The sequence below is a fragment of the Cellulomonas sp. SG140 genome, assembly GCF_025770785.1.
Taxonomy (GTDB): Bacteria; Actinomycetota; Actinomycetes; order Actinomycetales; family Cellulomonadaceae; genus Cellulomonas.
The window spans coordinates 113,597-227,695 of sequence record NZ_JANZLA010000004.1 but is presented as its reverse complement, the minus strand read 5'-3'; the positions used below and the strand labels follow the sequence as shown (position 1 = coordinate 227,695).

103 protein-coding genes and 3 riboswitches (2 of these 106 only partly in view) are annotated in these 114,099 nt (G+C 74.2%); of the genes, 49 read left to right on the top strand and 54 right to left on the bottom strand.

Features of this window, described 5'->3' with window-relative positions:
• On the bottom strand, positions 1-337 hold the beginning of the coding sequence (locus tag N0B34_RS09765; protein WP_263731180.1) for an AraC family transcriptional regulator. Its footprint begins 500 nt before the window's first position; 337 of the gene's 837 nt are visible here — the first part of the coding sequence; its start codon is at positions 335-337; its stop codon lies beyond the left edge, outside the window.
• Between the two features lie 72 nt (positions 338-409).
• On the opposite strand from N0B34_RS09765, the gene N0B34_RS09760 reads away from it, so the two are divergent.
• Complete coding sequence (locus tag N0B34_RS09760; protein WP_263731179.1) at positions 410-1,234, top strand: alpha/beta fold hydrolase; 825 nt, start codon at positions 410-412, stop codon at positions 1,232-1,234.
• Positions 1,235-1,315: 81 nt separating this feature from the next.
• On the opposite strand, the gene pheA is transcribed toward N0B34_RS09760, so the two are convergent.
• A complete protein-coding gene (pheA, locus tag N0B34_RS09755) occupies positions 1,316-2,275 on the bottom strand; it encodes a prephenate dehydratase (RefSeq protein WP_263731178.1) in 960 nt (319 codons plus the stop codon).
• Between the two features lie 55 nt (positions 2,276-2,330).
• On the opposite strand from pheA, the gene N0B34_RS09750 reads away from it, so the two are divergent.
• Complete coding sequence (locus N0B34_RS09750; protein WP_263731177.1) at positions 2,331-4,544, top strand: hypothetical protein; 2,214 nt, start codon at positions 2,331-2,333, stop codon at positions 4,542-4,544.
• Here N0B34_RS09750 and N0B34_RS09745 read toward each other — a convergent pair.
• Together N0B34_RS09745 and N0B34_RS09740 are read right to left on the bottom strand one after the other, a co-directional pair.
• Entirely contained in the window at positions 4,507-5,445 is a 939-nt protein-coding gene (locus N0B34_RS09745; protein WP_412175722.1) for a glycosyltransferase family 2 protein, read from the bottom strand. The two genes, N0B34_RS09750 and N0B34_RS09745, sit on opposite strands and share 38 nt — an antisense overlap.
• An 81-nt stretch (positions 5,446-5,526) precedes the next feature.
• Positions 5,527-6,351 (bottom strand): DUF5926 family protein, encoded by an 825-nt coding sequence (locus tag N0B34_RS09740; RefSeq protein WP_263731176.1) that lies wholly within the window; start codon positions 6,349-6,351, stop codon positions 5,527-5,529.
• 67 nt (positions 6,352-6,418) lie between these two features.
• Here N0B34_RS09740 and pgm point away from each other — a divergent pair, with 67 nt between their 5' ends.
• Both pgm and N0B34_RS09730 read left to right on the top strand, forming a co-directional pair.
• Positions 6,419-8,104: a phosphoglucomutase (alpha-D-glucose-1,6-bisphosphate-dependent) gene (gene pgm / locus N0B34_RS09735; protein ID WP_263731175.1), complete on the top strand. Its 1,686-nt coding sequence runs from the start codon at positions 6,419-6,421 to the stop codon at positions 8,102-8,104.
• Between the two features lie 50 nt (positions 8,105-8,154).
• Positions 8,155-9,363: an MFS transporter gene (locus tag N0B34_RS09730; RefSeq protein ID WP_263731174.1), complete on the top strand. Its 1,209-nt coding sequence runs from the start codon at positions 8,155-8,157 to the stop codon at positions 9,361-9,363.
• 16 nt (positions 9,364-9,379) lie between these two features.
• Here N0B34_RS09730 and N0B34_RS09725 read toward each other — a convergent pair whose 3' ends face one another.
• Positions 9,380-9,931 (bottom strand): DUF2231 domain-containing protein, encoded by a 552-nt coding sequence (locus N0B34_RS09725; RefSeq protein WP_263731173.1) that lies wholly within the window; start codon positions 9,929-9,931, stop codon positions 9,380-9,382.
• A gap of 89 nt (positions 9,932-10,020) precedes the next feature.
• Here N0B34_RS09725 and N0B34_RS09720 point away from each other — a divergent pair, with 89 nt between their 5' ends.
• Positions 10,021-11,013, top strand: a complete 993-nt coding sequence (locus N0B34_RS09720) for a phosphotransferase family protein (RefSeq protein WP_263731172.1) — start codon at positions 10,021-10,023, stop codon at positions 11,011-11,013.
• 15 nt (positions 11,014-11,028) lie between these two features.
• Here the strand turns inward: N0B34_RS09720 and N0B34_RS09715 are convergent, their stop codons facing one another.
• The 3 genes from N0B34_RS09715 to N0B34_RS09705 form a co-directional block, all read right to left on the bottom strand.
• A complete protein-coding gene (locus N0B34_RS09715) occupies positions 11,029-12,312 on the bottom strand; it encodes an MFS transporter (RefSeq protein ID WP_263731171.1) in 1,284 nt (427 codons plus the stop codon).
• A gap of 135 nt (positions 12,313-12,447) precedes the next feature.
• Complete coding sequence (locus N0B34_RS09710) at positions 12,448-13,608, bottom strand: VIT1/CCC1 transporter family protein (protein ID WP_263731170.1); 1,161 nt, start codon at positions 13,606-13,608, stop codon at positions 12,448-12,450.
• Positions 13,609-13,819: 211 nt separating this feature from the next.
• Positions 13,820-14,185, bottom strand: a complete 366-nt coding sequence (locus N0B34_RS09705; protein ID WP_263731169.1) for a hypothetical protein — start codon at positions 14,183-14,185, stop codon at positions 13,820-13,822.
• A gap of 191 nt (positions 14,186-14,376) precedes the next feature.
• On the opposite strand from N0B34_RS09705, the gene N0B34_RS09700 reads away from it, so the two are divergent.
• From N0B34_RS09700 to N0B34_RS09680, 5 genes are all read left to right on the top strand, one after another.
• On the top strand, positions 14,377-15,372 hold the full coding sequence (locus tag N0B34_RS09700) for a LacI family DNA-binding transcriptional regulator (RefSeq protein ID WP_263731168.1): 996 nt from the start codon (positions 14,377-14,379) through the stop codon (positions 15,370-15,372).
• A 78-nt stretch (positions 15,373-15,450) separates the two neighbouring features.
• Positions 15,451-17,334, top strand: a complete 1,884-nt coding sequence (locus N0B34_RS09695) for a glycoside hydrolase family 2 protein (RefSeq protein WP_263731167.1) — start codon at positions 15,451-15,453, stop codon at positions 17,332-17,334.
• Between the two features lie 41 nt (positions 17,335-17,375).
• Positions 17,376-18,641 (top strand): ABC transporter substrate-binding protein, encoded by a 1,266-nt coding sequence (locus tag N0B34_RS09690; RefSeq protein ID WP_263731166.1) that lies wholly within the window; start codon positions 17,376-17,378, stop codon positions 18,639-18,641.
• 62 nt (positions 18,642-18,703) lie between these two features.
• The gene (locus N0B34_RS09685; RefSeq protein WP_263731165.1) at positions 18,704-19,579 is read left to right on the top strand and encodes a carbohydrate ABC transporter permease; all 876 of its coding nucleotides are present in this window, start codon (positions 18,704-18,706) and stop codon (positions 19,577-19,579) included.
• On the top strand, positions 19,576-20,466 hold the full coding sequence (locus N0B34_RS09680; RefSeq protein WP_263731164.1) for a carbohydrate ABC transporter permease: 891 nt from the start codon (positions 19,576-19,578) through the stop codon (positions 20,464-20,466). The genes N0B34_RS09685 and N0B34_RS09680 overlap by 4 nt, the downstream gene beginning before the upstream one ends.
• 30 nt (positions 20,467-20,496) lie before the next feature.
• Here the strand turns inward: N0B34_RS09680 and N0B34_RS09675 are convergent, their stop codons facing one another.
• Positions 20,497-21,573: a Gfo/Idh/MocA family protein gene (locus N0B34_RS09675; protein WP_263731163.1), complete on the bottom strand. Its 1,077-nt coding sequence runs from the start codon at positions 21,571-21,573 to the stop codon at positions 20,497-20,499.
• A gap of 163 nt (positions 21,574-21,736) precedes the next feature.
• Here N0B34_RS09675 and N0B34_RS09670 point away from each other — a divergent pair, with 163 nt between their 5' ends.
• The 4 genes from N0B34_RS09670 to N0B34_RS09655 all read left to right on the top strand — a co-directional run bounded on the left by N0B34_RS09670 (position 21,737) and on the right by N0B34_RS09655 (position 28,400).
• Complete coding sequence (locus N0B34_RS09670) at positions 21,737-23,431, top strand: alpha-amylase family protein (protein WP_263731162.1); 1,695 nt, start codon at positions 21,737-21,739, stop codon at positions 23,429-23,431.
• Positions 23,432-23,633: 202 nt separating this feature from the next.
• The gene (locus N0B34_RS09665; RefSeq protein ID WP_263731161.1) at positions 23,634-25,127 is read left to right on the top strand and encodes an MATE family efflux transporter; all 1,494 of its coding nucleotides are present in this window, start codon (positions 23,634-23,636) and stop codon (positions 25,125-25,127) included.
• A 117-nt stretch (positions 25,128-25,244) separates the two neighbouring features.
• Positions 25,245-26,222 carry an FKBP-type peptidyl-prolyl cis-trans isomerase gene (locus tag N0B34_RS09660; RefSeq protein ID WP_263731160.1) on the top strand — a complete coding sequence of 326 codons (978 nt, stop codon included), beginning with the start codon at positions 25,245-25,247 and terminating at the stop codon, positions 26,220-26,222.
• Positions 26,223-26,339: 117 nt separating this feature from the next.
• Positions 26,340-28,400 (top strand): elongation factor G, encoded by a 2,061-nt coding sequence (locus N0B34_RS09655; protein WP_263731159.1) that lies wholly within the window; start codon positions 26,340-26,342, stop codon positions 28,398-28,400.
• Positions 28,401-28,685: 285 nt separating this feature from the next.
• Here N0B34_RS09655 and N0B34_RS09650 read toward each other — a convergent pair whose 3' ends face one another.
• On the bottom strand, positions 28,686-30,083 hold the full coding sequence (locus N0B34_RS09650; protein WP_263731158.1) for an FtsX-like permease family protein: 1,398 nt from the start codon (positions 30,081-30,083) through the stop codon (positions 28,686-28,688).
• Positions 30,080-30,826 carry an ABC transporter ATP-binding protein gene (locus N0B34_RS09645; protein ID WP_263731157.1) on the bottom strand — a complete coding sequence of 249 codons (747 nt, stop codon included), beginning with the start codon at positions 30,824-30,826 and terminating at the stop codon, positions 30,080-30,082. Before N0B34_RS09645 ends, N0B34_RS09650 begins: the two co-directional genes overlap by 4 nt.
• A gap of 233 nt (positions 30,827-31,059) precedes the next feature.
• Between N0B34_RS09645 and N0B34_RS09640 the strand changes: the two genes are divergently transcribed.
• Positions 31,060-31,749, top strand: coding sequence for a hypothetical protein (locus tag N0B34_RS09640; protein ID WP_263731156.1), 690 nt, complete (start codon positions 31,060-31,062; stop codon positions 31,747-31,749).
• 78 nt (positions 31,750-31,827) lie between these two features.
• On the opposite strand, the gene N0B34_RS09635 is transcribed toward N0B34_RS09640, so the two are convergent.
• Together N0B34_RS09635 and N0B34_RS09630 are read right to left on the bottom strand one after the other, a co-directional pair.
• Positions 31,828-32,541, bottom strand: a complete 714-nt coding sequence (locus N0B34_RS09635; RefSeq protein WP_263731307.1) for a response regulator — start codon at positions 32,539-32,541, stop codon at positions 31,828-31,830.
• Positions 32,542-32,642: 101 nt separating this feature from the next.
• A complete protein-coding gene (locus tag N0B34_RS09630; RefSeq protein ID WP_263731155.1) occupies positions 32,643-33,869 on the bottom strand; it encodes a sensor histidine kinase in 1,227 nt (408 codons plus the stop codon).
• Between the two features lie 239 nt (positions 33,870-34,108).
• On the opposite strand from N0B34_RS09630, the gene N0B34_RS09625 reads away from it, so the two are divergent.
• The 5 genes from N0B34_RS09625 to N0B34_RS09605 all read left to right on the top strand — a co-directional run bounded on the left by N0B34_RS09625 (position 34,109) and on the right by N0B34_RS09605 (position 36,733).
• Positions 34,109-34,348 carry a hypothetical protein gene (locus N0B34_RS09625; protein ID WP_263731154.1) on the top strand — a complete coding sequence of 80 codons (240 nt, stop codon included), beginning with the start codon at positions 34,109-34,111 and terminating at the stop codon, positions 34,346-34,348.
• 71 nt (positions 34,349-34,419) lie between these two features.
• A complete protein-coding gene (locus tag N0B34_RS09620) occupies positions 34,420-34,779 on the top strand; it encodes a nucleotide pyrophosphohydrolase (RefSeq protein WP_263731153.1) in 360 nt (119 codons plus the stop codon).
• Positions 34,780-34,819: 40 nt separating this feature from the next.
• Positions 34,820-35,401 carry a dihydrofolate reductase family protein gene (locus tag N0B34_RS09615; RefSeq protein WP_263731152.1) on the top strand — a complete coding sequence of 194 codons (582 nt, stop codon included), beginning with the start codon at positions 34,820-34,822 and terminating at the stop codon, positions 35,399-35,401.
• Positions 35,402-35,410: 9 nt separating this feature from the next.
• A complete protein-coding gene (locus N0B34_RS09610) occupies positions 35,411-36,028 on the top strand; it encodes an L-threonylcarbamoyladenylate synthase (protein ID WP_263731151.1) in 618 nt (205 codons plus the stop codon).
• A 3-nt stretch (positions 36,029-36,031) separates the two neighbouring features.
• Positions 36,032-36,733, top strand: coding sequence for a TIGR00725 family protein (locus tag N0B34_RS09605; RefSeq protein ID WP_263731150.1), 702 nt, complete (start codon positions 36,032-36,034; stop codon positions 36,731-36,733).
• Positions 36,734-36,809: 76 nt separating this feature from the next.
• Here the strand turns inward: N0B34_RS09605 and thiD are convergent, their stop codons facing one another.
• From thiD to N0B34_RS09585, 4 genes are all read right to left on the bottom strand, one after another.
• Positions 36,810-37,616, bottom strand: coding sequence for a bifunctional hydroxymethylpyrimidine kinase/phosphomethylpyrimidine kinase (gene thiD / locus N0B34_RS09600; RefSeq protein ID WP_263731149.1), 807 nt, complete (start codon positions 37,614-37,616; stop codon positions 36,810-36,812).
• Positions 37,613-38,407 carry a thiamine phosphate synthase gene (gene thiE, locus N0B34_RS09595; RefSeq protein ID WP_263731148.1) on the bottom strand — a complete coding sequence of 265 codons (795 nt, stop codon included), beginning with the start codon at positions 38,405-38,407 and terminating at the stop codon, positions 37,613-37,615. Before thiE ends, thiD begins: the two co-directional genes overlap by 4 nt.
• Positions 38,407-39,213: a hydroxyethylthiazole kinase gene (thiM, locus tag N0B34_RS09590; RefSeq protein WP_263731147.1), complete on the bottom strand. Its 807-nt coding sequence runs from the start codon at positions 39,211-39,213 to the stop codon at positions 38,407-38,409. The genes thiE and thiM overlap by 1 nt, the downstream gene beginning before the upstream one ends.
• Complete coding sequence (locus N0B34_RS09585; RefSeq protein WP_263731146.1) at positions 39,210-40,622, bottom strand: purine-cytosine permease family protein; 1,413 nt, start codon at positions 40,620-40,622, stop codon at positions 39,210-39,212. Before N0B34_RS09585 ends, thiM begins: the two co-directional genes overlap by 4 nt.
• Positions 40,613-40,728, bottom strand: a riboswitch (TPP riboswitch). (Overlaps the previous gene by 10 nt.)
• A 149-nt stretch (positions 40,729-40,877) precedes the next feature.
• On the opposite strand from N0B34_RS09585, the gene N0B34_RS09580 reads away from it, so the two are divergent.
• A complete protein-coding gene (locus N0B34_RS09580) occupies positions 40,878-41,192 on the top strand; it encodes a hypothetical protein (protein ID WP_263731145.1) in 315 nt (104 codons plus the stop codon).
• Here N0B34_RS09580 and N0B34_RS09575 read toward each other — a convergent pair.
• Entirely contained in the window at positions 41,178-41,792 is a 615-nt protein-coding gene (locus N0B34_RS09575; protein ID WP_263731144.1) for a GNAT family N-acetyltransferase, read from the bottom strand. The two genes, N0B34_RS09580 and N0B34_RS09575, sit on opposite strands and share 15 nt — an antisense overlap.
• A 121-nt stretch (positions 41,793-41,913) precedes the next feature.
• Here N0B34_RS09575 and N0B34_RS09570 point away from each other — a divergent pair, with 121 nt between their 5' ends.
• The 3 genes from N0B34_RS09570 (at position 41,914) to N0B34_RS09560 (ending at position 43,497) form a co-directional block, all read left to right on the top strand.
• The gene (locus tag N0B34_RS09570; protein WP_263731143.1) at positions 41,914-42,171 is read left to right on the top strand and encodes a hypothetical protein; all 258 of its coding nucleotides are present in this window, start codon (positions 41,914-41,916) and stop codon (positions 42,169-42,171) included.
• A gap of 37 nt (positions 42,172-42,208) precedes the next feature.
• Positions 42,209-42,928, top strand: coding sequence for a uracil-DNA glycosylase (locus tag N0B34_RS09565; protein ID WP_318529980.1), 720 nt, complete (start codon positions 42,209-42,211; stop codon positions 42,926-42,928).
• Between the two features lie 86 nt (positions 42,929-43,014).
• Complete coding sequence (locus N0B34_RS09560; protein ID WP_263731142.1) at positions 43,015-43,497, top strand: GNAT family N-acetyltransferase; 483 nt, start codon at positions 43,015-43,017, stop codon at positions 43,495-43,497.
• 38 nt (positions 43,498-43,535) lie between these two features.
• On the opposite strand, the gene N0B34_RS09555 is transcribed toward N0B34_RS09560, so the two are convergent.
• The 3 genes from N0B34_RS09555 to N0B34_RS09545 form a co-directional block, all read right to left on the bottom strand.
• Positions 43,536-44,036, bottom strand: coding sequence for a nucleotidyl transferase AbiEii/AbiGii toxin family protein (locus N0B34_RS09555; protein ID WP_263731141.1), 501 nt, complete (start codon positions 44,034-44,036; stop codon positions 43,536-43,538).
• Positions 44,033-44,659 carry a type IV toxin-antitoxin system AbiEi family antitoxin domain-containing protein gene (locus N0B34_RS09550; RefSeq protein WP_263731140.1) on the bottom strand — a complete coding sequence of 209 codons (627 nt, stop codon included), beginning with the start codon at positions 44,657-44,659 and terminating at the stop codon, positions 44,033-44,035. The genes N0B34_RS09555 and N0B34_RS09550 overlap by 4 nt, the downstream gene beginning before the upstream one ends.
• A gap of 63 nt (positions 44,660-44,722) precedes the next feature.
• A complete protein-coding gene (locus N0B34_RS09545) occupies positions 44,723-45,283 on the bottom strand; it encodes a helix-turn-helix domain-containing protein (RefSeq protein WP_263731139.1) in 561 nt (186 codons plus the stop codon).
• A 68-nt stretch (positions 45,284-45,351) separates the two neighbouring features.
• Between N0B34_RS09545 and N0B34_RS09540 the strand changes: the two genes are divergently transcribed.
• From N0B34_RS09540 to N0B34_RS09530, 3 genes are all read left to right on the top strand, one after another.
• Positions 45,352-46,188: an AzlC family ABC transporter permease gene (locus N0B34_RS09540; protein WP_263731138.1), complete on the top strand. Its 837-nt coding sequence runs from the start codon at positions 45,352-45,354 to the stop codon at positions 46,186-46,188.
• On the top strand, positions 46,185-46,508 hold the full coding sequence (locus N0B34_RS09535; RefSeq protein ID WP_263731137.1) for an AzlD domain-containing protein: 324 nt from the start codon (positions 46,185-46,187) through the stop codon (positions 46,506-46,508). Before N0B34_RS09540 ends, N0B34_RS09535 begins: the two co-directional genes overlap by 4 nt.
• A gap of 93 nt (positions 46,509-46,601) precedes the next feature.
• Entirely contained in the window at positions 46,602-50,333 is a 3,732-nt protein-coding gene (locus N0B34_RS09530) for a TM0106 family RecB-like putative nuclease (protein WP_263731305.1), read from the top strand.
• A 51-nt stretch (positions 50,334-50,384) separates the two neighbouring features.
• Here the strand turns inward: N0B34_RS09530 and N0B34_RS09525 are convergent, their stop codons facing one another.
• The gene (locus N0B34_RS09525) at positions 50,385-51,143 is read right to left on the bottom strand and encodes an HAD family hydrolase (protein ID WP_263731136.1); all 759 of its coding nucleotides are present in this window, start codon (positions 51,141-51,143) and stop codon (positions 50,385-50,387) included.
• Positions 51,128-52,171, bottom strand: coding sequence for a phosphotransferase enzyme family protein (locus tag N0B34_RS09520; protein ID WP_263731135.1), 1,044 nt, complete (start codon positions 52,169-52,171; stop codon positions 51,128-51,130). Before N0B34_RS09520 ends, N0B34_RS09525 begins: the two co-directional genes overlap by 16 nt.
• 363 nt (positions 52,172-52,534) lie before the next feature.
• On the opposite strand from N0B34_RS09520, the gene N0B34_RS09515 reads away from it, so the two are divergent.
• The 4 genes from N0B34_RS09515 to fdhA all read left to right on the top strand — a co-directional run bounded on the left by N0B34_RS09515 (position 52,535) and on the right by fdhA (position 58,898).
• Entirely contained in the window at positions 52,535-53,923 is a 1,389-nt protein-coding gene (locus N0B34_RS09515) for an aspartate aminotransferase family protein (RefSeq protein WP_263731134.1), read from the top strand.
• A gap of 45 nt (positions 53,924-53,968) precedes the next feature.
• Positions 53,969-55,570 (top strand): amino acid permease, encoded by a 1,602-nt coding sequence (locus N0B34_RS09510; protein ID WP_263731133.1) that lies wholly within the window; start codon positions 53,969-53,971, stop codon positions 55,568-55,570.
• Between the two features lie 223 nt (positions 55,571-55,793).
• Positions 55,794-57,359 carry an HNH endonuclease signature motif containing protein gene (locus tag N0B34_RS09505; protein WP_263731132.1) on the top strand — a complete coding sequence of 522 codons (1,566 nt, stop codon included), beginning with the start codon at positions 55,794-55,796 and terminating at the stop codon, positions 57,357-57,359.
• Between the two features lie 321 nt (positions 57,360-57,680).
• Positions 57,681-58,898, top strand: coding sequence for a formaldehyde dehydrogenase, glutathione-independent (fdhA, locus tag N0B34_RS09500; protein WP_263731131.1), 1,218 nt, complete (start codon positions 57,681-57,683; stop codon positions 58,896-58,898).
• Positions 58,899-58,982: 84 nt separating this feature from the next.
• Here the strand turns inward: fdhA and N0B34_RS09495 are convergent, their stop codons facing one another.
• A complete protein-coding gene (locus tag N0B34_RS09495; RefSeq protein WP_263731304.1) occupies positions 58,983-60,362 on the bottom strand; it encodes an MFS transporter in 1,380 nt (459 codons plus the stop codon).
• A gap of 539 nt (positions 60,363-60,901) precedes the next feature.
• Between N0B34_RS09495 and N0B34_RS09490 the strand changes: the two genes are divergently transcribed.
• Entirely contained in the window at positions 60,902-62,245 is a 1,344-nt protein-coding gene (locus N0B34_RS09490) for a chloride channel protein (RefSeq protein WP_263731130.1), read from the top strand.
• A 61-nt stretch (positions 62,246-62,306) separates the two neighbouring features.
• Here the strand turns inward: N0B34_RS09490 and N0B34_RS09485 are convergent, their stop codons facing one another.
• Positions 62,307-64,304, bottom strand: coding sequence for a nuclease-related domain-containing DEAD/DEAH box helicase (locus N0B34_RS09485; protein WP_263731129.1), 1,998 nt, complete (start codon positions 64,302-64,304; stop codon positions 62,307-62,309).
• Between the two features lie 136 nt (positions 64,305-64,440).
• Here N0B34_RS09485 and N0B34_RS09480 point away from each other — a divergent pair, with 136 nt between their 5' ends.
• Positions 64,441-65,349 carry a nuclease-related domain-containing protein gene (locus tag N0B34_RS09480; protein ID WP_263731128.1) on the top strand — a complete coding sequence of 303 codons (909 nt, stop codon included), beginning with the start codon at positions 64,441-64,443 and terminating at the stop codon, positions 65,347-65,349.
• A gap of 41 nt (positions 65,350-65,390) precedes the next feature.
• Here N0B34_RS09480 and N0B34_RS09475 read toward each other — a convergent pair whose 3' ends face one another.
• The 3 genes from N0B34_RS09475 to N0B34_RS09465 are packed head-to-tail and all read right to left on the bottom strand — an operon-like array spanning position 65,391 to position 67,791.
• On the bottom strand, positions 65,391-66,236 hold the full coding sequence (locus tag N0B34_RS09475) for an amino acid ABC transporter ATP-binding protein (RefSeq protein ID WP_412175721.1): 846 nt from the start codon (positions 66,234-66,236) through the stop codon (positions 65,391-65,393).
• Positions 66,223-66,942, bottom strand: coding sequence for an amino acid ABC transporter permease (locus N0B34_RS09470; protein ID WP_263731126.1), 720 nt, complete (start codon positions 66,940-66,942; stop codon positions 66,223-66,225). The genes N0B34_RS09475 and N0B34_RS09470 overlap by 14 nt, the downstream gene beginning before the upstream one ends.
• 3 nt (positions 66,943-66,945) lie before the next feature.
• Positions 66,946-67,791, bottom strand: coding sequence for an amino acid ABC transporter substrate-binding protein (locus N0B34_RS09465; protein ID WP_263731125.1), 846 nt, complete (start codon positions 67,789-67,791; stop codon positions 66,946-66,948).
• Positions 67,792-68,150: 359 nt separating this feature from the next.
• Between N0B34_RS09465 and N0B34_RS09460 the strand changes: the two genes are divergently transcribed.
• Together N0B34_RS09460 and N0B34_RS09455 are read left to right on the top strand one after the other, a co-directional pair.
• Positions 68,151-69,269 carry an aminotransferase class V-fold PLP-dependent enzyme gene (locus tag N0B34_RS09460; RefSeq protein ID WP_263731124.1) on the top strand — a complete coding sequence of 373 codons (1,119 nt, stop codon included), beginning with the start codon at positions 68,151-68,153 and terminating at the stop codon, positions 69,267-69,269.
• A 65-nt stretch (positions 69,270-69,334) separates the two neighbouring features.
• On the top strand, positions 69,335-70,453 hold the full coding sequence (locus N0B34_RS09455; protein WP_263731123.1) for an NADH:flavin oxidoreductase/NADH oxidase: 1,119 nt from the start codon (positions 69,335-69,337) through the stop codon (positions 70,451-70,453).
• Positions 70,454-70,615: 162 nt separating this feature from the next.
• On the opposite strand, the gene N0B34_RS09450 is transcribed toward N0B34_RS09455, so the two are convergent.
• The 3 genes from N0B34_RS09450 to N0B34_RS09440 form a co-directional block, all read right to left on the bottom strand.
• Positions 70,616-70,966 (bottom strand): hypothetical protein, encoded by a 351-nt coding sequence (locus N0B34_RS09450; protein ID WP_263731122.1) that lies wholly within the window; start codon positions 70,964-70,966, stop codon positions 70,616-70,618.
• A gap of 160 nt (positions 70,967-71,126) precedes the next feature.
• Positions 71,127-71,516, bottom strand: a complete 390-nt coding sequence (locus tag N0B34_RS09445) for a hypothetical protein (protein WP_263731121.1) — start codon at positions 71,514-71,516, stop codon at positions 71,127-71,129.
• A 160-nt stretch (positions 71,517-71,676) separates the two neighbouring features.
• Positions 71,677-72,093: a DUF4345 family protein gene (locus tag N0B34_RS09440; protein WP_263731120.1), complete on the bottom strand. Its 417-nt coding sequence runs from the start codon at positions 72,091-72,093 to the stop codon at positions 71,677-71,679.
• Positions 72,094-72,258: 165 nt separating this feature from the next.
• Between N0B34_RS09440 and N0B34_RS09435 the strand changes: the two genes are divergently transcribed.
• Together N0B34_RS09435 and N0B34_RS09425 are read left to right on the top strand one after the other, a co-directional pair.
• Positions 72,259-72,690 carry a VOC family protein gene (locus N0B34_RS09435; RefSeq protein WP_263731119.1) on the top strand — a complete coding sequence of 144 codons (432 nt, stop codon included), beginning with the start codon at positions 72,259-72,261 and terminating at the stop codon, positions 72,688-72,690.
• Positions 72,691-72,900: 210 nt separating this feature from the next.
• Positions 72,901-73,788, top strand: coding sequence for an aminotransferase class IV (locus N0B34_RS09425; RefSeq protein WP_318529978.1), 888 nt, complete (start codon positions 72,901-72,903; stop codon positions 73,786-73,788).
• A 107-nt stretch (positions 73,789-73,895) separates the two neighbouring features.
• Here N0B34_RS09425 and menC read toward each other — a convergent pair whose 3' ends face one another.
• Genes menC through N0B34_RS09410 form a run of 3 tightly spaced genes read right to left on the bottom strand, consistent with a single transcriptional unit; the run spans position 73,896 to position 76,578 of the window.
• Positions 73,896-75,014 carry an o-succinylbenzoate synthase gene (menC, locus tag N0B34_RS09420; protein ID WP_263731118.1) on the bottom strand — a complete coding sequence of 373 codons (1,119 nt, stop codon included), beginning with the start codon at positions 75,012-75,014 and terminating at the stop codon, positions 73,896-73,898.
• 35 nt (positions 75,015-75,049) lie between these two features.
• Positions 75,050-75,751, bottom strand: a complete 702-nt coding sequence (locus N0B34_RS09415) for a MurR/RpiR family transcriptional regulator (protein ID WP_263731117.1) — start codon at positions 75,749-75,751, stop codon at positions 75,050-75,052.
• Complete coding sequence (locus tag N0B34_RS09410) at positions 75,751-76,578, bottom strand: GNAT family N-acetyltransferase (RefSeq protein WP_263731116.1); 828 nt, start codon at positions 76,576-76,578, stop codon at positions 75,751-75,753. The genes N0B34_RS09415 and N0B34_RS09410 overlap by 1 nt, the downstream gene beginning before the upstream one ends.
• Positions 76,579-76,738: 160 nt before the next feature.
• Between N0B34_RS09410 and N0B34_RS09405 the strand changes: the two genes are divergently transcribed.
• The 3 genes from N0B34_RS09405 to nrdI all read left to right on the top strand — a co-directional run bounded on the left by N0B34_RS09405 (position 76,739) and on the right by nrdI (position 79,703).
• Entirely contained in the window at positions 76,739-77,893 is a 1,155-nt protein-coding gene (locus tag N0B34_RS09405; RefSeq protein WP_263731115.1) for a M20/M25/M40 family metallo-hydrolase, read from the top strand.
• Positions 77,894-78,027: 134 nt separating this feature from the next.
• Complete coding sequence (locus N0B34_RS09400; protein ID WP_263731114.1) at positions 78,028-79,215, top strand: TIGR04053 family radical SAM/SPASM domain-containing protein; 1,188 nt, start codon at positions 78,028-78,030, stop codon at positions 79,213-79,215.
• A gap of 47 nt (positions 79,216-79,262) precedes the next feature.
• The gene (nrdI, locus tag N0B34_RS09395) at positions 79,263-79,703 is read left to right on the top strand and encodes a class Ib ribonucleoside-diphosphate reductase assembly flavoprotein NrdI (RefSeq protein WP_263731113.1); all 441 of its coding nucleotides are present in this window, start codon (positions 79,263-79,265) and stop codon (positions 79,701-79,703) included.
• Here nrdI and N0B34_RS09390 read toward each other — a convergent pair.
• Positions 79,690-81,003: an alpha/beta hydrolase gene (locus N0B34_RS09390; RefSeq protein ID WP_263731112.1), complete on the bottom strand. Its 1,314-nt coding sequence runs from the start codon at positions 81,001-81,003 to the stop codon at positions 79,690-79,692. The two genes, nrdI and N0B34_RS09390, sit on opposite strands and share 14 nt — an antisense overlap.
• Before the next feature lie 58 nt (positions 81,004-81,061).
• On the opposite strand from N0B34_RS09390, the gene N0B34_RS09385 reads away from it, so the two are divergent.
• Complete coding sequence (locus tag N0B34_RS09385) at positions 81,062-81,502, top strand: nitroreductase family deazaflavin-dependent oxidoreductase (RefSeq protein ID WP_263731111.1); 441 nt, start codon at positions 81,062-81,064, stop codon at positions 81,500-81,502.
• A gap of 40 nt (positions 81,503-81,542) precedes the next feature.
• Here N0B34_RS09385 and N0B34_RS09380 read toward each other — a convergent pair whose 3' ends face one another.
• Together N0B34_RS09380 and N0B34_RS09375 are read right to left on the bottom strand one after the other, a co-directional pair.
• Positions 81,543-82,277, bottom strand: coding sequence for an MIP/aquaporin family protein (locus tag N0B34_RS09380; RefSeq protein ID WP_263731110.1), 735 nt, complete (start codon positions 82,275-82,277; stop codon positions 81,543-81,545).
• Positions 82,278-82,357: 80 nt separating this feature from the next.
• Entirely contained in the window at positions 82,358-82,936 is a 579-nt protein-coding gene (locus N0B34_RS09375) for a YdeI/OmpD-associated family protein (RefSeq protein WP_263731109.1), read from the bottom strand.
• A gap of 131 nt (positions 82,937-83,067) precedes the next feature.
• Here N0B34_RS09375 and N0B34_RS09370 point away from each other — a divergent pair, with 131 nt between their 5' ends.
• A complete protein-coding gene (locus tag N0B34_RS09370; RefSeq protein ID WP_263731108.1) occupies positions 83,068-83,784 on the top strand; it encodes an HNH endonuclease family protein in 717 nt (238 codons plus the stop codon).
• A 30-nt stretch (positions 83,785-83,814) separates the two neighbouring features.
• On the opposite strand, the gene N0B34_RS09365 is transcribed toward N0B34_RS09370, so the two are convergent.
• Positions 83,815-84,513 (bottom strand): DUF2993 domain-containing protein, encoded by a 699-nt coding sequence (locus N0B34_RS09365; protein ID WP_263731106.1) that lies wholly within the window; start codon positions 84,511-84,513, stop codon positions 83,815-83,817.
• 237 nt (positions 84,514-84,750) lie between these two features.
• Between N0B34_RS09365 and N0B34_RS09360 the strand changes: the two genes are divergently transcribed.
• Entirely contained in the window at positions 84,751-85,167 is a 417-nt protein-coding gene (locus tag N0B34_RS09360; RefSeq protein WP_263731301.1) for a hypothetical protein, read from the top strand.
• A gap of 41 nt (positions 85,168-85,208) precedes the next feature.
• Here N0B34_RS09360 and N0B34_RS09355 read toward each other — a convergent pair whose 3' ends face one another.
• From N0B34_RS09355 to N0B34_RS09340, 4 genes are all read right to left on the bottom strand, one after another.
• Positions 85,209-88,292, bottom strand: a complete 3,084-nt coding sequence (locus N0B34_RS09355; protein ID WP_263731105.1) for an AAA family ATPase — start codon at positions 88,290-88,292, stop codon at positions 85,209-85,211.
• Positions 88,292-89,467, bottom strand: coding sequence for an exonuclease SbcCD subunit D (locus N0B34_RS09350; protein WP_263731104.1), 1,176 nt, complete (start codon positions 89,465-89,467; stop codon positions 88,292-88,294). The genes N0B34_RS09355 and N0B34_RS09350 overlap by 1 nt, the downstream gene beginning before the upstream one ends.
• Positions 89,468-89,532: 65 nt before the next feature.
• Complete coding sequence (locus N0B34_RS09345) at positions 89,533-89,883, bottom strand: STAS domain-containing protein (protein WP_263731103.1); 351 nt, start codon at positions 89,881-89,883, stop codon at positions 89,533-89,535.
• Positions 89,884-90,142: 259 nt separating this feature from the next.
• On the bottom strand, positions 90,143-90,625 hold the full coding sequence (locus N0B34_RS09340) for an aminoacyl-tRNA deacylase (protein ID WP_263731101.1): 483 nt from the start codon (positions 90,623-90,625) through the stop codon (positions 90,143-90,145).
• Positions 90,626-90,680: 55 nt separating this feature from the next.
• On the opposite strand from N0B34_RS09340, the gene N0B34_RS09335 reads away from it, so the two are divergent.
• From N0B34_RS09335 to N0B34_RS09310, 6 genes are all read left to right on the top strand, one after another.
• Positions 90,681-95,501, top strand: coding sequence for a DUF3418 domain-containing protein (locus N0B34_RS09335; protein ID WP_412175719.1), 4,821 nt, complete (start codon positions 90,681-90,683; stop codon positions 95,499-95,501).
• Between the two features lie 101 nt (positions 95,502-95,602).
• Complete coding sequence (locus N0B34_RS09330) at positions 95,603-96,232, top strand: DNA-3-methyladenine glycosylase I (protein WP_263731099.1); 630 nt, start codon at positions 95,603-95,605, stop codon at positions 96,230-96,232.
• A gap of 77 nt (positions 96,233-96,309) precedes the next feature.
• The gene (locus N0B34_RS09325; RefSeq protein WP_263731098.1) at positions 96,310-96,573 is read left to right on the top strand and encodes a hypothetical protein; all 264 of its coding nucleotides are present in this window, start codon (positions 96,310-96,312) and stop codon (positions 96,571-96,573) included.
• 81 nt (positions 96,574-96,654) lie between these two features.
• Positions 96,655-96,754, top strand: a riboswitch (SAM riboswitch).
• Positions 96,755-96,758: 4 nt separating this feature from the next.
• Positions 96,759-97,742: a methylenetetrahydrofolate reductase gene (locus N0B34_RS09320; protein ID WP_263731097.1), complete on the top strand. Its 984-nt coding sequence runs from the start codon at positions 96,759-96,761 to the stop codon at positions 97,740-97,742.
• Complete coding sequence (metE, locus tag N0B34_RS09315; RefSeq protein ID WP_263731096.1) at positions 97,739-100,060, top strand: 5-methyltetrahydropteroyltriglutamate--homocysteine S-methyltransferase; 2,322 nt, start codon at positions 97,739-97,741, stop codon at positions 100,058-100,060. The genes N0B34_RS09320 and metE overlap by 4 nt, the downstream gene beginning before the upstream one ends.
• A 10-nt stretch (positions 100,061-100,070) precedes the next feature.
• A complete protein-coding gene (locus N0B34_RS09310; RefSeq protein WP_263731095.1) occupies positions 100,071-101,336 on the top strand; it encodes a MalY/PatB family protein in 1,266 nt (421 codons plus the stop codon).
• Positions 101,337-101,450: 114 nt separating this feature from the next.
• On the opposite strand, the gene N0B34_RS09305 is transcribed toward N0B34_RS09310, so the two are convergent.
• From N0B34_RS09305 to N0B34_RS09250, 12 genes are all read right to left on the bottom strand, one after another.
• Positions 101,451-101,897: an Hsp20/alpha crystallin family protein gene (locus N0B34_RS09305; RefSeq protein WP_263731094.1), complete on the bottom strand. Its 447-nt coding sequence runs from the start codon at positions 101,895-101,897 to the stop codon at positions 101,451-101,453.
• 144 nt (positions 101,898-102,041) lie between these two features.
• Complete coding sequence (locus N0B34_RS09300; RefSeq protein ID WP_263731093.1) at positions 102,042-102,470, bottom strand: nitroreductase family deazaflavin-dependent oxidoreductase; 429 nt, start codon at positions 102,468-102,470, stop codon at positions 102,042-102,044.
• 42 nt (positions 102,471-102,512) lie between these two features.
• Entirely contained in the window at positions 102,513-103,643 is a 1,131-nt protein-coding gene (locus tag N0B34_RS09295) for an ABC transporter ATP-binding protein (RefSeq protein WP_263731092.1), read from the bottom strand.
• A 124-nt stretch (positions 103,644-103,767) separates the two neighbouring features.
• Positions 103,768-104,709, bottom strand: coding sequence for an ABC transporter permease (locus tag N0B34_RS09290; protein WP_263731091.1), 942 nt, complete (start codon positions 104,707-104,709; stop codon positions 103,768-103,770).
• Positions 104,706-105,758, bottom strand: a complete 1,053-nt coding sequence (locus tag N0B34_RS09285) for an ABC transporter permease (RefSeq protein ID WP_263731090.1) — start codon at positions 105,756-105,758, stop codon at positions 104,706-104,708. The genes N0B34_RS09290 and N0B34_RS09285 overlap by 4 nt, the downstream gene beginning before the upstream one ends.
• A complete protein-coding gene (locus N0B34_RS09280) occupies positions 105,755-106,912 on the bottom strand; it encodes an ABC transporter substrate-binding protein (RefSeq protein ID WP_263731089.1) in 1,158 nt (385 codons plus the stop codon). The genes N0B34_RS09285 and N0B34_RS09280 overlap by 4 nt, the downstream gene beginning before the upstream one ends.
• A gap of 155 nt (positions 106,913-107,067) precedes the next feature.
• A complete protein-coding gene (locus N0B34_RS09275) occupies positions 107,068-107,508 on the bottom strand; it encodes an NUDIX domain-containing protein (RefSeq protein ID WP_263731088.1) in 441 nt (146 codons plus the stop codon).
• A gap of 119 nt (positions 107,509-107,627) precedes the next feature.
• Positions 107,628-107,870 (bottom strand): helix-turn-helix domain-containing protein, encoded by a 243-nt coding sequence (locus N0B34_RS09270; RefSeq protein ID WP_263731087.1) that lies wholly within the window; start codon positions 107,868-107,870, stop codon positions 107,628-107,630.
• A 486-nt stretch (positions 107,871-108,356) separates the two neighbouring features.
• Positions 108,357-108,734 carry a glycine cleavage system protein GcvH gene (gcvH, locus tag N0B34_RS09265; protein WP_263731086.1) on the bottom strand — a complete coding sequence of 126 codons (378 nt, stop codon included), beginning with the start codon at positions 108,732-108,734 and terminating at the stop codon, positions 108,357-108,359.
• A 143-nt stretch (positions 108,735-108,877) separates the two neighbouring features.
• The gene (gene gcvT / locus N0B34_RS09260; RefSeq protein WP_263731085.1) at positions 108,878-110,077 is read right to left on the bottom strand and encodes a glycine cleavage system aminomethyltransferase GcvT; all 1,200 of its coding nucleotides are present in this window, start codon (positions 110,075-110,077) and stop codon (positions 108,878-108,880) included.
• 5 nt (positions 110,078-110,082) lie between these two features.
• The gene (gene gcvP / locus N0B34_RS09255) at positions 110,083-113,097 is read right to left on the bottom strand and encodes an aminomethyl-transferring glycine dehydrogenase (protein ID WP_263731084.1); all 3,015 of its coding nucleotides are present in this window, start codon (positions 113,095-113,097) and stop codon (positions 110,083-110,085) included.
• 205 nt (positions 113,098-113,302) lie between these two features.
• A riboswitch (glycine riboswitch) is annotated at positions 113,303-113,394 on the bottom strand.
• Positions 113,395-113,582: 188 nt separating this feature from the next.
• A protein-coding gene (locus tag N0B34_RS09250) for a hypothetical protein (RefSeq protein WP_263731083.1) crosses the window boundary here: on the bottom strand, positions 113,583-114,099 show its 3' portion. Its footprint extends 119 nt past the window's final position; 517 of the gene's 636 nt are visible here — the last part of the coding sequence; its start codon lies off the right edge, out of view — the gene reads right to left on this strand; it ends in the stop codon at positions 113,583-113,585.

The window sequence follows — 114,099 nt, the reverse complement described above, 5'->3', positions numbered from 1 at the left end:
TCGGCGCCTGGTTCGGTGCTGCACTGAGCCGGCGGGTGGCCGGGGTGGCGGGTGCGCTCGGGACGAACAGCACCAGACGGCCGGACAGCTCCTCGATGTCGTCCCAGCGGTGCACGGCGCCCGGCGGGATCCAGACCGCCGAGCGGGGACCGAGCCGGTGCCGGCGGAAGTCGACGGTGACGGCCCCGTGCCCGCGGTCGACGACGGCGACGACGTGGAAGTCGGCCCGCTGGGTACCCCCCGCGCTGAGCTCGCGGAGCCGGTCGAAGGTGAGCACCTCGACGGGACGTGGCACCCCGCCGAGCGGCTGGTACGTCAGCTGCTGCACGGCTGGCACGTGTCCAGTTTTCACCATCACGCGACTGGTTCGCCCGATGCTCGTCGTGCGTGGCTCCGGTGGGATGGAGCCATGGAGAACACGGAGATCACCACCACGACCGTCCGACCGTCGACCGACGCCGCCTCCGCGGCCGGTAGCGGCCTGCCCACTTACGACCATCGCGCCGGTACCGGCCCGACGCTCGTCCTGCTGCACTACTGGGGCGGGTCGGCACGCACCTGGGACGCCGTCGTCGACCGGTTGCCGGGGCGCGACGTGCTGGCGCTCGACCTGCGCGGCTGGGGTCGCTCGCAGCACCTGCCGGGACCGTACTCGCTGCACCAGCTCGCCGCGGACGTCCTCGGGGTGATCGCCGAGGCGGGCGTGCGGGAGCACGTGCTGGTCGGGCACTCGATGGGCGGCAAGGTGGCCCAGCTGGTGGCCGCCGGCCGTCCGGCCGGCCTTCTGGGGCTGGTGCTGGTGGCACCCGGGCCGGCGCGGCCCGCCGCGATGATCTCGTCGGAGTACCAGGCACAGCTGGCGCACGCCTACGACACCGACCAGTCGATCGCCGGGGTGCGCGACCACGTGCTGACCGGCACTCCTCTGCCGGAGGAGCTGAAGCTGCAGGTGCTGGCCGACTCGCGGGCCAGCGGCGCGGAGGCCCGCGACGAGTGGCCGCTGCGGGGCATCGCCGAGGACGTCAGCGGGCTGACACCGGCGATCGACGTGCCGACGCTGGTGGTCGGCGGCGACCACGACCACGTGGAACCGGTCGAGGTGCTGCGGGACAACCTGCTGCCGTACGTGCCGGACGCGCGGCTCGAGGTGCTGCCGTCCGGGCACCTGATCCCGCTGGAGGCGCCGGCCGCGCTGGCGGGGCTGATCGACGGGTTCGCGCCGCTGCTGCCGTAGCCGGCGGCGCGTCAGGTCGCCTGGCCGCCGCGCGGGCCGCGGCGCGTCAGGTCGTCTGGCCGCCGCGCGGGCCGCGGCGCGTCAGGTGGCCTGGCCGGCGCGGAGGGCGCGCAGCCACGTGCGGGCGTCGACGAACTCGGCGTCCGACGTGCCCGCGTGGACGGTCGGCGGGAGCGCGTCGGCGCGGGGGTAGGAGCCGAGGAAGCGGACGTACGGGCAGCGCCGGCGCAGGCCCATGATCGCCTCGCCGACGCGCTCGTCGAGGATGTGCCCCTCGGCGTCGATCGAGAACGAGTACCGGCCCAGCGCGTCGCCGATGGGGCGCGACTCGATGCGGGACAGGTTCACGCCCCGGACGGCGAACTGCTCGAGCATCGCCAGCAGGGCGCCCGCCTCGTTGTCCGGCAGGTGCACCACCAGGCTCGTCTTGTCGGCGCCGGTCGGTGCGGGGACCTCGCCCGGGTGGCCGACGACGACGAACCGGGTGACCAGCGCGTCGTTGTCGGCCACCTCGTCGGCGAGCGCCGCCAGGCCGTACGTGGGGACCGCGGCCGGCGGCACCAGGGCGGCGTCGAAGGCGAGCGGCGGGAGCGACGGGTCGGTCAGGCGCTCGGCGATCAGGGCGGCCGGCGCGGTGTTCGAGGTGGCCGGCACGTGCACCGCGTGCGGCAGGCGCTCGGCCAACCAGTTCCGGCACTGCACCCAGGCGTGCGGGTGGGCGCTGATGCGGTGCACGTCGGCCAGCTGCCGGCCGGGCGCGGCGGCCAGCGTGAACTGGACGGGGACGAGGATCTCGCGCAGCACCACCAGCGGCTCGCCGGTGGCGAGGGCGTCGAGCGTGGCGGTGACGCCGCCCTCGACGGTGCTCTCGATGGCGACCACGGCGAAGTCGGCAGCACCGGCCCGCACCGCGCCGATCGCCGAGCCGACGTCCGTCTGCGGCAGCAGCACGGCCTCGTCGGGCCGCACCACCTGCAGCAGCGCCTCCTCGGTGAACGTGCCGGCCGGTCCGAGGTAGGCGTACCGGGGGCGGTCGCTCATCGGTCCTCCTGGAGGCCGTCGGGGTGCAGAGGAGTGCGCTGCGTAGGCTAGCCGGGTGCGTGCCCGCCGCGGTCCCCTGGCTCGGCGGGTGGTCGCGACCGGCCTGGTCACGGCGCTGCTCGCCGGTCTGGTGACGGTGCTGACGGGGGCGGCGGGGGCCGGCTCGACAGGGTCGCCCGGGACGACGGCCGCTCCCGGGGCCGTGCCCGGTCCGGTGCTGGTGGTCGGCACCAGCGGGGTGCGGTGGAGCGACGTGTCCGCCACCGCGACACCGGCCCTGTGGCGGCTGTCCCGCACGGGCGGGCTGGCGGTGGCCAGCACCCGCGGTGTCGAGGCGACCGGGTGCCCGGCGGACGGGTGGTTGACCGTCTCGGCGGGGACCAAGGCGGCCGGGCCGCGGGCCGGTGGGACCTGTGCGGCTCTCGACGAGCCCGTCGGCGGGGCCGTACCGGGGTGGGCCGCGGACCGGGCGGCGCTGGCGGCGCAGCAGTACGACGCGAAGGCCGGGAGCTTCGGCGAGGCGCTGCGCAGCGCCGGGGTGGCGACGGCGGCGGTCGGTCCAGGGGCGGCGGTGGCGCTCGCCGGGACGGACGGCCAGGTGGTGGGACGGTACGCGGCGCTGCCGTCGTCGGCCTCCCGGCTGACCGGGGTGGTGCGCGATGCGCTGGCGTCTGCTCGGGTGGTCGTCGTCGACGCCGGGGGCGTGCGCGCGGGTGCGGCGGAGCGCGCCGGGACGGCGGACCGCTCGACGCAGCTCGCCGCGGTCGACTCGATGGTCGGTGGGGCGCTCGAGGCCGCCGACCCCGGCACCACCGTGCTGGTCGCCTCCCTGACCGACTCCGGCAGCCCCGACCTCCAGCTGGTCGCCGCGACCGGACCGGCTCCGGACGGCGGTCGGTACGACTCTGCCTTGCTGACCTCCGGCGCCACGCGGCAGACGGGTCTGGTGCAGACGGCGGACGTCCCGGCCACCGTGCTGGCCGCGCTCGGCCTGCGGGACCGTGGTGCAGGGCTGGTCGGCTCGACCATCGGCCACGCCGCTGGCCCCTCGACGGCCGACGCCCGGCTGGCCCGTCTGCTCGACGTGCAGCGCGAGGCGCTGGCGATCACCCGCGTCTCGGGCACGTTCAACGCCGGGCTGCTGATCCTCGTGGTGCTGTTCGTCGTCGTCGCCGCCCTGCTGCTGCGCGGGGGTCGGCGGCCGTCACGCCCGGTGCTGCGGTCGCTGCAGGTGGCCGGCACGATGGTGGCGCTGCTGCCCGTCTCGTCCTTCCTGGTCGCGCTGGTGCCGTGGTGGCGGGCCGGTGCGCCGGGTGTGGCGCTCGGCGCGGCGGCCCTCGGCTGGGCGGTGCTGCTGGCGGTGCCGGCGCTGGTGGGTCCGTGGCGGCGCACCGTGCTGGGGACGGCAGCCGCCGTGACGACCGTAACGGTCGGTGTGCTGCTGGCCGACGCGGTGCTCGGCTCACCGCTGACCGTGGACACGCCGATGGGTGGTCACCGGCTGCTCGGCGCACGGTTCTACGGCTGGAGCAACCAGGCGTTCGCCCTGGCGGCGACGGCCGGGATGGTGCTGGCGGTGGTGGTCGCGGACGTGCTGGTGCGCCGGGGTCGGCGGTGGGCGGCCGTCGCCGCGGTGGCCGCGCTGGGACTGGTGGTGGTCGTGGTGGACGGCACGCCGGGGCTCGGCAGCGATGCGGGCGGGCCGGTGGCGCTGCTGCTGATGTTCGGGCTGCTCGCCGTGGTGGTCAGCGGGCGGCAGGTCCGGTGGCGGACGGTGCTGCTGGTGGTGGCTGCCGGTGTGCTCGTCGTCGGGACCCTGATGGTGCTCGACTACCTGCGGCCGCCGGCGGAGCGGACCCATCTGGGCCGGTTCGTCGCGACCCTGCTGCAGGGTGGCCTGTGGACCGTGCTCGCGCGCAAGGAGTCCGCGAACCTGCACGTGCTGGGCGACTGGCGCGTGCTGGTGCTGCTGGTCGTTGCCGTGGCGCTGGGCTGGCTCGCGCTGGTGCGGCACGCGCGTCGGCAGGGCCGCCGGCTGCGGGACACGGACCTGGGCGGGCTGGCTCCGCGGGTGCCGCTGCTGCGCGCCGGCCTTGCGGCGTGGGGCGCCGCCATGGTGGTCGGGTTCCTGATGAACGACTCCGGGATCATCATCCCGGCGACCGGGATCGCACTCCTCGGCCCGCTGCTGCTCGCCGCTGTCGCCCGGCTGCGGGACGACCACCGCGCCGTCAGAGCTGCGGACCCCGGGCCGGCCGCTTCGCGCTGAACACTCCGCGGACCACGCCGCCCGCGGCGCGCGCCCGTCGGGCGCTCAGCGCCAGCTGCACGTCCCGGTACTGCGCCGCCCGGTGCAGCTGCCCCTTCCAGTCGGCTCCCGACGGACGGTGGTGCAGGTCGCACGGCACCTCGAGCACCCGGAACCCCTGCCGCAGCAGGTCGATGGTCATGCCGGTCTCGACGCCCCAGCCGTGCGCCAGCGGCGTCGCCGCCTCGTACGCCTCGCGCGTCAGGCAACGGATGCCGGACAGCGGCTGGGTGGGCGTCCATCCCGTGAGGGCCGCGATCCCGTGCCGCGCGGCACCGACGACGATCCCGTGCCCGCCCGCCCCGGGCTGCGGCGGCAGCAGCGCGATCGTCAGGTCCGCCTCACCGGCCAGCACGGGCGGCACCAGCGGGGCGGCGTGCACCGCCGACTCCGCCAGGTCGCCGTCGAGGAACAGCAGGAAGCGCGGCGGCCGGTCCGGGGCGTCGCGCATCGCGACGACCGCCGCGCCGGTCTCCATCGCGGCGGCCTTGCCGCGGTTGTGGGAATGACGCACGACGACGGCACCGGCCTCCCGGGCGACGTGCTGGGTGGCGTCCTCCGAGCCGTCGTCGACCACGAGCACCAGGTCGACGCCGGGGATCGCGCGTGCCGAGCGGACCGTGGTGGCGATGCGCCGCGACTCGTCCTTGGCGGGGATGATCACCGCCACCCGTTGCCGGCGCGGCGGGCGTCCTGCGCCGATGCGCACCGACTCGGCCCGGGCGGGGCGGGCCGAGGCCGACGGCGGGTCCGCGTCTGCGACTGCGGGCCCGTCCGCGGACGGCGCCTGCTCGGCGCCCTCACCTGCTCCCTGGTCGGTGACTGCTCCCCGCTCGCGGGTGCTGTCGCCGGACCTGGTCACGTGACCAGCCTAACGACGGCCTCCACAACCTCGCCGGTCGAGGCCCACGTTCACCCGGACGGCCCCCGCGGGCGCCCGAGGTCAGCGCAGGGTGACCTGGCGGGCCACCAGACCGGCGCGGGCGCGGCGGGCGTTCGCGTCGAGCGGCGAGTCGTCGGCCACCGCGGCGGCGAACCGCGGAGCGAACGCCTTGACGGCGTCCTCGATCTCCTCGGCCTCGGTGCCGCGGGCCAGCTCCCACACCGGGACCACCAGGCCGGCCGCGCGGAAGTAGCCGATGAACTTGGCGTCCTCGAAGCCGGACTCGCGGCGGCCGTGCAGGCGGGCCAGCCCGTCCAGCACCTGCTGCTCGTCGAGCGGCTGCACCCAGCGCAGGAACTCCTTGGCGCCCATGCGGCACCAGTACGCGGACTCGACCCCGGGGAGCTTGCGGGTGTCGATGATGCCGGAGTCGGCCTCCTCGAGAGCCGCCTCGACGTCCGGCGTGCGCTCGGCGGCGGGGTCGAGCCAGTACTCGAACGAGTCGAGCAGAGTCACCTCGAACGGCACCGAGAGGTCCAGCACGTCCTGCAGCCGGGGGCCCGGCGTGGGCAGGCCGAGGTTCTCGATCGCGGTGCCGGGCTCGGCGTCGAGCGCGCGCAGCAGCGCCTCGGCGAGGTCACGGCTCGCGTCGCCGGAGCTGCTGCGCGTCTGCAGCGCCACCATCACGGTGCCGTCGGCCCGGTGCAGGGCAGCCCAGGCGTCGGGGAGGACGGTGGTGACGACGACCTCGCGGGCACCGTGCTCGGCGGTCGTGCGGACGGTGGCGGTCGCGGCGGGCACCAGCTCGCGCATCGCGACCCAGTCCGTCTCGCCGGGCAGGTTCTCGAACGGTCGCAGCACGAAGGAGGTGGTCGTCTTGGCCATGGGGCACAACCTATCGGCCGGTTCCGGGCGGGTGCGCCGACCCCCGACGGTGGGAGAAGATCCCCCCATGGACCCGCGCGCCGGAACGCCTGCCCGCCCCGAGGACCTCATCGACGTGGACGCCCTGGTCGGCGCCTACTACGACAGGGTCCCCGACCCCTCCGACCCGGTCCAGAAGGTGGTGTTCGGCACCAGCGGGCACCGCGGCTCGTCGCTCGACACGGCCTTCAACGAGGCGCACATCGTCGCGATCACCGCGGCGATCGTCGAGTACCGCCGCGCGCAGGGCACCGACGGTCCGCTGTTCATCGGGCGGGACACGCACGGGCTGTCCGAGCCGGCGTGGCGCTCCGCGCTCGAGGTGCTGGCGGCGGCCGGCGTCGAGGTGCGGGTCGACGCGCGCGACTCGTGGACCCCCACACCGGCGGTGTCCCACGCGATCCTGCTGTTCAACGGCGCCGGCACGGCGGCCGGTGTGCGCACGCAGGGGCCGGGGCTGGCCGACGGCATCGTCGTGACCCCGTCGCACAACCCGCCGCGCGACGGCGGCTTCAAGTACAACCCGCCGCACGGCGGCCCGGCGGACTCCGACGCGACCGGCTGGATCGCCTCTCGTGCCAACGAGATCCTCGCCTCCGGGTGGCGCTCGGTGCCGCGCGTCAGCCTCGAGCAGGCGCTGGCCGCGGAGACCACCCGCAAGCACGACTACCTGTCCAGCTACGTCGACGACCTGGCCAACGTGATCGACCTCGAGGCGATCCGGACCGCCGGCGTGCGGATCGGTGCCGACCCGCTCGGTGGCGCGTCCGTGGAGTACTGGGCGGCGATCGGGGAGCGGTACGGGCTGGACCTGACGGTGGTGAACCCGACGGTGGACCCGCGGTGGGCCTTCATGACGCTGGACTGGGACGGCAAGATCCGCATGGACTGCTCGTCGCCGTACGCGATGGCGTCCCTGGTCACGCGCATGAGCCCGGCGGCGGGGATGGCGGCACCGTTCGACATCGCCACCGGCAACGACGCCGACTCCGACCGGCACGGGATCGTCACGCCGGACGGCGGGCTGATGAACCCCAACCACTACCTCGCGGTGATGGTCAGCTACCTGTACGGCAGCGGGCGGCCCGGGTGGCCGGCCGGCACCGCGGTGGGCAAGACGGTGGTCTCGTCCTCCCTGATGGACCGCGTGGTGGCGGACCTGGGCCGGCGGCTGCTGGAGGTGCCGGTCGGGTTCAAGTGGTTCGTGCCCGGACTGATCGACGGGTCCGTCGGCTTCGGCGGCGAGGAGTCCGCCGGGGCGTCGTTCCTGCGGATGGACGGCACCGTGTGGACCACCGACAAGGACGGGATGGTGCCCGCGCTGCTGGCCTCGGAGATCCTGGCGACGACGGGCAGGTCTCCCAGCCAGCACCACGCGGACCTCGTCGGGCGCTTCGGGCAGTCCTGGTACGCCCGCGTCGACGCCCCCGCGACCCGCGAGGAGAAGGCGACGCTGGCGGCGCTCTCCCCCGAGCAGGTGAAGGCGACGACGCTCGCCGGCCAGGAGATCACCGACCGGCTGACGCGCGCGCCGGGCAACGACGCCGCGATCGGCGGCCTGAAGGTGACGACGAAGGACGCGTGGTTCGCGGCGCGGCCGTCCGGCACCGAGGACGTCTACAAGATCTACGCCGAGTCGTTCGTGTCGGCCGAGCACCTGGCGCAGGTGCAGGCCGAGGCGAAGGACGTGGTGTCCGCGGCGCTGGCCGGCTGAGCAGAGCCGGCGCCGGACGGGATGTCGGCGCCGGCTGACAGACTGGCGGCATGCTCACCCCGTATCGCGACGTCCTGTCGCGCCCGGGGGCGCTGACCTTCTCCGCCGCGGCGGCCGTCGCGCGGCTGCCGATGTCGATGGTGGGCATCGGCGTGGTGCTGGCCGTCAGCTCGCTGTACGGCTCGTACACGCTGGCCGGTGCGGTGTCCGCGACGTACATCGTCGCCCAGGCGGTCGCCGCGCCGGTGCTCGGCGGCTGGGTGGACCGCTTCGGTCAGTCGCGGGTGATGCGTCCGGCGACCGTGCTGGCCGGCGGCGGGATGCTGCTGCTGGCGGCGGCGTCGGCGATGCGGGCACCTGCGGTGTGGCTGTTCGGGGCCGCCGTGCTGATCGGCGCGGGCAGCGGCTCGTTCGGGTCGCTGGTGCGGGCGCGGTGGACGTGGGTGCTCGCCGGGGACGGGCGGGCGGTGCACACCGCCTACTCGTTGGAGTCGGCGCTGGACGAGCTGGTGTTCGTGGTGGGGCCGGTGACCGTGACGATGCTGGCGACGGCCGTCCGGCCGGAGGCCGGGCTGGTGGTGGCGGCCGTCGGCGTGGTGGGCGGCGGGCTGTGGTTCTGCGCGCAGCGCGCCACCGAGCCGCCCGCCGTGCGGCGCACCGAGGGTCGGGCGCGCGGCACGGTGCTGCGGCTGCCGGCGATGGCGGTGCTCGCCGTGGTGTTCGTGCCGATGGGCGGCCTGTTCGGGGCCACCGAGGTGGCGACCGTCGCCTTCGCCGACGAGCACGGCAACAAGGGCGCCGCCGGGTTCGTGCTGGCGACGTTCGCGCTCGGGTCGCTGCTGGCGGGCCTGCTGTACGGCGCACGGGCGTGGGCGGCACCGCTGCACCGGCGCTTCGCGGGGGCCGTCGCCGCGCTGGCGGTCGGCGTGTGCCTGTTCGTCCTGGTCGACAGCCTGTGGGCGCTGGCCGCGGTGATGTTCGCCGTCGGGTTCACCATCTCCCCGTCGATCATCACCGGCAACGGCCTGGTGCAGGCGCACGTCCCGCCGGGACGCCTGACGGAGGGGCTGACCTGGGTGGGCACCGCGTTGAACGTCGGGGTGTCGATCGCGTCGTCGCTCGCCGGGGCGCAGGTGGACGCCGGCGGCGCCCGTGCCGCCTACCTGGTGGTGGTGGCGTGCGGCGGGGCGGTCCTCGTCGCGACGGTGCTCGCGCTCCGCGTGCTGCGCGCCGGCACCCCTGAGCCCCCGGGCGCCTGAGGCGCCGCCGGACGGATCAGCCGTCGGAGCGCATGCCGAACGACATGTGCCCACCGAGGTAGCCGCTGACGCCGGCGACCCCGCCGCCGGTCAGCGCCGCCATCACGCCGAGCCCCTGGTGCCCGCGCCGCCGAGCCAGCCAGGACAAGCCGTACAGCGCCGCGGCGACACCGTTCAGACCGGCGTGCACCACACCGACCCGCCGCGCCCGGTCGCCGCTGTTCTCCCAGTCGGCCAGGCCCGCGGCGATCGTCGGACCCGTGGCGAGCAGGCCGAGGCCGACCAGCCGGCGGGCTGCCGGACGCGCCGACGGGCCGCCGACCAGGTCGAGTGCGGTGGCGGACATCCACAGGCCGAGCGGCAGGTCGGTCAGCATCGGGTGCAGCTTGTGCCCCAAGGGGTCGCCGCGCAGCACCGACGCCCGGGTGTCGCTGCCCACCACGGCGCGGGCGACGGGTGCGAGCTCGTCCACCAGGGGGTCGAGGCGCTCGTCGTGCTCGAGGCCCGCTGCCATGCGCGCCGCAGCCGGGTCGGTGGTCGAGCGGCCGCTGGAGTGTGCAGAGGTCATGGTCGGCTCCGGTGGTCGGGGGACGAGCAGGACGTCCAGCATCACGCGGCGCCCCCGGCGCCGCACGGCGAGCCCTAGGCTGACCGGCCGTGGACGGAGAGCGCGACGTGGCGACCGACCAGCTCGCGGCGCTGGCGGCGGTGCTGAGCCCGCTGGGCCGGGCGGTCGGCGCCGAGCGGCTCACGGGCGGGATGTTCGCCACGACGTTCCTGGTGACGTTCGACGACGGCTCCGACGCGGTGGTGAAGACGGCGCCGACCCACGAGGACCGCCTGCTCACCTACGAGCACGACCTGGTCCGCAGCGAGGCGCTGGTGTACCGGCTGCTGGCGGACGTGCCCGGGGTGCCGGTCCCGCGCGTGCTGCTGGAGGACATGACGCGGTCGGTGTGGCCGGGCGACGTGGTGGTCGCGAGTCGGCTGGGCGGCACGCCGTGGGGTGAGTGCGGGCTGGGGACGGTGGACGACGACCCCCGGGCGGCCCGGGCGCAGCACGAGCTGGGCGCGCTGATGGGGCGGCTGCACCAGGTGACGGGGCCGGTGTTCGGTTACGTCGGCGAGGCGTCGCCCCTGCGGGCCGGCACCTGGGCAGAGGCGTTCGGGCTGATGGTCGAGGCTGCGCTCGGCGATGCCGAGCGGTGGGCGGTCCCGGTGCCGGCCGACGAGGTCCGGGCGACGCTGGCTCGGCACCGGCTGACGCTGGACCAGGTGCGCACCCCCGTGCTGGTGCACACCGACCTGTGGCCCGGGAACCTGTTCCTGGACCCCGCGACCGGTGAGCTGGTCGGCGTGATCGACCCCGAGCGGGCGCTGTGGGGCGACCCCGTGCTCGAGCTGGTGGGCGCCGACCAGCTGGGCCGCGGGCCCGTGCCGACCGGCCTGCTCACCGGGTACGCCTCGGTGGCCGAGGCACCGGACCTGGACGACCAGGCCGTCCGTGCCCGGATCGAGCTGTACCGGCTGTACTTCGCGCTGATCATGCGGGTGGAGCTGGTGCCACGCGCGTACACCGGCGACTGGGTGGACGGGCACCGCACCACGCTCGAGACGAACCTGCGCGCGGCGCTCGACTCCCTCGCCTGAGCCGCGACCGCTGGCTCAGGGCTGCGGGTCCAGCGCGTCGTACCGCCAGAACCGCGGCTGGCCGACGACGAGCAGCCACAGCACCACCAGGCACGCCGCCCCGCCGATCGTCGCCGCCCAGCCCTCGCCGATCCGGGACGACACCGCACCGAGCCCCAGCTCGCCGAGCCGCGGCCCGCCGGCGACCACCACGGTGAAAACGCCCTGCAGGCGCCCCCGCATGTCGTCCGGCGTGGCGGTCTGCAGGATCGTCTGCCGGAACACCGCGCTGGTGTTGTCCGCCGCACCGGCCACCGCGAGCGCGACCAGCACCGCCAGCAACGCGCCCCACAGGACCTGCGCCGGGCTGTGCGGACCGGCGTGCACCAGCACCAGCCCGAACGCCACGATCGACAGGCCCCACACCGTGATGGACCAGACGATGGTCTGCCCCTGCCACCGGACCCGGGCCAGCCCGCCGGACAGCAGTCCGGACAGCACGGCGCCGACGGCGACCGCGGCGGTCAGCGCACCCGTCGTCGTCGCGCCGCCGCCCAGGTAGACGACGCCGATCGCCGGGAACAGCACGCGCGGGGACGAGAACACCATCGCCGCGAGGTCCACCAGGAACGTCATGCGGACGTTCGGCTGGGTGCCCAGGTAGCGCAGCCCGTCGAGCACCGAGCCGAGCCCGGCGCGCTGCCGGCCGTTGGCCGACCGCTCGGGCGGCACGGGCGGCAGCCGGTAGAGCGCCGCGAGCGCGAACGTGAACAGCACCGCGTCGGTGCCGTAGGCGAGCCCGTACCCACCGAGCGCCACCATGCCGGCACCGACGAGGGGGCCGACGGTCAGCGCGATGTTCCAGCCCAGCGTCTGCCAGGCGTTGGCCGCGGGCATGTGCCGGGGCTCGAGCAGCCGCGGGATGATCGCGCCGCGCGCCGGGGAGTTGACCGCCCCGGCGCCGGACTCGAGCGCGACCAGCGCGTAGAGGATGCCGACGGACGTGCTGTGCGCGACGGCCTGCACGACGAGCCCGAGCACCGCCACCCACGCGACGGCCGAGGCGACGAGGGCGACCGTGCGGCGGTCGGCGTGGTCGGCGATCGCCCCGCCGTACAGCCCGAACACCACGAGCGGCACCAGCGCGAACAGCCCCAGCACGCCGACGGCGAAGGTCGACCGGGTCAGGTGGTACACCTGCAGGCCGACGGCCACCACGGTCAGCTGACCGCCGAGGTTGGACACCGACAGCCCGAGCCACAACCGCCGGAACGCCGGGCTGACGCGCAGAGGTGTGGCGTCGAGCAGCAGGCGGGGCACCCGCAGATGGTAGGCAACCCCTCGGCTGACCAGGACGTCGGCTCGCCCCCAGCGCGAGCGGCCGCGTCGCCGTCGCGAGGTCCCGAGGGCCCGGCCGCCAGATGCCGCTCTGGGACGGACCCGGTCCGTCCCGGGTCAGCTGGTCGAGGTGCCGAACACCGAGCCGAGCAGGTAGGTGACCGCAGCCGCGCCGTAGCCGATCGCCAGCTGCCGCAGCGCGCGCTTCACGGGTGAGGCGCCGGACAGCACGCCGACCACCGAGCCCGTGCCGATCAGCGCGATGCCGACCAGGCCGGCCGACCACAGCACCGCCTGCAGGCCCGTGGCCCCCAACAGGTAGGGCAGGACGGGGATCGCGGCGCCGACGGAGAAGAAGCAGAAGCTCGCACCCGCGGCACCCCAGGCGGTGCCGATCGTCTCGTGCTCGTCCGTCGGCGGCGCGGGGGTCTGGCCGGAGACGGCCGGCACGTGGTCCTCGTCGCCGGGCAGGGCCGTGGACGAGCGGAGCAGGGACGCGTCGAGCGCCTGCTGCTCGCGGTAGCGGTCCAGCGAGCCGAGCACCACAGCCGCCCGGTCGGCGGCCGCCGCCGCGTCCAGGCCGCGCGCCCGGTACACCAGCGCCAGCTCGTTGGCGTCCACGTCCAGCATCGGGAGCGCCTCACCGGCGGCGGCCGCCGGCCGGGACGCCTCGAGCAGCTCGCGCTGGGACCGGACGGAGACGTACTCCCCCGCGCCCATCGACAGGGCGCCGGCCAGCAGCCCGGTGAGGCCGCCGAGCAGCACGGTGCCGGCCGGCACCCCGCTGGCGCCGATGCCGAGCACCAGCGCGAGGTTGCTGACCAGCCCGTCGTTGGCGCCGAACACGGCCGCCCGGAACCGGCCGGAGATCGCGTTGCGACCACGCGTGGCCAGGCCGCGGATCACCTCGACGTGGATGCGCTCGTCGGCGGCCATCGTCGGGGTCGCGTCGGCGTCCGCGTCCGCGGCCCAGCGCATCTCGGCGCGCTGCGCGAGGGCGAGGGTGAACACCGAGCCGAACCGCCGGGCCAGCAGCCCAAGCGTGCGGGTGCGCCAGTCACCGCGCTGCGGCCGGCCGACGTCGTCGCCGAGCAGCGTCAGCCAGTGGGCCTCGTGACGCCGCTCGGCCTCCGCGAGGGCGAGCAGGATGTCGCGCTCCTCTCCCGTGCGGCGCGACGCGAGGTCGCGGTAGGCGGCGGCCTCCGCCCGCTCGTCGGCGAGGTTGCGGCGCCAGCGGCGGCGGTCGGCAGCCGTCGGCTGCGGGTCGGCAGGGGGCACGGCGGCAGGCACAACGGGCTCCAGACGATCGGGGCGGTGGTGGCCCGCGGTGCGCACGACGACGAGGGCGACGGCGTGCCCGGCGGGCGCTCGACCGTCAAGCCTACGGAGAAATGCTGCGGACCACCGCCGCGGCAGCAATTCCCGGACCGTTCTCGGAATTCCGACAATGGGAGTTCGACGGTACGGAAACTGCCGTGAGGGCCCCCGCTCAGTCGTCCCAGGGCGGTGTCTCGTCGAGCTTGGCGTAGTACTTGGCCAGGTGGCTGCGGATGCGGTCGCGGTCCTTGTCCGGCACGTCGATCCCGCCACGCGACCCCTGCATCACGGCCGCGGCGGCGAACACCGCACGCGGCACGGCCTGCAGCTTTCCGCCCACCACGTCCGCGATCAGCAGCTTGTAGCCGGTGAAGTTGTCCTTCGCGTCGGCGTCGTACCAGACGTGCGCGTCGCGGTACCTCTCGTTGGGCTCGTCGTCCGCACCGGCCCACTTCCGCACCCGGCGATCGGCGGCGTCGCCGTCCCAGTCGCGGTCGCGGTCCGCCAGGGGCAGGTCCTGGAAGCTGGTCACCGCCATGGTCGTCTCCTCCCGTCGAGGGTCGTCGATGAACCAGCCTCACCCCGCCGCGGGCGCTCTGCCACAGGGAGACGCCGCCTGAGGAGGTCCGGACGTTGGTCACCGGCCGCGGCCGCGGACCTGCGGCTAGGATCCCGAGCGAGCGGTTGCCTCGAGGCAATCACGGCGACGACCGGGGGGAGGGCGGCGTCATGGCGACGCGCCGTGAGGTCGCACGCGCGGCCAACGTGTCCGTGCGGACGGTGTCCAACGTCGTGAACGGGTTCGACCACGTCGCCCCCGACACCCGCGAGCGCGTGCTCCGCGCCATCGAGGAGCTGGAGTACCGCCCGAGCGAGCTCGCGCGCAGCCTGAAGGTGGGTCGCTCCGGCCTGGTGGGGCTGATGCTGCCGGAGCTCGACACCGCGTACTTCGCCGAGCTGACCAGGGCGTTCGTCGAGGGCGGCGCCGAGCGCGGCCTCACGGTGGTGGTGGACCAGACGGACGGGGACCACGAGCGGGAGCTCGCCCTGCTGCACCGCACGTCGACGGGCTCCCTGTTCGACGCGCTGGTGCTCAGCCCCCTCGCGCTGCGCGCCGACGACGTCGCGGGCTTCTCCGCCGGTCCGCTGGTGTTCCTGGGCGAGGACGAGTTCCCCGGTTTCGACAAGGTGATGATCGACAACTTCCGGGCCGCGTACGAGGCGGTGGACCACCTGGTCCAGCAGGGACGACGGCGCATCGCGGCGATCGGCGCCGAGCGCGCCGCCCACGGGTCGAGCGCCCTGCGCCTCGAGGGGTACCGGGCGGCGCTGCGCGCCGGCGGCCGGGACCTGCCGGAGATCGTCGAGTACGTCAGCGGCTTCCGGCGCCCCGAGGGAGCAGCCGCGATGCGCCGGCTGCTGGACGGTCCCGACCGTCCGGACGCCGTCTTCTGCTTCTCGGACCCGTTGGCGCTCGGTGCGCTGCGGACGCTCTACGAGGCCCATGTCTCGGTGCCGGACGACGTCGCCGTCGTGGGCTGGGACGACATCGAGGACGGCCGGTTCGCGACCCCGTCGCTGACCACGGTCAGCCCCGACAAGAAGTGGCTGGCCCGCACCGCGCTCGACCGGATCGTGCGCCGGCTGTCCGGCGAGGAGCTGCCGGGCGAGGTGCTCGTGGGCCCGCACCGACTGATCGTGCGGGAGAGCTCCCCTACCGCCTGAGCCCGCCCCCGCGGCCGTGGGGTTGCGGTTGCATCACGGTCCTTGCATCGAGGCAAAGCCCTGGCTACTCTCCTCGACGTGCCGTTTGCATCGAGGGAAACGACGAGCCGCCGCATCGGCGACCAGGGCGAGCTGCCCCGGGCCGAGTACCCGCGCCCGCAGCTGGTGCGGCAGGAGTGGCTCAACCTCAACGGCCCCTGGCGGTTCGACGAGGGCGGCTCGGGGCAGCTGCCGTCGTCCTGGTCGCCGGCCGGCACGATCGTCGTCCCGTTCGCCCGGGAGTCGGAGCTGTCCGGCATCGGCCGGACCGACTTCGTCGACGCCGTGCGGTACCAGCGCGAGGTGACCCTCCCCGAGGAGTGGCAGGGCCAGCGGGTCCTGCTGCACGTCGGCGCGGCGGACCACCACACGACCGTCTGGGTGGACGACGTCGAGGTGGGCCGGCACCGCGGCGGCTTCACGTCCTTCTCGTTCGACCTGACGGACGCCCTGACCGGCCCGACGTTCACGCTCTCGCTGCTGGTCGAGGACGACCGGCACGCCGTCCAGGCACGGGGCAAGCAGTCCCGTCGGGCGGAGAACTACGAGGCCTTCTACACGCGCACCACCGGCATCTGGCAGACGGTGTGGCTCGAGCCCGTCCCGACCAGCCACCTGCTGCGGCCGGTGACGGTGCCGGACCTCGCGTCGTCCAGCTTCACGTTCCAGCTACCCGTCGCGCGCCCGCACGCCGGGCTGATGGCCCGCGTCGAGCTGCACGACGACGAGGGCCTGGTCGCGGCCGGTGCCGTCGAGGTCACGTCGCGCATCACCCCCGGCCTGACCCTCGACGTGCCGGCCGACCGTCTGCGCCTGTGGTCGCCGGAGGACCCGCACCTGTACCGGGTCCGGTTCACGCTGCTCGACGACGGCGTGCCCGTCGACACCCTGGACAGCTACGCGGGGATGCGGTCCGTCGCGATCGACGGCCGCCGGATGCTGCTGAACGGCCGGCCGGTGTTCCAGCGGCTGGTGCTGGACCAGGGCTACTGGCCCGACGGCCTGCTGACCGCCCCGTCGGACGCCGACCTGGTGCGCGACATCGAGCTGGCCCAGGCCGCCGGGTTCAACGGCGCCCGGCTGCACCAGAAGGTGTTCGAGGAGCGGTACCTGTACCACGCCGACCGGCTCGGCTACCTGGTGTGGGGCGAGTTCGCGGACTGGGGTGCGCTGGACGACGACGGCCGGCAGGTGCCCACCGTCTCGTTCGTCACCGAGTGGGTCGAGGCGCTGACCCGCGACCTGTCGCACCCGTCGATCGTCGGCTGGTGCCCGCTGAACGAGACGTTCGAGACGATCGGCCCCCGGCTGTCCGTGCTCGACGACGCGACCCGGGCCCTGTACCTGCTGACCAAGGCGGTCGACCCGACCCGCCCCGTGCTGGACACCTCCGGCTACGCGCACCGGGTCGCCGGTGCCGACGTCTACGACTCGCACCTGTACGAGCAGGACCCGGCGGCGTTCGCCCGCCAGATGGACGGGCTGGCCATCGGCCGGCCGTACACCAACCGCGCGCCCGACGGCTCCCCGTGGTCGGTGCCCTACGCCGGGCAGCCGTACTTCTGCAGCGAGTTCGGCGGCATCTGGTGGTCCGAGGTCGACGGGCACGGCGACGACTCGTGGGGCTACGGCGAGGCGCCGCGCAGCGTCGAGGAGTGGGTGGACCGCTTCCGGGCGCTGGTCGACCGGCTGCTCGACGACCCCGACATGTTCGGTTACTGCTTCACGCAGCTCACCGACGTCTTCCAGGAGAAGAACGGCATCGCGCGGTTCGACCGGGTGCCGAAGTTCGACCTGGAGCTGCTGCGCACGATCCAGACGCGACCCGCGGCGATCGAGCGCGGCGAGGACCGGCCGGACGGCCCGCTCACGGCGCGGACCGCACCGGCCCCACACCCGGCGGGCGCAGCGCGCCCCGCCTAGGCATCACCCCCACCATGTTGCACACACGAAGGAGTGGACACATGCGCAAGTCGTTGCTGGTGGCCGGGGCTGCGGCCGCCGCACTGGCCATGGCCGGATGCTCGAGCGGCGGCTCGGGCTCCGGCTCCACCGCCGGCTCCGGGAAGGTGACCCTGACGGTCGTCGGCTTCGAGGGCGGCGGCACCGAGCTGGCGAGCATCCCCGAGATCAACGCCGACTTCCAGAAGAAGTACCCGGACATCACGATCGACTACAAGTACGTCGCCAACGGCGAGTACGACCAGTACAACAACACCCGGCTGGCCGCCAAGACGGACGCCGACGTGCTGATGACCAACCCCACGCGCGTGCAGCAGTGGCAGAAGCAGGGCTACCTCGAGGACCTCTCCTCGCAGGCGTGGGTCTCGCAGCTGCTGCCGAACGTCGCACCGTTCGGCCAGGTGAACGGCAAGACCTACGCGTTCACGCAGCAGAACATCCCGATCGGGCTGTACGCGAACCTCGACATCCTCAAGAAGGCGGGGATCACCGACGTCCCGCAGACGTGGCCGGACTTCCTGGCCGCGCTGCAGAAGCTGAAGGACGCCGGGCAGCCCGGGCTGCTGCTGGCCAACCAGGGCGGCTGGACCTCCGAGCAGCTGACGCTGGCGCTCGCGGCCAACCTGCTGCCCGACACGTGGGGCGCCGGCTACGACACCGGCAGCTCGTCGTGGAACCCGACGTTCACGCCGGTGTTCGACCACATCAAGCAGCTGCTGACCAACGGCACCGTGGACGGCAAGCTGCAGAACGGCATCGAGCCGTTCAACACCGGCAACGCCGACTTCGCCGCCGGCAAGTGGGCGTTCACCGTGATGGGCGCCTGGGAGCTGCAGAACTTCCAGCAGAACGCCAAGTTCGACTTCTCGTTCAACCCGTTCCCCGGCGGTGACGCCGGCAGCAAGCCCAACGGCGTGACCTTCGTCGGCTCGGGCTGGGGCGTGAACGCCGCGAGCAAGCACAAGGACGCCGCGGAGAAGTACGTCGCGTTCATGGCCGACCCGGCCAACGACAGCCGCTACCTGGCGGCGGAGAACTCGTTCACCACGCTCAAGGACGTGCCGAGCCCGCAGATGCCGAAGGCGGCCGCCTACGTCGACGCCTTCAACGCCGGTCACTCGCAGGTCTCGCCGATCGAGTACCTGCACTACCCGACGTACGAGCAGGAGTTCTGGAAGGTCGGCACGTCGCTGTTCAACGACCCGACCCAGTCGAGCTCGTCGCTGCTGGCCAAGCTCGACCAGACCATCCCGAAGACCGCCGCCTAGCAACCAGCACCCGGGTCCGGGGCAGCCGTACGCCGCGCTGCCCCGGACCCCCGGAGGTCCCCATGCAGATCCGTGGCCGATCCGCGTTGGCGCTCATCGCCCCCGCAGCCCTTCTCTTCACGGCATTCGTGCTGTACCCGCTGGTCCGGGGCATCCAGCTGAGCTTCACCGACGCGATCGGCCCCAACGGCGGCGCCTTCGTCGGTCTGACCAACTACGTGCACGCCCTCCACGACCCGACGGTGCGCCGCGCGCTGACCAACACGCTCGCCTACACCGTCGTGGTGGTCGTGGTGCAGAACGCGCTGGCCCTGCTGGTCGCGTTCTGGCTGTTCCGGCAGGAGCGCGTGCGCGACGTGGTGCGGGCCGGCCTGCTGCTGCCGGCGATGATGGCGTTCGTCGCCGTCGGGTACCTGTGGTCGTACGTCTACTCGCCGCTCGGCGGTCCGCTGAACGTGGTGATGGACGCCCTGGGTCTGCATCGGTTCGAGCCGGTGTGGCTCGGTGACCCGCACACCGCCCTCTGGGCGATCGCCGCCATCTACGTCTGGATGTTCCTCGGGTACACCGCGACCATCTACCTGGCCAACTACATGGCGATCTCGCCGAGCCTGCTCGAGGCGGCCAACCTCGACGGTGCGAGCGGCTGGCGCCGGTTCCGGCACATCGACTGGCACCTGCTGGCGCCCTCGTTCACCATCAACATCACGCTGAGCGTGATCGGCTCGCTGCGGGTGTTCGACCTGCCGTTCATCATGACGCAGGGCGCACCGGAGGACTCGACGCAGACGTTGAGCCTGGCCATCTACAACAACAGCTTCGCCAACTACCAGTTCGCCTACGGCACGACGCTGGCCGTCGGGCTGCTCGTGCTGACCGTCGTGGTCGGCGTGATCCAGGCGACCCTGCTGCGCCGGCGGGAGGCCGACCTCGCATGACGACCCTCACCGCACCCGCCACGGAGCAGCAGGCTCCGACCGCGTCCCGCCGGACGGTCCGCCGCACGCGCCGCCGGTTGAGCAACGGCGTCGCCTCGGTGGTCCTGGTGCTGTTCGCCGCCCTGGTGCTGACGCCGATCTACGTGCTCGTCGTCGTCTCGCTGCACCACGGGCAGAGCGCCCCGGACAACCCGTTCGCCTTCCCGACGGCCCCCGACTGGCAGAACTACCGCACCGCGTTCGTCAACATGCACTACCTGCGCAGCGTCGGGAACACGCTGCTGATCACGCTGGCCACCGCGGCGCTGACGGTGCTGACCGCCTCGCTGGCGGCGTGGGCGATCGTGCGGCACACCCGCCGGTGGACCCGGACGGTGTACCAGGTGTTCGTCTCCGGGCTGACGATCCCGATCTTCGTGGTGCTCACCCCGCTGTACGAGGTGATGCAGAAGCTGCACCTGCTCGACAGCTACGGCGGCATCGTGCTGGCCTACGCGGCGACGACGATGCCGTTCGCGGTGTTCTTCTTCGCGGGCTTCCTGCGCACCGTGCCGGCCGAGCTCGAGGAGGCGGCCGCCGTCGACGGCGCCGGGCTGCTGCGGACGTTCGCCCGCATCGTCTTCCCCCTGCTCAAGCCGGCCACCGCGACGCTCGCGATCTTCGTGGTGATGCAGGTGTGGAACGACCTGATCCTGCCGCTGGTGCTGCTGTCGTCCGACTCGAAGCAGACGGTGACCCTGGCGGTGTACGCCACCATCGGCACGCACACGCTCAGCCCCGAGCAGCTGCTGCCGACCCTGGTGCTGGGCGTGCTGCCGCTGTTCGCGGTGTTCCTGTCGCTGCAGCGGTACGTGGTCGCGGGGATCGCGGTCGGCGTCGGGAAGTAGCGGCCGGGCCGATCCGGGGGGCCCAACCCCTCAGGCGACCGCCCACGGCGCCGCCGGCACCTGCACCGCCTCACCGGTCCGCGCGGACTCCTCGATCGCCAGCCCCAGCAGGTGGTCCTGGCAGCCCTCGGCCAGCGGGTACGGCGCCGGCCCGGTGCCGTGCACCCACTGGGCGGTCGCCGCGAGCAGGCCCGCCACCGCCAGGTCGTCGTCCGCGAGCCGCGCGCCCTCGAACGGGTTCCGCCACAGCACCTGCCCGTCCAGGCTCAGGTGCTCGGTGTCCCACCCGTCCAGGTTCTGCTCGATGCCGGACTGCCGACGGACGATCGGCGACGTGACCACGGTCCGCTCCCCCGCCCAGCGGGTCACGGAGTCGTCCACGATCTCGCCGAGCGAGCCGCGCACCACGATCCGGTTGGCGCGCAGCGGGTTGTGCCACTGGTTGTCCGTGAAGTCGTAGAGGGCGCTGCGGTTCTCGCCCAGGTCGACGGTGGCCAGCACGGTGCGCGCCCCGACGGGCCACTCGGCGCCGGTCCAGCCGTCGCGGTTCACCGGGTCCAGCAGCGGCGCGGTGAACGCCGACGCGCGGACCACGGCGGGGCCGGGCGCCACCCCGAGCAGCCGCCTGACCAGGCCCATCGCGTGGTACAGGTGCGTCGAGGACACCTGGACGCTGGTCGGCTCGCCGATCAACCCGGAGTCGACCACGGCCTCCCGGGCGGCGTGCGCCGGCATGAACACGCTGTGCTCGGCCACCTGCACCAGCTCGGTGGAGCCGACGTGGTGCCACAGCTCCACCAGCCCGGCGGCGTCGGGCGCCGGCGGCGTCTCGGCCAGCACCGGGATCTCACGGTCGACCAGCGCGCGGATGGTCACCGGCGTCACCGGCCACGGGGTGGCGACCACCACCACGTCGACCCCGTCGATCTCGTCGAGCGAGCGCAGCGCCGGCACGCCCCACGTCCGCCGCACCCACTCGGCACGCTCGTCGGACCGGGTCACCACGCCCGTGCAGCGGAACCGGTCCGGCATCAGCCGCGCCATCCGGACGAAGAACTCGCCCCGCCAGCCGGAGCCGACCACCGCGTAGGCCAGGGGTGCAGTCATGGTGCGTCCTCGTCGTCGTCCCACCTGCGGCGCTGCCACGCCACGGTCCCGACGCTACGCGGGAGGAACCGGCCGGTGTGGGTGACTCCGCCCTGCGCCCCGCCACCTGCAGGTCCGCCCGCTCGCCGCGCGCACCGGCGCTTCACCCGGTATGAACCACTTCATGCGGATCCGCGACACCGGCGACCTGTGGTGGAAGAACGCCGTCATCTACTGCCTGGACGTCAAGACGTTCATGGACTGGAACGACGACGGCTACGGCGACCTGCCCGGCGCCGTGCAGCGCATCGACCACCTGGCGGACCTGGGCGTCACCTGCCTGTGGCTGATGCCCTTCTACCCGACCACCGACTACGACGACGGGTACGACATCACCGACTACTACGGCGTCGACCCCCGCCTGGGCGACGCCGGCGACTTCGTCGAGCTGGTGCGCACCGCCAAGGACCGCGGCATCCGCGTGATCGCCGACCTGGTGGTCAACCACACCTCCGACAAGCACCCCTGGTTCCAGGCGGCCCGCCGCAGCAAGGACAGCAGGTACCGGGACTTCTACGTGTGGCGGTCCGACGAGCCGCCGGACACGCACAAGGAGGTCGTCTTCCCCGACAAGGAGAAGGGGATCTGGACGTACGACGAGGTGGCCGGCGAGTGGTACCGGCACCACTTCTACCACCAGCAGCCGGACCTCAACACCGCGAACCCGCAGGTCAGGGACGCGATCGCGAAAGTGATGGGGTACTGGGCGCAGCTGGGGCTGTCGGGCTTCCGCGTCGACGCGGTGCCGTTCTTCCTGGCCGACGTCGCGTCGCGTCCCGACGACGACGTCGACCGCCCGCACCAGTTCCTCACCGCGCTGCGGGCGTTCCTGTCCCGCCGGGTGGGCGACTCGATCCTCATGGGCGAGGTCAACCTGCCGTACGACCAGCAGAGCCTGTTCTTCGGCGACCACGACGACCAGGGCGTGGTCGAGGGCCGCGAGCTGGACCTGCAGTTCGACTTCATCGTGATGCAGAACCTGTACCTGTCCCTCGCCCGGCAGGACGCCCGGCCGCTGCGCACCGCGCTCGAGTCCCGGCCGGAGATCCCGAAGGACTCGCAGTGGGCGACCTTCGTGCGCAACCACGACGAGCTCACGCTCGACAAGCTGACCGACGAGGAGCGCCAGGAGGTGTTCGACGCCTTCGGCCCCGAGGAGGACATGCAGCTGTACGACCGCGGTCTGCGCCGCCGGCTGCCCCCGATGCTCGACGGCGACCCCCGCCGCGTGCGGATGGTGTACTCCCTGCTCTTCGCCCTGCCCGGCACGCCCGTGCTGTTCTACGGCGAGGAGATCGGCATGGGCGAGAACCTCGCCGCCGAGGACCGCCGGGCCGTCCGCACCCCCATGCAGTGGACGTCCGGGAAGAACGGCGGTTTCAGCCGGGTGGCGCCGTCGCGGCTGGTGCGGCCGGTGACCGACGGGCCGTTCGGACCGGAGCACGTGAACGTCGCCGACCAGCGGCGCGACCCGGAGTCGCTGCTCTCGTTCATCCAGACGCTGATCCGCCGGTACCGGGAGGCGCCGGAGCTGGGCTGGACGCAACGGGCCGAGATGCTGGACCAGCCGCACGACTCGGTGCTGGCGATGCGTTCCATCTGGGGCGACGCGTCGATGGTCAGCCTGCACAACCTCAGCAAGGAGGCCGTGGTGGTGCCCCTCGAGCTCCCCGACCTGCCGGAGGGCACGTGCCTGGTGGACCTGCTGTGCGAGGGGACGACGGAGGTCGACGAGAAGGGCCGCGTCGAGCTACCCCTGTCCGGCTACGGGTACCGGTGGCTGCGGATCGAGGAGCCGGGCTCGCGGCGGCTGCTGTAGCGCCTGCAGCGGCGAAGGCCGAGGCGGACCGAGCCGGACTGTGAGCGGTTCGCGGGGCGGGTGAGGTCTCGTCCCAGATGCGGAAATGGGCGTGACCGGCCGCGCACGGCAGCGTTAACATCGGTTCCGCTCGAATCGATTCGGGTGTCCCTCGTCTCCACCCCGACCTCCCTTCCCGCTGCTCGTAGAACGCCGCACCCCTGTGCCCACTGCCCTGACCTCCGGTCGCCCGGCCCGCCTGATCATCGCCTTCACCGTCCCGCTGCTCATCGGCAACGTGTTCCAGCAGCTCTACGGCTTCGCCGACGCCTTCGTCGTCGGCCGCACCATCGGTGTCGACGCGCTCGCGGCCGTCGGCTCCACCGGCGGTCTGCAGTTCCTGCTGCTGGGCTTCACGTGGGGCATGTCGTCGGGCTTCGCCGTCCCCACCGCGCACGCCTTCGGGGCGCGCGACGAGCGCCGGGTGCGCCGCTCGGTCGCCGCCGGCGCCATCCTGACGGCGGCCGCCGCCGTGCTGCTGACCGCCGTGGCCACCACCATCACGCCGTGGCTGCTGGTGGTGATGCGGACGCCGCCGGAGATCCGGCACGACGCGACCACCTTCATCGTGGTGACGTTCTGGGGCTGCACGGCGATGGTGGCGTTCAACTTCCTGTCGAACACCATCCGGGCGCTGGGCGACAGCCGGACGCCGCTCGTCTTCCTGGTGCTGTCCTGCGTGCTCAACGTGCTGCTGGTGTGGGCGTTCGTCAGCGGTCTGCGGATGGGCGTCGCCGGTGCCGCGCTCGCCACCATCACCGCCCAGCTGACGTCCGTGATGGCGTGCCTGTGGCTGATCCGCGCGCGGATGCCGATCCTGCACCTGCACCGTGAGGACTTCCGGCTGACCCGCGCCGAGCTGCTCGAGCCGCTGCGGCTCGGCCTGCCGATGGGCTTCCAGATGTCGATCATCGCGCTCGGCACGCTGGTGCTGCAGTACGCGCTGAACCGGCTGGGCGCCCAGGCGGTCGCCGCGTTCACCGCCGCCGGCCGGGTGGACGCCCTGGCCATCGCGCCGCTGCAGTCGTTCGGGCTCGCCATGGCCACGTTCGCCGCGCAGAACCACGGCGCCCGGCTGTACAGCCGCATCCGGGTGGGCGTCGCGCAGACGTGCCTGATGTCGGCGGGGTTCGCCGTCGCCGTCGGAGCCGTGAACATCCTGGCCGGGCCGTGGCTGGTGCGGCTGTTCGTCGGGCAGGGCCAGGAGCACGTGGTGCAGCTGGCGCAGGTGTACCTGGTGTCCAACGGCATCCCGTACGCGCTGCTCGGCATGCTGTTCGTGCAGCGCGGCACCCTGCAGGGGCTGGGTCGCACCGTGATCCCGACGACGGCGGGCGTGATGGAGCTGATCACCCGCGTGCTGGCGGCGCTGCTGCTGACCGGGCCGCTCGGCTTCCTCGGCGCGTGCCTCGCGGCACCGCTCGCCTGGGTAGCCGCGCTGATCCCGCTGACGTGGGCCTACCAGCACGAGCGCCGCCGGCTGGTGGACCCGCGCACACCGCCGCGGGACGACGCACTGCTCGAGCAGGCGGTCGACCAGGCCGTCCCGACGCCCCGCACAGCGCCTGCCGTCCTCGAGGCGCCCGTTCCGTCCGACGAGGTGCTCGAGGCCGTCTCGGAGGAGGCGCTGCTGCGCGAGCAGGCGCTGCCGCTGTAGACCGCCCGCCCTCGGCCCGAGGGACGGTCGGCCCGGGCGACTCCCAGGCTGGTCGCGTACCGTGCACGGGTCGCTCCCGACCCGGGCGCGCCAACCCAACCCCCACCGGAGCCTTCTGTGCGTCGCACCACAGCCGTCCGGAGCGCCGTCGCCGCCGCGCTCGTCCTCACCATCGGCCTCGGTGGCCTGGCTGCGTGCAGCGGCAACAGCTCGGCGAAGTCCACCGCGAGCCCGTCGGCCACCTCCGCGCCCAGCGCGGCCGCGACGGGTGCCGCCACGGCCAGCCCCGCCGACTTCGCCGCCGTCGACAAGATCACCGTCACCGGCGACGCCAGCAGCAAGCCCACCATCACGCTGCCGTCCAAGCCGTTCAGCGTGAGCGGCCCGGTGGTCAAGGTGCTCTCGGCCGGCACGGGCGCGGCCCTGGCCGACGGCATGATCATCCAGTTCCACAGCGTGGCGGTGCAGGGGTCGGACGGCACCGAGGGCCAGAGCAGCTACGGCGCGGCGCCGGAGACGGTCGCGATCAGCAGCACCGGCCTCAACGCCGACCTCTACAAGGCCCTGAGCACCTCGAAGGTCGGTGCCCGCGTGCTGATGGCCGTGCCCTCGACCAGCTCCGGCTCGACGATCGTCGGTGTCATCGACGTCATCGGCACGGTCCCGTCGCGCGCCGCGGGCACCGCGGTGACCCCGCCGGCCGGGCTGCCGACCGTCAAGCTCGACGACAAGGGCGCCCCGACGCTCACCCCCGTCAAGACGGCCGCCCCGACCTCCCTCGTCGTGCAGCCCCTGATCCAGGGCAGCGGCGCGACGGTGGCCTCCGGCCAGTCGATCACGGTGCAGTACTCCGGCTGGCTGTGGGACGGCACGCCGTTCGACTCCTCCTGGACCAAGGGCACCCCGCTGTCCGGCCTGACCATCGGTCAGAACCAGGTCATCAAGGGCTGGGACCAGGGCCTGGTCGGCCAGAAGGTCGGCAGCCAGGTGCTGCTGATCATCCCGCCGGACCTCGGCTACGGGGACAAGGCGCAGGGCAGCATCCCCGCCAACTCGACGCTCGTCTTCGTCGTCGACATCCTCGCGGCCGGCTGATCCGCGGCCCACAGCTCAATCGTTCGTACGCCCCCGGCGCCAGGGACCCCGGTCCTGTCGCCGGGGGCGTTCGTTCATTAGCCTGGCCGGACGAACCGCTCCACCGTTGGAGACGACATGGACCAGGCAACGTCGCCCAGAGTCCGCACCGTGGCGCTGCTCGGCGCCAGTGGTGCCGGCAAGACCACCCTCGTCGAAGCGCTGCTGCACCGCGGCGGCGTGCTGACCAGGCCCGGGAAGGTGGAGGACGGGTCGACCGTCTCCGACCACGAGCCCGAGGAGATCGCCCGGGGCATCTCCCTGACCCTCTCGGCCGTGCCCCTGACGTGGGCCGCCGACGACGGGCACACCTACGACCTCACCCTGCTGGACACCCCGGGCTACCTCGACTTCGCGGGGGCTGTGGACGCCGCGCTGACGGCCGCCGACATGGCGCTGATCGTGGTCAGCGCCGTGGACGGCGTGCAGGCCGGCACCCACCTCGCGTGGCAGGCCGCCGCCGCGGCCGGGGTGCCGCGCATGTTCGTCGTCACCAAGGAGGACAAGACCCGCGCCGACTTCCACCACGTGCTCGACGAGCTGCGGGCGTCGTTCGGCGACGGGCTGGTACCGCTGGAGCTGCCGCTCGGCGAGGAGTCGGGCTTCGCCGGCGTCGCCGACGTGCTGGCCGAGGAGGGCTACGCGTACGACCCGGACGGCCGGCACCACAACCAGGCGATCCCGCAGCAGGTGGCCGACGAGGAGCACCGCCTGCACGAGGAGGTCACCGAGGAGATCGTCTCCCACGACGACGAGCAGCTCGAGGCGTACCTGGGCGGCGAGGTGCCGTCCGTCGCCGAGCTGGAGAAGACCCTGGCGCACGAGGTGCGCGAGTGCGAGGCGTTCCCCGTGCTGGTCGCCTCCGGCATCACCGAGGTGGGCATCGACCGCCTGGCCGACCTGGTGTGCGAGCTCAGCCCGGTGCCCACCGAGTCGGTGGCGACGGTGCTGGCCGGCGAGACCGAGGTGGAGGTCGCCCCCGACCCCGCGGGTCCGGTGCTGGTGCACGCCTTCCGGACCATGGCCGACCCGTTCGTCGGGCAGGTGACCCTGTTCCGCGTCCTGTCCGGGACGGTGCATGCCGGCGACAAGCTGACCAACACCACCACCGGTGCCGAGGAGCGGCTGCCCGGCCTGTTCCGGCTGCGCGGCAAGGAGCACCTGCCGGTGGACGCGGTGCGTGCCGGTGAGGTGGCGGCGGTGGCGAAGCTGACGGGCACGCCGTCGGGCTCGCTGCTCGCCGGACGTGGAGCCCCTGGTGGGACGGCGCTGCGGGCACGTCCGACGAGGTCGCGGCAGGCCGTCTACGGCCTGGCCCTCGAGCCGGTGACGCAGTCCGACGACGACCGGCTCTCGGCCGCGCTGTCCCGGCTGGTGGCCGAGGACCCGACGCTGACGATCGACCGCACGGGTGACCGCACGGTGCTGCGCGGCCTCGGCGACACGCACCTGACGGTCGCGCTGGAGCGGCTCTCCCGGGTGTTCAACGTCAACGTCACCACGTCGCCCGTGCCGGTGGGCTACCAGGAGACCATCGCCGGCACCGTCGAGGTGGAGGGCAAGGTCAAGAAGCAGTCGGGCGGGCACGGTCAGTACGCCGTGGTCAACATGCGGGTCTCGCCGCTGCCGCGCGGCACCGGGTACGAGTTCGTCGACTCCGTGGTGGGCGGCGCGATCCCGCGCAACTTCATGGCGGCCGTGCACCGCGGCGTCACCGAGGGCATGGCGGCGGGCGGCCCGCACGGGCACCCGATCGTCGACCTGCGGGTCGAGGTGTTCGACGGCAAGTCGCACCCGGTGGACTCCTCCGACATGGCGTTCCGGACGGCTGCGGCGCTCGGTGTGAAGGAGGCGCTGCTGGCCGCCGGGTCGGTGGTGCTGGAGCCGGTCAGCCGGATCGCGGTCACCGTGCCGGTGTCCGTCCAGGGCGACGTGATGGGCGACCTGTCCACGCGGCGCGGGCGGATCGCGGACACCGTGTCGCTGGACGACGGGACCGTGCGGATCGAGGCGCTGGTGCCCGAGTCGGAGCTGAGCCGGTACGTGCTGGACCTGCGGTCGCTGACCGGCGGCCGGGCGGACCTCACCATCGAGCCGGACCACTTCGACGTGCTGCCGAGCCACCTGGTGCCCGCCTGACCTGCTGATCCACCGACGCACCGCCGCCGGACGCCCTGGTCACACCCGTCGTCGGGCGTCGTCGGACCTCGTCGGGCGCACCCACCTCCGCCCGGGCCGGCCGTCCCTCCACGAGCCGACCCGGGCGGACGTGCGCCCATGGCGGGCAGGGGCGGGCACGGGCGGGCACGGGCGGCGCCCCCTGTCGCCCCCGCACCCTCCCCGCACCGCCCCGAGGTGAGCAGTTCGCATCCAGACGAGCACTCCGGACTGCTCATCTCGGTGCGAAGTGCTCGTCTCGCCCTGTCAGATGTCCATCAGCGCCACCGCCGGCGGGACGCGGCTGGCGCGGCGGCCGGGGGCCAGGGACGCCACCACGCCGAGCAGCAGCGCGCCCGCGGCGACCGCCAGCACGAACAGCCACGGGAGCTCGAGCGTGCGGGAGGCGTGCTTGCCGTACACCGACACGGCGCCGACCCACCCGTACACGCTGCCGAGCACCAGCCCGCCGACCGCCCCGGTGCCCGCCACCAGCAGGCTCTCGGTGAGCAGCATCGACCGTGCCTGACCGCCGGTGAAGCCGACGGCGCGGAGGGTGCCGAGCTCGCGCCGCCGCTGCAGCACGGAGATCGCCAACGTGCTGGCCAGGCCGATCACCGCGACCACCACCGAGAACGACGTCAAGGCGTCGACCGCGATCAGCATGCCGCGGATGGCCGACTGCACCTCGGCCAGGTTCTGCGCCGGACCGGCGTAGTTGCGGAACGACGTCACCGCCATCTGCCCGGCCACCTGGAACATGGTCAGCACGGTGACGCCGATCATCACGGCGAGGACCGTCCGGGACGTCCGGATCGAGTCGTGCCGCAGGTTGGCCGCCGCCAGTCGCGGCGAGGCGGCGCGCGGCACCAGCCGGCCGAGCACGGACACCAGCGGCGGCAGGATCACCGGCGCGGAGAGCACCACGCCGACGCTCGAGAACAGGCCGCCGAAGAAGGCGACGAGGAGCCCGAGCGGGGTGGCGTAGCCGATGAGCACGCCGCCGACCAGGAACAGCACGCCCAGGCCCCCGAGCACCAGGCCGGCGGCGATCCGACGGCGGCGGACGGTGGTGCTGACGCGCCGGCCGTCCGGCAGGGACCGGGCCGCCTCCGACGGGGAGACGCCGGACACCTCCCGCACGCCGACGATCGCGGCCAGCACGGTGGCGACGACCGCCCCGGCGAACGGCACCACGACCAGCTGCACCGACCAGGGGAACGACACCGTCAGGTGCGCCCAGGAGCGCATCAGCTCGACGCCGATGGCGCCGATCCCCAGACCGGACCCGATGCCGACCAGGGCGCCGACCGCCCCGACGGCCGACCCGTCGACCAGGGCCGTGCGGCGCACCTGCTTGCCGGTCGCGCCGATCAGCCGCAGCACGGCGATGTCCTTGATGCGGCCGGCCGCGATGGTGGAGAACGTGTTGGAGACGACGATCACGGCGACCACCACGGCGATGCCGAGGAACACCGCACCGACAACGGCGAGCATCACCTTGGTGGCGCCGACGTCGGCACCCTGCGCGCGCGCCGCATCGGTGAATGCGTCGATCGCGGTGATCAGCAGCACGGCGAACGCCGTCACCACCGCCACCACCGCCACGCTGGCCGCGTACCGGCCGGCGGACCTGCGCAGCTCGCGCAGGGCCCAGGCGGTCATCGCCGCACCTGCGCACCGACGGCGACGGGGTTGAGCACGTCGTCCTCGATCCGGCCGTCCTCCAGGCGCACCACACGTTCGGCACGGCGGGCCGCGTCGTCGTCGTGCGTCACCAGCACCACCGTCTGGCCCTCCTCGCGGGCGAGCGCCGCGAGCAGGTCGAGCACGTCCGCGCTGGTCGCGGAGTCCAGCGCCCCGGTCGGCTCGTCGGCGAAGACGACGTCCGGGTGGGTGGCCAGCGCACGGGCGATCGCGACGCGCTGCTGCTGACCGCCGGACAGCTCGGAGGGCCGGTGGGTCAGACGCGGGCCGAGGCCGAGGCGCTCGATCAGCTGCTCGATCCAGCCGCGGGTGTTCAGGTCGATCTGCCGGCCGGCCAGCCGGAACGGCAGCTCGATGTTCTCTCGCGCGTCCAGGGCAGGCAGCAGGTTGAACGCCTGGAACACGAAGCCCATCCGGGTGCGGCGCAGGCGCGTCAGCTCGTCGTCGCCGAGGCCGGTGATGTCGTCCCCGCCGAGGCGGACGCTGCCGGACGTCGGCCGGTCCAGGCCGGCGAGCATCTGCAGCAGGGTCGACTTGCCGGAGCCGGAACGGCCCATGATCGCCGTGATGCGGCCGCGCTCGATGTCGAGGTCGAGGCTGCGCAGGGCGTGCACGGTGGTCTCGCCGGAGCCGAACGTCTTGGACAGCCCGCGAGCGCTGATCGCCGGCGGCGCGAACGTGTGGACAGAGGTGCTGGTCATGGGCTCGAACGTAGGGAGGGGGCCGGGCCCGGCGGATCGGCCTGCGGGCCGATCCTCACAGCCGGCGCTCATCCTCCGGGACGAGCCGTCGACCGCCCGTCGGGTGGCAGCTCCAGCCCCGCCGCGCGGAGGTCGCTCAGGGTCGGGGACGGGTGAATCCAGGACCGACGGGTCCGCCCGGAGCCGCTCGGAGGAGACTGGGAGCAGCGCTTGCTCGAAGGGCTGGGGGCCTCATGAGGAAGCTCGTCGCGATCAGCACGTCCGCCGCAGCCGTTCTCACCGTCGGTCTGCTCGCCGCCTGCGACGGACCACCGCCGCCCCCACCACCGACACCGACGTTCTCGACGCACACCGCCGAGCCGACCCACAGCCCCACCCCGTCGCCCGACGAGAGCACCACCCTGCCGCCGGAACCGACGCCCGAACCGACGCCCGAGCCGCCGCAGCCCACCCCTGAACCGACCACCGAGACGCCCGTCGCCGCCGGTGAGATCTGGCAGTGGGCGCTGGGCCGCAACGTGTGGAGCGATCCCGACCTGCAGGCGTACACGCAGCAGCTCGGCCGCACCTGGGACACCGACGTGAACGTGCAGTCGCAGGGGTTCCAGCTGACACCGGACGCCGCCGGGGCGGTGGTGGCCGTGACCCTCTTCAACGACGAGAACGCCCTGGGCTACCCGGGCGCGGAGACGAACTTCCGTGCCTATCCCGGCATGCTCCCGCTGGGGCTGACGTGGGACCAGACGGCGACGGACGTGGAACAGCAGCTCGGCGCGGACAACCGGACCGGCGGCTGGGGCACGGAGATCACGTACAGCTACCTGACCACGGACGGGTACCGCATCGACGTGGGCTTCGTCGCCGGCCACGACAGCGAGCTGCCGGGCTCACCGATCCACTCCATCCGGGTCAGCCCGGCCTAGCAGGTCTCCTCGGGGTGAGCCCGGCGTGAGCGGTCCGGGTTCTCCCTGAGGCCCGGTGGGGTTTCGGGACCTCGGGGATCATCCCCCCGGACGAGCCGGGGGTGGGTCGATGACGGTGGTCCGGTCGCCCGGCGTGACCACGCCGGCCTCGTAGGCCAGGACGGCGGCCTGCACCCGATCGCGCGCACCGAGCTTGTCGAGCACGTGCGCGACGTGGGTCTTCACCGTGGTCTCGGAGAGGAACAGCTCGGTGGCGATCTCCGAGTTGGAGCGCGCGGCGGCCATCAGCAGGAACACCTCGTGCTCGCGTGCCGAGAGGGCGGCGATGCGCCGGGAGAGGTCGCTGTCCGGGGCGGCCGGCGGGGCGCCGAGCAGGGGCGCGACGTGGTCCAGCAGCCGCCGGGTCATGCCCGGGGCGATGACGGCGTCGCCGCGGTGCACCACGCGGATCGCGTCGAGCAGCTGCTCGGGGTCGGCGTCCTTGAGCAGGAACCCGCTGGCGCCGACCCGGATGGCCGCGAGCACGTACTCGTCCAGGTCGAACGTCGTGAGCATGACGACGCGCGGCACCGGCGGCGGTGCGGCGAGCAGCCGCCGGGTGGCCTCGAGGCCGTCCAGCCGGGGCATCCGCACGTCCATCAGCACCACGTCGGCGGGGGTGCGCGCCAGCAGGCTGAGCGCCTGAACGCCGTCGCCCGCCTCGGCCACCACGCGCAGGTCCGGCTGGGAGCCGATCAGCATCGTCAGGCCGCTGCGGATCAACGACTGGTCGTCCACCACCGCGACGCGGATCGGGGGCGTGGTGACCCCCGGTCCACCGCTCGTCGTCCCGCCGGCCGATCCCCCCGGTCCACCCCCTGCCACTCCCGAGCCCCCCACCGCACCTGCCTCGCTCACTCGTGCTCCCCCCGCACCCCGGCCAGCGGTAGCCGGGCGTGCACCACCACCCCGCCGCTCGGGGCGTCCCCGACGCTGACCTCACCGTCGTACATCGCGAGCCGCTCGCGCATGCCCCGCAGACCGCGGCCGATGCCGTCACCGTCGTGCCGCAGCCCCGGACCCGTGTCGTGCACCGTCACGTCGGCGGCCACCTCGGTCCAGCGCACCTGCACGTCCGCCCGCGTCCCGGGACCGGCGTGCTTCAGCACGTTGGTCAGACTCTCCTGCACCACCCGGTAGAGCACCAGCTGCGCGCCGGCCGGCAGGTCGGTGGGCGGCTCACCGTCGCGGTGCAGCACCACCTCCACGCCGGCGCCGCGCACCTGGGCGACCAGGGTGTCCAGGTCCGCGACCCCCGGCGTCGGGGCTGTGGGCGGCTGGTCCGGCGCCTCGGAGCTGAGCACGCCGAACAGCCGCCGCAGCTCGGCCAGCGAGCCGCGCGCGGTGGAGGCGATCGCCTCGAGGGCGTCGGTGGTCGGCCCGGGCGGGGAACCGGCGGCGTAGCGGGCGCCGTCGGCCTGGCGCACCACGATGGACAGCGAGTGGGCGATCACGTCGTGCAGCTCCCGCACGATGCGGGCCCGCTCCTCCGCCGCTGCGAGCTCCCGCGCCTGCGCCTGCTCGTGCTCGAGCCGCTCGGCGCGGTCCGCGAGCGCCTGCCGCTCGGCGAGGCGGCTGCGGGTCAGGTCGCCGAACAGCCATGCGGCGACCACCATCGACCACCCGAGCAGGGCGATCGTCAACCGCGCCAGCGGGGTCTCGGAGGAGGTGGCCACCAGGTGGCCACGCACGGCCAGCCCGGCCATGCCGAGGATCGCGATGGTCAGCCCCGCGCGCGACGCCCAGCGCGGGGCGTGCGCCGCCAGCGCCGCCACCATCAGCAGCACCGCGACCTGCCCCACCACCACGCCCATGCCGGAGAACAGCTGCACCAGGCAGACGACCACCATCGCGGCGGCCGCCGGCACGGGACGGGTGCGCCGCCACACCAGCGGCAGCACCAGTCCCACCGAGACGGCGGCCGTGGCAACGCGGTCGACGGACGGCTGCCTGAGGGCGACCGCGACGAAGGGCAGCACGGCGAACAGGCTGATCACCGCCGCGATGAGCGCGTCGACGGGCAGCACGTGCACGCGCAGCCACCGGTACAACCGGCTGCCCGACGACACCCCCGTGCTCACGCCCGAACCCTAGAGCCGCGAGCGGGTGCGGCGGATCCTCCCGCTGGACGAGGCGGCCCCACCGGGTACGCGCCGAGATGAGCACTTCCGCACCGAGGTGAGCACTTTGATGTGCTCGTCTCGGTGCGAAGTGCTCGTTTGGCGGGCAGCACCGGGCCGGTCGTCCAAGCCGCGGGGGGCGGACGGACCGGGGACGCAAAGTCCCGCGCGGGGTTACAGGTAGGCACGACGATGGGCGGGTGGACGACGAGCGGGGGATCCCGGTGGTGCCGCAGGCGAAGCCGGTCGAGGGGCGCGCGTACCCGTCAGCACCGGCCCGGTCATGGTTCTGGCGGGACGTCGTGGTCATGCTCGTTGCTTGCGTGATCGCATGGGCGGCCGCGTCGGCGCTCTCGCTGCGGCCGTGGCCGTGGATGGTGATCGGCGCCGTGGTGCTCGGTCTCGTGCTCGACCGTCTGCTGCCTCGGCGCCGCCCCTGACCCGGACGCACCGACGTCGGTGCGTCCGGGCCCGGGGTTCGGTTCCCGGCGGCGGCGGGCAGGATGAGGCCGTGGACGAGGAACGGGAGATCGCCGAGCTGACCCGGCTGGTGCGGGAGTTCAGCACCGAGCGGGACTGGGAGCAGTTCCACGACCCGAAGTCGCTGGTGCTGGCCGTCATGGGCGAGGTCGGTGAGCTCGCCGAGCTGTTCCAGTGGGTGCCGGCCGACGCCGCCGCGCAGCGGTTCACCGCGGACCCGCAGCGACAGGCCCGCGCCGGCGAGGAGATGGCCGACGTGCTGATCTACCTGCTGCGGCTGGCGGACGTGCTGGGCGTCGACCTCGGCGAGACGACACGCGCCAAGCTGGCGCTGAACCACCGCCGGTTCGTCGCCGACCAGGTGCGGGGCGTCGCCCCCGACAAGCGCTGAGGCCCGTGACAGCGGGCGCGCAGCCTGCCTAGCGTGACCCATGCTGATCTACTCGATGAGCGTCTCGGTCGACGGGTTCACGGCGGACCGGAACGGCGACTTCAGCTGGTCCGTGCCGACCGACGAGCAGTTCACGGTGCACCTCGAGGAGGTGCGCAGCCTCGGCGTGCACCTGTGCGGCCGCAAGCTCTACGAGACGATGCTGGTCTGGGAGACGGACCCGTCGATGCGGGACGACGAGCTGCAGAGCGCCTTCGCCGACGCGTGGACGGCCCTGCCGAAGGTCGTCTTCAGCCGCACCCTCACCAGCGTCCAGGGCAACGCCCGCCTCGCCACCGGGTCGCTGGCCGAGGAGATCGCGGCGGCGCACGCCGCCACGGACAAGCACGTCGCGATCGGCGGCCCCGGTCTGGCCCGGCAGGCCGTCGAGCTGGGGCTGGTCGACGAGTTCTGGATGTTCCGCAACCCGGTGGTGGTCGGCGGCGGCAACCCGTACCTCCCGGCCGTCACCGAGCCGATAGAGCTGGACCTCGTCGAGACGCGCACCTTCGCCAACCGGGTGGTCCACGAGCGGTACCGCCGGGCGTCAGGCCCCGTGGCCACCCGCCCGGGCGCGGCCTAGCCTGACGCCGTGGCCCGCTACCTGGACGTCCACCCCACCACCCCGCAGCCGCGGCTGATCGCGCAGGTGGTGGCGATGCTCCGCGACGACGCGCTGATCGCCTACCCGACCGACTCGATGTACGCGCTGGGCACCCGGATGGACAACCACGACGGCCTCGACCGGATCCAGCACATCCGGCACCTCGACGACCACCACCACTTCACGTTGATGTGCGCCGACTTCTCCCAGCTGGGGCAGCTGGTGCACCTGGACAACAACGAGTTCCGGGCGATCAAGGCCGCCACGCCGGGCCCGTACACGTTCATCCTCCCGGCGACGCCCGAGGTGCCGCGGCGGCTGGCGCACGCCAAGAAGCGGTCGGTCGGTGTGCGGATCCCGCAGCACCCGGTGGCGCAGGCGATCCTGCGCGAGCTCGGCGAGCCGCTGCTGTCGTCGTCGTTGCTGATGCCCGGCGCGGAGTGGCCGCTGACCGAGGGGTGGCAGGTGAAGGAGGAGCTGGACGACCTGGTCGACGCCGTGGTGGACGGCGGGGACTGCGGGACGACGCCGACCACGGTGGTCGACTGGACGTCCGGCGAGCCCGAGATCGTCCGCGTCGGCGCAGGCGACCCCGACCGGTTCTGAGCGATGGACGACGACGACGCGCGCGGCTCCGTCCCGCCGGGCACAGAGGGAGCGTCCATCGCCGACGGGGTACCCAGCGCCAACGGTCACCGCCCGGGGCTGTCGGTGGAGGACGCGCCCGAGCGTCCGGCGCGCCGGCGAGCGCGTGGCGCCCGCGCGCCGGCCGACGACGAGCCCCGTACCGCCCGCTACGTCGCCGTGGTCGGTCCGTCGGTGTGCACGCGCGTGCAGCAGGACGTCGCCGAGCGGCTGGGCCGGGCCCTGGCGGAGCGTGGTGACGTGGTGCTCTGCGGCGGTGGCGACGGGGTGATGGCGGCAGTCGCCCGCGGGGCGACGGAGGCCGGCGGGGTGGTCGTCGGCATCCTGCCGGGCGACGACCGGCGCGCGGCCAACCCGTGGGTCACGATCGCCCTGGCCACGGGTTTGGGCGAGCTGCGCAACGGGCTGATCGTGCGGGCGGCAGATGCCGTGGTGGCCGTCGGCGGGAGCTGGGGGACGCTGAGCGAGGTGGCGATGGCGACGCGGACCGGCGTGCCGGTGGTGTCGCTGGACGGGTGGACGCCGGCCGTGGCCGGCCGTGCCGCCGCGCAGGAGGGGGTGCCGGGACCGGTCGAGGCCGGCACGGTCGACGAGACGATGGACCTGCTCGACCGGTTGCTGCCGACGGTGGTGCCGCAGCACGGACACGAGCCCGACCGCCGCTGACGCGTCGTCCGGCGCCGGCGATCGGCGACGGACGCAGACGAACGCCGGTCGAACGGGCAGGCGACGCCGGTGCGGCTCAGCGCGGCCAGATGGCGTGGAAGTGGTGCACCGGGCCGTGGCCGTGGCCGATCTCCAGCTCGTCGGCGCGGCGCAGCGCCTCGGTCAGCCAGGCCTTGGCGTCCCTGGCGGTGTCGAGCCACGTGTCCCGCTGCGGTCGCAGGGCGGCGAGCGCCGACGAGAGCGTGCAGCCCGTGCCGTGCGTGTTCCGGGTCGGGATGCGCGGCGCCTCGAGGAGGGTCGAGCCGGTGGGCTCGGCGAGGACGTCGACCGAGGTCTCGTCGTCCAGGTGGCCGCCCTTGAGCAGCACCCGGTCGGCACCGAGCCCGCGGAGTGCGGCGGCCTGCTCGAGCATCTCGTCGACACCACGGGCCACCGAGCCGTCGAGCAGCACGGCGGCCTCGCCCAGGTTTGGGGTGATCACGGACGCGAGCGGCAGCAGGGCGCGGACGGCCTCGACGGCGTCGTCGGCCAGCAGCCGGTCGCCGCTGGTGGCCACCATGACGGGGTCGAGGACGACGATCGGTGGCCGGTACGCCTCGAGGAAGCGCGCGACGATGGTCGCGACGGCCGCGTCGGCGAGCATGCCGATCTTGACGGCGTCGATCCGCACGTCCGCCACCAGGGTGTCCAGCTGCTGCGCGACGAACTCGGGCGGCACCACGTGCACGCCCGTGACGCCGACGGTGCTCTGCGCCGTCAGCGCCGTGATCACGCTGGTGCCGAACGCGCCGAGGGCGCTGAACGTCTTCAGGTCGGCCTGGATGCCGGCACCGCCGGACGGGTCGCTGCCGGCGATGGTCAGCGCGACCGGTGGGCGGCTCACAGCACGAACCTCTGGGTGGGGACCCCGGCCCAGGCGTGGAGGCCGGCTGCCGCGTCGTCCGGGACGGAGCCGGCTACGCCTCCGCCGGCTGCACCCCCGCCGGCCGTCCGTTCGCCGACGGCACCGTCCCACGCCTCGCGCAGCGCCCGCGCTGCGGCACCCACGTCCGGCTGCCCGCAGATCGCGCTGATCACCGCGACCCCTGCGGCACCCGTCGCCGCCACCGCCGCGACCCGGTCCACCGTGATCCCGCCGATCGCGACGCACGGCCACGGGCTCGCCGCGGACAGCTCGCGCAGTCGCTCCAGGCCGCTGGCCGGTGCCGCGTCCGGCTTCGAGCCGGTGGGCCACACCGGTCCGACGCCGAGGTAGTCGAGGGCGTCCGCCGGCAGGGTGGTGGCGGCCTGGACGTGCGATGCGGTCTGCACGGACAGACCCAGGTAGGCGTGCGGACCCAGCAGATCGCGGGCCTCGAGCACGTCGGCGTCACCCTGGCCGACGTGCGCGCCGTCGGCGCCGATCGCCTCGACCAGGTGCACCCGGTCGTTGACCAGGAGCGGGACCCCGGTGCCGGCCAGCTCGGCGACCAGGGCACGGCCGAGCACGACGAGGTCGGCGTCGTCGGCGTCCGGGTCGCGCAGCTGCACCACCGTGACGCCCGCGGCGACGGCGGCGGCGACCGTGGCCGGCACGCCGAACGCGCCGCACTGGCCGGTGTCGGTGATCAGGTAGACCGACAGGTCGAGCGGCGCGCGGCCGCCGCCGGTGGTCCGGGGTCCGGTGCCGTCCATCAGCCCAGCTTCACCTCGGCCGCCAGGGTGTCCGGCGTGAGCAGGCTGAGCTCGTCCAGCAGCGCCGAGGCGAACCCGCCGGGCCCACGCGTGGCGAGCACGGCGTGGTCGGCGCTGACGGTCAGCATCCCGGTCGCGGCGACGGCCGCGAGCAGCGGGTCGTCGACCGCGGCGGCGAAGCCGGCCATCAGCGCGCCGAGCGAGCAGCCGACGCCGGTGACCCGGGTCAGCCACTCGTGCCCGTTGCTGACGAGCACCATGCGGTCGCCGTCGGTGATGTGGTCCGTCGGCCCGCTGACCGCCACGACGGTCCCGCGCTCCCGCGCCACAGACCGCGCCACCTCCGCCGCCGCCTCCGGCGAGTCGGTCGCGTCGACGCCCTTGCCGCCGGCCCCGCCGGCGAGCGCCAGGATCTCGGAGGCGTTGCCGCGCACGATGGTCGGCGACGACGCGCCCAGCAGCTCGATCGCCACGTCGGTGCGCCAGCGCAGGCCGCCCGCTGCCACCGGGTCGAGCACCCACGGGGTGCCGGCGTCGGCCGCCGCCGACGCGGCGAGGCGCATGCCGTCGGTGGTGTCGTCGTACGGGGTGCCCAGGTTCACCAGCACGCCACCGGCGATCCGGGCGAACTCACCGGCCTCGTGCGGGTTGTCCACCATCGCCGGTGCCGCGCCGGCTGCGAGCAGCAGGTTGGCGGTCCACTGCGCGACGACGATGTTGGTCAGGCACTGCACCAGCGGCGTCGTCTCGCGGAACGCCTCGAGCGCCTCCCCCACCGCGGCGGCGGTCACGGGTTGACGGGTCATCGGGCACCTTCCTCGTCCTGCGCGACCAGGGCCGCCTCGGCCGGCGCCTCGTCACGCGTCTCGTCGTACGTCGTCAGCTCGTCGGGCACGGCCGGTCCGCGCAGCAGCGGGGTGAGCAGGGCGGCCACCACCGCCGCCACCACGAAGGAGAAGATCGACGCGCCCAGCCAGCTCGGCGCGGTGAAGTGCAACGCCGACCCGAGGCCGGACCAGATGGGCACCCACCACGTGAGCGCACCGGGGTTGACCAGCTGGTACGCGACGAAGCCGACGGCCCACGCGATCAGCGTCGCCCAGCGCGTGCGGCTGGCGGCGGACAGGTCCCAGCGGCCCCTCCGCAGCAGGAACCAGTCGACCAGCAGCACGCCGAGCAGCGGCACGAACACCGAGCCGATCAGCAGCAGGAAGCTCTCGTAGTCCGCGATGTTGAGCGCCACGGCGGCGACGGTGGACACCGCGCCGATCACCAGGGCCAGCACGCGGCGGTCCCAGCGGGGACGCAGGTTCTGCACCGAGACGGCGGTGGAGTACGTGTCCGCGAACGACTGGTCGAGCTCCCGGATGGTCAGCACGCCGAACACCAGCGCGCCGAGCGGCACGGCGATGAAGCTGCCGAAGATCTTGTTCGGGTCCCGCCCGGCGACCGTCACCAGGGCCAGCAGGCCGATCGCGTAGCAGGCGAACTGGGTCACCGCGTAGCCGACCGCGGTGCCGACGAACGCCTTGCGCGGGGTGCGCGAGTGCCGGGCGTAGTCGGCCACCAGCGGCACCCAGGACACGGTCACGCCGATCACGGTGTCCACCGCCACCCAGAAGCCGTCCCAGCCGCCGTCGTTCAGCGCCGGCAGCGGGTGCCGCAGCAGCTGGACGGCCAGGTACGCCAGCGCGACCATCACGACGATCGTCACGTACTTGCGCAGCACGCGGATCCACGCCAGCGGCCGCAGCGCGAGGGCGGTGCTGAGCACGCCCGCCGCCACGGCGTAGGCCCAGCGCGGCACGCCCGGCGCCAGCTGGCTCAGCGCCGTGCTGATGGTGACCAGCTCGAACGTGGTCCACCCGATCAGCTGGACGATGTTGAGCACGGTCGGCACGTACGACGCCCTGGTGCCGAACAGCCCGCGCAGCAGCACCATCGACGGCGCCCCGGTCCGGGCGCCCGGGATGGCGATCGCGCCGATGCCGAGCGACCCGAGCACGGTGCCGACGACCACCGCGACCAGCGCGGCGCCGAGCGACATGCCGGGGTCGGTCACGGGCACGAGGACGAACATCGCGCCGGTGAACCCGAGCAGGCTCACGCCGAGGTTGCCCCACAGGCCGAGCTGGTCGGCCAGCCCGAGCACCCGCGGTGCCGGTGCCTCGAGGGTCAGCGGCGCCTCGGTGGGACGGTCCTGAACTGCTGTCATCGAATGCCTCCCTACGCCGGCATTACCCGGTCAGGTTCGTACGGTCGGCGACGCCTGGATGTCGCCCTCTCAGCCCGGTCGTGCCCGAGCTCCCGTGTGTGCGAGGCGACGGTACCCCGCTCGGCGGCCGACCACCTATCGCCGCCCGCGGACGGGGTCGGGCGGGCCCGCTGCCGCGGATGCCTCCGGCGAGACGGGACGCGGGCGTACCGTGCAGACGGGCCCTGGGCAGGGGCCTGACCAGGGGGTACGACCATGCACGACGGACCTGTCCGTCCCTCCGGCAGCGACCCGCTGCCACCGATCCCGACGTTGCCGGAGCCCGTGGCGCCGCTGGCGCCACGGGAGCCGTCTGCGGGCCGGTTCGTGCTGTGGCAGGTCGCCATGCTGTTCGTGTGGGCGAACCTGTTCGTCCACGTGTGGCACTCGCCCTGGCTGCCGGCGTGGATCGTCGGCTTCGTGCTGTTCGAGGCGTTCGCCGTGTGGGACCTCCGACGCCAGCGCCGGAAGTGGCTCGCCGCGACGCCGCCCGCCACGACTACCGGCACCACCGACTCACGTCTGCTCTGACGCTGCGGCTCCCCCGGACCTGAGCGTCACCCACTGCTCGTCGACCACGAAGCCGACCAGTCGGTTCGCGCCGATGATCGCCGGGTTGTCCGCCGAGCCGCCGGTGCGGATCGTCGTGACCCCGCTTTCGAGCAGGTCCAGGACCGACGCCGCCTTGACCGCCGTCCCGAGGCCTCTGCCGCGCAAGGGCCGCGCGACGACGGTGAAGTCCACCTCCGCGCGGCACGCCGCAAGATCGACGTCCAGGAGCGTCATGGCCACCACCGCACCGCCGGCGTCGACCACGCCGTACGCCACTCGCGTCGCGCTGACCGTCGCCCTCGCCACGCTCAGTGGCGTGTGAGTCGTCGCCTCGGCACCCGGGTAGTCGTGGAGCGTGGCGGCGTCGAGCGCGAGGATTCCCGGCAGGTCGGCGGCGGTCAGGGGACGGACGCCGCCCAGCGGCTCGGCATGCATTGCGAGGCGTCGGAGCGCGTCGACGTCGCAGGCTCGCGCGTCGAGCTGCGCGCCCCACGAGTGCGCGACGACGACCCAGCCGTCCCGCTCCAGACGCTCACGTTCGGGGGCATCCGCCCGGATGATCCGCACGCCGCTCGGCACGCACCCAGGGTCGCACCCGCGCCGAGACGGCCGTCCGGTCGGGTGGTCCCGGAGGGACGGTCGCGCAGGACGGGATGATGGGACGACGAGGCGCAGTGCCGCGACTGGAAGAGGTACCAAGGTGAACGACGAGCTGGCCCCCGCGGGCCGCGAGCGCAAGGTGGCCCCGGCCGCGGCCGATGCGGAGGACTCCTCGCCCACCCCGGCGCGGCTGCCGATCACGAGCGTGCTGTTCCGGCAGGTCGGGACGCTGGCCGGTGGCGCGCTGCTCGGTCAGGCCACGTGGGGCACGGGGTGGTTCGTCGCCGTCGTCGCCGCTGTGCTGGTGATCGAGGGGCTCATCGTCTGGGACTGGCGGCACCCGAAGCGCCGGTCTTAGGCCGGTCGCGGTCGGACCCTCGCCGTAGCGTGCGCATGTGACCGACGTGCAGGGCGAGAGCGCGGCAGCAGGGAGCCTCAGCGCGCTCGACGCCGCACTGGTCGAGTGCCGCGCGTGCCCGCGGCTGGTCGCCTGGCGGGAGGCCGTGGCGGCAGCGCCGCGGGCAGCCTTCCGGGGGCAGACGTACTGGGCGCGGCCCGTGCCGGGGTTCGGGGACCCGCACGCGCCGATCATGGTGGTCGGGCTGGCCCCCGCGGCGCACGGCGCCAACCGCACGGGCCGGATGTTCACCGGTGACCGGTCCGGGGACTTCCTGGTGGCGGCCATGCACCGGGCGGGGTTGGCCAACCAGCCCGTCAGCGTCAGCGCCGACGACGGGCTGGTGCTCACCGGCATCCGCATGACGGCGCCGGTGCGGTGCGCGCCACCGGCCAACGTGCCGACGCCCGAGGAGCGCCGGACGTGCGCGCCGTGGCTGGGCCGCGAGCTGGAGCTGGTGCGGCCGCGGGTGCTGGTGGTGCTCGGCGGGTTCGGGTGGCAGGCGGTGCTGACCACGCTGAGCGAGCAGGGGTGGGCGGTCCCGAGGCCCCGGCCGGCGTTCGGGCACGGTGCCGAGCTGACGCTGACCAGGGACGATGCGTCCGTGGTGCTTGTCGGCTGCTTCCACGTCAGCCAGCAGAACACCTTCACCGGGCGGCTGACCCCGGCGATGCTCGACGCGGTGCTGGAGCGTGCGAAGGAGCTGGCGGGATCATGAGCGAGGAGCTGACGTCGGCGCTCGAGCCCCCCGAAGCCGCTCAATCCTGTGGCGGGTAGGGAGCAGGCGGCGCGAGCATGCCGCGCATGCACCTGCGCCCGACCACCACGGCCGACCTGCCCCTGCTGGAGCAGCTGCTGGTCGAGGCGTTCAACTGGACGGGCGAGACGCGGGTGACGCTGGAGCAGGTGCGGTCGGACCCGGAGCACGCTCACCACCTGGCGGGATGGCAGCGTGCGAGCGACGTCGGCACGGTCGCGGAGACGCAGGCCGGTGAGCCCGCCGGCGCCGCGTGGGCGCGCGTCGTGCCGGCTGCGGAGGCCGGGTACGGGTTCGTGGCCGACGACGTGCCGGAGCTGGGCCTCGCGGTGCTCGCGCCGCACCGGGGAGGCGGCGCCGGCGGGCTGCTGCTGGACGCCGTGCTGGCGCAGGTGCGCGCGGCTGGGCGTGACGCGGTCAGCCTGAGCGTCGAGGACGGCAACACCGTCGCGCGGCGGCTCTACGAGTCGCGGGGGTTCGTCCGCGTCGGGCGCACGGGCGGGTCCGACACGCTGCTGCTCACCTTCTGACCGCCGGGCTCGCGGGCAGGGCAGGGGCAAGGCATCACTCACGCACACCAGCGAGAAGCCGACATCCACGCCGATCTCACGACGGCCAGTGCTTCCGAGGCTGTCACCGTCAGCCGCGTCTGGTGGCCGAGCGCGCGGCGCCACCTCTGCTCGTCGGGCCCACTCGTGAACACCCAGTCCGCCGGAGGCCGGCCTGTTGGTCCGTGCCGGACGAAGACGTCGACTGCGGTCGCATCGATCAGGTTCCGCTGCTGCATGGCCCACTGGTCGTACAGGTCGCGAGGCGCGCGCCGATCCATCCACGCGGCGAGCTTCGCCGCGGCGAAGGCCGCGCTGGTCAGCGTGCGCAACCGCGCTGGCGGAGCGTCGCTGTAACGCTGCTCGATGTCGCGGACCTCGGTCGGCCAGGTGTAGCCGTCACCGGCAAGCAGCTGGACCTGGATCCCGTCCACGTTGTCGACCGACATGGTCGCAGGCTGGCTACCGACGCCGAACCGTTCGGCGACCGCCTCGAGCTCGTCGTACCCGCCGACGCTCATCGGCCGGTCGCCACGCGGGCGTAGGTCGCCTTCATCCGTTGCCGGTCCGCGATCGCCCGGAGCGTCGCCGGATCGGACCGCTGCCACAACGCTGCGATCGCCTCCTGCGAGTCTGGGTCCTCGCCGCGGGGGTCCAGACGGGCGAGGTCGAGCACGGTCTGCTCGGGCGTCGTCGCGAGCGCTCGACCGAGCTCCGTCGTCACCGCGATGGCGTCGAGATCCTTCACGGCGCGCCGGACGAACCTGATCTCGCCGTCACGGCCGGCGAACCGCAACGGTCGACGCTGGCGGGGCACGGCCACGTAGCCGACGCCGATGGCCCGCGGAAGTGCGCGGTGCACCCGCGCGGCAGTCAACCCGGTCAGCACCGGGACGCCCTCGCCGTACATCGCCGTCGCCACCGCGGCGGTGGCTGCCTCGATCGTCGGGAGCCACGCCGCGCCGACGTGCTCCGGGGGCACCGCGCAGTAGAACCCGTGCGCCAACCGGCGGATCACGCCACGGCGCTCGAGGATGGCCAGCTGGGGTCCGGGATAGGCGTAGACGTCGTCGAGGTCTCTCGCCCGGACCGTTCGCATCGGGGCGCGTGCGATCAGGCGCATGACCTCCCGTTCCTGGTTCACCGCGCAAACTTTAGTCGTGGCGACTTACTTCTGCATACTCATGAGCAGTACGCCGCGCGATCGTCAGACGTGCTCGCTGATCAGCACCGCCCACGTGCCGGGGACGTGGGCGGTGAAGACGTGCGGCTCGTCGCCGGGGTAGGAGATGTAGTCGCCGGGCTCCAGCTCGACGGGGTGGTCGGCGGGACCGGCCAGCGCGCGGCCCGCGGCGAGCACCACGTGCTCGATGATCCCGTCGGCGTGCGGATGGGAGTTGCGGCTGGACCCCGGCTCGGCGCGCACCACGTAGACGTCGCGGCGCGCGCCCGGCGGGCAGGTGGCGACCAGGGTGGCGATGTAGTCGGCGCCTGTCGCCGGGACCGCCGGGCCCTCGCCGGCACGGATCACCACCACCCGGCCTGAGGGCGGGTCGACCAGCCGGGAGAACGGCACGCCGAGAGCGTCGCCCAGCGCCCAGAGGGTCTCGACGCTCGGGTTGCCCTGCCCCTGCTCGAGCTGGGACAGCGTCGACTTGGCGACGCCGGCGCGGCGCGCCAGCTCGGTGAGACTGAGGCCCGTGCGGGTCCGCTCGCGGCGCAGCGAGCGGGCGATGGCCTGCTGGAGGGTCTCGGGCGAGTCCGGCACGTGTTCGCTCCATCGGTCGGATCGTTCGTCTTGACGAACAGCGTACCGGGGACTCATGCTCGACCGCCATGACCCAGGACGCGCCCGCGGAGGTGCCCGACGAGCCCGCAGGCCACCCGCTGCGCAGCGCCGTCCGGACCCTCGGGCGCGCCCAGGTGCGCGACATCCTGCTGCTCTGCGTGGCGGACGGCCTGGTCGGCGCCTCGTTCGGCGCGATCACCGTCGCCGCCGGCATGCCGTGGTGGTACCCGACGCTGCTGTCGGTCGTGGTGTTCGCCGGCGCCGGGCAGTTCCTGGTGGTCGGCGTGCTGGCTGCGGGCGGCAGCCCGGTGGCCGCGGCGGCCGCGGCGATCCTGGTCAACGCGCGGCACATCCCGTTCGGCTTCGCGGTGCGCGACGCCGTCGGGTCAGGGCTGCGCCGACTGGTCGGCACGCACGTGATGATCGACGAGTCGGTCGCGTGGGCCCTCGCCCAGCCGACCCCAGCCCGGCGGCGGGCGGCGTTCTGGCTGTGCGGGTCGCTGCTGTTCCTGTTCTGGAACGTCGGCGTCGGGCTCGGCGCCCTGGGCGGCAGCGCGCTGACCGACACGTCGGCGCTCGGCCTCGACGCGGCGTTCCCCGCGGTGCTGCTCGCGCTGGTGATGCCGTCGCTGCGGCAGCGGCGCACGCGGCGTGCGGCCGTGGTCGGCGCCGGGGTAGCCGTGGCCAGCACGCCGCTGCTGCCGGCCGGGCTGCCGGTGCTGCTGGCGCTCGCGGGGCTGGCGGCGCGGGGACGCGCGAGGACCGCGGGACTCGATGCGGCGGGGCGGCCGACGACGGAGACCACGACGGACGGACCCGCGACCGCGGCGCCGGCGGCGCCGGGTTCCGCGGCCGACGACGATGCCCTGGGAGGCTCGTCGTGATCGCGCACGGGACGCTGATCGGCGTCGCGGTCGCCGTCGGCGCTGCCACCTACGCGTTCCGCGCGGCGGGGCCGTGGCTCGGCGAGCGGCTGCGGATCCCGGCGGCGGTGGAGCAGCTGATGGCCGACTCGGCCGTGGTGCTGCTCACCGCGCTCGTCGTCGTCGCGACCTTCTTCGACGGGCACGCCTTCGCCGGGCCGTCCCGGGTGATCGGGGTGGCGGTCGGCGCCGTGCTGGCGTGGCGGCGGGCGTCGTTCGTGCTCGTCGTCGTCGCGGCCGCCGGCACCACCGCCGTGCTGCGGCTGCTCGGCATGCCCTGAGCCGGGCCCCTGACCCGACCCGCCGGAGCCGTCGAACCCGGGACCAAACGCTCGCGAGGCGTGTGGGCGGTCCGGAATAGCGTGCGAGGCGTGATGGTGCTCGACGACGGCACGCTGGCGTTCTCGGCGTCCGACCTCTCGGCCGCGGCGACGTGCGAGTTCGCGGTGCTGCGCACCCTCGACGGGCTGCTGGGCCACGGCGTCCCGGTGCGCGCAACTGCCGATGTGATGCTCGAGCGGGTGGCCCGGCTGGGCGGCGAGCACGAGCAGCGGGTGCTGCGCTCGCTGGTGCGGGAGCACGGCGTGTGGTCGCCCGGCGCGTCAGGCGGGGTGGCGCAGCTGGTGCGGCCCGAGCACTACGACGTGCGCGACGAGCTCGTCGCCGGCCACGCCCGGACGGTGGAGCTGCTGCGGGACGGTCCGGACGTGCTGTACCAGGCGGGCTTCTTCGACGGGAGGTTCGTCGGCTGGGCCGACTTCCTGGTGCGGACGGCCGACGGCTGGCAGGTGGTGGACGCCAAGCTCGCGCGCAATGCCGCCGTGGTGGCCGTCCTGCAGCTGGCGGCCTACGCCGACCAGCTCGAGCGGTCCGGCGTCCCGCTGGCGCCGACCGTGCGACTGGTGCTCGGGGACGGCTCGTCGACGGAGCACCGGCTCGCCGACGTGGTGCCGGTGTACCGGCAGCGGCGGGCACGGCTGCAGGCGTTGCTCGACGGTCACCGGCTCGACGACGGGCCGGTGACCTGGGGCGACGAGCGGTACCACGCCTGTGGACGGTGCGACGTGTGCGCTCCGGAGGCCGCCGCCGCCCGGGACCTGCTGCTGGTGGCCGGGGTGTTCGCCGGTCAGCGGGAGAAGCTGCGGGCTGCCGGGATCCGGACCATCGACGAGCTGGCGGCCGGCGACGGGCCCGTGCCCGGCATGTCCGACGGCGGCGTGCGGCGGCTGCGGCTGCAGGCGCGGCTGCAGGTGGCGCAGGAGCGCGGGGCGGTCGGAGCCGGGCTGCCCGAGGGCGCCGGGGTGGAGCGTGGCGTCGCCGTCGCGCTGGTCGACCCGGACGGGGTGGCGGCGACCCTGCCGCCGCCCGATGCCGGCGACATCTTCTTCGACTTCGAGGGGGACCCGCTCTGGTACGACCCCGCGGCGGCCGGCTCGGACGCCTGGGGCCTGGAGTACCTGTTCGGCGTCGTCGAGCTGCCGTCCGAGCCCGGGGCCGAGCCGGTGTTCCGGCCGTTCTGGGCGCACAGCCGTGCCGAGGAGCGGGAGGCGCTGGTCGCGTTCCTGGACTACCTGGGCCGGCGGCGTGCCGAGCACCCGGGGATGCACGTCTACCACTACGCGCCCTACGAGCGGGTGGCCCTGCTGCGGCTGGCCGGTCGGCACGGCGTCGGTGAGGCGGCGGTCGACGCGCTGCTGCGCGAGGGCGTCCTCGTGGACCTGTACGCCTCGGTGCGTGCCGGCGTGCGGACGGGGCAGCCGTCGTACTCGCTCAAGCAGCTCGAGCCGCTCTACATGCCGGAGCACCGGACCGGCGAGGTGACCACCGCGGCGGCGTCGATCGTCGAGTACGCCGAGGCGGTGGCAGCGCGGGACGCCGGACGCCTCGACGAGTGGCGGGCGCGGGTCGAGGAGATCGGCCGGTACAACGAGTACGACTGCTTGTCGACGCTGGGCCTGCGGGACTGGCTGCTGGCGCACCTCGCGGCGGCGGGACGAGGGCCGGCGCGGGCGGTGGTGACCGGGCCGGCGGGCGCGGGGCCGGTGGGCGCGGGGCCGGTGGGCGCAGGGGCGGCCCGTGCGGGGCTGCTGGGCGACGGCGTCGGCGCTGCGGCCGACGACGAGCGGGTCGTCGCGGAGGCGTACCTGGCCGCACTCGAGCAGCTGCTGATGGACGCCGCCGGGCCCGGGCCTGGTGAGGGTGTCGAGCGGGACGCCGACCGGCAGGCGATCGCCCTGGTCGCAGCGGCGCTGCGGTACCACCGCCGCGAGGAGCTGCCGTTCTGGTGGGCGCACTTCGACCGGCTCAGCAGCGAGCCGGCGGACTGGACCGACCGCCGGAACACCTTCGTGGCCGAGGCCGTGGAGGTGCAGCAACGGTGGTCGTCGGTGGGGCGTCAGCTGCCGCGGCGTCGGCTGACGATGACCGGGCGGCTGGAGCCCGGCAGCGAGCTGCGGCCGGGGTCGGCGGTGTACGGGCTGTACGACCCACCGGTGCCGGTGGGCGCGCACGGGTCCGTGGACGGGTCGCGCGGCTGGCGCACGCAGCTGCTGGTGCTGGACGTCGCACCGCAGGACGGGCACGACGTGCTGCTGGTGGAGGAACGGCTCGGCAGGCAGGAGGCGCCGTTCGACGAGCTGCCGATGGCCCTGGTCCCCGCGCCCGGACCGGGGACGGGACCTCTGCGGGACGCCGTGCGAACCCTGGCGGAGCAGGTGGCCGAGCACGTCGCGGAGGGCCTGCCCGGGCTGCCCGACGGCGCAGCGACGGATCTCGCCCGGCGGCGGGCACCCCAGGACCAGGGTCGGCGCGACCTGGTGCTGCCGCGGGCCGAGGGTCCGGACGACCTGCCGAACACCCTGGTCAAGGCGTTGCACCAGCTCGGCGCGTCGTACCTGGCGGTCCAGGGGCCGCCCGGCACGGGCAAGACGTACACCGGGGCCCGCGTGATCGCCGACCTGGTCGCCGAGGGTTGGCGGGTCGGCGTGGTGGCGCAGTCCCACGCCGTGGTGGAGAACCTGCTGCGGTGCGTCGCCGCCGCCGGCGTGGACCCGGCGGCGATCGGCAAGCAGCCGTCCACCGAGCAGATGGTGGCGCACGGCGGCCCGGACCCCCAGGCGCCGTGGACGTGGCTGCGCACCGACACGGCGATCGCCGAGTTCGAGGACGGCGACGGCGGTTCCGGGTGGGTGCTCGGCGGGACCGCGTGGACGTTCACCAACCCGAACCGGCTGCCGGACGAGCCCCTCGACCTGCTGGTGGTGGACGAGGCGGGCCAGTTCAGCCTGGCGAACACGTTCGCAGTCGCCGGTGCGGCGCGGCGGCTGCTGCTGCTCGGCGACCCGCAGCAGCTGCCGCAGGTCAGCCAGGGCACGCACCCGGAACCGGTGGACCACTCGGCGCTCGGCTGGCTGATGGACGGGGCCGCCACGCTGCCGGAGCGGTACGGGTACTTCCTCGCCGACACCTGGCGGATGCACCCGGCACTCTGCGCCGCCGTGTCGAGGCTGTCCTACGACGACCGGCTGCGGTCGGCGCCGGCTGCCTCGCGGCGGTCGCTGTCCGGCGTCGAGCCGGGGGTGCACGGGCTGCTGGTGGAGCACGGCGGCAACGCGGTGCGATCGGCGGCGGAAGCGGCGGTGGTCGCCGACCTGGTGCGCGACCTGGTCGGCCGGTGGTGGACCGACCCGGGCGACGCCGACGCACCGACCGGCCGGCCGCTCCGGCCGGAGGACGTGCTGGTGGTCGCCGCGTACAACGCCCAGGTGTCGGCGGTGAACCAGGCGCTGGCCGAGGCGGGGCTGCACGGGGTGCCCGTCGGCACCGTGGACAAGTTCCAGGGGCGGCAGGCGCCGGTCGCGATCCTCACCACCGCGGCGTCGTCACCGGTGGACGTGCGGCGGGGCATGGGGTTCCTGCTGAACCGGAACCGGCTCAACGTCGCGGTGTCGCGGGGGCAGTGGTGCTCCTTCGTCGTGCGCTCGACCGCGCTGACCGACTACCTTCCGAGCCGGCCGGCGCAGCTCGCGGAGCTCGGGGCGTTCATCGCGCTCAGCACCAGCCACGTGGTGCACCTCGAGCGGTCGGTGGTGCAGGTCGCGTTCTAGCCGACACCAGGGCCGTCACCAGGGCCGTCACCAGGGCTGTCACCAGGGCTGTCACCAGGCATGCACGCCCAGCACCAGGCGGCCCACCGCATCGAGGCCGTCCACGCGACGCAGGCGGGGATGGGCCACCAGGTCGGCCGGCAGCGCGACGGTCGGGTCCATCGCCACCGTGAACGTCCCCGCCGCGAGCCCGGCCCGGACGCCGGTCGACGAGTCCTCCACCGCGACGCAGCGGCGGGGATCGACCGCCAGGGCCTCGGCAGCGTGCAGGTACGGATCCGGCGCGGGTTTGGGCCGACCGGGACCGTCGCCGGCGACCACCACCGCGAACACCCCGGCCGGGGCCGACGCCACCACGGCGTCCACCACCACCGAGTGGGTGGCGGACACCAGCGCCAACGGGATGCCGGAGTGGTGCAGCGCCGCCAGCAGGTGCCGGGCGCCCGGCCGCCAGGGCATGCCACGACGCAGCACCGCGCCGACGTCCCGGTGCAGCCGCGTCACCACCTCGGCCTCCGTGAGCGGCACGCCCCGCCGCAGCACCTCGGCCACCAGGGCCGGGATGGACCAGCCGACGATCGCCGCGTCGTCCACCGGGTGCCACGGGTGACCGTGCTCGCGCACCAGCGTGCCGACGGCTGCCGACCACATCGGCTCGGAGTCGATCAGCGTGCCGTCCAGGTCGAACAGCACCGCGGCGGGCCGTTCGTCGTCCCACGGCAGCGTCGGTCCTGCCTCGGCACCGACCGTCGCGCCCCATCGCGACCCCGGCGCGCGTCCCGGCCCCGACCCGCTCAGGAGATCAGCCACGTCCGGCGCTTCAGGTAGCGGGCCGCCACCTCCACCGTGCCGGACGTCTGCTCCGCCCACAGGTCGGCGGGCAGCGCATCGGCACGGTGGGTGGTGGTCCACCCCAGCATCTGCAGCCGGCGCACCATCGAGAAGGCGCACGCCCGGTTCAGCTGCTGCGTGGTCAGAGGACGGACCTGCTGGTAGCCGGCGAGCCACTCGGCGGCCATCGCCCGGGCGTAGGGGACGTGCTCGAGGAAGGTCAGGGAGGCGGCGAAGTCGTACCCGAACCAGCCGTAGCCGCAGTCGTCGAAGTCGATCACGGTGAGGCTGTACCCGTCCGTCATCACGTTGGACGGCCGCAGGTCGGCGTGGATCAGCCCCCAGTCGGGGCCGCCGACGCGGAGGTCGGACAGCGCGTCGAGCGCCGCGGCCTGGGCCCGGTCGAGCAGGGCCATCTCGCCGGGGGTCAGCGGTGCGTCCTCCCAGCGACCCCATCGCGCCGTGTCGCCCAGCATGTCCGACACCGTCCACGCGTGCCGGTGGAACGGCGTCGGCGGCCGCCAGCGTGAGGCGTGCTCGTGCAGCAGCGCCGTGGTGCCACCGATCTCCGCGTAGAAGGGCACCGGGTCGGCGGCGTCCTCGAGCACGTCCCCCTCGATGAACGCGAAGGACACGCAGGTCCACGCCGTGCCGTCGTCGTCCCGGACGGTCGCGACGTAGGTGCCGGCCGTCGTCGTCAGGCCCGTGGGCACCCGCGCAACGCGGGCGGCCGCGAGCGCGGCCACCCAGGCGAGCTCGGACTCGAACGCGAGGGCGTCGCCCATGTACCCCGGCCGGGCCACCCGCGTGACGGCGACGGGTTCGCCGTGCTCCCGCACCAGGAACGTCGCGTTCTCCGAGACGGTGATCAGCGTGACCGTCGAGTCGGGTGCGAAGCCCCAGGCGTCGAGCACGCCGTCCCGCAGCCACGACGGCGCGGGCGCTCCCTTGGACAGCTCGTCGAACACGGCGAGCGTCGGTGCGCTGCGCAGGATCTGGTCGGTCATCGTCTGCCCCTGAACGGCGGGACCGCGCACCGGGAGGCGGCGGCCGGGCGGGAGAGGCGGGCCGGGCGGCGTCGCCATCCTCGGCCCGCGCCGGGTGCGGGCGCCAGGGTGCGCGGGCAGAGTTCACGACGACGTAACGACGGTGCCCGGTGTTGACCGGCCATTTACATGGGGCGCCCGTCCGTTAACGCACTCCTTACGCGCAGGTATCAGGACGTGCGCACGACGGGCCGAGGATGACCAGGTCAGCAGAGGCGGGCCGGGCGGCTCCCCTGCCCGACGAACGCCGCACCGTCGCACCGCACGAGCCCGCGCTCGGCCCCGGCGGTGCGCCCGTCGGCATGCCCGAGAGGACCACCGGCCGTGGCCACGCGCTCGACGATCATGGACACCAACTCCTACCGGGCCGACTCCGGGGTGCCGCTGTCACCCCGGACGGCGCAGCTGGTGGCCCGGCGGCAGGACGTGCTGGGGCCGTCGTACCGGCTGTTCTACCGGCGGCCGGTGCACCTGGTGTCCGGGCACGGCGCGCACCTGGTGGACGCCGACGGGGCGGACTACCTGGACGTCTACAACAACGTGGCGTCCGTCGGGCACGCGCACCCGCGGGTGGCGGCGGCGATCGCCGAGCAGGCCGCGACGCTGAACACGCACACGCGGTACCTGCACGACGGGATCGTCGGGTACGGGGAGTCGGTGCTGGCCCTGCTGCCCGAGCAGCTCGACCGGGTCATGTTCTGCTGCACGGGCTCGGAGGCGAACGACCTGGCCGTGCGGGTGGCGCAGGCCGCCACCGGCGGGACGGGTGTGATCGTCACTGCGGAGGCGTACCACGGGAACACGGCGCTGACCTCGGGGATGTCGCCGGCGCTGGGCACCGCCCAGCCGCTCGGCACCGACGTGCGCGTGGTGCCGGCGCCGGACGCGTACCGGGTGCGGGTGGGCGATCCGGCCCGGCCGGGCGACCCCGCCGACCCCGCGGCGCTCGGCCGCTGGATGGCCGACCAGGTGCGCGCGCAGATCGCCGACCTCGAGCGGCACGGCATCCGGTTCGCGGCGTTCCTGGCCGACTCGATCTTCAGCTCCGACGGCGTGCACCCCGACCCGGTCGGCTACCTGCAGCCGGTGATGGAGGCGGTGCACCAGGCCGGCGGCGTGTGGATCGCCGACGAGGTGCAGCCCGGCTTCGCCCGCACCGGGGAGGCGTTCTGGGGGTTCGCGCGCCACGGGGTGGTGCCGGACCTGGTCACCATGGGCAAGCCGATGGCCAACGGCATCCCCATGTCGGCGCTGGCCGCACGCAGCGAGGTGCTCGCGCCGTTCGGCGAGCAGATCCCGTACTTCAACACGTTCGGCGGCAACCCCGTCGCGATGGCCGCGGCGCAGGCCGTGCTCGACGTGATCCACGACGAGGGGCTGCAGCGGCACGCCGCCACCGTCGGTGCGCGGCTGCTCACCGAGCTGCGTCACCTGGCAGCGCGCCACCCCAGCGTGGGCGACGTGCGGGGGGCCGGGCTGTACATCGGCGTGGACCTGGTGCAGGACCCGGTGACGCGGGCGCCGGACACCGCCACGGCGCTCGACGTGGTCGAGGGGCTGCGCGACCGGTACGTGCTGACCAGCGTCTGCGGGCCCGGCAACGTGCTGAAGCTGCGCCCGCCGCTGGTGTTCGACGACGACGACGTCGACCGGCTGTGCACCGAGCTGGACGAGGTGCTGACGGAGGTGGAGCACCGGCCCGCTCGGCACTGAGCGCACTCACGCACATCCCTGCACGGCACTGACACGGGAGGACAGATGGCGATCAGCAGCACCACCGACACCGGCTCGGACGCCGCCGCGGTCGGCACCACGGTCTCGGGCGTGACCTACGCCCGAGCGGACGCCGGGTACTTCGACAAGCGGCAGCTGCAGCGCAGCGCCGGGTTCTGGGGGCTGTGGGGTATCGCCATCGCGGCGGTGATCTCCGGGGACTTCTCCGGGTGGAACTTCGGCATCGGCCAGGCCGGCTGGGGCGGGTTCATGCTCGCCGCCGTCCTGGTCACCGTCATGTACGGCGCCATGCTGTTCAGCATCGGTGAGATGAGCGCCGCGATGCCGCACACCGGCGGCGCGTACTCGTTCGCACGGGCCGCGATGGGTCCGTGGGGCGGGTTCGTCACCGGTCTGGCCGAGACGGTGGAGTACGTGATGACCACCGCGGTGGTCGTGTACTTCTCCGCCGGGTACGCCGACCAGATCACCAAGGACCTGTTCGGCCTGTCCCTGCCGGTGTGGGTGTGGTGGGCGATCCTGTACGGCGCCTTCCTCGCGCTGAACGCCGCCGGTGCGGAGATCAGCTTCCGGTTCGCCGTCGTCGTCTCGGTCGTGTCGCTGGCGGTGCTGGTCGTGTTCGGCGTGATGGCGGCGTTCTCGTCGCACCTGAGCCTCGGCTCGCTGCTCGACATCACCCCGGACGCGGGGCGGTCGACCTTCCTGCCGCACGGCCTGACGCCGGTCTTCTTCGCGCTGCCGTTCGCGATGTGGCTGTTCCTCGGCATCGAGGAGCTGCCGCTGGCCGCCGAGGAGTCGCACATGCCCAGCCGCGACATCCCGCGGGCGGGGCTGTGGGGGCTCGGGACGCTGATCGTCTCCGCGCTCGTCGTCGTCGTGCTCAACCCGGCCGTCACGGGCGCGAACGCCCTGGGCACATCGGCCGAGCCGCTGCTCGACGGGTTCCGCGCCATGCTGCCCACCGGCAACGTGGCCGCGATCCTGTCCGCGTTCGCCCTGGTGGGGCTGCTCGCGTCGACGCAGGGGATCATGTTCGCCTACGGCCGGAACATCTACTCGCTGTCCCGCGCCGGCTACTACCCCAAGGTGCTGTCCCTGACCGGGGCACGTCGCACGCCGTGGGTGGCGCTGCTGGTCGGCGCGGTGGTCGGGTTCGTGTCGCTGGTGCTGGTGCAGTACGGCATCTCCGCCGCCGGGCCGATCGTGCTGAACATCGCCGTGTGGGGCGCGGTCATCAGCTACCTGCTGCAGATGACGTCGTACGTGCTGCTGCGGGTGCGGTTCCCGGGGGCGTCGCGGCCGTACCGGAGCCCGGTGGGCATCCCCGGTGCCGTGGTGGCGGGGGTCATGAGCGCGGCGATCTTCGTCGGCGTGATGCTCAACCCGGACTACCGGTCGGCGATCGTGGCGATCGCCGTGGTGTTCGTCGTCGGGCTGGCCGCCTTCGCGCTGTGGGGGCGGACGCGGTTGGTGCTGTCCCCCGAGGAGGAGTACGCGCTGGCGGGTGGGCTGCACTCGGGGGCGGCCGGGACGACGGCGGCGGGCGCGACGCCGGTGCCAGGGGTGGTGGCGGGGACGGCCGATGAGGCCGCGCCCGACGACGAGCCCGAGCCCGCGGTGGTGTAGTCGGCTCCGTCACGTGGTCGAGCGGCGGCGTCCTGCAGAGGCGCCGCCGCTCGCGTGTCCGGCGCCGGTCTGCCGATGGCGCCGCGGCGAGCTGGCTCGCGCGTAGGTCGGTGAGCCGTCCACAGGGGCGCGCCCGTGGATATGAGTGCAGGTCAGCCGCCATTTCTGCACGGCGGTGCGTGTCAGTGGTCGGTGGTGTGATGGGCTCATGGAGCTGGTAGCGGTGAGGGACGGGCGTCTTGTCGCCCCGCTGCCGCTGCCCGAGCTGGTGCCGTCGACGGCCACGGGGCCCGTGCCGCCACCGGAGCCGAGGGTTGCGCCGATGTCGGTGCAGGTGCCGCACTTCCCCGGGGACCTGCTGACGGACGACTCGTGCGATCCGGTGGCGGTGGAGCTCGCGGGACTGGCGGAGCAGGCGCAGGCGGTGACCGCGGCGGCAGCCCGCTTCGACACCCGCCTGCCCGCGGCGTACCTGTGGGGGGCGGCCGAGCTCGCGGCGCGGTGCGCGGACCGCGACGCGCGCCGTCGTCGGGAGTGGGGTGCACGCGGGATGCTCGCGGAGCTCGCCGCGACGTTGCACCTGGCCGAGGGCACCTTGGCGCGCCGGTTGACGCGGATCACCATGCTCGCGGCGCTCCCCCGGCTGCACGCCGCCCACACGGCGGGACTGGTGTCGGGCGCGCACGTCGACGCGGTGCTGGACGTGTTCCACGGGGTGACCGACCCCGACGTGCTGGCCCGCGCGGATGCGGCGCTGGCCGATCGGGCCGCTCGGCTGACCGCTCCGCAGCTGCGCGCTGCGGCCCGTCGGTGGCGTGCACGGCACGTGCCGACCACCGCCGAGCAGACCGCCCGGGCCGTGGCCGACCGGTTCGTCGACGTGACCCCCGCCGACGCCGACCTCTGCTGGTTGACCGCCCTGCTGCCGGCCGCCGCCGCGATGGGCATCGCGAACCGCCTCGACGACCTGGCCGCAACGCTCACCGGCCCGGACGAACCCCGTACCCGGCCCCAGCTCCGCGCGGACGTGCTGTGCGACCTCCTGCTGACCACCGACGCCCGCAGCGAAGCGGACGACGATGCACGGCCCGCCGAGGCTGACGAGCCGCCGGCCACCCACGGGGCAGCGTGTGCCAGCGCCGAGGAGTGCAACGCCGAGGAGTCCGGTGCCGGGATCCCGTCGTGGGTCCACGCCATCGCACCGCAGGTGGTGCTGACCGTGCCCGTGCTGAGCCTGCTCGGCCACTCGGACGAGCCGGCCGAGCTGGACGGGTTCGGGCCGATCGACCTCGAGACCGCCCGGACGCTGTGCGCCAACGCGCCGACGTTCACGCGAGTGCTGACCCATCCCGAGACCGGCACGGTGCTGTCCGTCGGCCGGGACCGGTACACCGTCCCTGCCGACCTGCGCCGCGCCGTGGCGATCCGCGACCGGACGTGCCGGTTCCCCGGTTGCCGCCGCCGGGCGGCGAGCTGCGACGTGGACCACTCCACCGCCTGGACCGACGGCGGCACCACGGGCCTCGACAACCTGGCCACCCTCTGCCGCAAGCACCACCGCCTCAAGCACGAGGCCGGCTGGCGGGTGGTCCACGAGGGCGGTGGGACGCTGCGCTGGCACTCCCCGACCGGCCGTCGCTACCGGACCCGACCAGCCACCGCGCTGTGGCCACCACCCCCGGCCGGGACTGACGGCGACGGGCGGAGGCCGGGCCGCGCGAGCGGGGCTTCCAGCGGCGCAGCAGGTGCGGCGACCCCGTCGGGGTACCCCGCGGTGCCCCCGTTCTAGCCGGCCTCGGTTCTCGCCAGCCCACGTTCTCGCCCGTCCGCGACGCCGTGCGCCTGCGTCCTGCGCGACCCCCGCTCTGGCGGCGCTGCGTGCACGTCGTTGCACCCGGTTGCCGTCCCTCGTCCGGCGCCTAGCCTGCTGATGAAGGTTGTGACACAGGTCACGTGAAGCGACGCGAGACGGGAAGTCGTCGTCACGGGCCGGGAGCGGCTGTGGGCCGCCCTCCGGCGACGCCGTCGCGGTGGTCGCACAACGCCGTCGGCAAGGCTCGTGCCCTCGACGTGCACGCATTCAGGTTGGACGTAACGAGAGAAGCACCTCATGACCACAAACCGTGTCGTCGTCTACAAGGGCCCAGGCAAGGTCGCCGTGGAGCAGATCGACTACCCCAGGCTCGAGCTGCCGGACGACGTCGTGAAAGGTCTCGGCGTGAAGAAGGAGGCTCCGCACGCCGCGATCCTCAAGCTGGTCACCACCAACATCTGCGGCAGCGACCAGCACATGGTCCGCGGCCGCACCACCGCGCCCATCGGGCAGACCCTGGGCCACGAGATCACCGGCGAGGTGGTGGAGGTCGGCGACGACGTGCTGTTCGTCAAGCCGGGCGACATCTGCTCGGTCCCGTTCAACATCGCGTGCGGCCGCTGCCGCATGTGCAACGAGGGCAAGACGGGCATCTGCCTCAACGTGAACCCCGCCCGCCCCGGCGCGGCCTACGGGTACGTGGACATGGGCGGGTGGCTCGGCGGCCAGGCCGAGTACGTGATGGTGCCGTACGCCGACTTCAACCTGCTGAAGTTCCCCGACCGGGACCAGGCGCTGGCCAAGATCCTCGACCTGACGATGCTGTCGGACATCTTCCCCACCGGGTACCACGGCGCCTACACCGCGGGCACCCGCACCGGCTCCACCGTGTACGTCGCCGGCGCCGGACCCGTCGGCCTCGCCGCCGCGTACTCGGCGCAGCTGCTCGGCGCGTCCGTGGTGGTGGTCGGCGACATGAACGCCGAGCGCCTGGCGCAGGCCCGCAGCTTCGGCTGCGAGACGGTCGACCTCAGCTCGGGCGACTCGCTGCCCGACATGCTGGAGCAGATCGTCGGCGAGCCGCTGGTCGACGCAGCAGTCGACGCGGTGGGCTTCGAGGCGAAGGGGCACGGCGCAGGGGCCGCAGAGGCACCGGCGACGGTGCTGAACGACATCATGACCGTCGCACGTGCCGGTGGGGCGCTCGGGATCCCCGGCCTGTACGTCACGGGCGACCCGGGTGCCGTCGACGAGAACGCCAAGGTCGGTCAGATCGGTGTGAAGCTGGGGACCGGCTGGGCGAAGTCCCTGTCCTTCACCACAGGTCAGTGCCCGGTCAAGCGCTACAACCGGCTGCTGATGAACCTGATCCTGGCGGACAAGGCGCACATCGCGAAGGCGGTCAACGCCACGACGATCAGCCTGGACGACGCCCCGAAGGGGTACGAGGAGTTCGACAAGGGCGCCGCACGCAAGTACGTCATCGACCCGCACGGCATGGTGCCGGCGGCGTGAGGCGCGCTGCCTGAGGGGTGCTCGGTGGGGACGGTCCGACGAACGGGCCGTCTCCACCGCCGTACGTCAGGCGGCCGCCGTACGTCAGGCAGCCGCCGCCGACTCCGCGCCGCCGCGCACCGGCACGTCGGCACGGTTCCGCGGCATCGCCAGCGCGGCGATCGTCGTCACCACGGCCACCGCCGCGACGCCGACGAACCCGGCCGTCACCGCCCCGCGGAACCGGACGGGGTCGGCACCGGCGTCCGCACCGTGCATCAGCCCGTTGACCAGGGCGCCCAGCACCGCCACACCCACCGCGCTGCCCATCGACCGGGCGAACATGTTGGCGCCCGTCACCACCGCGCGCTCGCCCCAGCCGACGCTCGACTGCGCAGCGATCAGGCTCGGCGCGGCGACGAGCCCCAGCCCCAGGCCGACGACGAAGCACGTCAGCCCCACCACCACCACCGACGGTCGCCCGGCGGTCAGCGCGAGGGCCGCCGTGCCACCGACCACCACCACGGACCCGAGCAGAACGGTCGCGCGGAAGCCGAACCGCAGGTACAGCCGCCCGGCCTGCGACGCGGAGATCGGCCAGCCGATGGTCAGCATCGCCAGCGTCAGCCCGCTGGTCAGCGGCGACACGTGCAGCAACGCCTCGAGGTAGCTGGGGATGTACGACGTCAGCCCGATCAGCACCACGCCCACACCCACGGCGATCAGCGCCGTGGTGCCCAGCAGCCGTCGGGACATCACCCACAGCGGCAGCACCGGCTCGGCGGCCCGCCGCTCCACGAGCAGGAACCCGACGAGCGCGAGCACGCCGACGCCGAACGCGGCGATGCTCTGCGGCGCGTCCCACGCCCAGGCGTTGCCGCCCTCGAGCAGGCCCAGGATCAGCAGGGTCGAGGCGACGGTCAGCAGCGCGCCCCCGGTCCAGTCGATGGTGTGCCGGCGCCGCTCGATGCGCTCGTGCAGGTGCCGGACCAGCAGCCAGCCGGCCGCCAGGCACAGCGGCACGTTGACGAAGAAGATCCACCGCCACGTCACGTACTGGCTGAACACGCCGCCCAGGGTCGGGCCGACCACGGACGACAACGCCCACACCGACGCGATGTACCCCTGCGCCTTCGCGCGCTCCTCGACGGTGTAGATGTCGCCCGCGATGGTGATGGCCATCGGCTGCACCGCACCGGCACCGAGCCCCTGGATCGCGCGGAAAGCGATCAGCGTCGGCATCGACCACGCGAACCCGCTCAGCACCGACCCGAGCAGGAACAGCCCCACGCCGATCAGCACGATCGGCTTGCGGCCCACCGTGTCCGCGAGCTTGGAGTAGATCGGCACCGCGACGGCCTGCGTCAGCAGGTACACCGAGAACAGCCAGGGGAACGAGGCGAAGCCGCCGAGGTCCTTGACGATGGTCGGCACGGCCGTGGCCAGGATCGTCGCGTCGATGGCCACCAGACCGGTGGTCACCATGATCGCGATCAGGATCGGGCCGCGTTCCGAACGGAAGCCGACACCGCCGCCGCGTGCGACGGTCGCGTCCGACGGGCCTGAGGGACGGCCGGTCGGGCTGCCCCCCGGTGCACCGGCCGCTCCGGGCGTGCTCACCGGGCCGGGCTGGGGCTTGGTGCTGGTCAGGATCGCCTCCGCAGGTGTTCCGCAGGTCTGCCGCCGCCCGGGGCGCGCAGCTCGGGCCAACCCTCGACAACCGCGCTCCGGTGACAACCATTCCCGCACCGAGGCACGCGCCGGGGCCTGCACCTTCCTCTGGTGCACGTCCCGTGTGCCCCTGCTGCCGAGTGCGATCGGGACAGGATGGTCGAGTACAACGGTTGCGTGAGCTCATCCGGCCGCATCCTCGGACCCCGTCTGGTGCCCGTGCGCGTGCCCGAGCGCGGCGACGCGGGCCCGGTTCTCGTGCTCGAGCCGCGCCCCACCGTGGGTGCCGCAGGGGCACGTCCGCGGACACAGGTCCCCCGGGTGTCCGGCCGCGCCGGGCGAGCATGGTCGGCATGAGCGCGGAGATCGATGCGGCGACCTCGGACGAGGGTCGGGACGGGTCCCGTGGTCGGGTGTTCGGGCCGTTCGCCGGTGAGCCGGGGGCTGGTCCGTGGGTGCTGCGGCTGGCGGCGGCGACGGCGCTGACGGGTCTGGGTGCCGGGGTGACGGGGGCGTTGTTCTGGGCGTTGCTGCACGGGGTGCAGCACGTGGCGCTGGGGCCGACCGCGCACGGGCTGACCGACTCGGTGGCCGGTGTCCCGTTGGTCCGCCGGTTGCTGGCGCCGCTGGTCGCGGGGCTGGTGACGGGTGTTGTGTGGTGGTTGCTGCGCCGCCGGGACCACGTGGTACCGGTCACCACCGTGCTGCACGAGCCGCACCGCAGGCTGGTGTTCGCCCCGACCTGGCTGGACGCGATCTTGCAGACGGTCGTCGTGGGTGCGGGTGCGTCGATCGGCCGGGAGGGTGCCCCCCGGCAGGGGGCGGCCGCGGTGGCCACCAAGGTGTCGGACTGGTTCGCCCTGGACGACCGGGAGCGGCGGGTGCTGGTCGCCGCGGCGGCCGGCGCCGGGCTGGCCGCCGTGTACAACGTGCCGGTCACCGGGGCGGTCTACGTGCTGGAGGTGCTGCTGCTGTCCAAGCACTGGCGCATCGCCCTGATCGCCGCGGCCACCAGCGTGATCGCCACCGTCACCGCGTGGCCCGTGGTCGGCCGGCACCCGGTCTACCCGTTCCCCACCACCGCGGTCACCACCGCGACCTGGGTCGCCGCGTTGGTCGCCGTCCCGCTGACTGCCGCCGTGGGGCTGCTGTTCGCCCGGTCCACGTCGGTGTCCCGGCACCTGACCGTGCACCGCTCGGCGCTGCTGCCGCTGACCCTCGCGGCGGCCGGCGCCGTCACCGGGCTGGTGTCCTGGTGGCTGCCGGAGGTACCCGGCAACGGCAAGGCGATCCTGGACACGGCGTTCGCCGCCACCCTGGGACTGGCCGCCGCCGCGGCGTTGATCCTGGTCAAGCCCGCGGTCACCGCCGGGTGGCTGTGGGCCGGCGCCGCCGGCGGGCTGCTCACCCCAGCCCTGGCCACCGGCGGGGCGCTCGGCACCGCCGTCGCGCTGGCCGCCGCGGCCACCGGCCACCCGGTGCCCGTCCCGCAGGTCGCGCTGATCATGGCCGTCGGCGTGCTCGCCGTCACCCAACGAGCCCCGTTCTTCGCCGCCGCGTTCGGCATCGAGCTGACCCACCCACCGGCCCTGCTCGCCGCCGTCGTCCTGGCCACCGCCCTCGGCGCCCGCACCCTCGCCCAGCTCGTCTGCCGCGCCCGCAACCGCGGGCACGAGGCCGACCTCCTCGCGCACTGAGCCCCGGTCCGGTACCGGTCCCGCCGCGCCGGCGATGCAGCCGACCGGCTGGATGCCGACGTCAGACGCCGGCCACCCACAGCCCGTCGCGCGCCCGGGTCATCGCCACGTACAGCTCCCGCATCCGCAGCCGGTGGTGCTCCTGCTCGGCCCCGTTCCCGTCGACCGGCTCGGTGAACCAGCTCGTCGCGACGTCCGGCATCGCCACCTGCCGGAACTCCAGCCCGGCGGCCCGCCGCACCGTACCCACGCGCACGGCATCGGGCACCGCACGGTCGTCGTCGTCCAGCAGCACCACCGGGATGCCGGCCCCGTTGAGCGCCCCGACGGCGACGTCCATGCCCTTCATCGTCAGGCAGAGCACGCCGACGTCCCCGTACCCGGTGCCGACCTGCTGCACCACGTCCTTCACGCGGGCCACCAGCCGCCGCGCCCGGTCGTCGTCGCTGCCGCAGCGCACGTAGAGCGGCTTCGGACCGTGCCGGGGCACGGACGCGGGACGGTCCGCGGGCCCGACGGACCCGTCGAGACCGACCACGGGCTCGCCGGACACCAGCTCGGTGGCGAAAGTGAGGATCTCCGTCGTGGTGCGGTGCGCCGTGGTCAGCCGCACCGTGCGGCCGGACAGGTCGATCCCCGCCTCTGCCGGGGTGAACCCGCCGGGATACAGCCCCTGCTGCGCGTCGCCGAGCAGCATCAGGCCGTCCGGCCGGTCGCCCACCATCGCGTGCAGCATGTCGAGCGCCGCGCAGCTGAGGTGCTGGGCGTCGTCCACCACCACGCCGCTGTACCGGTGCGCGTACGACGTCTGCGGCACGTGCACGCCGGCGAGCGCCACCAGGTCGGCCCAGTCGCCGACGTCCCGCGCGACGAGCTCCTCCTGGTAGGCGACGTACACGTCCCACACGGCCCGCCGCTCGTCCGGCCCCAGCGGCCGCAGCCGGCCGAGCCGCGGCAGCAGCGCGTACTGCTCGAACCGGGTGAGCCCACGGCCCTTGATCACGGCGGTGACCTCGTCGTGCCAGTAGCCCTGGTCCTCCGGGGACACGGGCAGCGTGTCGAGCACCGTGCCGGCACCGGCACGGGACCACGCCGCCGCCCAGGCTGAGGCGACGGGCCGGACGCCGGTGGCGAAGGGCACCGCCGCCTCGTCGAGCACCTGCCGCGCGACACCGTTGACGTGCACCACGTCGATCCGGTCGACGACGTCCGGGGCCAGCCGGCCCAGCATCTCCGCCAGCACCGGCGGCTGGGTGCGCGTGAACGTCGCCACCAGCACCCGCCCCGGCCGGTTCCGCGCCAGGTATGCGGCGCGGTGCAGGCCGACCGTCGTCTTGCCGGTGCCGACGGCGCCGTGCACCAGCGCCGGACCGTCGAAAGACCGCCGCACCAGGCGTGACTGCACCGGCTCGAGGAACGCCATCCACTGCTCGATCGGCGGCGCCAGCAGCCCCTCGAGCAGCGCCGCCTGCACCTCCTCGTCCGTCAGCCCGGTGCCCTGGACCGGCACCGCCGGCTCCGCGTCCTCCGGCTCGGCCGGGAACGAGGCCAGCGCCCGCGCCAGCACCGCGTCGACCTCGCCCGGGGTCAGCCGCGGCCCACGCCCGACGACCACCCGCAGCAGCTCCCGCTCGCTGACCACCAGCACCGGGCCGATCTGCCGCTGCACCCCCTGCCAGCCGCCGAGCGCCAGCACGGGACGGACCTCCGCCGGCGCCAGGCCCGTCTCCACCAGCTCGGCCTCGATGCGGTCGGACAGGTCGGCGAGCGCCAGCGCCTCCCCCGTGACGTCCTCGCTGCCGCGCAGCATGACGTCCTCACCGACCAGCACGTCCGTGCCGTCGAGCCAGCCGACGACGAACACGCCGGACGGTCCGATCACCACCACGTCGACCTGCGCGCGCCGCGTCCGGGGCCACTGCCGGCGGGTCAGCAGCCGGTACTCGCGGGACGCCAGCGGCTCGAGCATCTGCTCGACGTGCCCACGGCCGACCGTGTCGGTCGGCGCAGGGGCAGCCCGACGCCGGGCACGGCCCCCCGCGGACTGCCCTGCTGGCATGGATCGACCTCCTGTGCACCTATCGGCGCGCACCGCCCCCGGATTGAGGACTCGATCGGGTGGTCCCGACCACAGCCCGGCGCGCCGCCCTCAAGCCTGGCCCCGCGCCCGCCGATCTCGCACCCGGGGGCAGACGATGAACGACGCAGGTTTCGGTGCCGAGCAGCAGGTGAGCCGGAAGGCGCGGCGTGCCGCGCGGTACCGGGAGGAAGCGGCGCGGGGCGCCGCGGTGGACGAGGCGGCGCTCGAGCGGCTGCGGCGTGACCAGCGGAACTGGGCTGCCGGCGCCGAGGGTGAACGCCTGGTCGCCCAGACGCTGACGGTGCTCGAGAGGCACGGTTGGACGGCCTTGCACGACGTGCACTGGCCGGGCCGACCGCGCGCCAACATCGACCACATCGCCATCGGTCCGGGCGGCGTGGTGGTGATCGACGCGAAGCACTGGTCCGGCACGGTGGAGCTGCGGGAGGGCGTGCTGCGGCAGAACGGCTACGCCCGCACGGGCGAGGTGGCAGGCGTCGCGGACGCCGCAGCCGCCGTCACGGCGCTCCTCGCACCGCAGCACCGGTCGGCCGTACGAGCGGCCCTGTGCCTCGTCGCCCAGGACCAGCCGGCCGCGCTGGCGGCCGGTTCCGCCGCCGTCGTCGGCCGCTGGCAGCTCCCCGAGCTGCTGCTCACCCTGCCGCCACGACTGACCCCGTACGACGTGGCCGACGTCGGGCGCCAGCTGACCGCGGCCCTCACCGGACCGGTGAGCCCGAGGCTGAGCAGCACAGCCGACCTTGCCCGCACCGGACGACGTGCTGCGCGAGGTGCGGCGAGCCGGCGGCGGCCACCGCGGGAGGTGCAGCGCGACGTCCGACCAGGCCCGGGCGACCGGGGCAGCGTGCCGGCCCGGGGTGGTCGAGGCGGGCGCACGGCACGGGCACGGGGCTCCTCGACGGGCGCCCTCCTGCTGCGCCTGGCGGTGGTCGCGGTGATCGGGTTCCTGGCGATCCGGGTGCTGCCCGCGCTCGTGAGCTCGGCGGTGCTGATCGGTCACTGACGTCCGGGGTGCGGCAGACGCACAGCGTCACAGAGGCACGATCAGAACGGGTGCAGCAGGCGGTGCACGAACTGCCGGGTGCGCTCGTGCTGCGGGTCTCGCAGCACCTGGTCCGGCGGGCCGATCTCCGCGATGCGGCCGGCGTCGACGAACGCCACCCGGTGCGCCACCTCGCGGGCGAACTGCAGCTCGTGCGTGACGATCACCATGGTCCAGCCCTCGCGCGCCAGCTCGAGGATCAGGGACAGCACCTCACCGACCAGCTCGGGGTCGAGGGCCGACGTCGGCTCGTCGAACAGCAGCAGCTGCGGCCGCAGCGCCAGCGCGCGGGCGATGCCGACCCGCTGCTGCTGACCACCGGACAGCTGCACGGGGTACACGTCCCGCTTGTCGGCCAGCCCCACCCGGTCGAGCAGCGCCTCGGCGTCCCGCACGGCCTCCGTGCGCGGCCGGCGCTGCACCACCACCGGTCCCTCGATCACGTTCTGCAGCACGGTCTTGTGCGGGAACAGGTGGTGGTGCTGGAACACCATCGCCGACCGGTCGCGCAGCGCGTGCACCTCCCGGCGGCTGGGACGGGCGCCGAAGTCGACGCGGGCGCCGCCCGCGATCTCGATCACCCCGGAGTCGGCCGTCTCCAGGCCGTTGAGGCAGCGCAGCAGCGTCGTCTTGCCGGAGCCCGACGAGCCGATGACGGCGAGCACCTCGCCGCGGTGCACCGTCAGGTCGACGCCATCGAGCACGCGCACGGCGCCGAACGCCTTGTGCAGGTCGGTGACGGTGACCAGTGCCGGGCCCACCTCGGCGCTGCGCGGAGCCACCGGACCGTGAGCGATCGGACCGTGAGCGACCGGACCGCCCGGGACCGCGGGATCAACGGGCGACATGACGCTCCAACCGGGTCTCCAGGCGGGCCTGCCCCGCGGACAGCACCAGGCAGATCAGCCAGTAGATCGCCGCCGCCTCGAGGTACAGCAGCATGAACTCCTGGCTGAACGCGGCGATCTTCTGCGCCTCCCGGAACAGCTCCGTGACCAGGATCAACGACGCCAGCGACGTGTCCTTCACCAGGCTGATGAACGTGTTCGACAGCGGCGGCACGGACACCCGCGCCGCCTGCGGCAGGATGATCCGCCCCAGCGCCCGTCGGTGGGACATGCCGATCACGTACGCCGCCTCCCACTGCCCCTGCGGCACCGAGAGGATCGCCGCCCGGACGATCTCGGCCGCGTACCCGCCGACGTTCAGCGAGAACGCGAGGATCGCGCTGGGCCACGGGTTGATCACCAGCCCGATCGACGGCAGTCCGTAGAAGATGACGAACAGCTGCACCAGCAGCGGGGTGCCGCGCACCACCGAGACGTAGGCGCGGCCGACGCCCCGGGCCACCGCGTTGCGGGACAGCCGCAGCAGCGCGACGCCGACGGCGATCACCATGCCGCCGGCGAACGACAGCAGGGCCAACGGGATGGTCCCCCGGACGGCACCGAGCGCGATGGTCGGTGCCGACCGGACTACCAGTCCCCAGTCGACCGTGGACAGGGCTCCGCCCGGCAGCACGGTGGGCAGCACCCCGCTGGTCAGCACGGGCATCGGCTACTTGGTCACGTCGGCGCCGAAGTACTTCTGCGAGATCGACGTCAGCGTGCCGTCGTCGGCCAGCTGCTTCAGGGCCGTGTCGATCGCCTGGGTCAGAGCGGTGGCGCCCTTCTTCAGCGCGACGGCGCTCTGGCTCTTGTCCGTGGTCTCCGCGGCGATCTTCAGGCCGGACTGGCCGTTCGTCTTCACGTAGTCGAGGTAGGTGAGCTTGTCGTTGATCGTCGCGTCCACGCGCCCCTGCTGCACCAGGGCGACCGACTGCGCCCACCCCTCGACGGACTGCACGTTGGCGCCGCTGGACTGCGCGAGCTTGTACCAGTTGCTGGTCAGCGACTGGGCGGTGGTCTTGCCCTTGAGCGAGTCGAACGAGGTGATGGACGTGTTGTCCTGCTTCACGACGATGACGCCGGTGGAGACGGTGTACGGCGTGGAGAACTCGTACTTCGCCTGCCGCTCGGGGGTGATGGACACCTGGTTGGTGATCGCGTCGAACCGTCCGGCGTCGAGCCCGGCGAAGATCGCGTCCCACTGGGTCTCCTGGAACGCCGCCTTCACGCCGAGCTTGCTGGCGATGGCCCGCGCGACCTCGACGTCGAACCCGGTCAGGTCGCCGCCACCGTCGGCGTGGTAGCTGAACGGCTTGTAGGTGCCCTCGGTGCCGAACGTGATGACGCCGGCCTTCTGCACCTTGGCCAGCGACTGGTCGGCGCCGGCGGCCGCCGCGCCGGAGCCGGTGGAGCCGGTGGCGGAGGCCGATCCCGACCCGCCCGTGGACGAGCAGGCGCCCAGGCCCACCACGAGGGCGGCGGCGATCAGGGCGGTGCGCAGATGACGGGCGTGCATGGTGCCTCTTCTCGGTGGAGCGGGCCGTGGTGGCCCTGCGGAGCTGTGTCACAGACGGACCGACTCCTGGGAGTCGATCCTGCGGGGCGGTTCCCGGTGCCGCACGCGGTGGTGCCGGCAGCCGGATGCTGCAGGCGGGGAACCTCAGGGACGAGATCGTCCGGGGCGTCGCGCGACGGCGGCGCGGGGGTCGCTCAGCGGCGACAGCAGTGGCGACGACACGCACGCGCCACGGCCGTGGCCGTGGTGGTGGTCAGCTCGTCGCGCATGCCGCCATGGCAACACACCGTGACCACCCCTCGGAACGCCGTCTCCTGTGGTGAGACGGAGTCGTCCGCGTCCGCGCGTAGGGTCGGCCCGTGATCCGCTCGTTCGTCGAGGACTTCGCCTTCGACCGCGCCGTCGTCCAGCTGAACCACGCGTCGTTCGGCGCACCGACCCGTGCAGCCCTGACCTGGCACGACGCGGTGCGCCGGGCCGCCGAGGCCGACACCCAGACGTCGCTCGGCACCGGCCTGCAGGACGACCTGCGGCGGGTCGGCGCCGTCCTGGCCGGGCTGATCGGCGCGGACCCGGCCGACGTGGCCGTCGTCGCAGGGTCGACAGAGGCGTCCGGGGCGCTGTCGACGTCGCTGCCCCTCGCCGCCGGCGACGTCGTGGTGCTGACCGACGGTGAGTACGAGTCGGTGATCCGTGCCTGGCAGGTGCGGGCCGAGGCGGTCGGCGCGACGGTGCTGCGGCTCCCCCTGCCGGTGCCGGCAGCCTCCGCGGCGGTGACCGACCTGTTCACAGCCCTGCCGCCGCGGACCCGGTACGTCGTGCTGAGCTCGATCACGTCGTCCACCGCCCTGCGGATGCCGGTCGCGGCGGTGGCCCGCCTGGCGGCGGCGGCCGGCGCGATGCTCGTCGTCGACGCCGCGCACTCGGTCGGCCACGAGCCGCTGGACGTGCGGTCGCTCGGAGCCGCCGCCGTGTACGGGTCGCTGCACAAGTGGCTGCCGGTGCCGCGGCCGCTCGGCTTCCTGTGGGTGGACCGGGCCCTGGTCGACGTGGTGCGGCCGGCGGCCGTCGCGCTGCACCTGGACGAGCCGCTGCTGCAGCGGTTCGGCTGGCGCGGGACGTGGGACCCGGCGCCGGTCCGCGGGCTGGAGCGGGCGCTGGACGAGTGGCGGACGTGGGACCGGACCGGCCGGCTCGATGCCGCGGCGGCACTGGCCGACCGGGCCGACCAGGTGCTCACCGACCTCGGCTGGGTGCCGACCGGCGAGCCCTCGATGCGGCCGGCCCGGCTGCGCGGCTTCGTCGTCCCGGCACCGCTCCCCGTGCTGCGGGACGCGCTCGCGGCCGCCGGCGTGCGGCTGTGGACCGGCACGGTGCCGGACGGCCGCACGGCCGCCCGTCTGGCGACGCACGTCTACACCGACGAGCAGGACCTGCACCGCCTGGCTGCCGCGGTCCGCACCCTCCCACCCGCCTGACCGACCGGCGGCGGGATCGGCCGACCCTGGGAATCATGGGACGTCCGATGCGGTTCGCTGTGCACGTGAGCCTCCTCTTCGAGCCGCTGACCCTGCGCGGCACCACCGTCCGCAACCGCGCCTGGCTGTCGCCGATGTGCCAGTACTCCGCCGTCGACGGCGTGCCCAACGACTGGCACCTGGTGCACCTCGGCGCCCGTGCCGCAGGCGGCTTCGGGCTGGTGCTGACCGAGGCGACGGCCGTCACCCCTGAGGGTCGGATCAGCCCCCAGGACACGGGCCTGTGGAACGAGCAGCAGACCACCGCCTGGGCGCGCATCACCGACGTGATCCACGCGCGCGGAGCAGTCGCCGGCGTGCAGCTGGCCCATGCGGGCCGCAAGGCGTCCACGTTCCGGCCCTTCCACGAGGGCCGCGGCAGCGTCCCGGTCCCGGACGGCGGCTGGGGCACCGTCGCCCCGTCGGGGGTGGAGTTCCCCGGCTACGAGGCGCCGCGCGGGCTGTCCGACGACGAGGTCGCGGCGATCCCCGCGGCGTTCGCGGCCGCCGCCCGACGTGCCCTGGATGCCGGCTTCGACGTCGCCGAGGTGCACGCCGCGCACGGCTACCTGCTGCACCAGTTCCTCTCGCCGCTGTCCAACCAGCGCACCGACCGGTGGGGCGGCTCGCTGGAGAACCGGGTCCGCCTGCTGCACCAGGTGGTGGACGCGGTCCGCGAGGTGTGGCCGGACGAGCAGCCCGTGGTGGTGCGGCTGTCCGCGACCGACTGGACCGACGGCGGCCTGACGGTGGACGACGTGGCCGAGGTGGCCGCCGGGCTCGCGGGCCGCGGTGTCGACCTGATCGACGTGTCCACCGGCGGCAACGTCCCGGCGCAGATCCCCGTGGGACCCGGCTACCAGGTGCCGGCCGCCCGCCGCATCCGCGAGGTGTCCGGCCTTCCGGTGTCCGCCGTCGGGCTGATCAGCGCCGCGGTGCAGGCCGAGCAGGTGCTGGTCGAGGGCTCGGCGGACGCGGTGATGATCGCCCGCGCGGCGCTGCGCGACCCGTCGTGGGCGCTGCACGCGGCCGCCGAGCTGGGCGTCGCCCTGCCGACGCTGGAGCACGTCGGTGCCGACGCCCGCGTCGCGCCGGGCCAGCCGACCGGCTGGCCGGTGCAGTACGAGCGGGCGGTGCGCTCCTGACGCGCTGACAGCACCCGCACACCACGGAGGCCGCCCGCTGAACGGGCGGCCTCCGCTGTCCTGCGGCGGTCGAGAGCCGCGTGCACGGGTCGGGACCCGCGTCTGTCCGGGTCCGAGAACCCGAGCTCGTGGTCGGGTCAGCAGACCCGAGCTGTGGTCCGGTCAGCGACCGGAGTCCCTGCCGGGGCTGTCCTCCGGCACGTCGTACCCGGTCTCCGGCAGCGGCAGGCCGTCCGGACCGGTGCCCGACCGCGGGCCGGGGCTGTCCTCCGGCACGTCGACCCGGTCCTCGGGCACCGGTACGCCGCCGACCGTCCCGGACTCAGGACCCGGGCTGTCGATCGGCACCTCCTCGAGCAGCTCGTCCTCCGGCACACCCAGCGGTCCCGTGCCGGACCGCGGTCCGGGGCTGTCCTCCGGCACCGAGCCGACCCACTCCTCGCCCTGACGGGCGGCCGTCCGACGACGCAGCAGCTCCTCCTCGGGCGTCACCGGCTCCTCGTTGATGCTCACCACACGCCTCCATCCGATCGGTCGTGCACTGGTTGCTCGTTGCGGTGCCGGGCACGGTCGGCGGCCCTCTCGGCCGGCGGTCGGCTCGTCATCGGTGCCGTGGTCATCGGTGCCCTGTCCCGCTTCATCGGTGCCCTGTGCCGCGACGTCGCGCGACGGGTCACGCGCGGGCCGAGGGGCCCGCGTCCGGCTCCGGGACGTCCGCGACGTCCGGGTCCACCTCGTCGGCGCGACGCAGGCGCTCGTCGACCGAGGCCCGGCTCTCGTCCAGCCCGTCCGACCGGGCCTGCGCCTCCTGCTGCAGCCGCGCAGCCTCCGCCGCACGCGTCTGCGCCTCGGCCTGCGCCAGCCGGGCGTGCGCGTCCACGCGGGCCGCCTCCGCCTCGCGTCGCTGCAGCTCGATCCGGTCCGCCTCGGCCTCCTCGCGGATCCGCTGCGCCTCGGCACGGCGCCGGTCCTCGGCGCCCGCGGACCGCGACCGCGCGATCCAGATGCCGAGCAGGATCAGCACCACGACGACAACGAGCACGATCCACAGGGTCTGGTTCATCGTCACGCGCCTCCCTCATCTCGCTGGTCCCCCGGCGTCTTCGATTGGACGCGCGGGTGCGCAGACCCGCAACCGGAGAAGACGTCTGCCCTGGTCAGCGAGGTGGGCGCACGGCTGGTCCGAGGCGGGTGGCCCTCGACCGTCTCGTGGCCCGCGCGGCCTACGCGGCTGACGTCGCGGCCGGCTGCCGGTGGTGCAGCGCGACGGCGAGCAGCGTCAGCGGGAGCGCCACCGAGGCCGCCAGGACGACGACGAGCGCGGTGGCCGAGAGCGCGTCGGCGCCGTGCAGGTGCCCGAGGTGGAAGACCAGGTGCGGGGCCGAGAACGCCAGGTACGCCAGCAGGGCGACCACGACCAGCCGTCGCTCGGTCCAGACCGCCGCGGCGGTCAGGACGACGGCCAGCCCGAGGGTGGCGCCACCGAAGTCGCGGAACGCGTGCTCGCTGAACGGCGGGGTGAGGTCCACGGTCGGCACGTCGGCGTAGAAGCTCGCGGGGAACAGCAGCGTCCACAGCCCCAGCACGGCTTCCACCGCGGCGAGCAGCGCCAGGCCGGTGCGCAGTGCTCTCGTCCTCATGGGTGGATCTCCCTTCCTCACCGACTCAGACCGGGTAGGCCCCCGCTTCGTGACAGCAGGCACCGGGGCGTGTCGGTGGTCCGGACGACGATGAGTCCGGCCGCCGCCGGCGGTCGGACAGGTGAGCGGGGGCGCAGGGAGCCTCCATGACGCGAGGAGATCGACATGTCGGTGACGCTCAACCCGTACCTCTCGTTCCGGGACAACGCCCGCGAGGCGATGGAGTTCTACCAGCAGGTGTTCGGCGGCGACCTGCGGGTCAGCACGTTCGACGACTACCACGCGAGCCCGGACCCGTCGGAGGGCGGCAAGGTGATGCACTCGATGCTCGGCACGCCGTCCGGGCTGACGCTGATGGCGGCGGACACGCCGAACTCGATGCCGCTGCCGGAGGCGTCGGCGTTCTCGATCTCGCTGAGCGGTGCGGCGTCCGACGACGAGGAGCTGCGGCGCTACTGGGCCGGCCTGTCCGAGGGCGGCACGGTCACCACGCCCCTGGAGAAGGCGCCGTGGGGTGACGCCTTCGGCATGTGCACGGACCGGTTCGGCGTCGTGTGGCTGGTGAACATCGCCGCCGAGGGGACGCCGTCGGCCTGACGGCGCGGCGGCTCGGGACGGTCACGGCGGGATCCGACGGCCCGCGGCGGCGGGCGTGCCCGTGTCCGCCACGGAAGCCCGGAACATTCCCGTCACACGGGCTGGCTATCGTGACGGACGGCCCCGGTCGACGCAGTCGGCCGACCGGGCCGTCCGCCGTGCCCGGCCCCGCAGGACCGGCCACGGGCAGCCCTCGACGAAGGACCCGTCATGAGCACCGGCGTTCTGGTGATGATCGACCGACCCGCACTCGGGCAGACCGGTGACGGTCCCGCCTTCCGGGCTGCCGCCGCCGGCTCCCCGCAGCTGCGCGTCACCAACCTGGGCGCGACGCGCGGCGACGGCATCTTCGAGACGGCCGCCATCCGCAACGGCCGGGTCCAGGCCTCCCAGGCGCACCTCGACCGGTTCGCGCGCTCGGCGGCGATGCTCGACCTGCCGGCGCCGGACCCCGACGTGTACCGCGCGGCGATCGAGCTGGGCATCAGCCTGCTCCCGGACGCCTCCGACGCTTCCGTGAAGTACGTGCTGACCAGGGGCGACGAGCACGACGCCGGTACCGGCCCGGTCGGCTGGGCCTTCCTGGACGCGAGCGAGGACTTCTCGGAGGCCCGCGAGCGTGGCATCGGCATCGTGCTGCTGTCGCGGGGCTACGCGCTCGACGTCGCCGAGACGGCCCCGTGGCTGCTGCAGGGCGCCAAGACGCTCTCCTACGCCGTGAACAAGTCGGCGCTGCGCGAGGCGGCCCGACGTGGTGCCGAGGACGTGCTGTTCACCACCACCGACGGGTACGTGCTCGAGGGCCCGACGTCCAGCGTGGTGCTGCGGCTCGGCGACGAGCTGGTGACCACCCCGCCGGACGCCGGGGTGCTGCCGGGCACCACCCAGCAGGGGATCTTCGAGTACGCGCAGAGCCTCGGCCTGCGGACGGCGTTCCGCGACCTCCGCGTCGAGGAGGTCGCCCAGGCGGACGCGATCTGGCTGACCTCGTCGGTCCGGCTCGCCGTGGCGGTGCGCGCGGTCGACGGTCAGGAGCGGCCGGCGGACCTCGAGCTGACCCGGCAGATCAACGAGTACCTGATCTCCCGCACCGACTGACGCGGGGAAGGATCCCCCGCACCGACTGACGCGGGGTGGGCCGGGCCGAGGCGTGCACGCCTGCGGCGTCCTCGGCCGGCTGCCGTCCTCCCTCTCGCTGCGACCTCTCAGCCTGCGGTGAACCGCTCGCTGCGCAGCGTCGTGCCGGCGAGCCACTCGTCGTCCACCTGCGCCCCGAGACCGGGTTCGGTCGGCACGGTGACGCGTCCGGCGCGGGCGACGACGGGCGGCACGACGACGTCCCGCGCGTAGTACTTGTCCGACCCGGAGACGTCCGACGGCAGCGTGAACCCCGGCAGCGCCGACAGCGCCACGTTGGCGTACCGGCCGACGCCGAACTCGTGCATCCCGCCGCACCACACCGGCCACCCGGCGGCCTGTGCGGCGTCGTGGGCAGCGACCGCCGCGGTCAGCCCGCCCATCCGGGACACCTTGATGTTGAGCACCCGCCCGGCCTGCAGGTGCACCGCGAGCGCCAGATCGGCCAAGGTCTCCACCGACTCGTCGAGGCAGACGGGCGTGCCGACGGACGCGGCGAACCGCGCGTGCGCCAGCAGGTCCCGCGGCGCGAACGGCTGCTCGATCATCGTCAGCCCGTACCCGTCCAGCGCCCGCAGCGCCGCGAGGTCGTCGTCGGACTCCGTGTAGACGCCGTTCGCGTCGACGTGCACGTCGAGGTCCGGCCACGCCGCCCGGACCGCCCGCACCGGCTCGACGTCCCAGCCGGGGGCGATCTTCAGCTTGACCCGCGGGTACCCGTGCCCGACGTGCACGGCGACCTGAGCCAGCAGCTCGTCGACGGTCGGCTCGATCCCCAGCGACACCCCGGCCACCACCTCGGTGCGCGTCCCGCCGAGCGCGGTGGCCAGCGGCACCCCCGCCGCACCGGACCACAGCGTCCACGCCGCCATGTCGACGCCGGCCTTGGCGAACTCGTTGCCGCGCACCCGCCGCCACAGCGCGGGCACCTGCGCCGGGTGGTCCCAGGTCGCCCCCAGCACCGCCGGGAGCAGGTAGCCGGCGGCGACGGTCCAGCAGGTGTCGACGTTCTCCGCGTTGTAGTACGGCGCCGCCGGCGAGGCGATCTCGCCCCAGCCGACCGCACCCGACTCGTCCTCGAGGCGCACCAGGACGTGGTCGAGGTGACCCTTGCGGTGCGAGCTCGTCTGGAACTCGTGCACCAGGTCCAGGCGGACCAGGTGCAGGCTGGCGGCGACGACGCGCACGGCGGCTCCTTCGGGTGGTTCGGGGTCCGCCACCGCTACAGGTACAGGTCGAGGTCGGCGGCCAGGGCGTCGCGGGCGGCGATCCGGCGCCGGGCGCCCTTGGCGGAGGCCGCAGCGAGGGTGGCGAGCAGGTGCGAGACCGCGACGACGGCGGTCGGTGAGTCGGCGAACGACGCGGAGTCGGTGTTGACCACCACCGTCTGCTGCGCGATGGCCGCGAGCGGCGCGTCCTCGTCGTCCGTGATGGCGACGAGCGTGCCGCCCGCGGCGACGAACGCCCTGGCCAGCGCGACGGTCTCGCGCCGGTACCGGCGGAAGGAGAACGCCACCAGCACGTCGGTCGGCGCCACCTCGGCGAGCACGTCGAGGGCGCGGACGGTCGCGTCGTCCACCAGGTGCACGTGCGACAGCCCGACGGACAGGTCTGCCGCGAGCAGGGTCGCGTACGCCAGCGACTTGGCGGTCCCGGCGACGTAGCGGCGGCGCGCAGCGACGACGAGGGCGGCGGCCTGCGGCAGCGAACCCTGCTCCACCACGGCCGCGAGCGCGACGGGCAGGTGCGCCGTCTCCTGGCCGACCACCCGCCGGATCAGCACCTCGGCCGACGGCCGGCCGGCGAGGCGCTGGGCGAACCGCTCGTCGGGGCTGTCGGGGCCATGCCCTGGACCAACGCCAACACCGGCATCGCCGGCCCGCGGCGCGCGCCCCTGCCGCGGCAGCGTCGTCGTGCTGGTCATCAGCCCTCCCTCTCGAACCGGTACACGCTGGTCGCCACGTCGAGCCGACGGCAGGACACGGCGGCGCGGCCCTCGTCGATCAGCGCCGGCAGCGCCTGGTGCAGGCGCGCCCGGACCGTGGCCGCCGCGGCGGGGTCAGCCGCGGCCAGCTCGCCGATGCGCGCCGGGAGCGGAAGGTACACCGACCCGTCCGCCCGCACCGGCACCCCCCAGTGCCGACCCTCGGCGGAGACGGCCGGCGGCGGCGGGTCGGTGTGGCCCACCCCGGCCGTCGTCGGCGTCGTGTCGGTGAGGTCCCACTCGACCACCAGCCGGTCGGACTCCGGCCCGTAGAAGTCGGGGTGGAACCACCGCGCCCGGGCGCCGAGCACGTCGAGGTTGAAGTGGGCGTTGCGGGCGATCGCCGGGTCGTACGCCCAGCGCATGTGCCGGGCGCCGTGCTCGAGGGCGATGCGGGCCTGCTCCCGCTTGAGGCGACGACCGAGCCCCCGGCCCTGCGCGGAGCCGTGCACCACCGCCGCCTGCGAGTAGTGGTAGGCGGTCCCGTCCCGGTCGACTCCGGGGAACCCGTAAGCGAACGCGACCACGTGACCGTCCGGGGTCAGGACGCCGACCACCGACCCGCCGTTCGCGGCCAGCGCCGACAGCAGCCGCGGGTTCACGCCGTGCGCCGGGTCGGTGTACCCGAACACCTCCCGGTAGAGCTGGGCGGCCTCCTGCAGCAGCACCGGGTCGGACATGCCGGTGACCAGCAGCCCGTCGTCATCCGGCACGCCGCCCGGCACGCCGCCCGGCACTCCCCGCTCTGCCGCCCCGTCTGCTGGCACCGCACCCACCGTCCCGACGTCGTCGACCGCACGGCGCCGCACGGTCGCACGGCCCCGGCCAACGGCGCTGGCGGCTGATCCGGCGGCCATCATACGTCGCGTTCATCGTGCTCCTCACGCTCGTTGCCTCGACAGCACGAGGGGCATACGTTTCCTATCCATGACCACCGACCTCGGCGCCGCCCTGCGCGACGCCACGCTGGCGTCCGCCGACGCCGACCTGGAGCGCCTCGTCGGGTACGCCCGGCACGAGACGCCCACCGGCGACCGCGACGCGATCGACACCTTCGCCGACTCGATCGCCGCCGACGCCGCCGCCCTCGGCGCAACCGCCCGGCGGCTGCCGCTGCCGCACGGCGACGCCCTGCTGGTGGAGCACCCGGGCAGCGGCGCCCGCGCCGACCTGCGTCCCGCCCTGCTGCTGGGGCACCTGGACACCGTGCACCCGGTCGGCTCGCTGACCGGGGCCGTCCCGCTGCACACCGATGGCGAGCTGCTGCACGGGCCCGGTGTCTACGACATGAAGGGCGGGCTCGTCGTCGTCCTCGCCGCCTGGGCAGCCCTGGCGGCCGTCGGCGCGCCGGCCCGAGCGGTGCGGCTGCTGCTCACGCCCGACGAGGAGATCGGCTCCCCCAGCTCGGGACACCTGGTCACCGCGCAGGCCGGCCAGGTGGCCTACGCGCTGGGCCTCGAGCCGCCGCACCGCGACGGCGCCCTGAAGACGTCCCGCCGCGGGTCCACGCGGTGGCGGCTGCAGGTGACCGGCCGTGCGGCGCACGCCGCCCTCGACCCGGAGTCCGGGGTGAACGCGATCGACGAGCTGGTGGACCAGCTGCTGGTGCTGCGTGCCGTGGCCGCCGAGCATCCCGACGTGCTGGTCAACGTCGGCACGGTGGGCGGGGGTGGGCGCACCAACGTCGTGCCGGACGCCGCCGAGGCGGAGGTGGGGCTGCGGTTCGTCGACGGCGCCACCGAGACCGTGGTGCTGGACCGGCTGGCGGCGCTCCGGCCGGTGCGGGACGGGGCCGTGGTCGCCCCGCGGGTCGTCTCCCGACGGCCGGCCTGGGGTCCCAGCACCGCCACGGAGCGGCTGCTCGAGGCGGTGGCCGAGGCGGGGCGGACGGTCGGTCAGGACGTCGTCGGCCGCCCGGCCGCCGGTGCCGCCGACACCAACCTCTCGGGCGCTGCCGGCATCCCGTCGCTGGACGGGTTCGGTCCGGTCGGCGGCGCGGCCCACGCGGCCCACGAGCACGTGCTGATCGCCTCCCTCGCGCAGCGCGCCGCCCTGCTGGCAGCCGTCCTCGCCACGGCCTGACCTCCGAGTGGGTCGAACGGCCCACGGCCGCTGGACGGCGGGATGGCAACACGCCCGGGTGCCGACGCCCCGTCGTGAAGACCTGGGCCCATCGTCCCGGGACCCCCGCGCCACCAGGTGCGAACCTGCCGAGCATGGCCGTCACCCGCGTGGTCCGCACCGTCCGGCACGATCCTGCGGACCGGCCCCTGCTGGTGATCTGGGAGGCCACCCGCGCCTGCGCGCTGTCCTGCGTGCACTGCCGCGCGGAGGCTCATCCCGCCCGTCACCCGCGCGAGCTGGACACCGACGAGGCCACTGAGCTGATGCGCCAGGTCGCCTCCTTCGGCAAGCCGTCGCCCATCTTCATCATCACCGGCGGCGACTGCTTCGAGCGGCCGGACCTGTTCGAGCTGGTGCGGCGCGGCCGCGAGCTGGGGCTGTCGATGGCGGTGTCGCCGTCCGGCACCGCCAAGCTGGACCGCACCGCACTGGTGGGGCTGCAGGAGGCGGGTGTCACCGCGATGTCCCTGTCGCTGGACGGCGCGACGGCGGCGGTGCACGACGGGTTCCGGCGGGTTCCCGGCACGTTCGACCGGACGGTGGCGGCCTGGGAGACGGCCCGCGAGCTGGGCCTGAAGGTGCAGGTCAACTCGACGATGTCGAGTCGCACCGTGCACGAGCTGCCGGACCTGGCGCGGCTGGTGCGCGAGCACGGCGCCATGACGTGGAGCGCCTTCATGCTGGTGCCGATGGGCCGCGGCGTCGACCTCGGGGTGCTCAGCCCGCAGCAGGCCGAGGACGTCATGAACTACCTGTACGACCTGGGGCCGTACGTGCCGGTCAAGACGACGGAGGGGCACCACTTCCGCCGCGTCAACCTGCAGCGCCACGTGCTGGAGCAGCGGGGTGCCGACCACGTGAGCGCGCTCGGCCTCGGCGACCTCTACCGCGAGCTGACCGAGCGCACGGCGGCGTTCGGCTGGGGCGACGGTGACCGCAACCGCCGCCCGCCGGTGAACGTGAACGCCGGGTACGGGTTCGTGTTCGTCTCGCACACCGGCACGGTGCACCCGTCGGGATTCCTCCCCGTCTCCGCAGGCGACGTGCGTGAGCAGCCGCTGCCGGAGATCTACCGGACGTCCCCCCTGTTCACGGGCCTGCGGGACGAGCACCGCCTGACCGGCAGGTGCGGCGACTGCGAGTTCGGGCGGGTGTGCGGAGGCTCTCGGTCGCGGGCCTACGCCACCTCCGGCGACCCCTACGCCGAGGACCCGCTGTGCGGCTACCAGCCGGGCAGCTTCCCGTTCGCCGACGACGTCGCCGCGCTGCTGGCATCGTGACCGCCGACCCCACCACAGCGACCTCGAGGACCGGCATCCTGAGCACCGTGCGGCAGACGCCCGTCTACTACTACTCGTCGGCCTCCGGCCTGGTCCGCTCGTTCGCCGAGCGCCTCTGCCGGCCGGTGTTCAACCTCGCCGAGCGGGAGCACCGGCGGTCGCAGGTCGACGGCCCGTGGGTGCTGCTGACCCCGAGCTACAAGACGGGCAACGAGTCCAACGACACGATCCCCGAAGGGGTGCGGCGCTTCCTCGACGACGAGCACAACCGTCGCCTGATGGTCGGCGTGATGGGCTCCGGCAACCGCAACTTCGGCCGGTACTACCAGATGGCCGCCCGGCAGATCGCCGAGCAGTCCGGCCGGCCGATGCTGTTCGAGTTCGAGCTGGCCGGCACGCCGTGGGACGTCGAGGAGTGCCGGCACATCCTGGAGGACCTCGACGCGGCGCTCGCCGCCCGCGCGGAGGAGGGCGTCAGCGGCCCGTGACCGTCCACCGGCCGCCGGCGAGGTCGATCAGCCGGGGCAGGATCGTGTCGCCGTGCACGCGCAGCCCGTCGTGCAGGTACTCGTTGGTGACCCACACCTGCGTGTTGCCCATCCCGGCCGCCGTGCCGAGGGCCAGGTCGAGGTCCACGTAGGGGTCGTCGAAGTACTGCACCGCGGCGACCGGCACCTCGTTGGCGGCCAGCACCTCCGGGTCGTACAGGCGCGGCCAGTGCGTCCGGGAGGCGAGCTCCTCGGCCACCGCCTTGAACGGCCGGAGCGCCGGGATCTCGTCGTACACGAACGGCAGGATCGCCTCGCCGGTCAGCTGCAGGGGGCGCTCGTCGGGCGCGTACTCCGGGTGCTGCGCCTGCTCGGCGGCGGCCGCCCAGCCGCCCGCCCGACGGCCCTGGTGGTAGATCACCTCCTGCAGCACCGCGTACAGCGGGTTGCTGTCGAAGGACGTCCGGTGCGCCACCTCCGCGGCGAACGCCGCCGAGACCCGCCCGTCGGCGTCCAGCGCCGTGTCCAGCAGCCAGTGCAGGTCGTCGACGCCGGTGCTCATGCCCAGCGGCATGCCGAGCATCTGCAGCCGCTGCACGCTGAGCGTCGAGCCGTTGGGCAGCCGGACACCGCCGGCTGCGACCTCGTCGGCCACCCGGTCCAGCACCTGCACGTCGCCCGGGAAGGTGCGCGCCAGCTCCGAGCACCGCGCGAGCTGCCGCGGGTAGGTGCGGGCGTACACCTCCTCCGCGGTGGCGTCCACGCCCGGCAGTCCGCCGGTGACGTAGCAGGCGTCGAGCGCGTGGGCGTGCCGGGACAGGTAGGCCAGCGTGAGGAACCCGCCGTACGACTGGCCGAGCGTCGACCACCGGCGGCCGCCGAACACCGTGCGCCGCAGGTGCTCCGCGTCGAGCACGATCGAGTCCTGGCGGAAGCAGCTGAGGTAGTCGGCGGCGGTCGCGGCGTCGTCGAAGCGGCTGATCACCCGCCCGTCCACGCGCGACGAGCGGCCGGTGCCGCGCTGGTCGAGCAGCACCACGCGGTGGGTGCGGAGGGCCGTCAGCCACCAGCCCGACGCCGGCATCGGCCGCGGGCCGGCCCCTCCCGGGCCGCCCTGCAGGAACAGCAGCAGCGGCAGGTCCTCACCGGCGCGCACCGGGTCGACGATCTCCCGGGCGAACACCTCGATCGCGCCGAACCGGTGCGGGTCGTCCCAGTCGACCGGCACCTCGATGCGGTGCTCGCGCACCCGGAAGCCGGTCATGTCGTAGATGTGCGGTGCCGGAGGCTGCGGGCTCACCCGGTCAGGCTATCGGCGGGGGGTCGCGGCGGACCCCCCGGAGGTGCAGCGTTGACCCATGGCAGACGAGGACATCCACCGCATGATCGACACTCCTGCCGCCCGCCAGGCCGCCCTCTACGAGAGGACCGATGGCCGTGAGGGCAACACGATGAAGGGCCTGCCCATCGTCGTCGTCACCAACACCGGCGCCCGCACGGGAGCCGTCCACAAGACCCCCGTCATGAAGGTCGAGCACAACGGCCGTTACGCGGTGGTCGCCTCGAAGGGCGGTGCGCCGCACCACCCCCGCTGGTACCACAACCTGGTGAAGCACCCGGAGGTGCAGCTGCAGGACGGCGCCCACCGCGCTACCTACCTGGCGCACGAGGCGTCCGGTGCCGAGCGGGAGGAGTGGTGGGCGCGGGCGGTGCAGGCCTTCCCGGACTACGCCGAGTACCAGAAGCGGACGGACCGGCAGATCCCGGTGTTCGTCCTGGTCCCGACGTCGGACGACTGACTCTCCCGGGCGGTCGGGCGCCGGCCGGCCGGTGCCGGACTCAGCCCAGGAGCGCCTTCCACGCGCCCACGCCGATCACGCCGGCCACGATCGGCGCCACCACCGGCACCCAGGCGTAGCCCCAGTCGGAGCTGCCCTTGTGCTTCAGCGGCAGCAGCTGGTGCACGATGCGCGGGCCGAGGTCACGCGCCGGGTTCAGCGCCGGGCCCGTCGGGCCGCCCAGCCCGGCGACCAGCGCCCAGACGAGGAACCCGAGCGCCATGTGGGACACGCCCGGCTCGTTCGTCGCGAACGGCGACTTGACGATCGCCAGGGCGCAGAAGAACAGCACGAACGAGCCGAGCAGCTCGTTGGCGAACCCGTTGGACCGGCTGCGCACCGCGTTGATCGTGGAGAACGTCCCCAGGATGTCGTCCGGGTCGGTGGTGCGGTCGTAGTACGGCTTGTGCGTGGCGACGATGGCCAGCTGCCCGGCCATCGCGCCGAGCAGCTGCGCGCCGATGTAGGCCGGCACCTGCGACCACGGGAACAGCCCCCACACCGCCAGGCCGAGCGTGAACGCCGGGTTGATGTGGTTGCCGCTCACCTTGCCGAACATCAGGGCCGGGACCATCACCCCGAACCCGTAGCCCATGGCGATCAGGCTCCAGCCGGCGCGGTACCCCTTCGATCCCGTGAGGTGCACGTTCGCCACCGAGCCGTTGCCCAGGATGATCAGGATCGCCGTGCCGAGGAACTCGGCGACCAGCCGGGTCCACAGCGAGTAGTCGCCCATGGCGACAGCGTGGCAGAACGCGGATCGGCGGTGCGGGCGAAGTGCGTGCGGGCGACGTGCGGGGCGAGGGCCGGGCGCCGTCAGCGCCGCGCCGGGACGCCCTGCTCGGCGGAGCGGGCCGCCTCCTCCACCCGGGCCGCGCGGGTGTCCGGACGTCGTGCCGTCACGATCCAGGTGAGCACCACCTTGCGCGCCCCCGGACCGAACCCGTCCCAGTGCTCGCGTGCGCCCGGGCGCGCGGCGAGCGCGGCCTCCAGATCGGGCGGCACGACGAGCGCCTCGACGTCGTCGAGCAGCGCCCAGGACCCGTCGGCCTGCGCCGCCTCGATCACCGCCGCACCGGCTGGCGTCATGCGGCCGGCCGCCTGCACGCGGGCCACCCGCTCCTTGGAGAGGCGCGACCAGCCGCTGCGCGGCTTGCGGTGGGTGATCCACAGCATCGAGGTGTCTGCGTCGATCGGTGCGTACTGGCCGTCGATCCAGCCGAACGCGAGCAGCTCCTCGATCAGCTCGTCGTAGCTCGGGGCGTCGCGGTCGGGGCCGGGCCGCGGCCGCACCAGCCAGACGCCGGACGACGAGGCGTGGTTCTCGACGAGCCAGGCGCGCAGCTGCGCCGCGGAGCTGACGGTGACGCGCGGCGCGTCCTTCATACCGGCCATGCGCGCATCCTCGCGCCGACCACCGACAGCCGAGAAGAGCCGGCGCGACAACAGCCCTGGTCAGTGGCCCGAGGACCCCGCTGCGGCGACCCTGCGGGCCCTCGGACGGACGCGCGGACGAGAGTCACCGGATGATCCGTCGGCCGGCGCCGTGCCCGGTGCCGCGACGGGTGGTCGTCTGGACCGCGGTGCTGGCGGTGTGCGGCGGGTTCGGCGCCGGCGCGCCCGTGTGGAGCGATGCCCGGTCCGCCGCGCGGTACCCGGTCACCGCCGAGGACCTCGCCGCGGCACGGGCGGCGCTCGCCACGCTGCCGGTGCGGCCCGCGTCGTCGTCGTCCGGGTACACGCGCGAGCAGTTCGGCCAGGCGTGGGCCGACGTGGACCGCAACGGCTGCGACACCCGCAACGACGTGCTGCGTCGGGACCTCACCGACGTGACGCTCAAGCCGGGGACGTCCGACTGCGTGGTCCTGTCGGGGACGCTGGCGGACCCGTACACCGGCTCGGTGGTCCGGTTCGAGCGCGGCGCGGGGTCGACGGCCGTGCAGATCGACCACCTCGTGGCGCTCTCCGACGCCTGGCGCACCGGCGCGCAGTCGTGGCCGGCGAGCCGCCGGGAACAGCTCGCCAACGACCCGGCCAACCTGCTCGCGGTCGACGGGCGCACCAACCAGGACAAGGGCGACGGCGACGCCGCCACCTGGCTCCCGCCCGAGCACGGCTACCGGTGCGTGTACGTGATGCTGCAGGTGCTGGTGAAGGCGGCGTACGGCCTGTCGGTCACCCCCGCCGAGCGCGACGCGATCGACCACCAGCTCGACCGGTGCGTCGTGGCGCGCCGGCCGTGACGCCTTGGTGAGCTCACTGTCCGGCGGGTCTCAGGGGGTCGCCGTCGCCCCGGCCGGTGCGGCCACGTCGTCGCCGCTCAGCGTCACGTGCACCCCCGCCGGGACCACCTCCGCGGACGTGAGCGCCAGACCCTGCGGCAGCCCGTTCACCGGCACCTGCAACCCGGTGAGCCCCTGGCGCAGGGCCACCGGCAGGGCCGTCGTCGGGACCGCCCGGCCGCCGAGCGTCACCTTGGTGGCGTCGACCAGCAGCCGCCCCGCGTCCACCCGCGGCGTCAGGTCCACGGCGAGATCCAGCCCCAGCACCTTGCCGGTCGCCTTCATCGCCGCACCGTCGACGCTCAGCGTCACGTCCAGGCCGGTGCGCTGCGCCACCACCTGCTGCACGGTGGATGTCGGCAGCACACCGTCGGCGCTGACGTGCCGTGCGCGATGCGGTGAGGCCACCGCGACGTCCTGGGCGCTGACGTGCACGTCCGAGGCGGTGAGGCCCTGCAGCTGGGCACCGGCGAGCGCCACGTCGACCGTCCGCACCCGACCCTGGACCAGCTGCAGCAGGAACGGCGTCTGCTCGTGGATGGTCACCTGCGGGCTGCCGGACACCGTCACCGCCTGCGACACCGACGTGGCGATCCGCTGCTCGGCCACCCCCTTGGCCACCCGGTCGCCCACCACCAGCACGACGGCGAGCACGACGAGCACCAGCACCGTCCCGAGCAGCCTGCGCACACGTCCGCCTCTCGTCGCCGTGGCCGCCGGGCGGCCGGTCCGGTGCCACGGTAGGGCGCCCCGGCCCGCGGTGCCCGCCGGAGGCGGCCTCGGCACGTCGGACTTCAACCGGTCATCCGTCCATGTCGACTGTGGCGCTGCTCACAGCGGGCTCTTACGCTTGAGGTGGTGGCCGGGGGGTGCGCCGTAGGCGTCGTCCCCGAGCCGCACCGGCCGAGCGGGACTGGGGTGACCACGATGGTGTGGGCGATGGTGCTGACGTTGGCGGTGGCCCCCGCGGTGCTCTTCAGCCTGCTGGCGATGGCCATCCCGTCCGGGCGTCCCGTTCCCGCGTGGCGGCTGCGCCTGGCCGACCGGTTGGAGCGCGTGGCGCTGCGGCTGCGGCACCGGCACGCGATGCCGCCGGACCCGTTCCTCGCGCTGCGCGTGCAGGAGCGGCTGGGCGCGGTGGCCAACCACGTGCGGACGCTCGAGGAGGACCCGACGGTCTACGCGCGTGCGGAGCGGATCATCGCGTCGCAGCTCGCGTACGACGAGCTCCTCGCGGAGGCGTGCTCGCTGGCGGGGGTCGAGGTGCAGCGGCACGCCAAGGGGGATCCGGCGGAGCGGTTCCGCGAGGAGGTCGAGCTCGCGTCCCGCGGCTGGACCTGGTGAGCACGTCCCGCGGCTGGACCTGGTGAGCCGGCGCCAGACGGTCAGCCGGCGCGGACAGTCAGCGTGCTCGAGCCGTCCGGCAGGGGTCGCACCTCGATGCGGTCGGCGATCGACTGCTTGAGCGCCTCGACGTGGGACACCACGCCCACCACCCGGCCGCCGGCACGCAGGCGACCCAGCTCGGCGAGCACCTGGTCCAGCACGTGCGGGTCGAGGGAGCCGAAGCCCTCGTCGACGAACAGCGTGCCGAGGTCGATGCCGCCCGCCTCGGCGGTCACCACGTCCGCCATGCCGAGGGCCAGGCAGAGGCTGACGTAGAACGTCTCCCCGCCGGACAGGGTGCGCGGGTCCCGCGGCTGCTCGGTGAGGTGGTCGATCACCCGCATCGCCAGCCCCGTGGTGCGCGCGCGCACGTCCTCCCGCTCGTCGGAGCGCACCAGCTCGTAACGGCCGTCGGACATGATGCGCAGCCGCTCGTTGGCCGCGGCGACGACGTCCTCGAAGCGGCTCATCAGCACGTACGTCTGCAGGGAGAGCCGCCGGGCGTTGTCCCCGGCACCGCCGGCCAGGGTCGCGAGCCGAGCCACAGGTGCCGCCTCGGCGATGCGGCCGGTCAGTGTGGCCGCCCGGCGGACGACCACCTCACCGGCGGCGGTCGCGGCGGCGAGCCGCTCGGCAGCCACCTGCGCCGCCGCGCCCGCGGTGTCGGCGAGCTGCCGGGCGGCGGCCTCCGCCGCGGTGGCGGCCGGCACGTCGACCACCAGGTCGTCGGGCAGCGTGGCGAGCTCCGGTGCGTCGAGGGCTGCCGCGACCCGGGCGACGTCCGACCGGTAGGCCGTCACCTGCGAGTCGAGGGGCGCGACCTGGTCAGCGGGCAGCAGGGCGGCACGCGCCGCCGTGGCGTCCGGGAAGCCGGCGTCGTCGAGACCCTCCGCCAGCTCCTCCGCCCGGGTGGTCGCCGTGCGCCGCGCGGCGCCCCGCAGCTCCAGCGCGTCGAGCAGCTGACGTGCCGCCTCGGCACGCTCCACCAGCGCGGAGTGCCGCGCGGCCACCGTCGGGTGGTCCGCCCGTGCCGCCACCACCTCGGCCTCCGCCGTGTCGAGCGCGACCCGGTCGGTGAGCAGCGTCGCCTCCGCGATGGCGCGCCGGCCGGCCGTCTCGTCCCGCTGCTGCCGACGTCGCTGCGTCTCGGTGTCGAACCGGTCCAGCTCGGCGGTCAGTCGGACGACGTCCGCGGCCGCCGCGTCGCACTCCAGCAGCGCTGCCCGAGCCTGTGCGACGGCCGCCTCGGCGGACTGCCGGTCGGTGCCGGCCACCCGTGCCGACAGTGCCGTGACGTTGCCGCGCAGCTCACCGGCACGTCCGGCGAGGCCGGCGAGCTGCCGCTCCGCCTGGCGGCAGGCATCCTCGGCAGCCTGCACGTCCTCCGCCGACACGTGGCCCGCCGCCGTCGGCAGGGCGGGCGCCGGGTGGTCCGGTGAGCCGCACACCGGGCACGGTGTGCCGTCGCGCAGGTCGGCGGCCAGCGATCCGGCCAGGTCGGCGATCCGGGCCGTGCGCAGGGCTGCGGCGGCATCGGCGAGCGAGAGGGCGGTGCGGCCCGCATCCTCCCGATCGACCTCGACGCGCTCGAGCTCCGAGCGCGCGGCGTCGAGCGCGAGCACCGCGTCCAGCGTGGTGCTCGCCGCGTCGCGGGCCGCGCTGCGCTCGCCTCGGCGGGCTTCGAGCGCGCGGGCGGCGTCCAGGCCCTCCACCAGCGTCGCGCGCTGCTCCGGCCGTGCCGCCAGCCACGCGTCGTGCACCGCGAGCTCCTGCGTGAGGTCGTCGAGCAGCTCCGACGCCCGGTGCAGGTCACGCCGTCGCCCGGTGAGCCCCTCCTCGACTGCGACGAGTCGCTGCAGCTGGGCCGCGTGCTCCACCGCCGCGCGCTGCTCGTCGCGCAGGTGCTGGGCGAGCGGCTGCTCGGATCCCTCGCCACCGTCCACCTCATCGCCGACGCCGGCCGGCACCAGCCCCACCGGCGCACCGTCAAGCGCGGCGCCCCACTCCTTCTCGGCCGCCTCGAGCGCCGCGCGTGCGGCCTCGTCGCCGACCAGCAGCGGCCGCACCGCCGCAGCCCGACGGGCCTGCTCCAGCCGTCCGACGTCGTGCGCGTGCCGCTCCGCCAGACCCTCGAGCACCGTGCGCTCGGCCCGCAGCCGCTCCCGCCGGCCCAGCAGCTCGGCCGTCGCCCGGGCCTCCTCTGCCGCCACCCGCGCCTGCAGCCACGCGGCCTCGGCGGTTGTCAGCGCCGCGGCCGCCGCCCCTGCATCCACCTCGAGCGCCCGTGCCCGAGCCGCCACCACCCCGGCGACCGCCGCCTCGTCCACCAGCACGGAGGCCGTCACCTCGTCCCGCAGGGCCGCCGCCTCGTCCTCGGCCAGCCGCGCCGCCCCCGCCAGGTGCGCCACCGCCTCGCCGAGCTCGCCGCGGGCCGCCTCCACCGCCCGGTCCGCCTCGCGGCGCAGCTCGACCAGCCGATCGGCCAGCCGCTGGTACACCTGGGTGCCGAAGATCTTCTGCAGCAGCCCGCGCCGGTCCTCCGGCTTGGCGCGCAGGAACCGGGCGAACTCCCCCTGCGGCAGCACCACGGTCTGCACGAACTGGGTGCGGTCCAGGCCGATCGCCCGCAGCACCTCGGCCCCGACCTCGTCGAGGCGGTTCGCCATCGGGGTGCCGAGCGCGTCCAGCTCGTCGTCCGTCGCCGTCGACGGAACGTCCGCCGGCAGCCGCCACAGCTTGGCGCTCGCCTGCTGCGTGGTGGTGCCCGTGCCGCGGCGCTTGGGCCGCTCGTACTGGGGTGTCCGGCGGATGCGGAACACCCCGGACGGCACCTCGAGCACGAGGTCGACCAGGCTCTCCACCTCCGGCGCCGCGTGCGCCGAACGGAGCCGGTCGTCCGACGCCTCGTCGGACGCGACCTTGCCGTAGAGGCCGAACACGATCGCGTCGATCAGCGTGGACTTGCCCGCACCCGTCGGCCCCTCGAGCAGGAACAGGCCGGACGCACCCAGCTCGGCGAGGTCGATGGTGTGCCGGCCGGCGAAGGGGCCGACGGCCTGCAGGACGAGGCGGCGCAGGTGCATCAGGCGCTCCGCTCCGCGTCCGCGACGTCCTCGTACGCGCGCCGCAGCACCGCCACCTCGGCGGGGGTGGGTGCGGCGCCGGTGACGCGGCGGACGAAGGCGTCCACCACCTCGAGCGGGTCGGCGGCGGCGGTGACCACGCGGGACGCGGTGGTGCGCGCCGCACCGTCGGCCGGGACGTGCTGCACCACCAGCGCGTGCGGGAACCGCTCACGCACCCGTCGGAACAGCTCCGGCGGCCGCGCGGCATCCGTGACGGTCACCCGGACCCAGTCGTCCACATGGGCGTCACCACCCGCGCCGAGCAGCTGGTCCAGGGTGCCGGTCACGTCCGCCAGCCGGCGCGGCACCGGCGCCGGGACCAGCTCGGTCACCGGCTCGGCGCCGGACAGGTCCACCAGCACCGACGACTTGGTGTGGTGCTGCTCGGAGAACGAGTACGCCAGCGGCGAGCCGGAGTACCGCAGCACCGTCCCGTCGACCCCGGACAGCCTCTGCGGCCCGTGCAGGTGGCCCAGCGCCACGTAGTCCATCCCCGCGAACACCCCGGCCGGCACCTGGTCGACGCCGCCCACCCGGATGTCCCGCTCCGACTCGCTCGGCTGACCGCCGACCACGAACGCGTGCGCCATCACCACAGCCCGCCGCCGGTCCCCACCGCGACGACCCGCCAGGTCCGCCCGCACCCGCCGCATCGCGGCGCTGGTCACCGCCTCGTGCGAGCGCGCCGGCAGCACCGGCGTACCGCCGTCCTCCTCGTCGGCCGACGCCAGCTCGCCCCGGGTCAGGTCCGGGTCCAGGTACGGCAACCCGTAGACCAGTCCGTCCGCGACCTCCACCGGCTCGGCCAGCGTCGCCACGCGCGTGCGCAGCCGGACCCTCTCCCGCATCAGCGCCGCACCAAACCCCAGGCGGGTCGCGGAGTCGTGGTTGCCGGAGGTGAGCACCACGGTGGTCAGCTCGGAGAGCCGGGCGAGCGCGTCCGAGAGCAGCGTGACCGCTTCGACCGGCGGGATCGCCCGGTCGTACACGTCACCGGCGACCAGCAGGGCGTCCACCCGCTCGGCCCGCACCACGTCGACCAGGTGGTCCAGGGCGGCCGCCTGGTGGTCCAGCAGGTCGACACCGTGCAGGGTGCGGCCCAGGTGCCAGTCGGAGGTGTGCAGCAGCCGCATGCGGCGACCGTAGCCGCGGCCACCGACACGGCTCGGCACCCACGCGGGCGGCCGAGCGGCGGGCCTCAGAGCGGGCTGACGACCTCGTCCGGGATCACGGCGCCGAGCCCGACCACCGAGAGCAGGTCCCGCAGCAGACCGCGGGAGTCGCGCAGCGACATCGGGATGCCGGCCTCGGCGGCGGCCATGTGCAGCTGCAGCACGAAGGCGATGCCCGACGAGTCGATGAACCGCAGGCCGTTCGCGTCGATCACCACGGGCAGCCCGTGCATCAGCGCCAGGCCCATCGTGTCGCTCGCCTGCTGCCGGAGGGCTGCGTCGATCTCGCCGACCAGGTGCACCACCGTGCTGCCGTCCACCACCTCGACGCGGATGCTGTCCGTCGGGCCGTCGTCGATCAGCTCGTCGATGCTCACTTGCTGCTCCTCGTGCCTACTGCTGCCGGTACGCCGGTGGACCGGGACAACGACAGTACGTCCTGCGGATGACCTCGTCATCCCCCGGCGACACGGGGGTGTCGCCGGCGCACAGTGGAACGCGAACCTCCGACATCAGGTTCCCGGAGGTTCGCTCCCGGTCATGCGGCCGCCATGATTGCACCTCGGGACGCTGCTCGGAAGGTCAAGTCCACACCTCACAGGTGCCGTCAAGGGTCAGCTCGGGGCCGACCCCAGGTCACGCCTCAGGCGCCGGGTCCGTCACGTCCGCGACCGTCGCGCCCAGCACCCGCACCAGCTCGGACGCCTCGAGCGTCGCGGAGACGCCGTGCGCACCGGCGCCGATCGACACCAGCCCGTGCACCCGCGCGTCGGCGATCACCGGCCAGGGGTGCAACGAGCCGAACGGCGTGATGGTGCCGCGCTCGTACCCGGTGACGTCCCGCGCGACCGCCGCGTCCGGCATCGACAACCGGTTCACGCCCAGCAGCTCGCGCAGCCGTGGCCAGGCGATCGTGCGGTCGCCGGGGACCAGGACGAACAGGTAGTCGTCGTCACCACGGCGCACCACGATCGTCTTGATCACCTGCGACGGGTCGACGCCCCTGGCCGCGGCCGCCTCCGCCAGCGACGACACCCGCCCGTGCCGCGCCACCACGTGTGGGATGCCGGACGCCTGCAACGCCTCGACCGCCCGCCGCTCGCCCTCTGTCGTCTCCACGGGCCCACGTTATGCGCGGGCGGTGCGTGGGTGCCGCCTGGGAGAATGGCCCGTCGTGAGCGGTCCCGACGAGCCAGAGCGCGGTGCGGAGCGTCCGCGCCGACGTGGCGCGGGGCGTCCGGACCGGCGTGGGGACCAGGGCGGTCGCGGTCACGGCGACGGGGACGGCGCGCCGGGGAACCGGCCCGACCAGCGCGGTGCCCGCCGTCGCGAGCGCGTGGCGCACCTGCGCGCGCAGGTGGAGCTGCCGCCGATCACGTACCCGGAGGAGCTGCCGGTCAGCGCCCGGCGGGCGGAGATCGCGGCGACCATCGCGGACCACCAGGTGGTGGTGGTCGCGGGGGAGACGGGCAGCGGGAAGACGACGCAGCTGCCCAAGATCCTGCTCGAGCTCGGTCGGGGCCGGACCGGGCAGATCGGGCACACGCAGCCGCGGCGGATCGCGGCCCGCACGGTCGCGGAACGGGTGGCCGACGAGCTGGGCGTGCCCCTGGGCGGCGTGGTCGGCTACCAGGTGCGGTTCACCGACGAGTCGAGCGACCACACGCTCGTCAAGGTGATGACCGACGGCATCCTGCTGGCGCAGATCCAGCGCGACCCGCAGCTGCTGGCCTACGACACGATCGTGGTCGACGAGGCCCACGAGCGGTCGCTCAACATCGACTTCATCCTCGGCTACCTGACGCGGCTGCTGCCGCAGCGGCCGGACCTCAAGCTGGTCATCACCTCGGCGACCATCGACTCCGAGCGGTTCGCGTCGCACTTCGCCGCCGCGGACGGCACGCCGGCGCCGATCGTCGAGGTCACGGGGCGCACGTACCCGGTGGAGCTGCGGTACCGGCCGCTCTCGCCGGACCGGGCGGCGGAGGAGTCCGCGCTCGGGGCGGGCGACGAGGACGACGACGAGGGTGTGGACGACCGCACCGCGCCCGGCCGGCCGAGGCGTGCCGGTGCCGGGGCGGCGGCCCGCCGCAGTGCCGGCCGGGGCAAGGGTTCGCCGGCGGCTGCCGCGAAGCGTCCCCGCGCCGAGGCGAAGGACCTGGTCACGGGCATCGCCGAGGCGGTCGACGAGCTGATGGCCGCCGGCCCGGGCGACGTGCTCGTCTTCCTCTCCGGAGAGCGGGAGATCCGGGACGCCGAGGACGGGCTGCGCGGCGCGCTCGGCCCGCGCGTGACCGACCCGCAGCACCCGCAGGCCGTCGAGCTGCTGCCGCTGTACGCGCGCCTGTCCGCGGCCGAGCAGCGGCGGGTGTTCGAGCCGCACGGCAAGCGCCGCGTGATCCTGGCGACCAACGTCGCCGAGACGTCGCTGACGGTGCCGGGCGTGCGGTACGTCGTCGACCCGGGCACCGCCCGCATCTCGCGGTACTCGCAGGCGACCAAGGTGCAGCGGCTGCCGATCGAGCCGATCTCGCAGGCGTCGGCCAACCAGCGGTCCGGCCGGTCGGGGCGGGTGGCCCCCGGCATCGCGATCCGGCTGTACTCGGCCGACGACCTGGCGTCCCGGCCGGAGTACACCGAGCCGGAGATCCTGCGCACGTCGCTGGCGTCGGTGATCCTGCAGATGATCGCCGTCGGCGTGGTCCGCACCCCCGACGAGGTGGCGCAGTTCCCGTTCGTCGACCCGCCGGACGTGCGCGCCGTCCGGGACGGTGTCGCCCTGCTGACCGAGCTCGGTGCGCTGTCCACCGGCCCGGGCGGCACGCGGCTGACCGACACCGGCCGCGCGCTCGCGCAGCTGCCGATCGACCCGCGGCTGGCGCGGATGATCGTCGAGGCGGGCAAGCGCGACGTGGCCCGCGAGGTGGTCGTCATCGCGGCGGCTCTGTCCATCCAGGACCCGCGGGAGCGTCCGGCCGACCAGCGCGAGGTGGCCGACGCCCTGCACCGGCGGTTCGCCGACCCGTCGTCCGACCTGCTGACCTACCTCAACCTGTGGCAGTGGCTGCGCGAGCAGCGGCACGCGCTGAGCGGCTCGGCGTTCCGGCGGCTGGTGCGGTCCGAGCACCTCAACTACCTGCGGGTCCGCGAGTGGCAGGACGTGGTCACCCAGCTGCGGGACATGGTCAAGGCGCTGGGGATCGACGCGCGCGGCGGTCCCCGGCCGGTGGGCGACGGGGTGCCCGCCGGCGGCCGGGGCGGCGCGGCGGACGGCCGTGGCGACGGGCGTGGCGCGCGGGGACGCGGCGGCGTGGTGCGGGACGGCGGCCGACGGCTGCCACCCGGTGCCGTCGTCGCGGAGCAGACGCCGTCAGCCGGCCCGGCGGCCACGGGTGCGGACGTGGCGGCTGCGGCTGCCGGTCGGTCGACAGTGGCGGCGGCTGGCGGCGAGGGCTCGGGCTCGTCGTCCGCCGCCGTCGAGGACCTCGCCGAGCGCACCACCTGGGCCTGGGACGGCGACCGCATCCACCTCGCGGTCCTCGCCGGCCTGCTGTCGCAGATCGGCATGCAGGAGGCCACCGAGGTCACGCCCGCCGCCCGCTCGGGCCGCAACGCACCACCGCAGGGCCGCGGTCGTCCGCGCCCGCGCAACGAGTACCTCGGCGCCCGCAACGCGCGGTTCGCCATCTTCCCGGGCTCCGGCCTGGCCCGCCGACCCCCGGCGTGGGTGATGGCCGCCGAGCTGGTCGAGACGTCCCGCCTGTGGGCGCGCGACGTCGCCCGGATCCGCCCCGAGTGGGCCGAGGAGCTGGCCGGCCACCTGGTCCGGCGCAGCTACTCCGAACCGGCGTGGAGCACCCGGCAGGGCGCCGCGATGGTCACCGAGAAGGTGACGCTGTACGGCGTGCCGATCGTCACCGACCGGCGCATCCTGCTCGGCTCGGTGGACCGTGAGCAGGCGCGGGAGCTGTTCATCCGGCACGCGCTGGTGCAGGGCGAGTGGACCACCCACCACACCTTCTTCCACGAGAACCGCCGGCTCCTGGCCGAGGCGCAGGCGCTCGAGGCGCGCGCCCATCGTCGTGACCTGGTGGTGGACGACGGCGTGCTGTTCGACTTCTACGACGAGCGGGTGCCGGACGACGTGGTCTCCGCACGGCACTTCGACGCGTGGTGGAAGGGCGCCCGGCGTCGCGACCCGGAGCTGCTGGCGTTCACCCGCGACCTGCTGGTGGCGCCGGGTGCGCAGCAGATCGACGAGTCGGCGTTCCCCTCCCGGTGGCCGCAGGGCGACGTCAGCATGCCGCTGACCTACCAGTTCGAGCCCGGCACCGAGGCCGACGGCGTGACGGTGCACATCCCCCTGGTCACGCTCGCGCGGCTGCGTCCGGAGGGGTTCGACTGGATGGTGCCCGGCCTGCGTGCCGAGCTGATCACGGCGACGATCCGCGCGCTGCCGAAGCCGGTGCGGGTGCAGCTCGTGCCGGCCCCGGACGTGGCGCGGGCTGTGGACGCCTGGATGGACGAGCACCTCGCGTCCTGGGAGGACACCGTGCGGGCCGGCGATGCGGCGCCGTCGTTCCACGAGGCCTTCGCGCAGGCCGTGCGCGCGATGCGGGACGTGGAGGTGCCGTCCGACGCCTTCGACGACGAGAAGCTGCCGGCGCACCTGCGGATGACCTTCCGCGTGGTCGACGCCGGCGGCGGCGTGCTCGACGAGGGCAAGGACCTGGTGGCGCTGCAGCGGCGGCTTGCCGGTGACGCGCAGGACGCGGTCTCGTCCGCCGTCCGCACCGCGGTCGCGGCCGCACTTGCCGAGGCGCACGCGGCGAGCGGGGGCCGCGCGGGCACGCGCGGTCGGGACACCGGGCGTGGGGCCGACGCCGCGGGAGCGCCCGACGGACGCGCAGACACGGGCCGCGCCCCGACGGTCGCCACCGGAGCGGGCCACGAGGGGCCGATCCGCACGGCGGCGGGGCCCGTGACCGCCGACGGCACCACCACGGACGGGTCGTCGGCCGCCACGCTGCCCACCAGCGACCTCGAGCGCAGCGGCCTCCGCACGTGGCCCGAGCTGCCCTCCCGCGCGGGCGAGCCGGCCGGGTCGCTGCCGGAGCAGGTGTCGACCACGGCGGTCGGTGGTGTCGTCGTGCGGGCGTACCCGTCGCTCGTCGAGCTGCCGGGTCCCCGCGGCGCGGCACCGTCCGTCGGGGTGCGGCTGCTCGCGGACGCCGGTGCGGTTGCCGGCGAGCACCGCCGCGGCCTGCGCCGCCTGCTGCTGCTCGACGTCGGCCTGGCGACCGGCCGGGTGTCGTCCCGCTGGTCCGGCACGCAGGCACTGGCGCTCGCGGCCTCCCCGTACCCGGACACGGCCGCCCTGGTCACGGACGTGCAGCTGGCCGCGATCGACCGGCTGGTCACCCGCCACCTGGCTGCCACGGCCGCCGGTGCCGCGCCGGAGGTCGCCGTCCGCGACGCCGCCGCGTACACGGCCCTGCGCACCATGGTCCGCGACCGCCTGGAGGACGAGGTGCACCGGCTCGTCGCCGACCTCGTCGCCATGCTCACCGCCTGGCGGGAGGTGCAGGCGGCTGTCCGCTCGTCGTCCTCGCTCGCCCTGCTGGGCACCGCCCGCGACGTCCGCGACCAGACGGACGCGCTGGTGCACGACGGCTTCGTCGCGCAGATCGGGGCCGACCGCCTGCCCCAGCTGACGCGCTACCTGCGCGCCGCCGCGTACCGGCTGACCAAGGCGGCCGAGAACCCGCAGCGTGACGAGTCGCTGGCGGCGCAGGTGCGGGAGGTGCAGGCCCTGTACCGGGACGCCGTCGCGCGCACCGCCGGCCGTGCGCCGGACGCGGTCCGGGCAGCGGCGCTGGACGACGTCCGCTGGATGATCGAGGAGCTGCGCGTCAGCCTGTTCGCCCAGCAGCTCGGCACCCCGGTCCCGGTGTCCACCACCCGCATCCGCAAGGCGCTCGCCGCGATCGCCTGAGCCACCACCCAGCCGCCCACGGCCCCGGCACCGCCCGCGCACCCTTCGTCTGCGACAGGCCGCCGTCCCCCGCGTCAGTGGTCGCCGGCAGACTCACGGGCATGGCTTCCACGGACGGCTCGGGCCGGTGCTTCGGTGACGGCGACCCCCTGCTCGCGCAGTACCACGACGAGGAGTGGGGCGTGCCGGTGCACGGCGAGCACGCGCTGTTCGAGCGCTTCGCGCTGGAGGGGTTCCAGTCCGGCCTGTCCTGGGTCACCGTCCTGCGGAAGCGACCGGCGTTCCGGGCGGCCTTCGCGGACTTCGATGCGGAGGTGGTGGCGCGCTTCGGGGACGACGACGTCGCGCGGCTGATGGCCGATGCCGGCATCGTGCGCAACCGCGCCAAGATCGAGGCCACCATCGCCAACGCCCATGCGCTGCGCGCCCTGCACGAGCACGGCCGCACGCTGGACGAGGTGCTGTGGTCGCACGCACCGGCACCGACCGCCGACGGGCGCCGTCGGCCGCTGACCTGGGCGGACGTCCCCGCCACCAGCCCGGAGTCCACCGCCCTGGCCAAGGAGCTGAAGCAGCTCGGCTTCCGCTTCGTCGGACCCACCACGGCGTACGCGAGCATGCAGGCCTGCGGGGTGGTCGACGACCATCTGGCCCTGTGCCCCGTGGCCGTCGCACGGGACGCCGGAGGGGTCCCGGGCACGATTCCGGCGGGTGGTGCGGTCCGTCCCTGAGAGGCATGCGCAGCGGTTCGTCCGGCGCGGCGGCCAACGCCCCGAAATCGGACACGTCGGGGCTAGCATCTGCGGCCGTGGCACTGGGGGACAACGAGGGCAGCGAGGCCCTGTACGCACCGATGCTGCGTCCGGCACCCGTCGACGCGGCGCTCCTCATCGCGGTGCACCGGGGGCTGGAAGCGGTCCCGGTGCGGCCCCTGAACGCCGAGCAGGGTGCCGACGGTTCGGCCACGGCGATCCGGTCGGAAGGCGGCGGCAGCCCCGTTCCGTGCGGCACGAGCGGCATCCCGGTGGCGTCGCACCCGTCGCGCCGGCTGGCGCATCGTCAGCGCCCCTGAGGCCGTCTCACGCTGCACGTCACCGCGTCTCACCAAACGGGCACTGGTGACCGTACTGCGAGACGGCGGGTATCGTCCTGCCCACCATCCAGAGCGGCCGAGAGACCTGGCTCGTCGACGCCGCAGCAACCCCCCTTCCTCACCGGGAGGGTGTGGGTGCTTCAGCCGGGACCGATGGAGTGACCATGCGCGTTGCCGACGCCCGGACCGCCGCGAGCGGTCCCGTCGTTGCGCCTGTGGACCGGCCGACCGTCTCGTTCGAGCTGTTCCCGCCGCGCAACCCGGATGCCGCCCCGAAGCTGTGGGACACGATCCGCCGCCTCGAAGCCGTCCGGCCGGACTTCGTCTCCGTCACCTACGGCGCCTCCGGCCGCACCCGCACCACCAGCCGGGCCCTCGTCCGGCGGATGCTGCACGAGACCACGCTCACCCCGATCGCCCACCTGACCTGCGTCGGCGCCTCCCGCGACGAGATCTCCACCATCGTGCGGGAGTTCCTCGACGAAGGCGTCCGCTCGTTCCTGGCGCTGCGCGGCGACCCGCCCGAGGGGGAGGCGCAGTGGCAGGCGCACCCGCACGGGCTGACCACGGCCAGCCAGCTGGTGGAGCTGCTGCGCCAGATCGAGCACGAGCGCTGCGAGCAGAGCCCGGCGCAGGCCGTGCGCGCGCGCGTCAAGCCGCTGTCGATCGCCGTGGCGGCGTTCCCCCGCGGCAACCGGCTGACCGGCAGCTCCCGTGAGCAGGACATCCAGGCGCTGCTGGCCAAGCAGCGCGCCGGTGCCGACTTCGCCATCACCCAGGTGTTCTACGACGCCGACTCCTACCTCGAGCTGGTCGGCGAGGCGCGCCGGGCCGGCGTCGTCATCCCCATCGTCCCGGGCCTGATCCCCGCCACCGACCCGGCCCGGCTGGTCCGCACGGAGCAGGTGACCGGCGTCCCCGTGCCGCGCGACCTGCTGGCCCTGCTCGACTCGGCCGACGACGAGGCCGAGCGCCGCCGCCGCGGCCTGCGCTTCGGCATCGAGCTGATCGACCGGGTGCTCGAGGGCGGGGCCCCGGGCATCCACCTGTACACGTTCAACAAGCACGAAGCCGCACTCGACCTGCTGGAAGGGGCCGGCCTGGTCGGCCGCCCCACCGCCACCACCACCGCGAGGACAGACGCATGACGCAGCGCACCGCCTTCCCCACCGGCACGATCCTCGGCTACCCGCGGATCGGTCCGCGCCGCGAGCTGAAGAAGGCCCTGGAGTCCTTCTGGGCCGGCCGGTCCACCGCCGCCGAGCTGGAGCAGGTGGCCGCCGACCTGCGCCGCCGCACCCGCACGCGGCTCGCTGAGCTGGGCCTGGGCACCGACGTGCCGGCGATCCCGTCCGCCTTCTCGTTCTACGACCACGTGCTCGACGCCGCCGTCGTGCTCGGCGCCGTCCCGGCCCGGTTCGCCGACCTGCGGGACGCCCAGGGTCGCCTCGACCTGGCCGGCTACTCGACGGTGGCCCGCGGCCGCGGCGACGACCTGCCGCTCGAGATGACCAAGTGGTTCGACTCGAACTACCACTACCTGGTGCCGGAGATCGGCCCGGACACCGAGTTCCGGCTGTCCGGCGACCGCCCCGTGCAGGAGTTCGCGGAGGCGCTGGCCGAGGGCGTGCTGACCCGTCCGGTGCTGGTGGGTCCGGTGACGTTCCTCGCGCTGTCCAAGCCGACGGAGGACGCCCCGGAGGGCTTCGCGCCGATCGACCGGCTGGCGGACGTGCTGCCGGTGTACGTCGAGCTGCTCGCGGCGCTCAAGGCCGCCGGCGCCACGTGGGTGCAGCTGGACGAGCCCGCGCTGGTGTCCGAGTCGACCGGCGTGCCGACCGAGCGGCTGCTCGCCGCGGCGGAGGAGGCGTACCGGGTGCTCGGCGACGCCACCGACCGCCCGGCGATCCTGGTCGCGGCGCCGTACGGCGACCTCGGTGCCGCGCTGCCGGTGCTGGCCCGCACGGCCGTCGAGGGCCTCGCGCTGGACCTGGTCCGTGGTGACCTGCCGACGGGCTCGGTGCCGGGGCTGGAGACCAAGACCCTGGTCGGCGGCGTGATCGACGGCCACAACATCTGGCGTGCCGACCTGGACGGCGCCCTGTCCACGCTCGAGCAGCTGGAGACGCTCGGCGCCGCGGCGGTCGCCGTCGGCACCTCCACCTCGCTGTTCCACACCCCGCACGACGTGGCCGACGAGCCGAACCTCGACCCGGCGCTCGCGTCCTGGCTGGCCTTCGCCGACCAGAAGGTCGCCGAGGTCGTCACGCTGGCCGAGGGGCTCGCGGAGGGCCGCGAGTCGATCCACGACGCGCTGCGTGCCGCGGCGGACGCCCGGGCGGCCCGCGCGGCGGCAGCCGGGGTGGTCCGGCCCGAGGTCCGCGAGCGCGTCGCCGCGCTGACCGACGAGCAGTTCCACCGCGGCTCGTTCGACGAGCGCCGGGCGGCGCAGGAGGCCCGGCTGCAGCTGCCGGCCCTGCCGACCACGACGATCGGCTCGTTCCCGCAGACCCCGGAGATCCGCGCCGCCCGTGCGGCGTTCGGTGCCGGCAAGCTCACCGCGGCGGAGTACGAGGACGAGATGCGCGCCGAGATCGGCCGCGTCGTCGACCTGCAGGAGCGGATCGGTCTCGACGTGCTGGTGCACGGCGAGCCGGAGCGCAACGACATGGTGCAGTACTTCGCCGAGCACCTCGACGGGTTCGCGGTGACCAGCAACGGCTGGGTGCAGTCCTACGGCTCGCGGTGCACGCGCCCGTCGATCCTCTGGGGCGACGTGTCCCGCCCGGCACCGATCACCGTGCCGTGGACCACCTACACGCAGTCGCTGACCGAGAAGCCGGTCAAGGGCATGCTCACCGGGCCGGTGACGATCCTCGCGTGGTCCTTCGTCCGGGACGACCAGCCGCTGGCGGACACCGCGAACCAGGTCGCGCTGGCGCTGCGCGACGAGATCGCCGACCTCGAGGCGGCCGGCATCGCCATCGTCCAGGTGGACGAGCCCGCGCTGCGCGAGCTGCTCCCGCTGCGCGAGAAGGACCACGCCGCCTACCTCGACTGGTCGGTCGCGTCCTTCCGCCTGGCCACCTCCGGCGTCCGTCCGGACACCCAGATCCACACCCACCTCTGCTACTCCGAGTTCGGGCAGATCTTCGGCGCGATCGACGGTCTCGACGCGGACGTGACCAGCATCGAGGCGGCCCGCTCGAAGATGGAGATCCTCGGCGACATCGCCGCCGCGGGCTACCCGCGCGGAATCGGCCCGGGCGTCTACGACATCCACTCGCCGCGCGTGCCGAGCGAGGCGGAGGTCACCGAGCTGCTGAGCGAGGCGGTGCAGGCGATCGACCCCGCGCAGCTGTGGGTGAACCCCGACTGCGGCCTGAAGACCCGCCGGTACGACGAGGTCAACCCCTCGCTCGAGCACATCATCGCGGCCACGCGCACCGTGCGCGCGGGCCTCTGAGACCCGCGCGGTGACGGTGGAGAGCGACTGTCCGACGGACGCGGGGCTGAAGCGGGACCGAGGCCGGCTCCGGGCAGCGGACGACGGCCACGCGGCCGGCGGCCGGCCCGGCACCGGCCCGTTCGACGTGCCGATCGAGCTGCTGCAGGCGCGCACCAGCGAGAAGTGGCAGGCCTACGGCCCGGACGTGCTGCCGATGTTCGTCGCGGAGATGGACGTGGTGCCGCCGACGGCGGTCGCCGACGCCGTCGACCACGCCGTGCGCTCCGGCGACACCGGGTACGAGCACGGTCAGGTCTACGCCGAGGCGTTCGCCGGCTTCGCGGCCGAGCGGTTCGGCTGGGCGGTGGACCCGTCGACCACCCGCACGGTGGCCGACGTGATGCGCGGCGTGGTCGAGGTGGTGCGCTTGTTCACCGCCCCGGGCGACGCGGTGGTGATCACTCCGCCGGTCTACGCGCCGTTCCGGACCCACCTCGAGCACGCCGACCGACGCGTGCTCGCGGCGCCGCTCACGCCCGAGGGTCGTCTGGACCCCGCCACGCTGGACCGTGCGCTCGGCGAGGCACGGCAGGACGGCCGGCCCGCCGTTCTGCTGCTGTGCCAGCCGCACAACCCCACCGGCGTGCTGCACACGTACGACGAGCTGCGTGCGGCCGGCGACCTCGCCCGGTCCCACGGCGTGCGCGTGGTGGCCGACGAGATCCACGCGGCGATCCTGCCGACCCGCGCCGACGGCAGCCGGCCGGCATTCGTCCCGACGGTCACCGCGATCCCCGACGCCATCGCGCTGCACTCGGCCTCGAAGGCGTTCAACCTGGCCGGGTTCAAGGCGGCGCTGGCCGTCCCGGGCCCCGACGCGGTCGACGACCTGGCCCGCCTCGGCACCCCCGCCGTGCACGGCATCAGCCACGTCGCCTCGATCGCGCACCAGGCCGCCTTCCGCGGGGGCGGCGGCTGGCTGGACGAGGTGCTCGACGCGCTCGGCGCCAACGTCCGGCTGCTCGGCTCGTTGCTCGCCGAGCGGCTGCCCGCCGTCCGGTGGGTGCCGGGTGAGGGCACCTACCTCGCGTGGCTCGACCTGCGGGACGCCGGCCTCCCGGAGGGTGCCGATCCCGCGGCGTTCCTGCTCGAGCACGCCCGGGTGGCGACCGTTCCCGGGCCCGAGTTCGGCGCCGAGGGCACCGGCTTCGTCCGGTTCAACCTCGGCACCTCGCCCGCCCTCGTCACCGAGGCGGTCGACCGCATCGCCGCGGTGCTGCCCACGCGCGGCTGAGCCACCGGCGCGCGGCTGAGCAGAGCCGCACACCGGGCATGACGACGCCCCGGACCCGATCGGGTTCCGGGGCGTCGTCGTGACCGCCTGGCGGCGGCCCGGCCCGTCGAAGCGTCACGAACCCTGCTGCGACGCCTCCGCCGTGATCGTCGTCGGCTCGGCTGCGCCGTGCTGCACCTCGATGCGCCGCGGCTTGGCCTCCTCGGACACCGGGATGGTCAGCGTGAGCACGCCGTCCGTGTAGGTGGCGCTGATCTTGTCCAGCGCCAGGCCACGGCCGACGGTCAGCTGACGGGCGTAGGTGCCGACCGGACGCTCCTTGGCCAGCCACTGCACGTCCTGCTCGGTGTGCGCCGAGCGCTGCGCGCGGATGGTCAGGGTGCGGTCGTCGACGTTCACGTCGATGCTGCCCGGGTCGGCGCCCGGCAGGTCGACGTGGAGCACGTAGTGGTCCCCGCTGCGGTACAGGTCCATCGGCATGCTGGCGGAAGCACGCTCCGACGCGAACATCTGACCGAGCAGGCGGTCCATCTCCTGGAAGGGGTCGTACCGCGTAGCCATGTGCGCTCACCTCCCGTGACGGGGTTCGCGGACCTCCCGCGGACCCGGTGCAACCGGCGACCTCCGCGGCCGTCGATCGGCTACACCCACAGGATTAGCACTCGGCACGGGGGAGTGCCAGCGCCGTTCGCGGTCCGCGAACTCCTAGCGGTCCAGCGGCTCGCAGACCACGACGGGGATGTGCCGCGTGGTGCGCTGCGCGTAGCGGGCGTAGCCCGGGTTGTTGCGCACGACGAGGTCCCACAGCCGCTCGCGCTCGGCGCCCTCGGCCGTCCGAGCGGTCATCGGCGCGACCGTCGCCCCACGCTGCACGCTGACCTGCGGGTTCGCCACCAGGTTGAGGTACCACGCCGGGTGCGCGTCGCCGCCGTTGTTCGAGGCGACCAGCACCAACCGGTCGCCGTCCGGGGTGCCGGCCAGCGGGGTGGTGCGGGCCTTGCCCGTGCTGCGGCCGGTGGTGGTGAGCAGCACCTGCTCGATGCGGCCGAACCGGCCCAGCAGCCGACCGCCGGTCGCCCGGTACACGGCCCGGTGCAGGGCGACGAGCATCAGCTCCACCCGGTTGAGTCCCATGAGGCGACCCTAACGAGGTGTCCGCGATCGGCCGGCGACGCCTCACTGCAGGACGACGGCGCCAGCCCCCGGCCGGACGCCGATCGTGACGGCGTCGCCGACACGCAGCCCGTCCGCACCCGTCCCGAGCACGTCGGCCGTCAGCAGCCCCTCCGTCGGGTGCTCGACGACCGCCCGGGTGAACGCCCCGAGGAAAGACAGCGCGACGAGCCTCGCCACGGAGGCCGCACCGGTGCCGGCCGGCTCGATCTGCAGCTGCTCCGGACGCACCACGGCGCGCGGCGCGGGCAGCACGTCCCCGTCATGCGCGGCTCCGTCGGGTGCGGCTGCGTCGTGCGCGGCGGCTTCGTCCGCAGCTGCGTCGCGCGGGGCTGCGTCCTCCGCCGCCGCCCCCGCCACCTCGACCGGCGCACCCAGCACCGTCCACGAACCGTCCGCAGCCCGATGGGCGCGCAGCCGGTTCACCGTCCCGACGAACCCCGCGACGAACGCCGACGCCGGCCGGCTGTACAGCTCCCGCGGTGGGTCGATCTGCTCGAGCAGGCCGTCACGCATCACGGCCACCCGGTCGGCGATGGCCATCGCCTCGTGCTGGTCGTGCGTGACCAGCACCGTGGTGACCCCGACCTCCAGCTGCAGCCGCCGGATCTCGTCCCGCAGGTGCTCGCGCACCTGCGCGTCCAGGGCGGACAGCGGCTCGTCCAGCAACAGGAGCCGCGGCTCGGTGGCGATCGCCCTGGCCAGCGCCACGCGCTGCCGCTGACCGCCGGACATCTGGTGCGGGTACTTGTCGGCGTGCTTCTCCAGGCGGGTCACCTCGAGCAGCCGGTCCACCGTGGCGGCCGTCTCGGCGGCACCCTTGCGCCGGATCTTCAGGCCGAACGCGATGTTCTGCCGGCCCGTCAGGTTGGGGAACAGGCTGTAGTCCTGGAACACCATGCCGAACCGGCGGTGCCGGGGGGAGACGCGCGTGACGTCCTCGCCGTCCACCAGGATCCGGCCGGCGTCCGGCTGCTCGAAGCCGGCCAGCAGGCGCAGCGCCGTCGTCTTGCCGCAGCCCGACGGGCCCAGCAGGCACACCAGCTCGCCGGACTCGACCCGCAGGTGCAGGTCGTCCAGCGCCACGGTGGTGCCGAAGGTCTTGCGGACACCGATCATCTCGATGGTGGCCATGGGGTTCTCCTCTGGTGCGGGAAGTCGGGTGGTGCGGCGCGGTGGCGGCCCGCCGGGCCTACAGCCGGAGGGTCTGCGGTCAGAAGCCGACGGGTGCTCGGTCAGAAGCCGGAGGGGTGTTCGGTCAGAAGCCGGTGGTGCTGACGCCCAGGCCGCGGCGCCGCAGCAGGTGCACGACGGCCCCCAGCGCGAGCGCCGTCAGCACCATCACGGCGAGCGCGAGCGCCATGCCGGCCTGCGGGGCGTCGCGCTGGTAGTCGACCAGGTAGGTCGGCAACGTCGTCTTGAGCAGCAGCGACGCGAACGCGAACTCCCCGAGCACCAGCGCGGCGGTCAGCCCGCCGGCCGCCACCAGGGAGGCGCTGAGGTTGGGCATCAGCACCCGGAACAGGACCGTGGGCAGCCCGGCGCCGAGGCTGCGCGCCGCCTCGACCAGCGTGCGGGCGTTGACGGCCCGCAGGCCGGAGTCGATCGCCCGGTAGGTGAACGGCATCGCCCACACCGCGTAGAACGGCACCAGGGCGAGCGGGCTCGTCAGGAAGCCCGGCGCCACCGTGCGGAACGTCGCAGCCACGCCCACCACCAGCGCGATCGGCGGCACCACCCAGGGCAGCAAGGTCACGGTGGCGAGGACGGTCCGCAGCCGGGGTGCCCGCACCTCCGCGACGATGGCGAGCGGCAGCAGCAGCGCGAGGTCCAGCGCCAGCGTGAGCACCGCGAGCAGCGCGCTGGTCCGGGCCGCCTGCCACAGCGCGGGCTCGTGCAGCGCCCTGAGCAGGGAGGCTGCCGACCAGCGCGAGAACAACGTGTGCTGGTCGAGCAGCACGACGGGCACGTTCTGGAAGGCGAACCGAGCCATGGCCAGCTGCGGCACGACGAAGTACAGACCGAGCACGACGAGGAACGTCCAGCGCACCGCCTCGAGCCCCGGCCGACGACGCCCGGTCCCGCGGCGCCGAGCCGGGAGACGGCGAGCCGCCGGACGCCGACCGGCCGGCCCGCCGGCCCGCTCGTCCGCCGGGATCGGGGCCTGCTGGCCCGTCCCCGGCACCACCACGGCGCTCATGCGCGCGACCAGCGGGCGGCGCGACGCTGCAGCAGGTGCATCAGCACCAGCCCGGCGGCCATCAGCGCCACGGTCCACGTCACCAGGGCGTACCCCAGGTCCTGCTCGCCGGTGATCACGTTGCCCTGCAGCACGAACCGGATCGCCAGCGGCACCAGCTGCCCGCTCGAGTTGAGCACGTACGCCGTGGCGTAGGCGCTGAACGCGTTGATGAACAGCAGCAGCATGCCGCCCAGCACCGACGGCGCGAGCACGGGCCCGCCCACGGCCCACCAGTAGCGCACCGGACCGGCTCCCATCAGCTCCGCGGCCTCGCGCCAGGTGGTGCGCAGCCCGGAGACGGCCGGCGCGACGACGAGGAACATCAGCGGGATCTCGAAGTACAGGTAGACGAACGTCATCCCGGGCAGCGTCGACAGCGAGAACCCCGCCCCCGCCAGGTCGACACCCAGCGCCGCGAGCCCCTTGGTCAGCACCCCCTGGGTGCCGACCAGCGCGACGAACGCGAAGGCCAGCGGGACGCCGCCGAGCTGGGACGCGACCGAGCTCCAGGCGTCGATCGTCGGACGCAGCCACGCCGGCCGCTGCAGCCCGCGCAGCGCGAACGCGAGCGCGAGCCCCAGCACCCCGCCGATCACCGCAGAGGCGCCCGCCAGCGTCAGCGAGTTGCTGAACGCCGACCGGTACGGCCCGGACACCGCCCTGACCAGGGCGCCGATCCCCAGGCTGCCGCCCGGCGTGACGGAGTGGACCACCACCGCTCCCACCGGCCACAGCAGGAACACCCCGACGAACACCAGGAACGGCACCAGCGCCACGGTGGAGCCGGCCGGTCGCCACGCTCGCCGCGCGCGGGTCGGCGCAGCCGTCGAGCGGTCCCCGCCCAGCGCGCCGACGGTCAGCGCCGCGACGCCCGCAGCCGTGGTGACGTCGCTGGCCGTGACGTCCGGCGGCGCCACCGGGAGGGCGGCCGCCTCGGCGCCGGCGCGCGTGGCGCTGACGTCGGGGCCGGCCGCCGGGGTGACCCCCGTGAGCGGGAGCTCGGTCACTTGTCCGCGACCATCGGTCCCCACTGCGCGGCCAGGACGGCCTTGGCGGCGTCCAGCTGCTTCTGCGTCGGGAACGCGATCTTGGCGATGGTGGCCGGGTCGGGCAGGTTCGCGGCCGTCGCCTGGTCCACCAGGCCGGCCTTCACCAGCGAGGCGTACCGGGCCGGGATGGCGCCGCCCTTGAGGTAGCCGAGCGCACCGTCGTTGCCCACCAGGTGCTCGAGGAACAGCTCGGCGGCGCACGGGTGCGCCGACTGCGTCACCACCGACTGCGCGTAGTAGCCGCCGTACACGCCGTCCTGCGGCACGGTGACCTGCAGGTCGAAGCCCGCCTGCTGCATCAGCGGCTTCAGGGCCGGGAAGTTGTACGTCCAGTCGAGGGCGATCGGCACCTCGCCGGACAGCAGGTTCGCCTTGTTCACCTTGGTCAGCGTGAGGTTGCCCGACTTCTTCAGGTCGGAGAAGTACTGGATCCCCGGCTTGATGTCGTCGAAGCTGCCGCCGTTGGCCAGCGACGCCGCCATCACCGCGGCGAACGCGGCACCCGCCTCGCGCGGGTCACCGTTGAGGCCGATCTGACCCTTGTACTGCGGGTCCTTCAGGTCGGCGAACGTCTTGGGGGCGTTCTTCACCAGCTTGGTGTTCACGCCGATGGACATCACGCCGTAGTACGCGGCGACCCAGTGGCCGTCGGCGTCCTTGAGGTTCGCCGGGATCTCGTCCCACACGGTCGGCTTGTAGGTCTGCGCGTAGCCGTCGTCGATCATCTGCTGCGTGAAGGACGCGCCGACGTCCACCAGCTCGGGCTGGCTCGCCTGACCGCGCAGGGTCTTGATCGCGGTGATCTCGTCGGCGGACGAGGCGTCGGGGTTGGCGACGGTGGCGTTGATCCCGTACGTCTTGCGGAAGGAGTCGAGGATCCCGCCGTAGTTGGCCCACGTGTCCGGCAGCGCGATGAGGTTCACCGCGCCCTCCTTCTTCGCGGCGGCGGCGATCTGCGGCACGGTGGTCCCGCAGCTCGTCGCAGCGGCCGTCCCCGAGGCGCTGGTGGCGCCCGACGAGGCGGTGCTCGACGTGCCGGCGACCGCGGAGCTGCACGCGGACAGCGCGAGGGCCGCTACGGCCAGAGGAGCGAGCAGGGTCAGCTTGCGCATCGTTGTCCCTCGGTAGGAAGAGATGCCGACGCGATGTCGGCACGTCACGGTGTCTACCGACGCCAGGCGACGTGCCAGGTGCTGATGGATGAACGGGACGTGGCGTACCGGCGAAGTTCTGGACCGAGGTCCAGGTGACTCGCCTCGGCGCGACGCTAGAGCGCTGCGGCCAGCGGGCCGCCGCCCGCGAGGACGTCCAGCAGCGCCGTCACGATGCGGACGTCGGCATCGAGCCACGGCACGCCGAGCCACTGCCCGGCTGGCAGCCAGCGCAGCTCGTCGTGCTCCACCAGAGGCTCCGGGATCCCCGACGAGACCTCGGCCAGCCACAGGCGCATCTCGTACCGCTCGGACAGCCGCCAGGCCCCGGACTCGGGGCCGACGATCTCCCGGCCCAGCACCACGCGGACGCCGAGCTCCTCACGGATCTCCCGGTGGAGGGCCTCCTCCGGGGACTCCCCGGCGTCGACCTTGCCGCCGGGGAACTCCCAGCGGCCGGCAAGGCTGGCCGGGGTGGCGCGGCGACCGGCGAGGAGCAGCTGCGGGTCGTCGAGGTCGTCCACCAGTGCGGCGGCGACGACGAGGCTCGGTGCCATGGTCGTCAGTCTGCCAGTCGCACCGGTAGGGACATGACGGCCGACCGGTCAGCGGTGACCGGTCGGCCGGCGGGTGTCGGGTGCTGCTGTCGTGCTCAGCGGACGTGCTGCGGTGCTGATCAGCGGATGCCCTGGGCGACGGCCCAGGCCACGGCCTCGGAGCGGGTCGAGACGCCGATCTTGCGATAGACGCTGCGGACCTGCGACTTCACGGTGTTGCGCGTGACGAACAGCCGGGTTGCGATCTCCTCGAGCGTGACGTCTTCGGCAAGCTCTGCGAGGACAACGCGCTCCCGGCGCGTGAGTGACTCGACCGGTGCGGTCGTCGTGCCGGCCGATGCGGCCGTCTCCAACATGCTCATGGTGCCCTCCGGTTGCCTACGGTCCCCGGCCCCTCCGGGTCCCGCTGTGCTGCTGCGTACCGGATGAGAGGAGGTCGGTGGCTCCCCATGACGCCACTTTCCGACTCTCGTCTTGCACAGGCCCCCCCGTGCCGCCGAACGCTTGCGCCCAGAATGACGCGCGGCATCCGGTCGAGATACACCGCTAGGCAATAGCACCCACGATTCACCCGAACGGGTCAAGGGACGAATGTCCCCTGGTTATCGATTCGAGATCGCGTGGCAGCAAATCGTTACGCGAATGAGACAAATCGCCCTCAACGCGTCCGGTCAGTGTGCCAGACGAGGGCGCCGCGAGCCTCGCGCGTACCCCTCGGACAGCCCCGACGGGGCCCTGCAGGGACCATCCGGCGCGTGTCGTGCGGGTGAAAACTGGACGATCGCCCAGGATCAAGGGCTCCCGCGGGTCCCGCCGGGTGAGTCCGCCGAGGCTCAGGCGCCGACGGCTCAGGCCGGGTTGAGCCCGGCGTACTCCTCGGCCGAGAGCAGGGTGCCGGTCTCCGTCACGTCCACCCGGAGCAGCCACCCGGCGCCGTACGGGTCGGAGTTCACCACGGACGGGTCGTCGACGGCGGCCTGGTTGACCTCCACGACGGTGCCGCTGACCGGGGAGAACAGCTCGGACACCGACTTGGTGGACTCCACCTCGCCGATCACGGCGCCGGCCGTCACCTGGTCACCGACGGTCGGCAGCTCCAGGTAGACGATGTCGCCCAGCGCGTCGGCCGCCACCGAGGTGATGCCCACCGTGGCGGGGGAGCCGGAGTCGAGCCACTCGTGCTCGACGGTGTACTGCAGGTGGGCGGGGGGCTCGACGGCGGCCATGGCTGTTCTCCTGACGGGTCGTGGTGCTGGCGGGGCTGGCGGTGGCGGTGCTGGCGGTGGTGCTGGTGCCGGCGGTCGTGGTGCTCGCGGTCGGTGGTGCCGACGCTATCGGGGCGGCCGGGCGACGGCGGTGATCCTGCTGGTCAGCGCGGGCGGCGGTAGAACGGCAGCGCCACGACGCGCACCGGCTCCGGGCGGCCACGGACGTCGACGTCGAGCTGCGTGCCCTCGGTCGCGACCGACGGGTGCACGTAGGCCATGGCGATCGGGTGGCCCAGCGTCGGCGACGGCGCGCCGGAGGTCACGGTGCCGACCACCTGGCCGGGGCCGGCGAGCACCGGGTACCCGTGCCGGGCAGCGCGGCGGCCGAGGCCCTCCAGGCCGACCAGCACCCGCGTCGGCTCGGCAGCGGCGCGGGCCTCGAGCGCCTCCCGGCCGACGAACGGCACCGGAGCCCCGTCGGGACCGGTCTTGCCGAGAGCCACCACGCGGCCCAGGCCGGCGTCGTGCGGGGTGGTGGTGCGGTCCAGCTCGTTGCCGTACAGCGGCATGCCGGCCTCGAGGCGGAGGCTGTCACGTGCCGACAGGCCCGCCGGCACCAGGCCCAGCGGCGTGCCCACCTCGAGCAGCCGCCGCCACAGCACCGGCGCGTCGTCGGCCGCGACGTAGAACTCGAACCCGTCCTCGCCGGTGTACCCGGTGCGGGCCAGCAGGGCCGGGCGACCGGCGAACGTGAACGGCAGGCAGGCGTAGTACTTCAGCGCCGTGACCACGTCGTCGGCGAGGTCGATCCCCGCCGCGAGCACGATCTCGAGCGCGCGCGGACCCTGCACCGCGACCAGCGCCGTGGTCGCGGACTCGTCGTCCACCGCGACGTCAAGCCCGGCGGCACGCTCGGTCAGCGCCGCCAGCACCGGGTCGTGGTTCGAGGCGTTGGCGACCACCAGGTAGCGCTCGGGCTCGAGGTGGTAGACCACCAGGTCGTCGATGACGCCGCCGTCCGGTGCGCAGATCATCGTGTACTTCGCCCCGAGCAGGCGGATCGCGGAGGCGTGCCCGACCAGCGCCCGGTCGAGGAAGGCCCCGGCGTCCGGGCCGGTGACGACGATCTCGGCCATGTGCGACAGGTCGAACAGCCCCGCGGCGGAGCGGACGGCGGTGTGCTCGGCGAGGTCGGAGGTGTAGCGCAGCGGCATCTGCCAGCCGGCGAACGACGTCAGCGTGGCGCCGAGGGCGACGTGCTCGTCGTGCAGCGGGGAGCGGCGGTCCTCGGCGGCGGGGACCGGCGTGGTGGCGGGCCCGGAGGCGGACGTGGAGGCGGGCGTGGTGGTGGCGTCGGTCATGGTGATCAGTCCTCGAAGGCCTCGACGGGCGGGCAGGAGCAGACGAGCTGACGGTCGCCACGGGCGCCGTCGATACGGCGGACGGGCGGCCAGTACTTGCCGTGCCGCAGGGCCGGGACGCCGTAGGCGGCTGCCTCGCGGGAGTACGGGTGGGTCCACTCGTCGGCCACCAGCGACGCCGCGGTGTGCGGGGCGTTGCGCAGCGGCGAGTCCTCCAGCGGCCACGTGCCCGCGGCGACCTCGTCGATCTCGCGGCGGATCGCGACGAGCGCGTCGACGAACCGGTCGAGCTCGCCGAGGTCCTCGCTCTCGGTCGGCTCGACCATCAGCGTGCCGGCCACCGGGAACGACAGCGTGGGCGCGTGGAACCCGTAGTCCATCAGCCGCTTGGCGACGTCCTCGGCGGTGACGCCGGTCGCCTTGGTGATCGGGCGCAGGTCGAGGATGCACTCGTGCGCGACCAGCCCGGCGGGGCCCGTGTACAGGACCGGGAAGTGCTCGTCCAGGCGGCTGGCCAGGTAGTTCGCCGCGAGGACCGCCGTGCGGGTGGCGTGGGTGAGGCCGTCGGGACCCATCAGGGCGACGTAGGCCCACGCGATCGGCAGGATGCCGGCCGACCCCCAGTTGGCGGCGGCGACCGGCGCGGTGACGTGGCGCCCGTGGGCGCCGGTCTCCGTCGTGGTGCCGTCGGCTGCGCCGTCCGTCGCGCCTCCCTGCGCCGTCACGTCGCCTGCGGACGCGTGCCGGCCGGGAGTCGGGTCGCCCGGCAGGAACGGCGCGAGGTGCGCCGCGACGCCGATCGGGCCGACGCCCGGACCGCCACCGCCGTGCGGGATGCAGAACGTCTTGTGCAGGTTCAGGTGGGAGACGTCGCCGCCGAGCTCCCGCGGCCGGGCCAGCCCGACGAGCGCGTTGAGGTTGGCGCCGTCGATGTACACCTGGCCACCGGCCTGGTGCACCAGCTCGGTCACCTCGCGCACCCGCTCCTCGTACACGCCGTGCGTCGAGGGGTAGGTGAGCATGATCGCGGCGACCTGCGGCCCGTGCTCGGACAGCTTGGTGCGCAGGTCGTCGAGGTCGATGGACCCGTCGGGGGCGGTGCCGACCACCACCACGCGCAGCCCCGCGAGCGCGGCCGAGGCGGCGTTGGTGCCGTGCGCGCTCGCCGGGATCAGGCACACCGTGCGATCGACGTCGCCACGAGAGCGGTGGTAGCCGGCGATCGCCAGCAGGCCGGCCAGCTCGCCCTGCGACCCGGCGTTGGGCTGCACGGACACCGCGTCGTACCCGGTGATGTCCGCCAGCCAGCTCTCGAGGTCGGAGACGAGCTGCGCGTACCCGACCTGCTGCTCGGCGGGTGCGTAGGGGTGGATGTCGGCGAAGCCGGGCCAGCTGATCGGCTCCATCTCCACCGTGGCGTTGAGCTTCATGGTGCAGGAGCCGAGCGGGATCATCGTGCGGTCCAGAGCCAGGTCCTTGTCGGACAGCCGGCGCAGGTAGCGCAGCATCGCCGTCTCCGAGCGATTCACGTGAAACACCGGGTGGGCGAGGTAGCCGGTGGTGCGGCGCAGGGCGGCGTTGGCCGGTGCGGCGGGCGGCGCGTCGGGGGTCGCGACGACGAAGCGGTCGTCGGCGCCGGCGTCCAGCGTGGTGGCGCCCGCCTCGGCGAAGGCGGTCAGCACCGCGACCAGGTCGGCGGGCGTGGTGGTCTCGTCGCACGACGCCTGCACGTGGTCGTCGTCGGGCGCCCAGAGGTTCACGCCGAGTTCGGCGGCGTGCTCGACGATCTCGCGGGCACGTGAGCCCGGGACCTGCGCGCGGACGGTGTCGAAGACGTCGTCGTGCTCCACCGTGACGCCCGCCTCGCGCAGCGCCGCGGCCAGCCCGACGGCCAGGCCGTGCACCCTCTCCGCGATCGCCCGCAGGCCGTCCGGCCCGTGGTAGACGGCGTACATCGCCGCGACGATCGCCAGCAGCGCCTGCGCCGTGCAGATGTTGCTGGTCGCCTTCTCGCGGCGGATGTGCTGCTCACGCGTCTGCAGGGCCAGCCGGTAGGCAGGCGCCCCGTCGGCATCGACGCTGACCCCGACGAGACGCCCGGGCAGGGTGCGCTCCAGGCCGGCACGCACCGCCATGAACGCGGCGTGCGGACCGCCGCCGAACAGCGGCACGCCGAACCGCTGGGCGGAGCCGACGGCCACGTCGGCACCGACCTCGCCGGGCGCCGTCAGCAGGGTCAGCGCGAGCAGGTCCGCCGCGACGGTCACCAGGGCGCCGCGCGCCTTGGCCGCCTGGACCACCGGCGCCAGCTCGATGACGCGGCCGGAGGCGCCGACCTGCTGCACCACCACGCCGATCAGGTCGCCCTCGACCTCCGGCAGCCCGTGCCGCAGGTCCGCCACCACCAGCGGCAGCCCGATCGCCTCGGCCCGCCCGCGGGTCACCGCCAGCGACTGGCCGAACAGGTCCGCGTCCAGCACCACCGTGCCGGGCTTGTTCCGCTGCGCCCGCCACATCAGGGCGACCGCCTCGGCCACCGCGGTCGCCTCGTCGAGCATCGACGCGTTGGCCACCGGCAGCGCCGTGAGGTCCTCCACCACCTGCTGGAACGTCAGCAGCGCCTCGAGGCGACCCTGGCTGATCTCCGCCTGGTAGGGGGTGTAGCTGGTGTACCAGGCGGGGGACTCGAGCACGTTGCGCCTGATCACCGCGGGGGTGTGGGTGCCGTAGTAGCCCTGGCCGATCATCGGGCGCAGCACGCGGTTGCGGTCTGCGAGCGCGTGCAGGGCCGCGAGCACCTGCTCCTCCGAGCGGGCGGCAGGGAGCGCCAGCGGGCGGTCGGTGCGGATCGCCGCAGGGACGGCGGCGTCGGTGAGCGCGTCGAGGTCGGCGTAGCCGACGGCGTGCAGCATCGCGTCGAGGTCGGTGCCGCGCGGGCCGACGTGGCGGTCGACGAAGCCCGTCGCGGCGGGCGTCGTCCCGCTCGCCGGAGAGGGGGTGTGCTGGTCGGGCTGGGTCACGCCGGGGCCTCCTGGGATCGTCCGGCGGCGCACGTGCGCGTGCCGGGACGGGTGTGGGGCCTCCCCGCTCTGTCATCGCGCGCAGACGCGGGCGACCTGAGAGTTTTGCCGGTCCGCCATCCCCTCGCGGGGCCGGGGCGCGCCGACTTGCACCGTCGGTGGGCCGTCACCGCGCAGGCGCGGTGGGGCCGCTTTCCAGAGTTGCCTCGCCACGGCGGTACGGGTGCCTGAGAGATTCCCGGGGAGGGTTGCTCCTACGGCGCCCCGCACGGGCGGGGACTCTCCCGCCGTGGTTCGAGCAGCGTGTTCAGTTGTCGCGGTCAGCGTACGCGACGCGTCCAGGCCGGCCGCGGACGGTCCGCGATCGGCGATGGGGCCCCGGTGGCAGACGGGAGGCCTCGCGGTCACGGCGGGTGGCTGGCGTGGAGCGGCACGGTCGGTGGCTGGCGCGGACCGCGGCGCGGTCGGCGGCTGGAGCGCAGGCGTCAGGTGGCCGGCGCGCGCAGGACGAGGCCCTCCGAGGTGCCACCCTCGGCGCGGGCGGCGGCGACAACCGCCTCGACGGCCGTGAGCGACCCCTCGACGAGCATGGGCTCGCCGTGCTCCGGGTCTCCGAACCAGCGGACCGGTGCCGCGGGGTCGGGACGGAACGTCGAGCCCGTCGGCAGGTTGAGCACCGCCGCGGCACGCACCTTCGGATCGGTGGCGGCCCGCACCAGCACGCCGCGCACCATCGGCAGCCGCGTGACGGCGCGGGTGAGGATGCGCTGCCGTCGTGCACCTGCGAAGAAGGTGACCACCACCAGGCCGACGTCGCCGTGCACGTCACCCGTGGCCAGCGACTCGAAGTTGACGCCACGGGTGGCGAACACCCCCGCCAGCGCGGCGATGGTGCCGGTGCGGTGGTCGGCGCGGACGTAGGCGACCCAGCGCTCGTCGTCCGGGTCCAGACCGTCGGGACCGGTGTGGCCGGTCGACACGTGCGGCTCGTGCGCGGGACGT

Bases quoted from the DNA above. Each gene is read 5' to 3' on its own strand.
- N0B34_RS09760 (WP_263731179.1), top strand. From the start codon at position 410: ATGGAGAACACGGAGATCACCACCACGACCGTCCGACCGTCGACCGAC.
- pheA (WP_263731178.1), bottom strand. From the start codon at position 2,275: ATGAGCGACCGCCCCCGGTACGCCTACCTCGGACCGGCCGGCACGTTC.
- N0B34_RS09740 (WP_263731176.1), bottom strand. From the start codon at position 6,351: ATGGCCAAGACGACCACCTCCTTCGTGCTGCGACCGTTCGAGAACCTG.
- pgm (WP_263731175.1), top strand. From the start codon at position 6,419: ATGGACCCGCGCGCCGGAACGCCTGCCCGCCCCGAGGACCTCATCGAC.
- N0B34_RS09730 (WP_263731174.1), top strand. From the start codon at position 8,155: ATGCTCACCCCGTATCGCGACGTCCTGTCGCGCCCGGGGGCGCTGACC.
- N0B34_RS09725 (WP_263731173.1), bottom strand. From the start codon at position 9,931: ATGACCTCTGCACACTCCAGCGGCCGCTCGACCACCGACCCGGCTGCG.
- N0B34_RS09705 (WP_263731169.1), bottom strand. From the start codon at position 14,185: ATGGCGGTGACCAGCTTCCAGGACCTGCCCCTGGCGGACCGCGACCGC.
- N0B34_RS09700 (WP_263731168.1), top strand. From the start codon at position 14,377: ATGGCGACGCGCCGTGAGGTCGCACGCGCGGCCAACGTGTCCGTGCGG.
- N0B34_RS09690 (WP_263731166.1), top strand. From the start codon at position 17,376: ATGCGCAAGTCGTTGCTGGTGGCCGGGGCTGCGGCCGCCGCACTGGCC.
- N0B34_RS09685 (WP_263731165.1), top strand. From the start codon at position 18,704: ATGCAGATCCGTGGCCGATCCGCGTTGGCGCTCATCGCCCCCGCAGCC.
- N0B34_RS09680 (WP_263731164.1), top strand. From the start codon at position 19,576: ATGACGACCCTCACCGCACCCGCCACGGAGCAGCAGGCTCCGACCGCG.
- N0B34_RS09675 (WP_263731163.1), bottom strand. From the start codon at position 21,573: ATGACTGCACCCCTGGCCTACGCGGTGGTCGGCTCCGGCTGGCGGGGC.
- N0B34_RS09670 (WP_263731162.1), top strand. From the start codon at position 21,737: ATGCGGATCCGCGACACCGGCGACCTGTGGTGGAAGAACGCCGTCATC.
- N0B34_RS09655 (WP_263731159.1), top strand. From the start codon at position 26,340: ATGGACCAGGCAACGTCGCCCAGAGTCCGCACCGTGGCGCTGCTCGGC.
- N0B34_RS09650 (WP_263731158.1), bottom strand. From the start codon at position 30,083: ATGACCGCCTGGGCCCTGCGCGAGCTGCGCAGGTCCGCCGGCCGGTAC.
- N0B34_RS09645 (WP_263731157.1), bottom strand. From the start codon at position 30,826: ATGACCAGCACCTCTGTCCACACGTTCGCGCCGCCGGCGATCAGCGCT.
- N0B34_RS09640 (WP_263731156.1), top strand. From the start codon at position 31,060: ATGAGGAAGCTCGTCGCGATCAGCACGTCCGCCGCAGCCGTTCTCACC.
- N0B34_RS09615 (WP_263731152.1), top strand. From the start codon at position 34,820: ATGCTGATCTACTCGATGAGCGTCTCGGTCGACGGGTTCACGGCGGAC.
- N0B34_RS09605 (WP_263731150.1), top strand. From the start codon at position 36,032: ATGGACGACGACGACGCGCGCGGCTCCGTCCCGCCGGGCACAGAGGGA.
- thiE (WP_263731148.1), bottom strand. From the start codon at position 38,407: ATGGACGGCACCGGACCCCGGACCACCGGCGGCGGCCGCGCGCCGCTC.
- thiM (WP_263731147.1), bottom strand. From the start codon at position 39,213: ATGACCCGTCAACCCGTGACCGCCGCCGCGGTGGGGGAGGCGCTCGAG.
- N0B34_RS09585 (WP_263731146.1), bottom strand. From the start codon at position 40,622: ATGACAGCAGTTCAGGACCGTCCCACCGAGGCGCCGCTGACCCTCGAG.
- N0B34_RS09580 (WP_263731145.1), top strand. From the start codon at position 40,878: ATGCACGACGGACCTGTCCGTCCCTCCGGCAGCGACCCGCTGCCACCG.
- N0B34_RS09560 (WP_263731142.1), top strand. From the start codon at position 43,015: ATGCACCTGCGCCCGACCACCACGGCCGACCTGCCCCTGCTGGAGCAG.
- N0B34_RS09555 (WP_263731141.1), bottom strand. From the start codon at position 44,036: ATGAGCGTCGGCGGGTACGACGAGCTCGAGGCGGTCGCCGAACGGTTC.
- N0B34_RS09540 (WP_263731138.1), top strand. From the start codon at position 45,352: ATGACCCAGGACGCGCCCGCGGAGGTGCCCGACGAGCCCGCAGGCCAC.
- N0B34_RS09530 (WP_263731305.1), top strand. From the start codon at position 46,602: ATGGTGCTCGACGACGGCACGCTGGCGTTCTCGGCGTCCGACCTCTCG.
- N0B34_RS09520 (WP_263731135.1), bottom strand. From the start codon at position 52,171: ATGACCGACCAGATCCTGCGCAGCGCACCGACGCTCGCCGTGTTCGAC.
- N0B34_RS09510 (WP_263731133.1), top strand. From the start codon at position 53,969: ATGGCGATCAGCAGCACCACCGACACCGGCTCGGACGCCGCCGCGGTC.
- fdhA (WP_263731131.1), top strand. From the start codon at position 57,681: ATGACCACAAACCGTGTCGTCGTCTACAAGGGCCCAGGCAAGGTCGCC.
- N0B34_RS09495 (WP_263731304.1), bottom strand. From the start codon at position 60,362: ATGGTGACCACCGGTCTGGTGGCCATCGACGCGACGATCCTGGCCACG.
- N0B34_RS09490 (WP_263731130.1), top strand. From the start codon at position 60,902: ATGAGCGCGGAGATCGATGCGGCGACCTCGGACGAGGGTCGGGACGGG.
- N0B34_RS09485 (WP_263731129.1), bottom strand. From the start codon at position 64,304: ATGCCAGCAGGGCAGTCCGCGGGGGGCCGTGCCCGGCGTCGGGCTGCC.
- N0B34_RS09480 (WP_263731128.1), top strand. From the start codon at position 64,441: ATGAACGACGCAGGTTTCGGTGCCGAGCAGCAGGTGAGCCGGAAGGCG.
- N0B34_RS09475 (WP_412175721.1), bottom strand. From the start codon at position 66,236: ATGTCGCCCGTTGATCCCGCGGTCCCGGGCGGTCCGGTCGCTCACGGT.
- N0B34_RS09470 (WP_263731126.1), bottom strand. From the start codon at position 66,942: ATGCCCGTGCTGACCAGCGGGGTGCTGCCCACCGTGCTGCCGGGCGGA.
- N0B34_RS09465 (WP_263731125.1), bottom strand. From the start codon at position 67,791: ATGCACGCCCGTCATCTGCGCACCGCCCTGATCGCCGCCGCCCTCGTG.
- N0B34_RS09445 (WP_263731121.1), bottom strand. From the start codon at position 71,516: ATGAACCAGACCCTGTGGATCGTGCTCGTTGTCGTCGTGGTGCTGATC.
- N0B34_RS09440 (WP_263731120.1), bottom strand. From the start codon at position 72,093: ATGAGGACGAGAGCACTGCGCACCGGCCTGGCGCTGCTCGCCGCGGTG.
- N0B34_RS09435 (WP_263731119.1), top strand. From the start codon at position 72,259: ATGTCGGTGACGCTCAACCCGTACCTCTCGTTCCGGGACAACGCCCGC.
- N0B34_RS09425 (WP_318529978.1), top strand. From the start codon at position 72,901: ATGAGCACCGGCGTTCTGGTGATGATCGACCGACCCGCACTCGGGCAG.
- N0B34_RS09415 (WP_263731117.1), bottom strand. From the start codon at position 75,751: ATGACCAGCACGACGACGCTGCCGCGGCAGGGGCGCGCGCCGCGGGCC.
- N0B34_RS09405 (WP_263731115.1), top strand. From the start codon at position 76,739: ATGACCACCGACCTCGGCGCCGCCCTGCGCGACGCCACGCTGGCGTCC.
- N0B34_RS09400 (WP_263731114.1), top strand. From the start codon at position 78,028: ATGGCCGTCACCCGCGTGGTCCGCACCGTCCGGCACGATCCTGCGGAC.
- N0B34_RS09385 (WP_263731111.1), top strand. From the start codon at position 81,062: ATGGCAGACGAGGACATCCACCGCATGATCGACACTCCTGCCGCCCGC.
- N0B34_RS09380 (WP_263731110.1), bottom strand. From the start codon at position 82,277: ATGGGCGACTACTCGCTGTGGACCCGGCTGGTCGCCGAGTTCCTCGGC.
- N0B34_RS09375 (WP_263731109.1), bottom strand. From the start codon at position 82,936: ATGGCCGGTATGAAGGACGCGCCGCGCGTCACCGTCAGCTCCGCGGCG.
- N0B34_RS09370 (WP_263731108.1), top strand. From the start codon at position 83,068: ATGATCCGTCGGCCGGCGCCGTGCCCGGTGCCGCGACGGGTGGTCGTC.
- N0B34_RS09360 (WP_263731301.1), top strand. From the start codon at position 84,751: ATGGTGTGGGCGATGGTGCTGACGTTGGCGGTGGCCCCCGCGGTGCTC.
- N0B34_RS09355 (WP_263731105.1), bottom strand. From the start codon at position 88,292: ATGCACCTGCGCCGCCTCGTCCTGCAGGCCGTCGGCCCCTTCGCCGGC.
- N0B34_RS09350 (WP_263731104.1), bottom strand. From the start codon at position 89,467: ATGCGGCTGCTGCACACCTCCGACTGGCACCTGGGCCGCACCCTGCAC.
- N0B34_RS09330 (WP_263731099.1), top strand. From the start codon at position 95,603: ATGGCTTCCACGGACGGCTCGGGCCGGTGCTTCGGTGACGGCGACCCC.
- N0B34_RS09320 (WP_263731097.1), top strand. From the start codon at position 96,759: ATGCGCGTTGCCGACGCCCGGACCGCCGCGAGCGGTCCCGTCGTTGCG.
- metE (WP_263731096.1), top strand. From the start codon at position 97,739: ATGACGCAGCGCACCGCCTTCCCCACCGGCACGATCCTCGGCTACCCG.
- N0B34_RS09305 (WP_263731094.1), bottom strand. From the start codon at position 101,897: ATGGCTACGCGGTACGACCCCTTCCAGGAGATGGACCGCCTGCTCGGT.
- N0B34_RS09300 (WP_263731093.1), bottom strand. From the start codon at position 102,470: ATGGGACTCAACCGGGTGGAGCTGATGCTCGTCGCCCTGCACCGGGCC.
- N0B34_RS09295 (WP_263731092.1), bottom strand. From the start codon at position 103,643: ATGGCCACCATCGAGATGATCGGTGTCCGCAAGACCTTCGGCACCACC.
- N0B34_RS09290 (WP_263731091.1), bottom strand. From the start codon at position 104,709: ATGAGCGCCGTGGTGGTGCCGGGGACGGGCCAGCAGGCCCCGATCCCG.
- N0B34_RS09280 (WP_263731089.1), bottom strand. From the start codon at position 106,912: ATGCGCAAGCTGACCCTGCTCGCTCCTCTGGCCGTAGCGGCCCTCGCG.
- N0B34_RS09275 (WP_263731088.1), bottom strand. From the start codon at position 107,508: ATGGCACCGAGCCTCGTCGTCGCCGCCGCACTGGTGGACGACCTCGAC.
- N0B34_RS09270 (WP_263731087.1), bottom strand. From the start codon at position 107,870: ATGAGCATGTTGGAGACGGCCGCATCGGCCGGCACGACGACCGCACCG.
- gcvH (WP_263731086.1), bottom strand. From the start codon at position 108,734: ATGGCCGCCGTCGAGCCCCCCGCCCACCTGCAGTACACCGTCGAGCAC.
- gcvT (WP_263731085.1), bottom strand. From the start codon at position 110,077: ATGACCGACGCCACCACCACGCCCGCCTCCACGTCCGCCTCCGGGCCC.